Here is a 111,697-nt window from a genome sequence, read left to right on the forward strand (position 1 = left end):
TTCCTCGTCCTGGAGTGAGATCCAGACGCCGTCGTCGTGGAAGCCGACGATGTCGGTGCGGCCGTCACCGGTGGTGTCGATGAGGAAGCGGGGATGTTTGCCGGCGATCCACCCGCCCGCCGACTGCCCGTGGCCGAAGGCTTGGAGAGCCGGTTCGCCGGCGAGGGGTGCGTATTTCCCTTCCTCGTCCTGGAGTGAGATCCAGACGCCGTCGTCGTGGAAGCCGACGATGTCGGTGCGGCCGTCACCGGTGGTGTCGATGAGGAAGCGGGGATGTTCGTCGGCGACCCAGCCACCCGCCGACTGCCCGTGACCGAACGCCTTGATGACCGGCTCGGCACTCGCCGGGGTGAACCTCTCGCTCTCGTCCTGCAGGAACACCCGGACACCGTCGGTGGCGAGTGCGACGATGTCGGGCCTGCCGTCGCCCGTCGTGTCCACGAGAGTCCACACGTCCTTGGGACTCGGCGAGGGAACGGGTGGGTGCAGGACGCGCTCGTCGTCCTTGAAGGTGCCGTCACCTTGGCTGGAGGCCGTGACCGTCCCCTTCGCGGGTTTGCACCCGACGATGTCCGCTCGGCCCGCTCCGGTGGTGTCGGCGAGGAACCGGTCACCGAGCCCGGCCCACCGGCCCGGTTGCCCGCCGGCTGAGCCGCCGGCGCCCACGCTCTTCCACGCGCCGGCGTCCTGGTCGCTGCCGAACCGCTTGAGGACCAGCAGCATGTCGCTGAAGGAGGGTGTCGCGTCGGGTGCCGGCCGCAGCGCGGCCGAGCGGGCCAGTCGCCAGGACTGGCGGCTGTTCCAGTGGCTCAGGGGCGCCCAGCGCAGCACGGGATCGCTGACGCGCTCGGGTGTGGCCGGCACGAACCGCCAGCGCTGGCTTGCCGCGCTGTCGTCGTACTTGCGCAGGACGACCCGGATCTCGTCCGCACCAGGGTCGGCGAGGTCGAGAACGGCGCCGTCGGTGGCGTCTTCGATGAAGAAGAGACCCGCTTCGTCCTCGACGGGGACGAAGCGCCACTGCTGGGCCTTCCTGCCGGCGGCGGCGTCCCACTGGCGGATGCCGCGGTCCGCGGCCGCGGGGTTGTCGAGGACCTTGCCGCCGCCCGCGTTGCGGATCACATAGCGCTGCTCGTCCTGTACGTTTCCGGCTTGCACGGGGGTGAGCCGCCACTGCTCCGGGCTCGGGCCACCGTCAGGGAAGTCGCGCACGACCAGTGCCCCGTCCGTTCCCGGCGTGGACCTGGCGCCGAGGATCTTCCCCGTGGCCGCGTTGACGATCTCCAGTTTCAGTTCTTGCGTGGGCACGGGCATCGTGGTGCCTCTTCCAGGCGGTACGGGCGTGGGCTCGGGACAGGTGTGGCGGCGGGGCGGCCGCGGGTCACGTGAAGACGTGGTGGTAGGGGACGCTCCACTCGTTGGCCAGTCGCGGGTAGAACGTGTTGATGACCGTCCCGGTGAAGTCCCCGCCCCAGTTGTAGGTCACCCGCACCTCGCTGTCGGCCGCCACCGCGTGGTCCTTGAACCCGAGGATGGTGTCCGGGTGGGTGATCGGCACGAAGGTGATCCCGCCCCACGGCGTCACCGTGACGACCCACAGCTGAGTGTCCTCCGGCGCGCCGTTCTTCCCGCGCCACAGGTCGCCGACCTTGTCGGGCAGGCCCACCTGGACGACGTCGGCCGTGGTGCCCTTGGGGGCGTCCTGGTGGACGGTGATGCGCCGGCGCTGCGGCTTGGGCACGCCGTCGTCGCCACGCCCGGCATCGGCCTGGCCGGCGACGGGGGGCTTGGGCGGCACCTGGCCCGCGGCGCTCTCGATGAAGTACAGCGGCCGCTGCCCGAAGAAGCCGGCGGGGGTGATGTACCAGAGGTGGCCCTGCGCCTCTTTGGTGGCCGGGTCGAGCGCCGTGGACAGCTTGACCCCCTTGTCGTGGATGCTGTCCTTCAGCTCGACGGGACGCAGGAAGCCGCCGTTGAAGGCGTGGACGAGCATCACCGGCCGGTTCTCGACCAGCGCGGCCACGATCGCGTTGTCGTAGCTGTTCACCGCCACCGGGCCGCCGACCACCAGATTCGACATCGCCGTGCGTTCTTGGGTGTACATCGCGGAACCTCACCTCTTGTTGAAGTGCAGACCAGTAAGCCAGCCGCCGTGCCGTGCTTGCCGCGTGCCATTGCCGCAGCATTTTGCCGCCCTGCATCCGCATAATCCCGGGGTTTAATGGACGGCCGAATCAAAAACCCCATCCACCGCATCCAGCGCGGATGCAACATGCATGTGCAAGACTTTTTCGAAGCCATCGACCGAGCGATCGACAGCGCTTCAACTTACCGTTTATCGGGGGGAGTTGAGGGCGACCAGGGAACGCTTTTCACTCGATTGAGCGTGATGCCTGAAGGTGCCTTCCCAGGAAATGGCAACCCTGATAGCTTCGAATTTCGGAAAGCGCGCGGACGCCTGTTCCATTTCATTGAGCGCGTTTCGGACAGATCAGTCGAGGACGGGGAATGCCTTCCACTGCGTACAACCTGGAACGGTTCAAGCGCCATCCGCTGACGAAGAAGAACCTGCGGGAACTCGGCATCGACCTGCCGTCCCTCCTGAACCACCCCAACCTGGTCTACACCGACAACAACGGCGTGCGGCACAGGCCCGTCGGCATCTCCATCAACAAGTTGAGCTACGGCACTTTCGCCGGCTCCGCGTTCGATCGGGGTTGGCTTGCCTACATGAATCTCGGAGAACCGCTGATCGAGGAGCGGGGCGACATCACCCCGCCCCCGCCCGACACCTTCTCCTCACGCGCCTACGTCAACCGCAGCGCGACGCACGAGATGACCTTCACCGACTCGGTCGAATTCACGGTGTCGAACGGGGTGACGTGGTCGCTCCACGGGGATGCCAAGCTGACCTTCGGCGGCACCATCGGCGCTCAGCTGCAACTGCAGCTGCAGAACCAGCTCAAGATGGATCTGCAGGCGCAGTTCGGGACGCAGTTGCGCAACGACATGGCGAACAAGAACGCCAACACGGTGACCAACAAGAACAGCAAGGACAGTGTCGGGGTCGACAACGCCAACGCCACCGAAACGGCCACGACGAACTCGACGGGCAACTCGGCATCGAACTCGATGACGAACTCGGTGGCGTTCACGACCCAGGGCAGCGCCACGGGCAGCGCTTCGCTCAACGCGCAGCTGGCGCTGGGCCTCGCGGCCACCGTCGGCGGCTCCCTGACGACGAGCTGGGTCTCGAAATCGCAGATCTCCGGCAAGGTCCCGGCGGACTCCCGGGTGGAAACCATCGCCACGCAGCGGCGTGCCCACAGGCATTTCGAGTACGAGATCCCGGTGACCTTCGCCGGGTTCCTCGCGGTGGAGTACGCCGTGCCGGTTCCGGTCCTGTCTCCCCCGCAAGCAGGAAGCCTCGGCCTCGCCCAGGTAGTCGCCCGCGACATCGCCGACATCAACCTGGCCGGCGGTGGATACCGCATGAAGGGGCGGATGGAGGTCGTCTCCTCCCTGGACGTCCACCACACGATGTTCCAAGCCGAATCCCTGACCTTCAACCCGCGAGCTTTGCACAAGGGGCCTTGACCGGGCGGCGGCGCCGCCACGACGACAACCAGGGGTGATGACCATGGTGTTCGACAACATTTTCGGTTTCGCGAAGAACAGTGCGGGGCTCTTCTCGGTGAAGCCCGGCGAAGCCGATGCGCAGCCCGATGCGGACGTCGACTTCGAGGACGCCGAAGAGGGCGCATACGACGACAAGAGCACAAGCCTGTTCGTCCATTCGGTCCACGGGGCTTCCTCCCGGGCGAAAGTCGTCCAGGAGCATTCGCCCGAAGCCCGGGTCATCATGGGCATCCTCGGCTCCTTCATCCAGACCACCCGCGATTCGGCCCACACCCAGAGCCAGTCCGCCCATGCCGGCTCGGTCTCCGAAACGGCGTCCGCCGGCATGGCGAAGGCGAAGGAGACGGTGAAGAAGGAGGACGGCCTGCAAAAGAACGAGGACCTCCAGGAGAAGCCGGACAAGGCGGCATACACCAAGGCCCCCAAGGCCCCGGAGGCGCCCAAGGCCGCAGAGCCCCCCAAGCCGCCCCAGGCGGCCGCCGAGACCCCGCAGAAGCTGGGAAAAACCACGACGACCGAGACGACCACCGAGGAACCATCCGGTTCCCAGTAGCGCCCAAGGCCTGAGGGGCAGGGGCGTGAACGCCCCTGCCCCCCTCGTGCGTCATACCGGAAGCAGCTGCCACTGACGGTCCCGGGGGTCGCCCTCCGCCTCGTACTGCTTGATCACCGTGCGGGCGTTGGTGTCGACCCGCAGCAGCAGACCACTGTTCCGGTTCGCGATCTCGAACACCCGCGGAGAATCGGTCACCGGGCCCACCGGGATCAGCCGCCACTGCTGGTGGTGCGCGTCAACACCCTCGTAGGCACGCTGCGCGACCACCGCCCCCTCGGTCTCCTGCGCTCCGACGACCTCCAGGACCTTGCCGCTGCGCACGTTCTCGATCCGGTACAGGACCTCGCCGTCGTCCTGGCCCGCCGCCACCAGCCGCCACCGCTGGTGATCCCTGGCGACGGTGAGAGTCTGGTGAACCTCGGCGCCGTCCTTGGTCGACTCGCGCACGACCGCCATCCGCAACCTGCTGCGCACATTGGCCCAGGAGACCACCGCGCCCGAATCGGGCAGCCCGGCCAACTTCACCGACCCGACTTTCCGTACCCGGTTGTTGGCGTGGTCGGCGATGTAGAGGGTGTCGACGCAGTCCACGGCGAGCCCGTGCGGGGACTTCAGCTTGGCCGAAGCGGCCGACTCGCCGTCACCACCGTAGGTCGCGGCGCCTGTGCCGGCGACGGTGCTGATCTTTCCGTCGGCCGCGACCTTCCGCACTCGGTGATTGTCGCGGTCGGCGATGTAGAGGTCGCCCGCGCTGTCCACCACCATCGCCATGGGGGTGCTCAACGGGGCCGAGACGGCCTGGACGCCGTCACCGCCGAAGGCCGCGGCGCCCGTGCCGGCGACCGTGCTGATCTTCCCGTCGGCCTTCGTGACCTTCCGCACCCGCTGGTTGCCGTAGTCGGCGATGTAGAGGTTGCCCGCACTGTCCACCGTCACGGCGGTGGGGTACTTCAGCTGGGCGGCGGTGGCGAGGGTGCCGTCAGCGGCCAACCCCGGGGCGCCCGTCCCGGCGACCGTGCTGATCTTCCCGTCGGCTGTCACCTTCCTGATCCGGTGGTTGCCGTAGTCGGCGATGTAGACGTCGCCTGCGCTGTCCACCGCGACATCCAGCGGCGTGTTCAGATGGGTGGCGGTGGCCAAGGCGCCGTCACCGCCATGGGCCGCGGTACCCGTCCCGGCGAACGTACGGATCTTCCCGTCGGCCATCGTGATCTTCCGGATCCGGTGGTTGCCGCAGTCGGTGATGTAGAGATCGCCCGCGCTGTCCAAGGCGATCCCACGCGGATTCTGCAGCGCTGCCGAGAGGGCGGAGACACCCTCTGCCCCACGTCCCGGGCTCCCCGTCCCGGCGACCGTGCTGATCTTCCCGTCAGTCGTGACCTTCCGGACCCGATGGCCGGCGTACTCGGAGATGTAGAGGGTCCCCTCGCGGTCCACCGCGACCCCGTACGGATTGTTCAGCTCAGCCGAAACGGCCAGCTCCTTATCCCCTTTGGGTGCCCCTGGGTTACCCGTCCCCGCCACCGTGCTGATCAGGCGAGCGGAGTGCTCGCCATCCGCAGCTCCCGCGTGTGCAGTGCTCATCTTCGTCCCTTCACCGTTCACCCGACCGCCGACCTGATGGTGACGCGGAGAGCGGACGAACAGAACGAGAAGCAGGACGCCGGATCCCACCACTGTCTGGAAACGGAGCGTTTGCCCATCTGCGGCTTTGGGGCGCCTCCTGCGCGAGGCGACCCACTCGTCGACACGCGACCGAAAGGTCAGCCACCCTCATGAGGGAATGACGGGCGCGCCGTTGACGCGGCCTCCCGTGGCCCTGGCCGCGGCCCGGGTGAGTCCGTTGTGAGCCTGGCTCGATGGCCCGGGCGCCGCTCACCGGCGATCACCCTCGGTTACTATGCTCACTTCATGCCGGAGGCCGGCAGTAAGGGGCGCGAGTCATCGACGGTCTGCCGGGGAGCGGGGTGACCGGCCCGTCGGCCGAACGTCCCGGATTCTCCCCCGCGCCGTCGACCGGTGGTTCCCGCCCCTACGCCCCCGAGAAGTCGTCCGCGGATCACAAGGCTGAAAAGATTGGTGGCCTGGGAAAGTGCTGGAAGAGGTCGTCGCGACCCGCTATATCACGCCCTTGCGTGAGGGCGGCTCGCTCCCCGGGATCGTCGAGGCCGACGATCTCGGTACGTACGTCATGAAGTTCACCGGCGCCGGGCAGGGCCGCAAGACCCTGGTCGCCGAGGTCGTGTGCGGGCAGCTGGCCCGGCGGCTCGGGCTGCGGGTGCCGGAGTTGGTCGCCATACAGCTGGACCCGGTCATCGGACTCGCCGAGCCCGACCAGGAGGTGCAGGAGCTGCTCAAGGCGAGCGGCGGGCTGAACCTGGGCATGGACTACCTGCCGGGCTCCATCGGGTTCGACCCCCTCGCCTACGCGATGGACCCGGTGGAGGCGGGCCGGGTCGTCTGGTTCGACGCGCTGGTCAACAACGTCGACCGCTCCTGGCGCAACCCCAACATGCTCGTCTGGCACGGCGAACCCTGGCTCATCGACCACGGCGCCACCATGATCTGGCACCACAACTGGCCGGGCGCAGCAGCCTCCGCCGCGAAGCCGTACGACGCCTCCGACCACGTCCTGGCCACGTTCGGCCCGGACGTGGCCACCGCGGCGGCCGAGTTGGCGCCGCTCGTCACCGAGGAGCTGCTGACCGAGGTCGCCGCCGACGTACCCGACGAATGGCTCGTGGACGAGCCGGGGTTCGCGACCACCGACGCGCTGCGCCGCGCCTATGTGGAAACGCTCCTGTCGCGCGCCGCGACCATCCACGAACGGATCACCATCGGGGAGCGGACCGAACCGGGACCCTCGCGGGCCCCCGGCTGGCTCGCCGAACGGCTGGCACCCCCCTCCCAGCAGGACCGCACGAAGGACAGCACCACGTGACCGACCGGGACGTCTTCGAGTACGCGCTGCTGCGCGTCGTACCGCGCGTCGAGCGCGGCGAGTGCTTCAACGCGGGCGTGGTGGTCTACTGCCGCGCCAAGTCCTTCGTGTGCGCCCGTACGCACCTCGACGAGGCCAAACTGACGGCCCTGGACCCGCACGCCGACGTGGTGGGCGTACGGGCCGCCCTGCGCGCCGTCGAGGGCGTCTGCCAGGGCGGTGAGCACGCCGGACAGGCGGCGGCCGACGACGCCGGACGGCGCTTCAGGTGGCTGATCGCGCCGCGCTCCACGGTGGTCCAACCGGGGCCCGTCCACACCGGTCTGACCACCGATCCGGAGGCGGAGGCCGAGCGGCTGCTCGACCTGCTGGTGCGCTGAGAGCCGGGTCGGGCGCACGCCACGTGACCGGGGGCACCCGGTGGGCCGTTGACACCGGGTGCCAGGGCTTCTAGCGTCTCGTCTGCTGAAGGTACTAAGCGGTCGCTCACCGACATGGACGTGTCAGGGGGCGGGCGGCCGCATCCCAGGGATCCAAGGGCGAGGAGAACCAGCATGTCCACCACCGAGCAGCGCGTAGCCGTCGTCACGGGGGCCGCGCGGGGCATTGGCGCCGCCACCGCCGTCCGACTGGCCGCCGAGGGCCGCGCCGTCGCCGTACTGGACCTCGACGAGGCCGCGTGCAAGGACACCGTCGAGAAGATCACCGCGGCGGGCGGCAAGGCCATCGCCGTCGGGTGCGACGTCTCCGACAGTGCCCAGGTGGAGGCGGCCGTCGCGCGCGTCGCCGAGGAGCTCGGGGCGCCGACGATCCTCGTCAACAACGCGGGCGTGCTCCGCGACAACCTGCTCTTCAAGATGAGCGAGTCCGACTGGGACACGGTCGTGAACGTGCACCTGAAGGGCGCGTTCCTGATGGCCAAGGCGTGTCAGAAGCACATGGTCGACGCCGGCTTCGGCCGCATCGTCAGCCTCTCCTCGTCCTCCGCGCTCGGCAACCGCGGCCAGGCCAACTACGCCGCCGTCAAGGCGGGGCTGCAGGGCTTCACCAAGACCCTCGCGAAGGAGCTCGGCAAGTTCGGCATCACCGCCAACGCCGTGGCGCCCGGCTTCATCGTCACCGAGATGACCGCGCAGACCGCCGCACGCGTGGGCATGGGCTTCGAGGACTTCCAGGCCGCCGCGGCCACCCAGATCCCGGTGCAGCGGGTCGGCAAGCCCGAGGACGTCGCGAATGCGATCGCCTTCTTCACGGGCGACGACGCCGGCTTCGTCTCCGGCCAGGTCCTGTACGTGGCCGGCGGCCCGCTCAACTGAGGAGGGTCACGGACATGACCGCATCACAGGATCTGCCCGAGCCGTCCGGAAAGGTCGCCCTCGTCACGGGTGCCAGCCGCGGTATCGGATACGGCGTCGCGGAGGCGCTCGTCGCCCGCGGCGACCGCGTGTGCATCACCGGGCGCGGCGAGGAGGCCCTCAAGGAGGCCGTCGAGCGGCTGGGCGCCGACCGGGTGATCGCCGTCGCCGGCAAGGCCCACGACGAGGCGCATCAGGCGCTCGCGGTGGAGCGCACGATGGAGGCCTTCGGCCGCGTCGACTTCCTGATCAACAACGCCGGTACGAACCCGGTCTTCGGCCCGATGGCCGAGCTCGACCTGAACGTGGTCCGCAAGGTCTACGAGACCAATGTGATCTCCGCGCTCGGCTTCGCGCAGCAGACCTGGAAGGCGTGGCAGAAGGACCACGGCGGTGCGATCGTGAACATCGCCTCCATCGCCGGTCTCACCGCCTCGCCTTTCGTCGGCGCGTACGGCATGAGCAAGGCGGCCATGGTCAATCTGACCCTGCAGCTCGCCCATGAATTCGCTCCGGTCGTCCGGGTCAATGCGATCGCCCCCGCGGTCGTGAAGACGAAATTCGCCACCGCCCTCTACGAGGGTCGGGAGGAGGAGGTCACGGCCGGTTATCCGCTCGGCCGGCTCGGCGTCCCGGCGGATATCGGGGGTGCCGCAGCATTCCTCACCTCCGGCCAGTCGGACTGGATCACCGGCCAGACGCTCGTCGTCGACGGGGGAATTTTCCTGAATGCCGGAGTCGGCTGAGTCGGATTGTTCCCGATTGACTGTTGCCAGCCAAGCGCCCCGCCGGGCCTGCGCATTGACCGGGCGGGGCGCTGCGGTATGGTCGGCCGACCCATGGCTGAACGAGGAGCGTGCACGTGTTCAACCGGACCAGCCTGCAGGCCGCTGCAGCCCTTGCGTCCATATCTCTGCTGGCGGGCTGTGGCCTCTTCTCCGATGGCGAGACCGACGGGCAGAACAAGATCGTTGTCGGTACGACGAGCGCCCCCACCACGCTCGATCCCGCAGCCGCTTGGGACAATTCATGGGAGTTGTACCGGAATGTCTTCCAGACGCTGCTGAGTTTCCCCACCGGCAGCACGACTCCGCAGCCCGACGCCGCCGAGTGCAAGTTCACCGACGCGTCCAGCAAGGTCTTCCAGTGTGACCTCAAGGACGGGTTGACGTTCTCCGACGGCGGCAAGCTCGACGCGCAGGCCGTGAAGCATTCGATCGACCGTATCCGGACGATCAACGTGAAGGGCGGCCCCAGCGGCCTTCTCGGCTCGCTCGACCGCGTCGCGACGAACGGCGACTCCACCGTCGTCTTCCACCTGAAGGAACCGGATGCGACGTTCCCGTTCATCCTCGCCACCCCCGCGATGTCGATCGTCGACCCGGAGGAATACCCCGCGGACAAGCTCCGCGAGGACGGCAAGCTGACCGGTTCGGGCCCGTATGTCCTCGACTCCTACCAAGAGCGCGTCAAGGCCGAGTTGTCGAAGAACCCGAACTACAAGGGCTTCGCCAACCGTAAGAACGAAGGCGTCACCATCCGCTACTTCGCGGAATCGGAGGCGATGGTCGACGCGCTGAAGAAGAAGGAGATCGACGCCACGTACCGCGGTCTGACCGCGGAGGAGGTCGTCGACCTGCGGGAGAGGAAGCCCGCCAACGAGGGCCTCCAGCTGGTCGAGGCGACCGGCGCGGACATCCGCTACCTCGTCTTCAACGCCGAGGACCCCTCCGTCTCCAAGCCCGCGGTACGGCGGGCCATCGCCCAGGTCGTCGACCGGGAGGCGCTGGTCGGCAAGGTCTACCAGGGCACCGCCGAGCCGCTGTACTCCATGGTCCCGAAGGGCATCGCCGGGCACACCACCGAGTTCTTCGACCGGTTCGGCGAGCCGGACGTCGACAAGGCGAAGGAGATCCTCCGCGACGCGAACATCGACGCACCGGTGGAGCTGACCTTCTGGTTCATCACCGACCGCTACGGCTCCGCCACCGCTCTGGAGTTCGCGGAGCTCAAGCGGCAGCTCGAGGCGTCGGGCCTCTTCAAGATCACGCTGAAGAGCAAGGCCTGGAAGGAGTTCCAGGCGGGCTACCAGAAGGGGCAGTACCCGGTCTTCGGCCGCGGCTGGTCCCCGGACTTCCCGGACCCGGACAACTTCGTCGCGCCCTTCGTCGGCAAGGACAACGTCCACTCCACGCCGTACGAGCGCCCCGAGATCACCGAGCAGCTGCTGCTGTCGCGCCGCGAGAGCGACCGTGCGGCGGTCTCCAAGCAGTTCGAGAGGGCGCAGGAGATCCTCGCCGAGGACGTGCGCCTGCTGCCGCTGTGGCAGGGCAAGCTGTACGTGGCGGCGACGGAGGAGATCGCGGGCGGCGAGCGGGCCCTCGACCCGCAGACCGTCATGCAGATGTGGGAGCTGGAGCGGAAGGCCAGCTGGTAGGCGAAGGCCGGCTGGTGGGTGAAGGCCGGCCGGCAGGTGAAGGCCGGTGGGGGAGAGCCGGTGGGAGGCGGAGGGCCGGTTGTCAGTGGTGGCCGGTAGTTTCTGTCACGTAAGACGATCACACACCGGAGGTTGTTGACGTGACCGACACCTACACGCTGCCCGAGTCCTGGCGCGGCGTCCTCGGCGACGAGCTGGAGAAGCCGTACTTCAAGCTGCTCGCCGAGTTCGTCGAGGAGGAGCGGGCCAAGGGGCCGGTCCACCCGCCGCACGACCAGGTGTTCGCCGCCCTCGAGGCCACCCCGTACGACCAGGTCAAGGTCCTCGTCCTGGGCCAGGACCCGTACCACGGGGAGGGGCAGGGGCACGGGCTGTGCTTCTCCGTGCGGCCCGGCGTCAAGACCCCGCCCTCCCTGCGCAACATCTTCAAGGAGATGCACGAGGAGCTCGGCCACCCGGTGCCGGACAACGGTTACCTCATGCCGTGGGCCCGGCAGGGCGTCCTGCTGCTCAACGCCGTCCTGACGGTGCGGGGCGGCGAGGCCAACTCCCACAAGGGCAAGGGCTGGGAGAAGTTCACGGACGCGGTGATCAGCGCCGTCGCCTCCCGGCCCGACCCGGCCGTCTTCGTCCTGTGGGGCAACTACGCCCAGAAGAAGCTGCCGCTGATCGACGAGACGCGGCACGTGGTCATCAAGGGCGCCCACCCCTCGCCGCTCTCCGCGAAGAAGTTCTTCGGCTCCCGTCCGTTCACGCAGATCGACGAGGCGGTCAAGGCGCAGGGCCACGACCCGATCGACTGGCGCCTCCCGAACCTGGGCGGCTGAGGCGCTGCCGTCGGCACGACGCGTGCGGTGGCCCGGGGCTTGCGGGCCCCGCTTCCCGGGCTCGCCGGACGCCCGCCGCTAGCGTCGGAGGCAGGACCGACGAGCGGAGGCCGCAGTGCGTGAGCAGCAGGAGCAGGAGGAGGCGGCGCCGGACGACGCCGTCATGACCAGGATCGGGCAGGCGACGATGCTGCTCCACGGCGGGGACCGCGAGGAGGCCCGCAACCGCCTCGCCGCGCTGTGGGAGCAGATCGGCGCGGACGGCGACCCCCTCCAGCGCTGCACGCTCGCGCACTGCCTGGCCGACGCCCAGGACGACCCCGACGACGAGCTGGCCTGGGACCTGCGGGCGCTCAGCGCGGCCGAGGGCGAGGTCGCGATCGAGGGCGGGACCGAGATCCGGGGCGGGGCCGAGATCCGGGGCGGCGCGGACGGCGAGCCGGCCGCCAGCCCCACCGCTGCGGCGCTGCGGGCGCTGTACCCCTCGCTCCACCTCAACCTCGCCGCCGACTACCTGAAGCTGCACCGCCCGGACGCCGCCCGGGCCCATCTCGACCGCGCCCGCGCGGCTTCGGAGGCCCTGGACGCCGGCGGGTACGGCAGCGGCGTCCGCGCGGCCATCGAGCGGCTGGACCGGCGGCTGCACGGACACTGAGCGCGTGGACAGTGAGCGCGCGGCCGCTGAGGCACGCGGACATGAGGCCGCGCCCGCACGCGTACCCGCGCCCGCGCCCCCGCGCCGGGGGTGCTCCCCGGCGCACGGCGGTCAGTGACCGTAGGCCTCCCGGCAGGCGCGGGCTTCCTGGCTGGTGCGCTGCCAGCCGCCGTAGTCCTCGCCGAGGGCGCAGGCGTCCGGCACGTGGACGGGCAGGGAGGGCCGGACCGGGGTCCGGAGCTTGGGGAGTCGCGCGCGCAGCTCGTCCGCGTCCGGGACGCCCGGTGCGCGCGGCGTCCGCCGCGGCGGGCGGTCGTCGCGGTGCGCGCCGCCGGACCCCGCGCCCCCGCCCGAGCCCGCGCCGGTGCCGCCGGCCTTGCGCCGGTCCTGCGCGGCGGACGGGGGCCGGGTCGGAGCGGCCGGCGGTGAGGGCAGCGCGGCCTCCAGCGCTTCGCGCGCCGGGCCCTCGACGATCTGCGGCGCCGCGCCCCGCGGCGCCGGGTGGCTCGCCTCCGGCGCGGCCGGCGCGGAACCGGGGTGCGGCTCGACCGCCACGCAGCCGGAGACGGCGGCCATCGCCACGGCGGCCAGGATCTTCGCGGTGGTTCTCGTTCGTTGCACGCCGTAACTCTGGTGGTTCCGGGGCCCGTTCGGGACGGCTACGCGCGGTTGTTGATCCGCACGGGTGACGGCCCGCCGCGCGGGCGACGCGCTCAGTCGCCGGTCGCGCCGTCGACGCGCTCGCGCAGCAGGTCGGCGTGGCCGTTGTGGCGCGCGTACTCCTCGATCATGTGCGTATAGATCCAGCGCAGGTTGTAGGGCTCCCCGCTGCGGCGGTCCGGGCGCACGGCCACATCGTCGAGACCGTGCGCGGCGGCGATGTCGCGGGCCCGCGCGATCTCCGCCTGCCAGGTCGCGTACGCCTCCTCCCAGGTGTCGTCCTCGGAGGCGTGGAAGTCCCGGTCGCGGTCTTCCTCGGTGTAGTAGATCGGTCCGGCGTCCTCGCCGATCAGGGTCCGGCGGAACCAGGCGCGTTCGACCTCGGCCATGTGCCGTACGAGCCCGAGGAGGGACAGGTCGGACGGCGGGACGGACCGCTCCCGCACCTGCTTGTCGTCCAGGCCCTGGCACTTCTTCGCCAGGGTCGCCCGGTGGTACTCCAGCCAGCCCTCCAGCATCTCGCGCTCGCCGGCGAGTCCTGAGGGCCCGAGGCGCGGGTCCCGTGCGGGTTGTTCGGTTGTCGTCATGTCCGGCATCCTCGCCGACCTCGGGCCGCGGAGCGAGCGGTTATCGGTCGATCATGCCGTGCAGCAACTCCGCGAAGCCGTTCCGCAGTTCCTCCCGGCCGGGCACGGCGGAGTGGTACGCGCCCACGGCGCAGGAGAACATCAGCCCCTCGCACCACGCCACCAGCGACAGGGCGTGACGCTCGGGTTCGGTGGACCCGACCGCCCGCATCAGCGCGGTCAGCGGCTCCCGGAACCGTCGGCCGGTCTCGTCGTAGAAGGCCCGCAGCTCGGGCCGCCGGGTCGCCTCCAGGGCGAGCTCGTACCGGGCGACGAGGAGGTCGCCGTGGTCGGTGAGGTAGCGGTGCAGCGCCAGGGCGAGCACGTCGAGCAAGGCGCCGAGCGCGTCGGCACCCTCCTGCCCGAGCGCGTCGGCGCCGCCCTGGTCCCGCGCGGTGAGCGCGTCGGCGCCGCCCACCGCGCCGAGCTCCTCCGGGCCGATCACCTGCGCCTCGCGGTCCGCCAGCCGCCGAACCGCCGCCTCCAGCAGGGCCTGCCGCGTACGAGCGTGGTTGGACGTCGAGCCTTGCGGCAGGCCCGCGCGCTCGTCCACCGCGCGGTGGGTCAGGCCGCGCATGCCCCGTTCGGCGAGGAGGGCGAGGGCGGCGTCGGCGATCAGTTCGGCACGTGCGGTCATACGGACAACCTACCGCCTCCACTACACCTGTAGTACGGTTCGCCGTGTGGCACTACAGGTGTAGTGCCGCTCGCCCGGACCACCGGAGGAGCCATGGACACCCACCCGCCCAGCACGCCCCACGCCGTCGTCATCGGCAGCGGCATCGGCGGGCTCACCGCCGCCGTCGCCCTGCACCGGCGCGGCTGGCGCATCACCGTCCTGGAACGCGCCGCCTCGCTGAGGCCCGTCGGCGCCGCCATCAGCCTGGCCCCGAACTCCCTGCGTGCCCTCGACACCCTCGGCCTCGGCGACGACGTCCGGGCCCTGGCCGCCTGGCAGGGCGACGGCGGCCTGCGCACCGCGCGCGGCCGCTGGCTCGCCCGTACGAACGCCCGGGCCGCCGCGGAGCGCTTCGGCGGGCCGCTCGTGGTGCTGCCCCGGGCCACGCTCGTCGACCTGCTTGCCTCCCGCCTGCCCGACGGCACGGTGCGCTGTGCCGCTCCCGCGGCGCTCGCCGAGCCGGGCGGCACCGCGGACGGCCGCCGCGCCGTCGTCACCACCCCGCACGGCGACGTCGAGGCCGACCTCGTCGTCGGCGCGGACGGCATCAACTCGGCGGTCCGCGCCGCCCTGTTCGCGGCCCACCCCGCCCCCGCGTACACGGGCCTCACCAGTTGGCGCCTGCTCGTGCCGGCGCCCGCCCGTCCCTTCCACCCCCACGAGAGCTGGGGCCGCGGCGCCCTGTGGGGCACCCAGCCGCTCAAGGACGGCCGGATCTACGCGTACGCGGCCGCCGTCGCCCCCGCCGGCGCGAAGGCCCCCGACGGCGAGAGGGCCGAACTGCTGCGCCGCTTCGGCGACTGGCACGACCCGATCCCCGCGATCCTCGCCGCCGCCGAGAACGACGGGATCCTGCGCCACGACATCTGGCACCTCACCGCCCCGCTGCCCGCCTTCCACCGCGGCCGTACCGCCCTGCTCGGCGACGCCGCCCACCCGATGGCCCCGACCCTCGGCCAGGGCGGCAACCAGGCGATCGAGGACGCGATCGTGCTCGCCCACCACCTCCCGCCCCGGCGCGCCACGGACGCCGGACTCGCGGCGTACTCCGCCGACCGCCTGCCCCGCACCACGGCCGTCGTGCGCGCCGCCGCCCGCGTCGCGCGCCTGCACACGCGCGCGGCCGCGCCCGCGGTCCTCCTGCGCGACGCCCTCGTGACGCTCGCCGGGGCGGTCCCGGGCCTCGCGCTGCGCTCCTTCGACTCCCTAGCGGACTGGCGCCCCCCGTGCCATGCGGAACCGGCCCCGGCATACGATCACCGGGACGACCGTCAGGACAGTCAGGACAGTCCGGACCGCCACGCACATCGACAGGGAGACCCCCGTGAAGATCGGCTGCATCGGCCTCGGTGACATCGCACGGAAGGCCTACCTGCCCGTCCTCGCCACCCGCCCCGGGCTCGAACTGCACCTCCAGACCCGCACCCCGGCCACCCTCGCCGACGTCGCGGAGGCGTACCACGTCCCCGCCGGCCGCCGCCACACCGATCTGGACTCCCTCCTCGCCGCCGGACTCGACGCCGCGTTCGTGCACGCGCCGACCGACGTCCACGCCGAGATCGTCACGCGGCTGCTGGAGGCCGGCGTTCCCACGTACGTGGACAAGCCGCTCGCGTACGAGATCGAGGACTCGCGCCGCCTGGTGGAGCTCGCCGAGCGGCGCGGCGTGAGCCTCGCCGTCGGCTTCAACCGGCGCTACGCGCCCGGCTACGCCCAGTGCGCCGACCACCCGCGCGACCTGATCCTCCTGCAGAAGAACCGCGTCGGGCTCCCGGAGGACCCGCGCACCCTCGTCCTCGACGACTTCATCCACGTCGTCGACACCCTCCGCTTCCTGCTGCCCGGGCCGGCCGACCACATCGACGTACGCGCCCGGATCCGCGACGGGCTCATGCACCACGTCGTGCTCCAGCTGTCCGGCGAGGGCTTCACCGCCATCGGCATGATGAACCGGATGAGCGGCTCCACCGAGGAGGTCCTCGAGGTCTCCGGTCAGGACACCAAACGGCAGGTCCTCAACCTCGCCGACGTCGTCGACCACAAGGGCCAGCCCACCGTCCGGCGCCGCGGCGACTGGGTCCCCGTCGCCCGCCAGCGCGGCATCGAGCAGGTCGTCGGCGCCTTCCTCGACGCCGTGGCGGCCGGCAAGACCCTCAGCGCCCAGGACGCCCTGCGGACGCACGAACTGTGCGAGCGGGTGGTACGGGACGCCCTGGCCCAGGCCGCCGCCTGAACGAGCCCGCGGCCTCGGCGGCGCACAGCCCGGCCAGCACCGCGAGGGCGGCGTACACCGGCCAGTCGCCGAGGCGCGCGTACGGCGTCGTCGCGTCCGTCAGCGGGATGTCGTACACCGCCGACGTACTGCGCTCGGTCCCCAGCGGGGCGCCGATCCGGTCACCGTCGGCGCCGTACACCGCGCTCACGCCGGTGAGCGTCGCGTGCACCATCGGCCGCCCCGTCTCCGCCGCCCGCAGCGCCGCCAGCGAGGCGTGCTGCCCGGGGGCCCAGCTGTCCTGGAACGTCGACGTCGCCGACTGGGCCACCAGCAACTGGGCGCCGCCGCGGGCCAGATGGCGGCTCATGTCGGGGAACGCCGACTCGAAGCACACCAGCGGGCCGAGCCGCAGCCCGTCGTCCCCGACGGCCATCACCACCGGGCGCTCGCCGCGCCTGCGGTCCTCGGCCGCCGCCTTGCCGACCGACGTCGCCCAGCCCAGCGCCGAGCGGAACGGGACGTACTCGCCGAAGGGAACGAGCCGCATCTTGTCGTAGCGGTCACCGGTAGGGCCCTCGGGGCCGATCAGCACACTGCTCTTGTAGATGCCGGGCACGTCCGAGCGGCGCGCGTCCACATTGACCAGCACCTCCGCCCCGACCTCCCGCGACAGCGCCGCGAGCCGCCGCGCCAGGTCAGGCCGCGCCGCCAGGTCCGCGCCGACGCTGCTCTCGCCCCACACCACCAGGTCCACGTCGCGTCCGGCCAGCTCCCGCGTGAGCTCCTCGCCGCGCGCCACCCGCCGCTCGGCGCCGCCGACGCCGTTGATCACGCCCGGCTGCACCACCGCGACCCGCACCTCGCCGGTCGGCTGTGGCGACCGCACCCACAGCCACGCCGAGCCCATGGTCAGCGCGCACACGGTGACCCCGGCCACCGCCACCGCACGGGCGGAGGGGACCGCCACCAGCACGGTCACCGCCGTATTGACGGCCACCACCAGCAGGCTCACCAGCCATACCCCGCCGAGGGACACCACCCGCAGCGCGGCGTCCACCTGCCACTGGCTCGCGCCCAGCAGCCCCCACGGACCCCCGAGCCCCTCCCACGACCGCACCAGCTCCACCATCAGCCACCCGGACGGTACGACGGCGAGAGCGGCGGCCGCCCGCCCGCGCGACGGCGTACGGGCCAGCATCAGCCGCACCAGCCAGCCCCACGGCGCCCACAGCAGTCCCAGCAGCCCGGCCAGCACCACGATGAACACATGGAGGCTCGGCATCAGCCAGTGGTGCACGGCGATCATGAACCCCAGCCCGCCGAGCCAACCGTCCAGCGCCGCGCGCCTCCCGGTCGGCGCCGTACGGATCAGCAGCATCCACGGCACCAGCGCCACGTACGCGAACCACCAGAGGGCCGGGGCGGGGAACGCCAGCGCGGGCAGCGCCCCGGCCGCGACCGCGGCGGCCGCGCGCCACCGGGGCGAGGTGAGCACCCGCCCGAGAGCGTCCTGCCGACCGGTCGGAACCGCCCGGCCGGTCGGGGTCGTTCGGCCGACGGGAACCGCCCGGCCGGCCGGAGCCCGTCGGCCGGCCGGGATCCGCAGCCCGCGCATCCGCATACCGCGCCTCCCTCGGAGTGACGCCTCCAGTGTGCGTGAACGTGCCCGCGAGACGGTCAGCCCGCCGACAGCGGGCCCCCGGCGCGTCGCCACGTCTCGTGCACCACCACCGAACGCAGCCGCCAGCCCGCCTCCGTACGCGCCAGGGAGAAGCTGTACCGCCCGCCCACGAGGGCGTCGTCACCCGAGTCCAGCGGCAGGGGAGCGAGGTAGTCGGCCAGCGCGTCGGCGCTGTCGCCCGGATAGCCGCCCAGGTCCTCGATCCGCACCCGGCGGTTGACCAGGAGGTGCCGGCGCACCGGGCGCAGCCGCGGTGTCCCCGCCAGCCAGTCGGCGACCTCGGCCGCCGCGCCCTCGATCCCGCCGGCGCCCCGGTAGTCCGCCCGCCCGTCCGGGGTGAACAGCTCCCGGTAGCCGGGCCAGTCGGCGTCGTCCAGGGCCACCGCGTACCCGGTGATCACCTCGTCGATGGCCAGGCGGTCCATCACGGTCGCGAGATCCGCGCGCTGTGTCATTCGGTCAGTGTCGAGCAGCCGGGCCCCCGCGCCAAGAGCGCCGCACGGCTCACGCCGCCTCCCAGTGGTGCGCGCGCCCGCCGCGCCACTCCACCAGGTGGGGGTCGTCCAGCGAGATGTCCGCCTCGTCGAGCCCCGCGCGCCGCAGGAACTCGATCAGGTCCGCGTCGTTGTGCGCGAGCCCGACGATCTGTCCGCGGATGGTGACGCGCCGCCCGCCGCCGGGGGAGGGGCGGTGCACGACGATGGGTGCCTGCCAGGCCATGGGACCAGGGTGCGCCGGGCGGCACATGATCGCACCCGTCCGGCAAACCCGTCGGGCAGACCCGTGCGGCAGAGGGGTTCCTTCACACGGGGTGTGAAGGAAATGCATGCATATATGCGGCGCATGCCCTGGCGCCCGTACCGCCCCGCGCGGGACGCTGCTCCTGCGTGTTCGGGCCGGAGGACCCGGGCCACGGGCCGCCGGCCACCCCCCCTGCCGGCGGCCCGTCGCACGCCCGGCGTACGTCCATCGGGTCGCGCGTTCCCCCCGGTCGTCACCCGGCGGACTCGCCGGCGTGCGGGCTCAGCACCCCCAGCGCCACCAGGGCGAACAGCACGAGGCCGAGAAGGACGCGGTAGATCACGAACGGCATGAAGCTCTTCGTGGTGATGAACTTCATGAACCACGCGATCACCGCATATCCGACACCGAAGGCGATGACGGTCGCGAAGACCGTCGGCCCCCAGGAGACATGGCCGCCCTCGGTCGCGTCCTTCAGTTCGAAGAGCCCCGAGGCCAGTACCGCCGGAATGGCCAGCAGGAACGAGTAGCGGGCCGCCGCCTCGCGCGTGTAGCTCATCAGCAGGCCACCGCTGATCGTCGCGCCCGACCGGGAGACGCCGGGGATCAGGGCCATCGCCTGGCAGACGCCGAAGATCAGGCCGTCCTTCACACTCAGGTCCTGCAGCGTCTTGCGCTCCCGTACCGCGCGGTGCCGGCCGCCCTCCTCGACCCGGGCCGCCAGGCGGTCGGCGATGCCCAGCACGACACCCATCACGATGAGCGTCGTCGCGATCAGCCGGAGATCGCGGAACGGTCCCTCGATGTGGTCCTTGAGGGTGACGCCCAGCACGCCGATCGGAATCGACCCGACGATGACCAGCCAGCCCATCCGCGCGTCGTGGTCCGCGCGCATCGCCTTGTCCGTCAGCGAGCGGAACCACGCCGAGACGATCCGCGCGATGTCCTTGCGGAAGTAGATGAGGACGGCCGTCTCCGTACCGATCTGAGTGATCGCGGTGAACGCCGCGCCCGGGTCGGACCAGCCCGCGAAGGCGGCGGTCAGCCGCAGGTGCGCGCTGGAGGAGATGGGGAGGAACTCCGTCAGCCCCTGAACGAGTCCGAGGATGAGTGATTCGAACCAAGTCATGGGGCTAGGGCCGTCCCGAATGTGCTCGTGCGGTCATGGCGGGCCGCAGCGGTCGACGGGCGACCGGCGGCAGATCGGTGCGCAGCGTACAGCGCGAAGGTGAATGGAGGGCGTCACGCAGGCGACTCACCGGCCACGCAGCCGGTGGCGCTTGCACCACGCGACCACCGCCGCGCCGAGCCCCGTCAGCACGATGAACCCCGTCGAGAGGAGGAAGGCGGGTGAGGTCGGTGACGCGGCCTGACTGCCCGCGATCACGTACGCGGCGGTGTTCGGCACCGACCCGATGCCCGTCGCCAGCAGGAACGGCGCGTACCCCATCCGGGAGACCGCCGCGCAGTAGTTCGCCGCGGCGAACGGCACCCCGGGGAAGAGCCGGATCGCCAGCATCGATCGGAACCCGTGCCGGCTGAGCTGCCCGTCCGCCGCCGTCAGCCAGCGCCCCCGCAGCAGCGGACGCAGCGCGTCCTGCCCCAGCACCCGGCCCAGCGTGAACGCGATCCCCGCGCCCAGCACCGTTCCGGCGACCGCCGCGCCGAGCCCGGCCTGGGAGCCGAACAGCGCCCCGGCGGCCAGGTTCAGGATCGGCCGCGGCACGAAGGCGGCGGTGCACAGCCCGTACGCCAGCGCGAACAGCACCACCGCGCCCGCGCCTCCGATCTGCGGCGGCCAGCCGGCCGAGAGCAGCCGCTGCGGCTCGTACAGGACCACGGTCGCCGCCGCCGACACGAGCAGCAGCAGGAGCAGGGACAGGCGCGACCACGGGGAGACGAGCGCCCGCGAGCAGCGGACGGCGAGGGCGGGGGCCTGGGGCCGCGTGACGGGGTCGAGCATCCGGGGAGACTAACCGACGGAGCCCGGTGATCGCCGTAACGCGCGTCGCCGCCGAAAACCGTTCGACGCGCACCCACCCGCCGCGCGATCATCGACGGCATGTCCCGGTACGCCTTCCCCGCAGCGCCGTCCGCAGTCGCGGACGCGCCGAAGGCTGCCGCTTGCCACTTCCCGGCCGCCCTCGACGGCGCCCGAAGCTGACCCTTCCCGGACAGTCCGGCGGACCCCACAGGGGGAGGGTCGGCGAGGCCCGGGGGTCCCCTCTTCACCGCTTCGCGTTCCGGGAAGGAACCACGTCGCCATGTCCAAGACGGCATACGTCCGCACCAAACCGCATCTCAACATCGGCACCATGGGCCACGTCGACCACGGCAAGACCACCTTGACCGCCGCCATCACCAAGGTCCTCAGCGAACGCGGAACCGGCACGTACGTGCCGTTCGACCGGATCGACCGGGCGCCCGAGGAGGCGCAGCGGGGCATCACCATCAACATCGCGCACGTCGAGTACGAGACCGACACCCGGCACTACGCGCACGTCGACATGCCCGGCCACGCCGACTACATCAAGAACATGGTCACCGGGGCCGCGCAGCTCGACGGGGCGATCCTCGTCGTCTCCGCGCTCGACGGGATCATGCCGCAGACCGCCGAACACGTCCTGCTGGCCCGTCAGGTGGGCGTCGACCACATCGTCGTCGCCCTCAACAAGGCCGACGCGGGTGACGACGAGCTCACCGACCTCGTGGAGCTGGAGGTGCGGGAACTGCTCTCCGCCCACGGCTACGGCGGCGACTCCGTACCCGTCGTACGGGTCTCCGGGCTCAAGGCACTGGAGGGCGACCCGCGGTGGACCGGCGCCATCGAGGCGCTGCTGGACGCCGTGGACACGTACGTGCCCATACCCGTGCGGTACGTGGACGCGCCGTTCCTGCTGCCCGTGGAGAACGTCCTCACCATCACCGGCCGCGGCACGGTCGTCACCGGCGCCGTCGAGCGCGGCACCGTGCGGGTCGGCGACCGGGTGCAGGTCCTGGGAGCGGACACGGAGACGGTCGTCACCGGCCTGGAGACCTTCGGCAAGCCGATGGAGTCCGCCCAGGCCGGCGACAACGTCGCCCTGCTGCTGCGCGGCGTGCCGCGCGACACCGTCCGCCGCGGCCATGTCGTGGCGGCGCCCGGCAGCGTCGTGCCGCGCCGCCGCTTCACCGCCCAGGTGTACGTCCTGTCGGCGCGCGAGGGCGGCCGTACGACGCCGGTCTCGACGGGGTACCGGCCGCAGTTCTACATCCGCACCGCGGACGTCGTCGGTGACGTCGACCTCGGCGAGGCGGCCGTCGCGCGCCCCGGCGACACGGTCACCATGACCGTCGAGCTGGGCCGGGACGTACCCCTGGAGCCGGGACTCGGCTTCGCGATCCGCGAGGGCGGCCGCACTGTCGGCGCCGGGACGGTGACGGAGGTCACCGCCCCCGCCTGAGCACCGGGCACCCGCCCCGCGGGCGCGGCCCGGGGCCTGCCCGGTGGGCGGGCCCCGGGCCTGGGGCCGGGGCCTTAGGCCGTTTCTCCGTGCCCGCACCACATGCTCGGCGTACGGGCCAGGGTCGGCGGGGCAGGGCTGTGTCAGTGGTGGCTCTTATGGTGGTGGTCGCTCGAACTCAGCACACGGGGGGACCATGTCCGAGACCAGCATCGTCATGCCGGGGCACGCGCCGCATCCGTCGATCGTCCACGCGCCGACCCGCCGCGCTCTGGCGCCGGGGGAGCGGCTGGACGGCCAGGGCCTGGTCAGCTTCCGGCCGCTCACCGAGCCGTCGCTGCTGTCGGTACGCGAGCATCTGCTCGTGCGGGGCGGCGATCCGGCGCGACTCGATCCGGAGCTCGCGGAACTGCTGCTGATCGGCCATCTGATCCTGGACGGGGAGGAGGCCGAGGAGGTCGTCCTCGACGGTGGCACCGGGCGGGTGTTCAGCATGTGGCTCTACGAAGAGTGGCCGGACGGAGCCAAGCTGTTCCCGCTGGCACCATCGGTCGGAGCGCTGCTCCGCTTCCTCGGTGCGGTGGACGACTTCCGGAGCCTGCGCGGCAGGTTCGCCGCCCTGGCCGGGCGGACGGGGCCCGAAGCGGTGCGGGCGGCCGAGCAGGCGCTGACCGCGGTGTTCACCGAGGAGGCGTGGGGCGAGGACGGCTGGGGCCCGGCCGGTCCGCGGTCCGGCTGGGACCAGCCGATACCGGTGTTCTGGCGGATCGCGGCGGCGATCCGTCCGCTCGGCCTGATCGCCGGGCCCGGGCGGGAGCTTGCCCTGGCACTGCCGGAAGGCCTGCTGGAAGGGGTGTTCGGCGCCGAGAACATGCTGCGGCTGACGGAGGACCAGCTGCCGTCGGCCCTCGTCCACGCGCCGACGCGCCGTTTCCTGACGGACGTGGGCCTGCCCTCCGACGGATTCATGTTCTATGGCCCGGATCCGGGGCCGCTGCCCACTCTCCCGCAGGACTGGGCCGAGTCGCAGAGCAACCCCCAGCACGCGCACCTGTGGCAGGGTGCCAAGCAGTTGCCGCCCGACGCGGAGCACCTGGTCGTGCTCGGCGGGCTGGTCCACGACTTCACCGTCCTCGTCGACGGCCGGACCGGTGCCCTCTTCTACACGGGGACCGGCGCCGACTACGTCGTCCCGGTCAACACCGACCTCTCCACGCTCGCCTTCACCCTCTGGCTGCACCAGCGGGAGCAAGCCCTCAACGAGGAGCACGACTTCACCCAGGACTTCTACCACCAGCTCGCCGACACCATGATCGACGTGCTGTCCTCGGTCGACCCGATAGCCTGCCGCCCCGCCGAGGGCCCCGACGACTACCGGTACTGGCCGGAGGTCTTCCACGACGAGGCGGGCGGCGTGCTGTGACGGCCCGAATCCGTCCGGAGCCCTCCTGAGGCCTTGCGACGACGCCGAGCCGGCCCAGCCTGATCGACAAGACACCCCCTAGGCTGGCCGGGTGAACGAGCAGCTTCCCGTACTCCGCGAGGTCGACCACGGCACCGCCAAGCTCATGCCCGACGTGGACCGCGAGCGGGCCTGGCTGCTGACGGTCGACGGGGCGCCGCAGTCGTACGTCGACCTCGACGACCCGGCGTACCTGGAGTTCGAGTACGCGCGGCGGCTCGCCCACGCCGTGGACTGTGCCGCCGGGGAGCCGGGCGAGCCGCTGGACGTGCTGCACCTCGGCGGCGGCGCGCTCACGCTGCCGCGCTGGATCGCGGCGACCCGGCCGGGCTCGCGGCAGGACGTCGTGGAGGCGGACCGGGGGCTCATCGCGCTCGTCGAGCGGCACCTGCCGCTGCCGCCCGGCGCGGGGATCACCGTGCACGCCGCGGACGCCCGCGCCTGGCTGGAGGCGGCGCCCGCGCGGTCGGCGGACGTGCTCATCGCGGACGTCTTCGGTGGCTCACGCGTCCCCGCGCACCTGACGTCCGTCGCGTACGCGCGAGCCGCCGAGCGCGCGCTGCGGCCGGGCGGGACCTACATCGCCAACCTCGCGGACGGCGCGCCCTTCGCCTTCCTGCGCTCGCAGCTCGCCACCTTCGCCACCGTCTTCGAGGAGCTCGCGCTGATCGCCGAACCCGCCGTGCTGCGCGGCCGGCGGTTCGGCAACGCGGTGCTGGTCGCCTCGCACCGGGAGATCGACACGGCCGGACTGACCCGCCGGGCCGCCGCCGACGCCTTCCCCGCGCGCGTGGAGCACGGCCCGTCGTTGGCCCGCTTCACGGGCGACGCGCGCCCGGTAGGCGACGAGGACGCGGTCGCGTCACCCGAGCCGCCCGACGGGGCCTTCGGTATCGGCTGACCGGCCGCCGGCTGATCGGCCCGGGCCTTCGGCCGACGTGCCGTCGGCCCGCGCGGGAGCGGCCGGCCCCGCCGTGACCTCCTTCGTGCGCCGCGTCAGGTTGCGTACGTCCGGCACCAGCAGCACCAGCGCCGTCACCAGGACGACCAGCCCGGCACACCCCCACAGCGCCGTCTGCCGCCCGAACAGGCTCTCCGCCGGCCCGGCCAGCGCCGTCGACACCGGCAGCATGGCCGTCGAGCCGAACCAGTCGTACGCCGAGACGCGCGACAGCTTCTCCTCCGGGATCTCCTGGTGCAGCGCGGTCATCCACGCCACACCGAACACCTCCAGCGTGACGCCGCTGAAGAACATCACCGCCGCCAGGCCGCCCACCGGAAGCGGCACGGCCAGCGCCGCCGACGGCAGCGCCAGCGGGAAGACGCACAGGGTCCCGACGAGCAGCATCCGCCGGGGCTTCCAGCGCATCATCAGCACCGCCCCGCCCAGGGTGCCCACGCCGAACGCGGCCAGCGCCAGACCCCAGGGCCGCGCCCCGCCCAGCTCCTCCTTGGCGACCAGCGGCCCGTACACGGACTCCGCCGCGCCCACCACCGCCACGACCACCGCGAACTGGGCGATGATCGACCAGAGCCAGGGCCGGCTCGCGACCTCGGTCCACCCCTCCCGCAGGTCCTTCAGCAGCCCGCCGCCGGGCGCCCGCTCCTTGATGTGCCCGACGTCGAGGAAGGCACGCAGAGCGCCCGCCACCGCGAACGCCGCCGCGTCGACCGCGAGCACCCAGCCCGGACCGATCGCCGCGACCATGGCCCCGCCGAGCGCGGCACCGCCGATGCTCGCGCCGTTCATGGCCATGCGGAAGAGCGCGAAGGCCCGGCTGACCTGCTCGCCGCCGACACTCGACAGCAGCATGCCTTCGGCGGCCGGGCTGAAGAACGCGTGCCCGGTCCCGCCGAGCGCGGACAGCACCATCATCTGCCACAGCCGCGCGTCGCCGGTGAGGACGAGGAGGGCGAAGAGCCCCTGGGAGACGCAGTTGAGGGCGTTGGCCGCCACCATCACCCGGTGGCGGGGCAGCCGGTCGGCCACCGCGCCGCCGATGAGCAGGAAGAGCACCAGCGGCAGCGTGCGGGCCGCCGTCACCAGGCCCACGTCGCCGCCGTCCCCGCCGGACTCGAGCACCGCGAACGCCGCCGCGATCAGGGCGCCGTGGGTGCCCAGGTTGGTGACGAACGCGGCGGCGGTCAGCAGGGTGTAGTTGCGGCCGGCCCAGGCGGGGCGGCGCAGCCGGCGCGGGGGGTGGGGCGGGGCGGCGGGAGTTCTCACTCCGGGACTATCGCCAACACCCCGCCCCGATGCAAAACGGTTTCTCCGTCATCGCGGCCGCCGCGGGCTACGACGTGGAGTCGGCCAGCCGGACCGTGCTCATGATCTTCTGGATCGTCGCGTCCGGCAGCTCGTCACCGACGCCCTCGGCGCCGTACAGGACCCAGCTGACGAAGTCGCCCTTGTCGTTCTTGAAGGAGAAGGCGATGGACTTGCCGTCCGTCGTGCACTTGCCGGTCTTCTTCACGCCCAGCGCGGTGGCCGTCGCCATGTGCCCGGTGAGCCCGGACGCGCTGGTGTAGGGCACCGCCTTGGTCGCCTTGACCGTGCCCTTGGGCTCGGTCTGGGCGTACGCCGCCCACACCCAGCTGCCGGCCGCGTTGTACGCCGCGTCCGCGGTGTCCTTGGCGCCCTGCGCCCCCTTGGTGCCGGTGCCGCTCAGGGTCCAGGTCTCCTGGCGGCCGTCCTTGTCGGTGTCGTCCGTGCACCACTGGCTCTTGAAGTACGCGGGCGAGGTCATCACCACCGCCGGGCTGCCGTCGCCCTTCTTCACGTCGTCGAAGGCGGAGATGGCGCCGACCTTCGAGACCTCCCACTCCGGCGGAACGTCGAAGAGCGTGCCGTACTTGGGGTTGGAGACGACCTTCCAGCCGGGGATGGTGGGCTTGGCCGCGGAGGAGCCGTCGCGCGGATTCTCGATCGCGGACGGGCTGGAGGCGGCGGGCGCGCTCTGCGAGGGCTTGGGGTCCCCGCCGCCCGTCACCTTCTTGTCGTCGTCCCGCAGCACCAGGAAGCCCGTGACACCGGCGGCCACGACGACGGCGGTCGCGGCGACGATCGCGATGACCGTCGTCTTCTTCTTGTCGTCGCCGCGCGGCGGCACGGGCGCACCGGGCGGCTGCCCCGGCACGGCGTACTGCGGCGCGGTCGGCTGCTGGTAAGGGTTGGGCTGCGCGTACGCGTTCGGCTGCATCGGCTGTGCCGGCTGCTGGTACGGGTTGGCCTGCGGCGGCTGCCCCTGCGGGGGTTGCGCCTGAGGCGGCTGCGGATAACCCGGCTGCTGGTACGGGTTCTGCTGCGGATACCCCGGCTGCTGGTACGGGTTCTGGTCCTGCGGGTTCTGCTCGCCCCCGGGCGGCTGCTGTCCTGGCCACATGGCGAGTAACCATAGAGGGGCCGGGGCGCCGACTGCCACGCGCGCCCCCCGGCCATGGGTTCCCGTACTTGCTACCGCCTGGTAACTTCGGTCCATGTCCGAGACCCAGCCGAACATCGGCGAGATGCTGCTGGCCACCGTTCCCATGGCCAAGACCCTGAACCTCGAGGTCGTCGAGGCGACCACCGAGCGCGCTGTGCTGCGGCTTCCCGACCAGAGCGACTTCCACAACCACGTCGGCGGCCCGCACGCGGGGGCGATGTTCACGCTCGGCGAGTCCGCGAGCGGCGCCATCGTCATCGGCGCCTTCGGTGACCAGCTGGGCCGGGCCGTGCCGCTCGCCGTCAAGGCCGAGATCGCCTACAAGAAGCTGGCGATGGGCCCCGTCACCGCCACCGCCACGCTGGGCCGCACCAAGGCCGAGGTCGTCGCCGAGCTGGACGCCGGTCAGCGCCCCGAGTTCCCGGTCAACATAGAGATCGCGCGCGAGGACGGCGCCGTCACCGGCGAGATGACCATCACCTGGACCCTCCGCCCGAACGCGTAAAGCACCTCCACGCGTGCGCACGCGCGCGCGTGCGGCCGCCCCCGCACCCCTCTTCGGGTGCGGGGGCGGCCCTGTCTGACCCGGTGTCAGGCGAGTCGTCCCGCATAGTGCGCTTATGTCACAAGAGTCGGAAACCGTCACCCGGAGAACCACCCTCCGCCTGCTCACCGGAGCCGTCACCGCCGCGGCCGTCACCACCGGAACGCCCCTCCCCGGACCGGCCCCCGAGGCCCGGGCCACCCCCCGGCACAGCCGCGTCGACGAGCTGCTCGCCCGGCTGAGCCTCGACGAGAAACTCGGCCTCCTGCACGGCGCGAAGGACCCGGAGAACGTCGGACAGGCCGGTTACGTCCCCGGCGTCCCGCGCCTCGGCATCCCCCCGCTGCGGCTGGCCGACGGCCCCGCCGGCGTGCGCCTCAGAACGGCCCGCGCCACCGCCCTGCCCGCGCCCGTCATGCTCGCGAGCGCCTTCGACCCCGCCCTCGCCCGGGAGTACGGCCGGGTCATCGGCCACGAAGGGCGGGCGCTGGGCCAGGACGTCCTGCTGTCGCCCATGGTCAACCTGATCCGCACCCCGTACGCCGGACGGAACTTCGAGACCTTCTCCGAGGACCCGCTCCTCTCCGCCGACCTCGTCGCCGAGGAGATCCGCGGCATCCAGGGCGAGGGCCTGATCGCCACGGTCAAGCACTTCGCCCTCAACAACCAGGAGACCGACCGCACCACCGTCGACGTACGGATCGGCGAACAGGCCCTGTACGAGACCGAACTGCGCGGCTTCGAGGCCGCCGTCGCCGCCGGGGCCGGAGCGGTGATGGGCGCCTACAACAAGGTCGACGGCCTCCACGCGTGCGAGAACCCGGCCCTGCTCACCGGCATCCTGCGCGAACGCTGGGGCTTCGACGGCTGGGTGATGAGCGACTGGGACGCCACCCACAGCGCCGCCCCCGCCCTCCGCGCGGGCCTCGACATGGAGATGCCCGCGGGCCGCTGGTTCGGCGAACCCCTGCGCCGCGCGGTGCGCGACGGCACCGTGCCCGAGGCCACCGTCGACCGTGCCGTACGGCGGATCCTCACCATCATGGAGCGGTTCGGACTCCTCGACGGCACGGCCCCCGCCCGCCCCGCCCGGGACGCCGAGGCCGGCGCCCGGGTCGCGTACCGCGTCGCCGTGGCGGGCGCGACCCTGCTGCGCAACGCCCCGCGCGACGGGAGCGCCACCCTCCCGCTCGCCGGCCCCGCCACCCGCTCCCTCGCCGTCATCGGGCCCACCGGCGCGCTGCCCTTCGCCAGTGGCGGCGGCAGCGCCCATGTGGTGCCCGACCGGGCCGTGAGCCCGCTCGAAGCCCTGACCACCCGCGCGGGACGGGGCGCACGCGTGACGTACGCCCTCGGCGAGGACCTCTACGGCAAGCCGCTGCCCGCCACGTCCCCGGGCGCCCGCTTCGAGCGCCAGAGCGTCCGGGCCGGCGAGACGTGGACGTACGAAGGGACGCTCACGGTCGACGAGCCCGACGAGTGGACGCTCCTCGTCCACTACAGCGGCGAGCGGCCCCGGGTCGTGCTGGACGGCCGCGAACTCTTCCCCCGCCGGGACGCCATGGCCGAGCTCTTCGACGGCTTCGGCCTGGCGGCCACCGCTCCGGACGGCCTCAAGGTGCGGCGCACCACCCGCACCCTCGCCCCCGGGCGCCACTCCCTCCACGTCACCGCCAAGGGCGGTGCGAAGGGGCAGGTCCTCCGGCTCCGCCGGATCACGGGCGCCACGCGCGCGGCGGACGTGGCCGAAGCCGTGCGCACCGCCCGTGCCGCGCACAGCGTGGTGCTGTTCGCGTACGAGGACGCCATCGAGGGGCGCGACCGTACGACGCTGGCGCTCCCCGGCCACCAGGAGGCCCTGATCGGCGCGGTCACCGCCGCCAACCCCCGTACCACCGTCGTCCTCAACACCTCGTCCGCCGTCACCATGCCGTGGCTGGAGAGGACGGGGGCGGTGCTGCAGATGTACTACCCCGGCCAGGAGGGGGCCGAAGCGACCGCCGCCGTCCTGTTCGGCGACACCGACCCCGGCGGCCGGCTCACCCAGACCTTCCCCGCCTCCGACTCCCGCCACCCGACCGCCGGCGACCCGCGCCGCTACCCCGGCGCCGACGGCGTCGCCGAGTACACGGAGGGGGTCAGGACCGGATACCGCTGGTACGACGCGGAGGGCGTGGAGCCGCTGTTCCCCTTCGGGCACGGCCTGTCGTACACCACCTTCGCGTACGCGGGGCTCGTGGTGACGCCCGCGCGCGGGGGCGGCCTGACGGCGAGCTTCACCGTCCGCAACACCGGCTCGCGCACCGGCGTCGCCGTCCCCCAGCTGTACGTCGGGCCCTCGCCCGACCTGGCCCTGGACCAGGCCCCGCTGGTGCTGGCGGGCTACCGGCGCCTGGAGTTGCGGCCGGGCCAGGTCCGCCGCGTCACCGTCCCCATCGCCCCCCGCACCCTGTCCTGCTGGGACCCGGCGCGGCACGCCTGGGTCCTCGGAACCGGAACCCGCACCGTACGGCTCGGGGCGTCGGCCCGGGACCTCCGGCTCACCGTGCGGGCGCGGGTGCTCGCCCTGTGAGGCGGTAGGCTGCCCGGGCGTGCGCCGCCGCGCCGCGCCGCGCCGCACGCCCGGGGCAGCCCGATCGAGGCCGCCGCAGCCCATCAGCAGATCCACGATCCGCGGACGCACGATCCGCGGGTCCACGATCCACGGATCCACACGGAGGAGCCGGCGTTGCACGTCCAGGAGTGGCTCGAGACCGTCCCACCGCTCAGCATCTACCTCCTGGTGGGGGTGGTGATCGGGCTCGAAAGCCTCGGTATCCCGCTGCCGGGTGAGATCGTCCTCGTCAGCTCGGCGCTGCTGGCCTCGCAGCACGGCGACATCAACCCGTACGTCCTGGGCGCGTGCGCCACCGCCGGAGCGATCATCGGCGACTCGATCGGGTACGCGATCGGCCGCAAGGGCGGCCGTCCGCTGCTCGCCTGGCTCGGCGGCAAGTTCCCCAAGCACTTCAGCGAAGCCAACATCGCCCTGGCGGAACGGTCCTTCGAGAAGTGGGGCATGTGGGCCGTCTTCTTCGGCCGCTTCGTGGCACTGCTGCGGATCTTCGCGGGGCCGCTGGCCGGTGTGCTGCGCATGCCGTACTGGAAGTTCGCCATCGCCAACGTCTTCGGCGGCATCCTCTGGGCGGGCGGCACCACGGCCGTCATCTACTCGGTCGGCGTCGTCGCCGAGGCCTGGCTCAAGCGGTTCTCGTGGGTGGGGCTCGTCCTCGCCGTCGTCATCGGCCTGACGTCGATGCTGATCCTCAAGAGCCGCGCCAAGAAGGCGGCGGCCCAGGCGGAGGCCCGCGCCGCCGCCGAGGGCCCGGCGGCTCCGGCGACTCCGGTGACCCCGGAACCGGTCGCCGTCGACTGACACCAGGTGGACCGGCGGGCCGGCGCGACCGGGCGGGTCCGATGGGGCCGGCGCGATCGGTCGGGCCTGGCGGGCCGGTCGGGCCCGGCGCGCCGTCCCGTCCGCGGGGGGCTCAGTCCTCCGGGACCTCACGGTGGGCCCGCGCCAGCTCCAGGTACATCGCGGCGTTGAGCTTGATGCCCTCCCGCTCCTCGGCCGTCAGCTCCCGCTTGACCTTCGCCGGGACCCCCGCGACCAGCGAGCCGGGCGGGACCCGCATCCCCTGGGGGACCAGCGCCTGGGCCGCGATCAGCGAGCCGGCGCCGATGTGGGCCCCGTTCAGGACGGTGGCGCCCATGCCGACGAGGACGTCGTCCTCCACCGTGCAGCCGTGCAGGACGGCGTTGTGGCCGACCGAGACCCGCTCGCCGACGGTGACCGGGAAACCGGGATCCACATGTACGGTGCAATTGTCCTGGATGTTGCTGTCGGCGCCCAGCGTGATCGGCCCGAGGTCCGCGCGCAGCACGGCGTGGTACCAGACGCTCGACCCGCGGGCCATCGTCACCTCGCCGACCACGACGGACGTCGGTGCGGCGAAGGCCTCCGGGTCGACCTTCGGTTCCTTGCCGCCGACGCCCGTGATCAACGCCCGCTCTGCCATCGCCTGCTCCCTCGGATGCTCATGTGCTGTGGGTCGCGCCAGGGGGAACCGTAAGCGACGGCCCCGGCCGGGACGACGGTGGGGCGAACATCACAGGCCCGCGCGCCGGTCGGCCGTGACCTCGCGGACTACCGTGGGCGGGTGCCGAAGAACAGAAACACGTTCTCATCGCCGGCCGCCTGGTGGCGAAAGCTCCTCTCCCGCGCGGCGCACGCCGGCTGGCGCCGGCTGCAGGAGGCCGGGGCCGTCACCGCGGAGCACCCCGGGCGGCTGCGGTTCCGCGCGCTCGGCGCCGGGACCCGGCTCGCCTTCCCCCAGGGCACCGTCTTCGGCGAGGGGTGGATCGAGCTCGGCGAGTGCTGCATCATCGCGGAGCAGGTGACCCTCACCGCCGGCATGATGCCCGGTCTCGACCTGGGCCCCGACCCCGTCCTGACCCTCGGCAACGGCGTCGTCCTCGGCCGCGGCAGCCATGTCATCGCCGACGCCCGGGTGACCATCGGCGCGGACACCTTCTGCGGCCCGTACGTCTACATCACCTCGACCAACCACAGTTACGACGACCCGCACGAGCCGATCGGCCGGCAGTGGCCGCGCAGCGAGCCGGTGGAGATCGGCCCCGGCTGCTGGCTCGGCACCGGGGCGGTGATCCTGCCCGGCGCCAGGCTCGGCCGCAACGTCGTGGTCGCCGCGGGCGCGGTCGTCCGCGGCGAGGTGCCCGACCACGCGGTGGTGGCGGGGGCGCCCGCCCGCGTCGTACGCAGCTGGGACGCCGAGATGGGCTGGCAGCCGCCGCTGCGCACGCCCACGCCCCGGCCGATTCCGGACGGCGTCACGCCGGAGCAGCTGGAGGCGCTCGCGGAACTGGCGGAACTCGGGGAGCTGGGGAAACTGGAGGAACTCGCGGAACTCGCGGCACCGGCCGAAGCGGAGGGCCGCTGATCAGCCGGCGGCCAGCAGCACCGTCCCCACCAGCGCCAGCCCGGCGCCGGCCGCCTGCACCGCCCGCAGCCGCTCCTTGAGCACACCGCGCGCGGCGAGCGCCGTCACCACCGGGTAGAGGCTGGCCAGCACGGCGGCCACGGTGACGGGGCCGTGCTGCGCGGCGAGGGCGTACGTGCCGTTGGCGGCGACGTCCGCGAGCCCCACGAAGGCGAGGGCGGGCAGGGCCCCCACGACCACGCGTATGCCGCCGTCCTCCGGAAGGGCGCGTCCGCCCCGCTTCACGGAGGCGTACAGGGCCGCGCCGCCGACGGCCACATTGGTGACGCGCTGCACGAACAGCGCGAGGAAGAGCCCGGTGAGGGTGGTGGAGGCCTCGGAGATCAGCGCCATCACCGCGCCGAAGCCGAAAGCCGCCACCAGCGTCAGCAGCACGGCCTGTCGCCGCACCGGCGCACCGCGCAGCTCGGGCCCGCCCGCCAGCACCACGCCCGCGACGGCCACGCCGATCCCGGCGAACTGCAGTACCCCCGGCCGGTCGCCCAGCAGGAGGCCGACCGAGACGGGCACGACCACGCCGAGGGAGCCGAGCGGGGACACCACGCCCATCGGGCCGAGCGCCAGCGCCTTGTAGAAGGCGAGCATCGCCACCGGGCCGACGGCGCCGGCGGCCACCGCGTACCAGAGCCGCGGCCCCGCCTCGCTCCAGCCGCCGGTCGCGACGACGAGGGCGCCGAGGACGACGACCGCGATCGTCTGGGAGACGACGACCACCGTGAGGGCGGGGGTGCGCCGGGTGAGCAGCCCGCCGCCGAAATCGGCCAGCCCCCACAGGAGGCTGGTGGCCAGGGCGAACAGGGCTGTCATGGTGTCGTCGCCTCGCAGTACAGTGCGGTGAACAATGAAGTGCACCACACGGTAGTGCAGCCTGTTGAACTATGTCATCCAGAATATTGGACGGAATGTGTCGGACCTCGATCAGCTCACGCAGTCGCTCGCCCGCAACCTGAAGCGCTGGCGAGGGGAGCGGGGCTTCACCCTCGACGCGCTCGCGGCCCGCTCGGGGGTCAGCCGCGGCATGATCATCCAGATCGAGCAGGCGCGTACGAACCCGAGCGTCGGCACGACCGTGAAGCTCGCCGACGCGCTGGGCATCTCCATCACCACGCTGCTCGACTACGAACAGGGCCCCCACGTACGGCTCGTGCCCCAGGACCAGGCCGTGCGCATGTGGTCCACGGACAAGGGCAGTCACACCACGCTGCTGGCCGGAACCGAGGCGCGGGGGCCGCTGGAGCTGTGGGCGTGGGTCCTGATGCCGGGCGACGTCCACGCCTCCGACCCGCATCCGGGCGGGACCACCGAGCTGCTGCACGTCACGGCCGGCGAGCTCACCCTGGTCGTCGACGCCGTCGAGCACCGCGTACCGGCCGGAACCTCCGCCGTCTTCGAGTCCAACGTCCCGCACGCGTACCGCAACGACGGGGACGAGCCGGTCGAGATGACGATGGCCGTCTCCGTCCCGCCCGTCCGCTGAGCCCGTCTCCCGAGGCCGCCCGTCCGCTTGGCCCGTCCTCCGAGCCCGTCCTCCGAGACGGTCAAGCGTCCCTCGCCGCACCGCTGTTAGCGTGCGGCCCATGCGCGCACCCATCGGAGACTTCGACCACGCCCGCCCCGCCCCCGACTGCCTCGACGAGCTCACCGCACCCGTCGCCGCCGCCGTACGCGCGTGGCGGGGACACGTGCCCGCCGAGCGGCTGCTGTACGTGGACACCGACCCGGCCATCGCCGACACCGCCGCCTTCGTCGAGCACCACGGGCAGGACCTGCTCGACACCTCCGCCAACTGCGTGGTCGTGGCGGGCAAGCGGGGCGGCGAGAGCTCGCTCGCGGCCTGCGTGGTGCTGTCCTGGACGCGCGTCGACGTCAACGGCGTCGTCCGCAGGCACCTGGGCGTCCGCAAGGCGTCCTTCGCGCCCATGGACACCGCCACGGGCGAGACCGGCATGGAGTACGGCGGGATCACGCCCATCGGCCTGCCCGGCGACTGGCCGCTCCTGATCGACTCCGCCGTCGTCGACCGCGAGTGGGTGCTGCTCGGCAGCGGCCGCCGCCGCGGCAAGCTCATCGTGCCCGGCAAGGCCATCGCCGATCTGCCGGGCGCGGTGGTCCTGGAGGGGCTCGGGGCGGTCCCCGCCGCGAGCTGAGCCCCGCCGCGAGGTGAGCCCCCCCGGCCCTCAGCCGAGCTTCGGGATCTCGATGGCCGGGCAGCGGTCCATCACCATGTCGAGGCCGGCGGCGCGCGTGCGCGCGTAAGCCTCCCGGTCGATCACGTCCAGCTGGAACCAGACCGCCTTGGCGCCCTTGGCCACGGCCTCGTCGGCGATGCCCCCGGCCAGGTCGCTGTTGACGAAGACGTCCACGACGTCCACGGGGAAGGGGATGTCCGCGAGCGACGCGTACCCCTGCTCCCCGTGGACCGTCTCCGCCTTCGGGTGCACGGGCACGATCCGCTTCCCGAAGCGCTGGAGCACGGCCGCGACCCCGTACGCCGCGCGGGAACGGTTGTTGGACAGTCCGACCACCGCCCACGTGTCACCGGACTCGGTCAGGATCCTGCGGACGGTCTCGGTCTCGGACTCGCTCTGCACGCTCTGCCTCCTGTGGTGCCTGTCTGTGTACGTCTCTGAGTGCGCCAACCGCCCTCCGGTGCGATTCCTTCCCCGCGGACGGCCCCGCATAGGGTGGCGGGATGCAGGAGCAGTACCGGACGGTCGCCCGCGAAGGCGTGCACGAGACCGAGATCAACCGCTCGCGCTTCCTCTGCTCGCTCGCGCCCGCCGCGACCGAGGAGGAGGCGCAGGACTTCGTCGCGCGCGTCCGCAGGGAGCACCCGACCGCCACCCACAACTGCTTCGCGTACGTCATCGGCGCCGACGCCGCCGTACAGAAGGCCAGTGACGACGGCGAACCGGGCGGCACCGCCGGTGTGCCCATGCTCCAGATGCTGCTGCGCCGGGAGGTGCGGTACGTCGCCGCCGTCGTCACCCGCTACTACGGCGGGGTCAAGCTCGGCGCCGGCGGACTGATCAGGGCGTACGGCGGTGCCGTCGGCGAAGCGCTGGACGCCCTCGGCACCGTCACCCGGCGCCGCTACCGGCTCGCCACCGTCACCGTCGACCACCAGCGGGCCGGGAAGCTGGAGAACGACCTCCGGGCGACCGGGCGGGCGGTGCGTGACGTGCGTTACGCCGAGGCCGTCACCATCGAGGTCGGCCTGCCGGACGCCGACGTCGGCAACTTCCGTGCCTGGCTCGCGGATGCGACGGCCGGGACGGCGGCGCTGGAACTGGGCGGCGAGGCGTACGGAGATGCCTGAAGCGGCACGCGTTGTCAGAGCACACCGTTAATCTCAGGGCCCATGAGACTCCTGCACACGTCGGACTGGCACCTGGGGCGGTCCTTCCACCGCGTCGGCCTGCTCGACGCCCAGGCGGCGTTCCTCGACCACCTGGTGGCGACGGTGCGCGACCGCGACGTGGACGCGGTCCTGGTGGCGGGGGACGTCTACGACCGGGCGGTGCCGCCGCTGCCGGCCGTCGAGCTGTTCGACACGGCACTGCACCGGCTCGCCGAGGCCGGCGTACCCACCGTGATGATCTCCGGGAACCACGACTCGGGGCGCAGACTCGGCGTCGGCGCGGGACTCATCGGGCGCGCCGGGATCCACCTGAGGACCGACCCGGCCGGGGTCGGCACCCCGGTGGTGCTGGCCGACGCGCACGGCGACGTCGCCTTCTACGGGCTGCCGTACCTCGAACCGGCCCTCGTACGGGACGAGTTCGGGGCGAAGAAGGCCGGCCACGAGGCCGTCCTGTCGGCCGCCATGGACCGGGTCCGCGCCGACCTCGCCGGGCGGCCCGCCGGCACGCGCTCCGTCGTCCTCGCCCACGCCTTCGTCGCGGGCGGCGAGCCGAGCGACAGCGAGCGGGACATCACCGTCGGGGGAGTGGCGGCCGTCCCGGCCGCCGTCTTCGACGGCGTCGACTACACCGCCCTCGGGCACCTGCACGGCAGCCAGACGATCACCCCGCGCGTGCGGTACTCCGGCTCCCCGCTCGCGTACTCCTTCTCCGAGACCGACCACCGCAAGACGATGTGGCTCATCGACCTCGGCCCGGACGGGGGGATCACCGCCGCCGAGCGGATCGACTGCCCGGTACCGCGCCCGCTCGCCCGCATCCGCGGCCGCCTCGACGACCTGCTCGACGACCCCGCGCTCGCCCGCCACGAGCGGTCCTGGATCGAGGCCACCCTCACCGACCCGGTCCGCCCGGCCGAGCCCATGGCCCGGCTCGCCGCGCGCTTCCCCCACACCCTCAGCCTCGTCTTCGACCCCGACCGGCCCGACGACGAGCCCACCACCTCCTACGCCCAGCGCCTGCGCGGCCGCAGCGACCAGCAGATCGCCGAGGACTTCGTGGCGCACGTACGCGGCGGAGCGGGCCCCGACGCACCGGAGAGGGAGGCGCTGCAGCGTGCCTTCGAGGACGTACGGGTCGACATGGAGCGGCGCGAGGTGACCGCATGAGGCTGCACCGGCTGGACATCACCGGCTTCGGCCCCTTCGGCACCACCCAGACCGTCGACTTCGACGCCCTCACCGAGGCGGGACTGTTCCTGCTGCACGGGCCGACGGGCGCCGGCAAGACCTCCGTCCTCGACGCCGTCTGCTACGCCCTGTACGGCGCGGTGCCCGGTGCCCGGCAGGGCCCCGGCACCTCGCTGCGCAGCGACCACGCCCCGGCCGGGACGGCCACCGAGGTGGTGCTCGACCTCACCGTCGGCGGCCGCAGGCTGGAGATCACCCGCAGGCCCGAACAGCTCCGCCCCAAGAAGCGCGGCTCCGGCTTCACCAAGGACAAGGCCCAGTCCTGGCTGCGCGCGTACGACCCCGAGCGCGGCGCCTGGCAGGCGCTCAGCCGCTCCCACCAGGAGATCGGCGAGGAGATCACCCAGCTCATCGGCATGAGCCGGGAGCAGTTCTGCCAGGTGGTGCTCCTGCCGCAGGGCGACTTCGCGCGCTTCCTGCGCGCCGACGCCGAGGCGCGCGGCAAGCTCCTCGGCCGGCTCTTCGACACCCGGCGCTTCGCCGCCGTCGAGGAGCACCTCGCCGGACTGCGCCGCGCCGCCGAGCAGCAGGTGCGGGACGGCGACGAGCGGCTCCTGGGCCTCGCCCACCGGATGGCGCAGGCGGCGGGACCCGCCGCCGCGGACTGGCCCGCGCCCGACGGCAAACCCGGCGACCCGGGGCTCGCCGACTCCGTGCTGGCCTGGGCCGCCGTCGCCCGCGCGGGGGCCCGCGAGGCGCTGGACGTGGCCGCGTGCGCGCTCGCCGCGGCCGAGAGCAGGCAGGCCGCCGCGCGCCGCGCCCTCGACGAGGAGCGCGAGCTCGCGGCGAGGCAGCGGCGGTACGAGGACGCCGTGCGCCGCCGCGAGGAGCTCGAACTGCGGCGCCCCGAGCGCGACGCCTGGCAGGCCCGGCTCGACCGGGCCCGCAAGGCGGAGCGGGTGGCCGGGCCGCTGAGCCTGCGCGACGACGCCGAGCGGGCGCACCGCGCCGCACACGCCGCCCACGCGCGGGCCGCGGCCTCACTCTCCGCCGCCGGACTGGCGCCGGACCTCGCCGACGCGGGCACCGAGCACCTCACGGCGCTGGCCGGACACCTGCGGCAGGAGCTCGGCGGCCTGGAGCACGCCCGCCTGGCCGAGCGGCGCGGCGCCGAGATCGCCCGCGAGCGCGCCGAGCTGGAGCGCCAGGCCCGCGCCGACGAGGACACCCTGCACGACGCGGACGCCTGGCTGGCCGGCTGGGACACCCTGCGCCGCACCCTCCAGGACGGCGTCGAGGCCGCCCAGGAGGCCGCCACCCGCGCCGAGCACCTCGCGGGCCGCCTCGACCCCGCGCGCCGCCGCCTCGCCGCCGCGCGCCGCCGCGACGCCCTCATACGCGACGCCGAGGCCGCCGAGTCCCGACTCGCGGCCGCGCGCGAGCAGGCGAACGATGCCCACGAGACGTGGCTCGACCTGCGCGAGCGCCGCCTGCGGGGCATCGCCGCCGAACTCGCCGCGGGGCTCGTGGACGGCGACCCCTGCGCCGTCTGCGGCTCGCCCGACCACCCCGCGCCCGCCCGCGCCGCCGACGACCACGTCGACCGCGCGGCGGAGGACCGCGCCTACGCGGCGTACACCCACGCGGACGAGAACCGCTCCGCCGCTGAGCGCGATCTCGCCGTGGTGCGGGAGGCGCTGACGGCCGCTCGCGCCGAAGCCCTGGCGGGCGCGGAGGGCGACGCCCAGCCCACGGTCGGCGAGCTCGCCACGGCGGTCGAGCGGCTGGAGCGCGCGTACGAGGAGGCCCGGGCCGTGGCCGGCGGCATGCACGCCGCCCGCGAGAGGCTCGACCGGGAGGAGGCGGAGCACCGGCGGCGCCTCGACGTACGCCGTCAGGTGGAGCGCCGCGCCGCCGCGCGCACCGCGCAGCGCGAGGCCCTCGACCGTGCGCAGGCCGACGTCGACGCCGAACTCGCGCGCGTGCGCGGCGTCGACGGCACCGGCGGCGTCGCCGAGTACGCCACCCTCCTGGAGCTCAGGATCGCCCGCCTCACCGAGGCCGCCGACGCCGTACGGGCCGCCGAGGACACCGCCCGGCGCCTCAAGGAGGCCGACGACCGGCTCGCCGACGCGGCGTTCCGCGCCGGGTTCGACACCCCGGACGCCGCGGCCGCCGCGCTGCTCGACGACGTACGGCAGCGGGACCTCCAGCACCGGCTGGACGACTGGCAGGCCGCGGCCGCCGCGGTCGCCGACCGGCTCGCCGAGCCCGAGACGCGCGCCGCGGCCGAGCGCCCGCCCGCCGACCCGCACGCGGCGCAGACCGCGCTGGCCGCCGCCGACCGCGCCCTGCGCGACGCCGCCTCCACGCTCGACGCCCACCGCGACCGGTGCGCCCAGCTGGCCCGGCTGTCCCGGGAGGCGGACGCCGAGGTCCGCCGGCTGGGACCGCTGCGCGAGGAGTACGAACGCGTCGCGCGGCTCGCCGGGCTCACCGCCGGTACGTCCGCGGAGAACGAGCGCAGGATGCGGCTGGAGTCCTACGTGCTCGCGGCCCGGCTCGAACAGGTCGCGGCCGCGGCGACCGCCCGCCTCCAGCGGATGTCCGCCGGCCGCTACACCCTGGTCCACTCCGACGCCCGCGCCGGCGCCAAGCGGTCCGGCCTCGGGCTGCACGTGGTCGACGCCTGGACGGGCCGCGAGCGCGACACGGCGACCCTCTCCGGCGGCGAGACGTTCTTCGCCTCGCTCGCCCTGGCGCTGGGCCTCGCCGACGTCGTCACGGACGAGGCCGGCGGTGTGCGCCTCGACACGCTCTTCATCGACGAGGGCTTCGGCAGCCTCGACGACCAGACGCTCGACGAGGTGCTGGACGTCCTCGACTCCCTGCGGGAGCGGGACCGCAGCGTCGGCATCGTGAGCCACGTCGGCGACCTGCGCCGCCGCGTCCCGGTCCAGCTGGAGGTCGTCAAGGAGAGGGCGGGCTCCCGGGTGAGGCTCCACACCGGCGGAAGCGGCCTCGGCGGCTGAGTTCTCAGCGGCTGATCGGGCGGCGCGGCAGCGGCGACGAGTAGACGACGCTCGTCGTCACCGACCCCAGCGCGGCGATCTTTCCCGATATCTCCTCCCGGTGCGTCATGGACCGGGCGGCCACCTTCAGTACGAAGCAGTCGTCGCCCGTGACGTGGTGGGCCTCCAGGACCTCCGGCGTCGTCTCCAGCAGGTCGTGGAACGGCTTGTAGTTGCCGTGCGGGTAGCGGAGCCGGACGAAGGCCAGGATGGGGAGTCCCAGCCTCTCGCGGTCGACCACCGCCGTGTAGCCGCTGATCACCCCGGCCTCCTCCAGCCGGCGCACCCGCTCGGTGACGGCGCTGGCCGACATGGAGACCGTGCGCGCCAGCTCGGCGAAGGTGGCCCGGCCCTGGTCCTGAAGAGCGGTCAGAATGCGCCAGTCGGTGGCGTCCGGTGAATATCCCGTCATGGGCGACGAATAACAGGGGAATCACCGGCCGATCAAGACAAGCTCCGGGGATTGTCACTTCATCGAGATAATCATCACGCCGTAGATTTTCTGCATGACGACGACCCAGACCACCAGCGCCCCCGCATCCGCCGCGGCCCCCGCCGCCAACGCCGTCCTGCGGGTCCCCCCGGCCTCGCCCGCCGCCGCGGCGGCATACTTCTCCGCCAGCCTCGCCTTCCACGCCGACGTGTCGGACGTGGCCTCCGCGCTCGCGGCCGGCGGCGACCCCGGCTTCGTCGTCCTGGACTCCCGCTCCACCGAGTCCTGGGACCAGGGCCACATCCCGGGCGCGGTCCACCTGCCGACGGCGCTCATCCCCGAGCAGGCCGAGCAGCTGCTCGACAAGTCCGTGCCGGTGGTCACGTACTGCTGGGGCCCCGGCTGCAACGGCGCCACGCGCGCGGCGCTCGCCCTCGCCCAACTCGGCTACCAGGTCAAGGAGATGCTGGGCGGCTTCGAGTACTGGGTGCGCGAGGGGTTCGCGTACGAGACGTGGGAGGGCCCCGCGCGGCGCGACGCCGACCCGCTGACCGCCCCGATCGACGCCGACGACTGCGGCTGCTGACCGAGGCGCCCACCTCCCTGGGCGTCCGGCCCGGCGCCCTCCGCGAGAACGCCGCGGCGCCGGGGCCGGGCGGAGCTCAGGGCCGGGCGGAGCTCAGAGCCGGGACAGCTCGTCCACCAGGTCGTCCAGGCCCAGCGGCCCCTGCGACAGCGCCGCCATGTGCCACTTCTTCGCGTCGAAGGCGGCACCGTGTGCCCTGCGGGCGTTCTCCCGGCCCCGCAGCCACGCCCGCTCGCCCAGCTTGTAGCCGATGGCCTGCGCGGGCACCGACAGGTAGCGGGTGAACTCGCTCTCCACGAACGCCGGTGACCTGCTGCTGTGGCGCTGGAAGAACTCCTGCGCCAGCTCCGGCGTCCACCGCTCACCCGGGTGGAACGGCGAATCCGCCGGAATCTCCAGCTCCAGGTGCATGCCGATGTCCACGATCACACGGCACGCCCGCATCATCTGCCCGTCGAGGTAGCCGAGCCGCCGCTCCGGGTCCGGCAGGAAACCCAGCTCGTCCATGAGCCGCTCCGCGTACAGCGCCCACCCCTCCAGGTTGGCGCTCACCCCGCCGACCGTCGCCTGGTAGCGCGAGAGCTGGTCGGCCACGTGCGCCCACTGCGCGATCTGGAGGTGGTGGCCCGGGACGCCCTCGTGGTACCAGGTCGACACCAGGTCGTACACCGGGAACCGGGTCTCGCCGTCGACCGGCAGCCAGGTCCGGCCAGGGCGTGAGAAGTCCTCGGACGGACCCGTGTAGTACGCCGCGGCGGCGCTGCCGGGCGGAGCGATCCGCGACTCCACCCTCCGTACCCGTTCGGCGAGTTCGAAGTGGGTGCCGTCCAGTGCCTCGATCGCCTCGTCCATCAGCTCCTGCAGCCAGACCCGTACCTCCTCGACGCCCACGTGGGAGCCGTGCTTGTCGAGGTGGGCGAGCGCCTCCCAGGGGCCGGCGCCCGGCAGGATCCTCTCCGCCTCGGTCCGCATCTCGGCGAGGAGCCGGTGGTACTCGGCCCAGCCGTACGCGTACGCCTCGTCCAGGTCGAAGTCGGCCCCGGTGAAGTAGCGGGCCCAGCGGGCGTAGCGCTCGCGGCCCACGGTGTCGGGCGCGCCCTCCACCGCGGGGGCGTACACGTCGCGCATCCAGTCGCGCAGCCCGGCCAGGGCCCGGGTGGCGCCGCGCGCCGCCGTGTCCAGCTCCGTGCGCAACGCGATGGGTCCGGCGGTGACGAACTCCTCGAACCAGCCGGTCCGGGCCCCGCCGTGGCCCGTCCACTCGGTGAGCTGCCCGACGACGGTGGCCGTGGCGCGCGGGCCGCCCTTCAGGCCCCGGTCCAGCCCTGCCCGGAGCGACTCGCGGTAGCCGTCCAGCGCGGCGGGCACGGCGCGCAACCGTTCGGCGACCGCCGCCCAGTCCTCGTCCGTCTCCGTCGCCATCACCGTGAAGGCGATGCGGACGCTGTGCGCGGGCGAGCGCAGGTTGCTGACCGCGCACAGCCCCTCCCCGGCCTCGTGGACGGCGAGCTCCGCGGTGAGCCGCTCGCGCAGCAGGCGCGCGCAGCGCCGCTCGGCGTCGCCGTCCGCGCCGGGCCGGCGTTCGGCCTCGTCGAGCCGGGCGAGCGTGGCACGGGCCAGTGCGGCGCGCTCCTCCTGTCCGGCGGGCGTGAAGTCCGGGAGGAGTCCGGCGCTTTCCCTGACGCCCAGGTACGTACCGGTGATCGGATCGAGTGCGACCAGGGCGTCGACATACGCGTCGGCCACCTGGCGGGGGAGAGCGCTGCTGGAGGTCTCTGGCATGAGGCCATCCTGGTATGCCACGGGTCTCGGCGTCACCCTCATCCGTGGCTAGTCGGCTGACACATGAGCGCCCGCGGCGGCCGGCAGCAGCGGTCCGCACTCCCACTGCTGGAAGATCAGCCGCGTCTCCACCCGCGCCACCTCGCGCCGCGACGTGAACTCGTCCAGTACGAGTCGCTGCAGGTCAGCGGGGCCCGCGACGGCCACGTGCACCAGGTAGTCGTCCGGTCCCGTCAGATGGAACAGCGCCCGGGACTCCGGCAGGGCGCGGATCCGCTCGACGAACGGGCCGATCAACTCCCGCCGGTGCGGGCGCACCTGGACCAGCAGGAGCGCTTCCAGGCCGCGCCCGAGTTTGGCCGGATCGAGTCGCAGCCGGTGCCCCAGGATGACGCCGGTGCGGCGCAGCCGCGCCACCCGGTCGAGGCAGGTGGAGGGGGCGACGCCCACCTCGGCGGCGAGTTCGCGGTACGTGGTCCGGGCGTCGTTCTGCAAAAGGCGAAGTATGTGCAGATCGACCGTGTCCAGTACGACAGATTCGGCCATGTGGCGAACGTAGCACGGGGTGATCCGCCGTCTCCCCGGAATGTGTTCACAGTGCCGTCCATGGATGCCATGGACCGCACCGCCGCGATCGAGCCCCGTACCCCGTGGGCGCCGGCCACCCAAGCCGTGCACGCCGGGCGCGAAGACCTCGCCGCCCTGGGCCTGCACGCCGTCCCCCTCGACCTGTCCACCACGTACCCCTCGTACGACGCGGGGGCGGAGGCCGCGCGGATCGACGAGTTCGCCGCCACCGGCGCCCTCCCGGAGGGGCCGCCGGTCTACGCCCGGCTCGACAACCCCACCACCGCGCGCTTCGAGACGGCGCTCGCCCGGCTGGAGGGCACGCAGAGCGCCGTGGCGTTCGCCAGCGGCATGGCGGCGCTCACCGCCGTCCTGCTGGCCCGGGCGAGCGCGGGCCTGCGCCACGTGGTCGCCGTACGGCCCCTGTACGGGTGCAGCGACCACCTGCTCACGGCCGGGCTGCTCGGGACGGAGGTGACCTGGACGGACCCCGCCGGCATCGGCGACGCGATCCGGCCCGACACCGGTCTGGTGATGGTCGAGACCCCCGCCAACCCCACGCTCGCCGAGGTCGACATCCGCGCCGTCGCCCACGCCTGCGGAGAGGTGCCGCTCCTCGTCGACTCCACCTTCGCCACCCCCGTCCTCCAGCGGCCCGCCGAGCACGGGGCGCGGATCGTGCTGCACAGCGCCACCAAGTACCTGGGCGGTCACGGCGACGTGCTCGCGGGCGTGGTGGCGTGCGACGAGGAGTTCGCCGGGCAGCTGCGGCGGATCCGGTTCGCCACCGGGGGCGTACTGCACCCGCTGGCCGCCTATCTGCTGCTGCGGGGGCTGTCCACACTGCCGGTGCGCATGCGGGCCGCGTCGGTGTCCGCCGCCGAGCTGGCGCGCCGGCTGGCGGTCGATCCGCGGATCGCGCGGGTGCACTACCCGGAGATCGGCGGCGCCATGGTCTCCTTCGAGGTGTACGGGGACCCGCGGGACGTGATCGCCGGAGTGCGGCTGATCACGCCCGCGGTGAGCCTCGGCAGCGTCGACACGCTGATCCAGCACCCGGCGTCCATCAGTCACCGCGTGGTCGACGAGACGGACCGGCGCGCGGCCGGGGTGAGCGACCGGCTGCTGCGGATGTCGGTCGGCCTGGAGGACGTCGAGGACCTGTGGCGGGACCTGACGGAGGCGCTCAGCGCCGCGCCTGTCCGTGGCCCTCGCCGGAGCGGTGGACGGGAGCGGAGCTCGGAGCGCCGTTCGGGGCGCCCGGGGCGTCCAGCCGCGCGGTGATCACCAGGGTGCCCTCCTCGATCTGGTAGTCGAGGGGCAGGTTCAGCCCCCGCATGGCGGCGACCATGCCGGTGTTGGACGACTGCGTCACGGCGTACACGCTCGCGCAGCCGGCTTCGACGGCGAGCTCGACCAGGCGGCGCAGCAGCTCGGAGCCGATGCCGCGGTGCTGCCACTCGTCCTCGACGAGCAGGGCGACCTCCGTCTCGTCGCCGTCCCACAGCAGGTGGCCGAGGGCGACGAGACGGCCGGACGCCGTCTCGACGGCGAGGGTGCGGCCGAAGCGGGGGCTGAGGAGGTGGTCGAGATAGCGGTCGGCGTCGCCGACCGGCCCGTGGTAGCGCAGTCCGAGCGTGCGGTCCGAGCAGCGGTCGTGCATGGCGCGCGCGGCCCGCACGTCGCTCCGGTCGGCGCGGCGGACGGTGATCTCGTTGCCCTCCGGGAGGGTGAGCACGTCCTGCCCGCGGGGAACGCGCGGGCCGAGGCGGGCGTCGAGCTCCACGAGCGCGCGGGCGCGGGCGAACTCGGTGGGTGTGAACGGCAGGTAGGGGCGCTCGATCGTGATCACCCCGCCGTTCGGGTCGCGCAGCCGCATCACCGTGTCGCCGTCCTCCAGCGCTCCTTCCACCGGGGCGGTCGCACCGGTGGGGCGGCCGGACAGCGAGACGGCGGGTACGGAGTGGATGGTGCACCGGCCGAGCAGCCGGCGCAGGGCGAGGGGCAGTTCGGCGGCGTCGAGCGCGGTACGCGTCGCCAGGCCCAGCACCCGCGTCGGGGTGTCGACCAGGTCGTGCGCGTCGGCGCGCTCGATCCACGTGGAGGTGCCGCCCGCCGCGGCGGCCTCCCGGGTGAGGCCGGCCGCCGGGAGCGAGGCGGGGGCGCGGAGCAGGAACTCGTCCACCGTGCCCTCGGCCAGCGGGTGCGTCTGGAGGGTGAGGATGTCGACGCGCAGCCGGGCGAGCGCCGTGCACAGGGCGGCGAGGCTGCCCGGCTCGTCGCGCACGGTGGTGCGCATCCGCCACAGCGCGGAATCCTCGGGGGTCGTCGCCCCGGCCGGTTCCGGGGCGGCGGACACGGCGGACGGGGCGGGCGCCGTGCCGCCGCCGGTATCAAGGACGTCCTCGGCCGGCGGCGCATGGCTGTGGCGCCGTGCCCACCAGGTGTGGAACGCCGCCGTGGCGATCAGGACGACCGCCGAGACGGCGAGGAGGTACGGCCCTTCGGGGCCGTGCGCGATGGTGTTCGCCACCGCGTCCGCGACGGCCACGGCGGTGAACAGGGCGGCCAGTTCGACGAGGTCCCGCCGCCAGTGGTGGTGGCGGTGCTGGTGGCGGCGGGCGCTCTTCGTAGCGGTCACATCAGTCATGGCATCACTGTGACCCAGCGGTGTTGCGTGATCACGAACCCTTTGTGACTGATGGGTTAAGCATGGATCTGGTGCTTTAACGACCACTTTCCGCCGTTTCTGGCGTGGACTGTTCGACCGGATGTACGGGGGAGTCCGGCGTCCTCGCCAGGGCCTGCGCGAGCCGCTTCGCCTGCGTGACGAGCTGCGACGAGCCGCGGCGGGCCGCCAGCGCGTCCAGCCCCGGGATCGAGGCGTGGGCCGACACCGCACCGCACCGCTCGACGCAGTCGGCGGCGACCGCCAGTATCTCGCCCAGCCCGCGCACCGGTTCACCGCCCTCGACCAGGCCGGGCAGCGCGCTCGCGAGCACCGCCCATGTGGTGGCGTACGCCCCGGTCGCCGCGGCCGTACGCGCCGCGTCGGCCAGCCGGTTCGGCTTGACCGTGCCGATGCGCACCAGCTCCGCCAGGTCCCGGCCGAGCCGCGCCGCGTCCAGCTCGCCGCGCGCCGCCAGCACCAGGAGGGCGTCGACCGCCACGAGCCGGTCCTCCGCGTGCCGCGCGCCCAGCCCGGTGGCCAGCGCGAGGTGCAGCGCGGGCCCCGCCTCGCCGCCGGCCTCGGCGAGCGGCGCGAGGAACCAGGTGCCGCCGCGCATCTCGTCGTCGGCGGCCGTGGACGCCATGGGCAGCAGCCATGTCGCCAGCGTCTCGCGGTCCTCCGGCAGCACGGCGGTCCAATGCGGCTCCCCGGTCATCCAGCGATGGCAGCCGCCGGTGCCCGCCGTGGGGCGCCCCAGCCAGTGGAACGCCGGCGGGAACTCCCGCTCTACGACAGGGCGCTCCCGAGGAGTCAGTACGATCCGCCGCACCAAGGCGTGGGACCAGTGCCCCGAGTGGAAGCTCTGCTTCTCGGCCTCCACCACGCCGCGCAGCGCGGGCGCCGGTGACTGCTCGGACGTCAGCCACCGCGCCAGGCGCTCGCCCTCCCGGGTGCCCAGCCGTGTGGCTGCCTCGGCCGCCTCCGCCGCTCCCGGCGCCGTCCGGCGTACCCGCAGCAGCGCCTGAGCGAAGTCGACCTCGCCCGGCCGGGCGCCGAGGCGCTCGTAGCCGCGCAGTCGCTCGACGAGCTCACCCGGGTCCACGGCACCGGTGTGCCAGGTCGGGGTGGCCAACAGGTACGGCACGGGACACCGCAGCATCGTCAGCGCCGCCTCCTGCGCCCGGCGGACCGGGATCCGGTCCAGGCTCCGGTGCACGCACGCCTGTGTCCCCCCGGCCCGCAGCTCGGCGTGAAGACGCCCGACCGTCACGCGCCCGACCACCGCCGCCACGACGAGGTCCACCGGCTGCAGGTACTCCATGAGGTTCCGCTTGTCGCGCTCGTACCACCACAGGTCCGCGACCAGCGGCAGCAGCGCCTCGCGCAGCGCGTCGAGGTCCCGGTACGCGAACCGCACCAGACCGTCCAGCGCGCGCTCGACGCCCAGGACGTCGTCGCCCGCCTTCAGCAGGACCGCCACGTCCTCCACCAGCTCCGGCAGGCTGTCCGCGGCCGGGGCCACGCGCCGCGCCTCCGGCGCCGGAGGCAGGAACTCCTCGTACGGCTCCGCCTCCCCGTCCCCCTCCGCCGGGAGCGCCTCGCCGAACACCTCGGCCGCCGCGGTCCGGTGCGCCGGGCTCAGCAGTGCGGCCGCCTCGGCCAGCTCGGCACGCGTCTCATCGCTCAGGCCGGACAGATGGCGCGCGACGAGCTTCAGCGCCCGCTCCTGCACCCCGGTGTCCGCGTGCCCGAACGCCTCGGTGACCGCGGGCAGCAGCTCCGCCGCCGCGTCCGCGCCACCCTGCCGCAGCGCCTTGCCCAACAGGACCAGTTGCGCCCGCACCAGCTTCTTCTCCGTACGGAACAGCACCGACCCCGACACCTCGGCCAGCTCCCGCGCCGACAGGTCACCCGCCGCGGACAGCCGCGCCAGCACCTCCTGGGCGTGCGCCGCCACGACCGACGGGCCGTCGGCCGCCATGCCCATCCAGTCGGCCTTGCGCACCCGCTCCTCATCGGCCGTCAGCCGCAACCGCCGCAGCAGGTCGAGGAAGAACCGGACGGCCCCCGGCTTGGCCCCGCGCAGCAGCCGTGCCACACAGGCGTCGACGAGCACGCCCCGCTCCACCACGCCCTCGTCGGCCAGCGCCACGAGCCCGGCCTGCCAGTCGTCGGAGCGCCACGACAGCGTGCTCGGCAGTTCCGTGGTCTCGAAGAGGCGGGGAACCAGCGCCGGCGCATGCGGGTCGGTGCGCAGCGCGGGCAGGACGCCCTGCTCGGCCACCGCGTCCGCCCAGCCGTGAACGTACCCGTCCGTCACCGGCACCGGGCAGTCGGCGAGCCGGACGAGCTCGTGGATCAGCGGGTAGTCCTCCTCGGCCGTGGCGGGCCTTCCGGCGAGCCGGTGTGCCACATCGCCCAGCCACCCCGCCCCCCGGTCCGCGAGCAGGTCGAGCAGCATCCCCGTCGGCAGCCGCTCCCAGTCCCGCAGATCGCGGGCGCCGATCCACGCGGCCGCCGCCGCGGCCCCCGTGTGGCAGCCGGCACCCGCCACCAGCAGCGCACGCGAGATGCTCCGCCGCTCCTGCCAGCGGTCCCAGTCCCAGCCGCGCAACTCCTTGCGCAGCTCCTTCAGCTCCGCGAGCGCCGCCTTGCGCCCGGCGGGGTCCAGCCCCTTCACCAGGGCCGGCACATCGTCCCGCCGCCCCTCGCGCACGGCCTTCAGCAGCTCCTCCACCGCGATCATCGGGCACCCCCGGCGACCGCCAGGGCGCCACGGCGGACCATCCTGACCGCCAGCGCGTGTTTGCACGGCCCCCGCCTGCCCCGGTAGTCCGCCCACCACTGGCACGTACAGCTCAGCACGCCACCCTCCGACCGCCGCACCTGGTAGCGGCGTTCACCCGAGGACACCAGCGCCAGGCCCTCGTCCCCGGAGAGCTCGACCGAGCCCGACGCGACCAGCGCCCGCGCCGCCACCAGCCGCGGGTTGTGCCGCTCCGCGCGGTCGGCGTCGTACGGCAGCTCACGGTGGAAGTACGCGGCGTCCGCCACGTCGTAGCCCACGCGGCCCGCCGTGCCCAGCCGCGTCAGCGCCGCCCGCACCCGCTCCACCGACAGCCCGGCCTGCGCGGCCAGGTCGGCGAGGTCGATCCGCGGCTCCCACGCCAGCAGTACCGACACCAGCTCGGCGTCCTGCGCCGCCTCCTCCGTGGCGAGCGCCTCCAGCACCCCGCCCTCTCCGGAGAAGCCGCGCGAAGCGTCCGGGGACAGGGTGAGCGTCAGCCGCATCCCGGGCAGCGCCACCTCCCAGGCGCTCGCCGTCGCGGCCCCGTCCGCCACCGGCCCGTACACGCGCAGCGCCGTCGCGTGCCGCAGCACCCGCTGCAGCGCGACCAGCCGCTCCGGACCCGGCAGGCACACGGCGCCCGGCACCGGCCGCGTCGTCGGCCGCAGGGTCTTCCCGGCCGGCACCACCCACAGCGGCCCGCGCCCGGAACCGCCCGCCGTCCGCGGCAGCGACCGCAGGAACCGTACGGCCTCGGCGGCGGACAGCTCCGCGCGCAGGTCGAACCCGGCGCACGCCACCTGGGCCTCGGCGAAGCCCCGCAGCCAGCGGTCCGGCAACGGCACCTTCTTCTCCACCACCGCGCCGCCGAGCGTCGTCACGGCCAACTCCTCGGGCCCGACGCGCAGGTGCAGCGGGTCCTCGCCGGTCAGCCGGGAGAGCGCCTCACGCAGCGGGTTGTTGACGTCCACATTGGTCGTGCCGTGCCCGGTCTCGGCGCCGTCGAGGCCCTCGCTCAGCACGTCCAGCCGCGCGTACACCCCGCCGCAGCCCGAGAACGACTCGAAGCGCAGCCGGTCGCCGTTCCCCGTCACCACCGGGTCCAGCGACGCCGGCCGCAGCCGCTGGAAGTACCGGGCGGCCGCGACGTCCGCGACCGCCAGCAGGCCGCGCGCCGCTATCTGCGGCGACGTCACGAAACCGGAGAAGAAACGGGGATGGGCCTCGGCGCCGGCGGGTGTCAGCCCGCCCGACGTCTCCAGGCCGAGTAGCCGTCCGGCCTGCGAGGACTCCAGGGCGGACGGACGGGAATAGGCGAGTGCCTGCACGGATCGCGTCATGGAAAAGACGGTAGGACCCACCACTGACAATCGCCCCGGCCGAACTCCCGCCCCCGGTCCCGGCCTCAGCGCCGACGCGGTGAGCGGACCCCCTCCGCCAACGCCCGTCCACCGTCGGCGTTCTCGCGGGGCGGCTCAGCGGCGGCTGCCGTCCAGCAGGACGCGCGCGACCAGGGCCGGGTCGTCGCTCATCGGCACGTGCCCGCACCCCGGCAGGCTCACCAGCCGGGCGTCGGTGATGGCGCGCTTGGCGCGAACGCCCTGCCGGCGCAGCAGCAGCCGGTCGCGGGTGCCCCAGGCGATGGTGACCGGCACACCCGGCACGTCGTGGGTGAACAGGACGTCGCGCCCCGCCGTGAGCGTCGGGTGAAAGCCGGACGCATGACGCAGCGCCAGCGTCTCGGCGACGACCGCCTCCGGTGACCGCCGCCCCGGGTGGGCGTAGACGGTGCTGGTCAGTGCCGCCCGCCCGGCAGCGGACCGTGACATCCGTTCGATCACCGGCAGGGGGAGGGACTCGGCGCCCGTCCGCATCGCGCGGAGCGTCCCGAAGGCGTACCGCCGTTCGCTCTCGTTCCAGAACCCCGCCGGGGCCAGCGCCGTCACGGACCGCACGCGCCTCTCGCGCCCCAGCTCAAGGGCGAGCAGCCCACCGAGCGAGTTGCCCGCCACGTGCGGCCGGTCAACGTCCAGGGTCTCGCACAGCATGCCCAGCACCCGGCCCACCGTGGGCAGGTCGTACGGCAGCCCGTCGGGCAGCGCGGGCGAGGAACCGAAGCCCGGCAGGTCGACGGCGATCACGTCCCGTTCGGCGGCCAGGATGTCGAGCACCGGCTGCCACGCCTGCCAGTGGTGCCCGATGCCGTGGAGGAGGAGCAGCGGCTGGCCGGAACCGGCCCGTTCGTACTCGAGCGTCAGTGTGCGGGGCCCCTGGAGGGACTCGACGGTGAACGAGACCTGTCCGGCCATGCTGGCTGCACCTGCTCCCTGCCTGGGCGCCCTGTTTGAGACGCTCTGTCAGCAACCATTACCGTTCGGTAGTGTTCAGTTCAAGGGGCACGGCCGTCCACATGTGGTCAGAACCGCATCCTTCTCACCTGGACACACCCTTTCCCGTCGGCTGGGATGGACGCGTGGCAACTGATACCCAGTCAGACGTCTCCGACGTCACCGGCATCGCCGAGGTCTTCGAAGCGCACCGGCCCGTCCTGACCGGCGTGGCCTACCGGATGCTCGGCCGTGTCGCCGACGCCGAGGACGTGGTCCAGGAGGCATGGCTCCGCTGGTCGGGCGCCGACCACGCCGCCGTCCGCGACGCGCGCGCCTTCCTCGTACGGATCACCACCCGGCTCGCCATCGACCGCCTCCGCCAGGCGCAGGCGCGGCGCGAGTCGTACGTCGGGCCGTGGCTCCCCGAGCCCGTCACCACGGACTTCGGGCCCACCGTCCCGGACACCGCCGAGCGCGCCGTGCTCGCCGACTCCGTCTCGCTCGCCGTCCTGGTCGTCCTGGAGTCCCTCTCGCCGCTGGAGCGCGCCGTCTTCGTGCTGCGCGAGGCGTTCGGCTTCCCGTTCGCGGAGATAGCCACCACCCTCGACCGGTCCGAGGCGGCGGTGCGCCAGCTCGCCGGCCGCGCTCGGCGCCACGTGGACGAGGGCCGCCGCCGGTACGACGTGGACCCGGCCGAGCGCCGTGACCTCACCGAGCGCTTCCTGGCCGCGGCCGCCGGCGGCGACCTGGGCGAGCTGCTCGCCCTGCTGGCCCCCGACGTCCGGCTGGTCGGCGACAGCGGCGGCAAGGCCAAGGCGCCGCTGCGCGTCATCGAAAGCGCCGACAAGGTGGGCCGCTTCTTCTTCGCCATCGCCAAGGCGCCCCTGCCGGGCTCGGAATACCGCTACACCGAGATCAACGGCGCCCCCGCGCTGGTCGTACTCGCGGACGGAAAGCCCGAAACCCTCATCCAGGTGGAAGCGGTCGACGGCCGGATCCACACCGTCTACGTCATCCGCAACCCGGACAAGCTGGCCGCTCTCACGCTGCCGCGACCGCTGACGTAAGCGGCTGGTCCGCCTCCCTTCCCACCGGCCCCGCGCTCCCCTCCCGGACGCGGGGCCGGCGCGTTCCCGCGCTCGCGTCCGGCGTGCATTGGTCTTGACCAAGGGGGACCGCCCCCTTATGGTCGGTCGGAGGGTTAGTGCAGGAACCTTTAATAAACAAGGCACGGAAAGCCGCCGGGGCAGGGCGATCGCGGAGGATCAGGGTGGGGACCACGCAGCTGGAATCGGTGCCGGAGCCCAAGTACTGGCACCTCAAGACCGTGATCAGCGAGGCGCTGGACTCGGATTTCGCGGTGGGGGAGATCCTGCCCAACGAGCGTGAACTGGCCGCCCGTTTCGGCGTCGCCCGTGCCACGCTGCGCCAGGCGCTCGAACAGCTCGAACTCGAAGGCCGCCTCCAGCGCCGCCGCGGGGTCGGCACCACCGTGGCCCCGCCGCGCGTGGGCGTCGACGTCTCCACCACCCAGCACCAGTGGCCCGGCCCGGGCGACGAGGCCTGGGAGCCGGTCGACTGTGTCTCCACCGTGCCGCCCGCCGCCGTCGCGCGCCTCCTCGACCTCGCCCCCGACGCCGACGAGGCGGTCCACTCCGTACGCCGTCTGCGCGTGACGCACGGCCAGCCGGTCGCCGCCGAGCAGCTGTACGTCCCCACCGCCTCGGTGCCGGACCTCACCGCCATCCAGGCGCCCTCCGGTCCGGCCCGCGCCCGTACCGTCCTGCGCGAGCTGCAGCGCCTCACCCTGGAGGGCCAGGAGCGCGCCGTCGAGCTGGGCTCCGCCCGCGCGGACGACGCCAGGGAGCTCGACCGGCTGCCCGGCGCCCCGGTGCTCGTCGTCACCACGCGGTACTTCTCCGAGGGCCGTACGGCGGCGGTCTCGGTGGCCACGTACCGCGCCGACACCTGCCGGCTCACCTTCGGCGACGCGGGCGACTTCCAGATCGCGTCCTGACGGCGCCGCCTGACCACGCCGCGCCCTCACCCGCGTGGTCGGGCCGGCGCGCACGGGCCAGGGGCCAGGGGATACCGGCCCGCCGTCCCGCTCTTCAGCGGCGGGCCGTCACCGTGCCCTCCACCGCGAAGAGCTGCTCCTCCACGTGCTCCAGCGCCAGTCGCAGCGCACCCGTCGCCACCGCCGCCTCACCCAGCATCGACAGCACCACCCGCGGCGGGCGCAGGCAGAACCGCGCCAACTCCTCCCGCAGCGGCGGGAGTATCCCGTCCAGACCGGCCGCCCAGCCGCCGATCACCACGACCTCCGGGTCCAGCGCCAGCACCAGGGCTCCCACGTCGTGCACCAGCCGCTGGATGAACCGCTCCACCGCCGCCCGCGCCCGCGCGTCGCCCTTCCGGGCCAGCGCGAACACCTCCGCCACCGCCTGCTCGTCCAGCGGGTGCAGCGGCTCGTCGGTCGTCGACAGCAGCTTCTCCGGCGTCGCCCCCCGCCCCAGCAGGTGCAGCGCGCCGATCTCCCCGGCGGCCCCGCCGAAGCCCCGGTGCAGCCGTCCGCCGATCAGCGAGCCGGCCCCGGGACTCAGCCCGGCGAGCACGAAAACGATGTCGTCCGAGTCGGTGGCGGCGCCCTTCCACTGCTCGGCCACCGCAGCCGCGTTCGCGTCGTTCTCCACCAGCACCGGGCAGCGGAACGAACGCCGCAGCCGCTCGCCCAGCGCCAGTCCGGTCCAGCCGGGCAGCGCCGTACCGAGCCGTACCGTCCCGTCCGCCTCCACGATGCCGGGCGTGCCGACGCCCACGGCGCGCAGATTGCTGCGCGGCACCCCCGTGCGCCGGAGCACATCGGCGACGACCGTCCGCACGCGCTCCAGCCGCTCGTCCGCCGAGGCCGTCTCCGAGACCTCGCGGGACCCCGCTCCTATGATCCGGCCGTCCAGCCCCGAGATGAGCGCGGCCACCCGGTGCGGGCCGATCTCGACGCCCATCAGGTGCCCGGCCTCCGCGCGGAACCGGAAACGCCGCGCCGGCCGCCCCTGGCGCCGGGCCTCACCCTCCTCGGCCGCGGCCTCGACCACCAGACCGGTTTCGATGAGCCCTTCGACCACGCCCTCGACGGTGGGCCGGGACAGGCCCGTGATGCGGGTGAGGTCCGTGAGCGTACGCGCGTCGGAGCCCCGCAGCGCATGGAGTACCACCGCGGAGTTGATCCGCCGCAACAGCGACGGATCTCCGCCGGTCAGCCGGCCCACCGTGTGTCCTCCCAGCTCGAACGCGTGTCTGCGGATCGTACTCAATGCCCGGACGGTCGGCGAGCGGCGCCCGGCGCCCGGCCCGGCGGGCCACCGGGCCGGTTCCGACGGTGCCACGCAACCCGCCGCGTACGCGCCGATCACCGCCTGCGTGAGGTCACGGGAAGGTTGGCCCGGCAAGATCGAACTTGCCTAGCATGTGCACGCCACTGACTGGGTGGCACGCCGCCCCGACGAAAGCGAACCATGCATCTCAAGCGGATCATCGCTGCGACCACCGCCCTCGTCTCCCTCTCTCTCGTCGCCGCCTGCGAGGATGCCGAGGCCGACCGTACGCCCGCCGTGTCCGGCCCCACCGCCGTGCCCGGCCCCTCCAAGGACGGCGGCGCCCACGCCGACACGCTCCAGCAGGCGCAGGTCTACGTCCAGCGGTACGCCTCGTGCGAGCGGATGAGTACGGACCCGACCGACGGCCGGCTGCCGCTCACCGAGTTCACCGCCCCCGGCAAGTGGTCGGTGACCGAGCGCGGGGTGTGCAGCGACCGCGTCGGGCACGGCGAGATCGTCTTCTACATGTTCTCCGACATGAAGGTGTTCCAGGAGGGCTACAAGCAGTACGTGCTGACGAAGATCGCTTCCGGGGACTCGGACTACGGCCTGTTCAGCCGTGTGCTCGTGGGGGAGAACTTCGCCGTCACTCCCACCGAGACCGCGACCGCGCTCACGCTCTCCCGCTCGGACCTGCGCGTCCTGACCTGCAACCCGACGGCCCGCGTGCCCGAGGGTTACCAGCAGCAGAAGGGCCTGGTCGACGGCTGCGTCCTGAGCGACTTCGTGGCGAGCGAGGACGGGGACGGCAGTCCCAACCTGGAGACCCCGAAGGACCCGGCCGCGGAAGGCGGGGCCCCGCAGCCGGACCGGCCCCAGGCGGGAAGCCCGGGCCTGCCGCGAGCGGGGAGTCTGGCCGAGCTGAAGCAGCTGGTGCACCCGCACACCGTCGACTGCACCGGCTACTCGACCGACCCCGCCACCGTCGCCGTCGAGTCGATCGACTACCAGCCGGTGATCACCGGCACCCCCCGCGACTGGGGCGTGAAGGAGCGGGCGATCTGCGGCGAGACCGGTGGAGCGCAGCGCGCGCACCACCTCACCTGGCTGGACACGGTGAGCGACATGGAGCTCCTGCAGACCCGCGCGAAGGCCGCCCAGCAGGAGGACCTGAAGGACGACAACCGCTTGAAGGCCACCGCGAGCAGGCTGCTCGTCGGCGAGAACATCGCGGTGGAGACCAACGACGTGGCCGTCCGCAGCGGCCTGTACCAGCTGCAGTTCCTCTCCCTGAACTGCCAACCCGGTTTCTCGCCCCCGGCCGGCTACCGCGTAGAGAAGGCGGGCGTCGAGGGCTGTGTGCTGACCAACTACGAGCCGGGGGCCGAAGTCGGCGGCCACTGAGCACGGCGACGCCGACGCGTCTTGCCGGGCCCGCGCCACCGGCCCCGGAAGCGGGCGGGTCTGCTCGCCATCGCGTCCGGGCCGGGCGTCACGAGCCTGGCGTACCCACCGGCAGAAGACCTGCGGCATCGAGCACGGTGGACGCGGGCAGGGAGAGCGCGTGAGCCAGCTCGTGCAGTTCCTGCTCGGTGGGGCGGATCGGGCCGGTGGCGCCGTCAACGGCGAACACCCGGATACGTGGGGTGCGGATACCGGTCAGTTCCGCAAGCGCCTGGGCGTTCAGACGGCGTCGGCGCATGGTGTCACGCAGCAGCTGTGCGAGGTCGGGCATCTCCCACCTCCGGGCGGGGGCTTGCACGGAACGTTACCCACCCGCCTGCCCCGAAACGTCGTGAGCAACCAGGCCCCCCACCGTCCTCTCGCTGCGGCCGGACCCGCGGGAGGGCCGCCGGACTCACGAGACACCGGCATATGTGCGGAAGGTCACTTCTGGCTCGCGGGTCTCGGGGTATTCGCTTCGGGCACACACGTGATCGAAACGGGGAGGCTCAACCTTGTTTGCGTACGTGATGACCGGGCCGGGTGCCATAGCGAGGGAACGGCTGGACGACCCGGTCTGCGCTCCCGACGAAGTCGTCCTGCGGACGGAAGCGGTGTCGGTGTGCTCCACCGACATCTCGTACTACCGGGGCCATCTCATACCGGAGGTCTGGCCGATCGTTCCAGGGCACGAGTACGTCGGGCGGGTGGTGGAGGTCGGTAAGGAGTTACACGGGATGGTCGGCGAGGGGGAGCGGCTGACCTACTGGGGGCAGACGGACTTCGGCGGCATGGCCGAGTACCGGGCGTTACGGCCGCTGTTCCCTCGCGACGCCCCCGAAAGGGAGCGCGTCTGGCATACCGGCCGGAACTTCTACGACGCGGCCCAGGCCGCGGCCGTACGGGTCCCGCACGACCTATCCGCGAGCCTGGCCACGCTCGCGGAACCGCTGACATCGGTCATGCGGTCCCTGCTGGTCAATCCGCCGCAACCCGGAGACAACGTCGTCCTGCTGGGATGCGGCCCGAGCGCGCTGCTCGCCCTGCAGGTACTCACGCGCTGCATGGGCGTGGGCCATGTCGTGGCCATCGACCACAACCAGGACCGGCTCGACGCCGCAGTCCGCCTGGGCGCCGCCGAGGTGTTCAACCCGGTGCGGCAGGCCGACGAACTGGAGGCGTTCGTCGCCGAGCACCAGGACCACTTCGCCGACTACGTCTTCGACGCGTTGCCGCACGTGGAGTTCGACGCTCATGGATACGACGTCCGCGAGCTGGCGATGATGCTGCTGTGGCCGGGACGCAACTACGTCGTCTACGGTGCCACTTCGCTGCCGCAGAGCCTGAAGACGTGGCTCATCCTGGCCAAGGGGCTCAAGGTTCAGGCCGCGCCTTTCGACGTCCGCATGTTCCCCATGCGCCGTACGGCCCATGTCCTCCGTACGGCAGTGGGTCTGCTCCGGCAAGGTGTGGTCGACGTGGCCCCCCTGCTCACCGCGACCGTCGACGCCGACGACGACACCGCTGTGCGGGACGTTTTTCGCCACTACGGGGTCGGGGGGTCGCTGAAGACCTCCATCAGTTTCCCCGCCGCATGGGACGGAAGCAGGCAGGAGGGCCCTCGTGCAGCAGCCGACCGCGGGTAAGACCGGTGTGGAAGCCGACGTGCGTCCTGCCGGCGCGGCACGTGCGGCGGTCAGCGTCTTCTTCTTCGTCCTGGGCACGGGATTCGGATCGTGGGTCGTACGGATTCCCGACGTCCAGCAGGACATCGGCCTCAGCAAGGGCTCCCTGGGTGCCGCCCTGCTGGCCGTCACGGTGGGGTCCCTGATCGGTATGCCGCTCGCCGGCTGGCTCGGCACCAGGCTGGACGGAGCCTGGGTGCTCCGGTTGTCCGGCGCGGTCCTGGCCCTGTCGGTAGCCCTTCCACCGTACGCAACCGGGTGGTGGAGCCTGGCCGCCGCCCTGGTCGTCCTGGGACTCGGGAACGGGGCACTCGGCGTGGCCATGAACGTCCAGGGCTCCCTCGTCGAACGCACCGTACAGCGCCCCATCATGTCCTCCCTGCACGGCGTGTTCAGCATCGGCGGGCTGACGGGCTCGTTGGCGGGCGGCGCCCTCTCCTCCGCGGGCGTCACCCCGCAGCTCCATCTCTCCGCGACCGCCCTCACCCTGTTGTGCCTCACCTTCGCGGCGGGCCCCTGGCTCCTGCCCGCCCCCGCCCACCGGGAGGGACGCGCCCCGGTCTTCGCCATGCCCGACAAGGTGGTGCTCACGGGGGGAGTGGTCGCCTTCTGCGTCCTGTTCGGGGAAGGAGCGGTCAGCGACTGGAGTGCGGTCTACCTCAAGACCGACCTCTCCTCGCCGGCGCTGGCGGGCATCGGGTACGCGGCCTTCGCCGGAGCCATGGCCGCGGGCCGACTGGCCGGCGACCGCTTGGCCGAAGCCGTGGGGCCCCGCCGACTGGTCACCCTGGGCGGACTGATCGGCACCGCGGGCATCTCCGCCGTGGTGCTCATCCCTGAACCGCTGCTCGCCATACCGGGTTTCGGCCTGATGGGTCTGGGTCTCTCGGTCGTGTATCCCCAGGTGCTCAGCGCCGCCGGGGCCGGATCCCCCTCACCGGACACGGCCATCGCAGCCGTGTCCACCATCGGGTATCTCGGCTTTCTCGTCGGCCCACCGGCCATCGGGGGGCTGGCCGAGATGACGTCACTTCGCCTGGCACTGGTCCTTGTGGCGGTCTGCTCGGCCCTGATCATCCCCCTGGCACACCGGGCACTCGCGACCGCCCCGTCCGCACATCGGTGAGCCGGCTCGTGAGGGCATCGTGACCAAGGGCCTCGCCCGGCATGACGGCCGGGTGGGCGGCGGTCGTCCCTGCCGGGTGCCTCTGCCCCCGGCCGGGGGCGCCTGACGGAACGCCAATTGTCAGTGGCGGCGGCTTTACTGGACCCATGACCACCGCTCGGCACCTGGCGACCATCGATCGGCTGCGCTCCCGCCCCTTCCCCGGGCAGCGCGGCAGATCGGACGCGGGCGACAGCGGCCCCGGCTACCACATCGCCGAGCTCGCCACGAGCGAGGAGTTCTGGGACGACGACGGCACGCGGCGCGCGCTCGTCGAGGAGCAGTACGAGGCGGAGCGCGACGCGCTGGCGGTGCTGTTGACCGCGCGCTGGGGCGAGCCGCAGAGCTTCAGCCTGTGGTCGGTCTTCGACCGGGGCATGGCGGGGGAGGAGATACCGGACCCCTGGGACATCCTCAGCAGCTCCGTGCCCGACGTCCACCTCTGGCGCGTGGACGGGCTCTGGATAGCCCTGGGGGTCTCGCACTGGGACAAGGAGCTGCCGTTCCAGCTGCTCGCCGTCGTCACGGAGACGGACCCGCCCTAGGACCCGCCTCAGGGTGGGACCTAGCCGTCCCGGCCGGGGCTCTCCTGGGCGGCGGCCCGCAGCCGGGCGAACTCCTCCGCCATCGTCTCCAGCGTCCAGTGGGCGTTGAGGCCGCTGGGGTTGGGCAGCACCCAGATCCGGGTGTCGCCGATCGTCCGCTCCTGCGGGCCTATCCGGGCCTTGCGGTCGTGGAAGGCTGTGCGGTACGCGGTGACACCGGCCACCGCGAGCCAGCGCGGGCGCAGCCGCGCCACCTTCAGCGCCAGCAGCCGGCCGCCCTCGCGGAACTCCTCCTCGCTCAGCTCGTCGGCGCGCGCGCTCGCCCGGGCGACCACGTTGGTGATGCCGAGGCCGTACGAGAGGAGTTCGTGCTGCTCCGCCGGCTTCAAGCGGCGGGGCGTGAAGCCCGACCGGTGCAGCACCGGCCAGAAGCGGTTGCCGGGCCGGGCGAAGTGGTGGCCCGTGGCGGCCGACATCAGCCCGGGGTTGATGCCGCAGAACAGCACGGACAAGCCGCCCGCGATCACATCGGGCACGATGCGGTCGCGGGCGGCTTCGAGTTCCTCAGGTGTCATACGGGTCGTGTGCCCCGAGGTCAGAGAATCGCACCGGGCGCGTACCCGGCGGCGTCCGGGTGCTGCTTGGCGATCTCCTCGATCCGGGCCACCACGACACCGACCTGGTCGGCCGCCGCGCCCGTGAACGACAGCTTGTCCGCCATCGCCGCGTCCAGCTGCGCCCGGTCCAGCGGGATGCGGTCGTCGGCCGCGAGCTTGTCCAGCAGCTCGTTGCGCTCGGCGCCCTGCTCCCGCATGGCCAGCGCGGAGGCGACGGCGTTCTCCTTGATGGCCTCGTGCGCGACCTCGCGGCCCACCCCGGCGCGCACCGACGCCATCAGCACCTTGGTGGTCGCCAGGAACGGCAGGTAGCGGTCCAGTTCGCGGGCGACGACCGCGGGGAAGGCGCCGAACTCGTCGAGCACCGTCAGGAAGGTCTCCAGCAGGCCGTCCAGCGCGAAGAACGCGTCGGGCAGCGCCACGCGGCGCACCACCGAGCAGGAGACGTCACCTTCGTTCCACTGGTCCCCGGCGAGCTCGCCGGTCATCGAGGCGTAACCGCGCAGGATGACCATCAGGCCGTTGACACGCTCGCAGGAGCGGGTGTTCATCTTGTGCGGCATCGCCGACGAGCCGACCTGGCCGGGCTTGAAGCCCTCGGTGACCAGCTCGTGCCCGGCCATCAGCCGGATCGTCTTCGCCAGCGACGACGGCGCGGCGGCCAGCTGGACGAGCGCCGTGACGACCTCGTAGTCGAGCGAGCGCGGGTAGACCTGGCCCACCGAGGTGAAGGCGTGCCCGAAGCCCAGGTGATGGGCGATCCGCCGCTCCAGCTCCGCCAGCTTCTCGGCGTCGCCGCCCAGCAGGTCCAGCATGTCCTGCGCGGTGCCCACCGGGCCCTTGATGCCGCGCAGCGGGTAGCGGCCCAGGAGCTCCTCCACCCGGGCGTACGCCACCAGCAGCTCGTCGGCCGCGGTCGCGAAGCGCTTGCCGAGGGTCGTGGCCTGCGCGGCGACGTTGTGCGAACGCCCCGCCATGACCAGCTCGCCGTACTCGCCCGCCAGCTTGCCCAGCCGGGCGAGCACCGCCACGGTGCGGTCGCGCATCAGCTCCAGCGAGAGCCGGATCTGCAGCTGCTCGACGTTCTCCGTGAGGTCGCGGGAGGTCATGCCCTTGTGGACCTGCTCGTGGCCCGCCAGCGCGTTGAACTCCTCGATCCGCGCCTTCACGTCGTGGCGCGTGACCTTCTCGCGTTCGGCGATCGACGCCAGGTCGACCTGGTCGAGGACCCGCTCGTAGTCGGCGAGGGCGGCGTCCGGCACCTCGATTCCGAGGTCCTTCTGGGCGCGCAGCACGGCGAGCCACAGCCGGCGCTCCAGCTTCACCTTCTGTTCGGGGGACCAGAGGACGGCGAGCTCCGCGGAGGCGTAGCGGCCGGCGAGGACATTGGGGATGCGAGGCTTCGCAGACGCAGCAGTCACGTGACCAGAGTCTAGCTGGCGGTTTGTGCAGGCCAGCGCCACGGTCCGGTTCGTCGGATGCTACGAGACGGCGTCGCTCTCCGGAACGGCGTCGCCCCGCGGAACGGGGCCGCTCCCCGGAGCCGGGAGTTCCGGCGAGTGCCTGGTGCCCGACGCCTCGGACCGTACCCCGGACCGCGCCCCGCGCGACGCCGGTGACCGCACCTCGGACGGCGCCTCGGACGGCGCCTCGGGCGGGGCCCCCGCCGGCGTCTCGGCCGGCAGCTCGCGCCGCACACCGGTCAGCACCTCGTACGGCAGCAGCTCCGGCCGCTTCGCCGGGCGGCCGTCGCCCGACGAGCGGCCCGTCAGCCGCCGCCCGATCCACGGCCCGAGGTGCTGCCGCGCGAACCGGGCGTCGCTCAGCCGCCGGGCCGCCCAGCCCGGTCGTGCGGCAGGGGGCAACGGCGCCCGCCAGTCCTCCTCGGCCTCCAGCCCCAGCGCCTGCCACACGGCCTCCGCCACCCGCCGGTGCCCCTCCGCCGTCAGGTGCAGCCGGTCCACGTCCCACAGCCGCTGGTCACCCAGCACCTCGGCGCCGTACAGGTCGACCACCAGCGCGCCGTGCCGGGCCGCGAGCTCGTCGACGTACGCGAAGAGCTCCTCCATGCGGGGCCGGAAGCGCTCCATCACCGGGCCGTTGCGGCCCGGGCTGCGCATGAGCACCAGCCGGCCGCACGACGGGGCGAGGCGCTCCACCGCCTCCTCCAGCAGGCCGCGCACCCGCCCCATGTCGCACTTCGGGCGCAGCGTGTCGTTGAGCCCGCCGACCAACGTGACGACGTCCGCCTTCATGGCCGCCGCGAGGCCCACCTGCTCCTCGACGATCTGGCCGATCAGCTTGCCGCGCACGGCGAGGTTCGCGTACCGGAACCCGGGCGTACGGGCGGCGAGGCGGCCCGCCAGGACGTCGGCCCAGCCCCGGTAGGAGCCGTCGGGGAGGAGGTCCGACATGCCCTCGGTGAAACTGTCGCCCACCGCGACGAAACTGGTGTAGGTGGCATTCATCTCCATGGCGGGGTGATCGTATCGCCAGGCCCTAACCCGTCCGAGGGCGGCCCACCAGCTCCCGCAGCACGTCCTCCATCGTGACGAGCCCGGCCAGTTTGCCGTTGTCGTCCAGGACCGCCGCCAGGTGCGTGCGGCTGCGGCGCATCGCCGTCAGGACGTCGTCCAGCGGCGTGGCCGCCCGCACCCGGGCGATCGGCCGCATCGCCGACACCGGGAACGGCAGGTCGCGCGGGAACACGTCCAGCGCGTCCTTCACATGGAGGTATCCGAGGATGCCCCGGGTGGCGTCCACCACCGGGAAGCGCGAGAACCCGGACCGCGCCGAGAGCTCCTCCAGCTCGGCGGGCGTCGTCCCGACCCGCGCGTACACCACCCGCTCCACCGGCATCACCACGTCGCGCACCGGCCGGCGACCCAGCTCCAGCGCGTCGTGCAGCCGCTCCGTCGCCCGGTCGTCCAGCAGCCCCGCATGCGCCGCGTCCGTCACCATCCGCGCCAGCTCGTCGTCCGAGAACGTCGCCGAGACCTCGTCCCGCACCTCCACGCGGAGCAGCTTCAGAAGTGCGTTGGCGAACGCGTTGATCGTGAAGATCACCGGACGCAGCGCCCGGGTCAGCGCCACCAGCGGCGGCCCGAGGAGCAGCGCGAGCCGCGTCGGCTCCGCCAGCGCGACGTTCTTCGGCACCATCTCGCCCAGCAGCATGTGCAGGTACGTGGCCACCGACAGCGCGATCACGAACGAGATCGGGTGCACCAGCCCGTGCGGTACGCCCACCGCGTCGAAGACCGGCTCCAGCAGGTGGGCGATCGCCGGCTCGGCGACCACACCGAGCACCAGCGTGGAGAGCGTGATGCCCAGCTGAGCCGCCGCGAGCAGCGCGGAGACGTGCTCCAGGCCCCAGATGACGCTGCGCGCCCGCCGGTCCCCGGCCTCGGCGTACGGCTCGATCTGGCTGCGGCGCACCGAGATCAGGGCGAACTCGGCGCCGACGAAGAAGGCGTTGACGACGAGCGTCAGGAAACCGATCAGGAGCTGGATCGCGGTCATCGGCCGGCCTCCCCGGAGCCACCGGCGCGGCGGCCGCCGTCCTTGTGGTCAGGTGACCCGTGGTCGTCATGCGCCCCGCCCAGGGGCTCCGTGGGCGCGTGCAGCAGCACCCGCGCGGCCCGGCGCCCGGAGGCGTCCACCACGTCGAGCCGCCACCCCGCGAGCTCGATCCGGTCGCCGACGACCGGTATGCGGCCCAGCTCCGTCGCGATGAGCCCGGCGAGCGTCTCGTACGGCCCCTCCGGCACGCGCAGCCCGATCGTCTCCAGCTGGTCGGTCCGCGCGGCGCCGTCCGCCGACCACAGCAGCCGGCCGTCGGCGTCCTCGCCCACCCGCGCGAGGTCCGGCGTCTCGTGCGGGTCGTGCTCGTCGCGCACCTCCCCGACGACCTCCTCGACGATGTCCTCCAGCGTCACGACACCGGCCGTGCCGCCGTACTCGTCGATGATGACCGCCATCGTCCGCTTGCCGGAGAGCCGGTCGAGCAGCCGGTCCACCGTGAGCGACTCCGGTACGAGCAGCGGCTCCCGCAGGATCTCGGTGACCGGCGTGCGCGGCCGCCGCTCGGCCGGGATGGCCAGGACGTCCTTGATGTGCGCGGTGCCGATCACCGTGTCGAGGCCGCCCCGGTAGACCGGGAACCGCGACAGGCCGGTGGCGCGCGTGGCATTGGCGACGTCCTCCGCGGTGGCCTGCGCCTCCAGGGCGGTCACCTGCACGCGCGGGGTCATGACGTTCTCGGCGGTCAGCTCGGCGAGGTTCAGGGTGCGGACGAACAGCTCCGCCGTGTCCGCCTCCAGGGCGCCCTGCTTGGCGGAGTGGCGTGCCAGGGCCACCAGCTCCTGCGGGCTGCGCGCGGAGGCCAGCTCCTCGGCCGGCTCCAGGCCGAGCCGGCGCACCAGACGGTTCGCGGTGTTGTTGAGGTGGCCGATCAGCGGCCTGAAGGCGGCGCTGAAGATCCGCTGCGGAGTGGCGACGACCTTGGCGACGCCCAGCGGGGAGGAGATCGCCCAGTTCTTGGGGACCAGCTCGCCGACGACCATCAGGACCACCGTCGACAGACCCGTGCCGATGACGAGGGCGATCGACGACGCGGCCGACGCCGACAGCCCCATGTCCTGGATCGGTCCCCGGATCAGCTTGGCGATCGACGGCTCGGAGAGCATGCCCACGATCAGATTGGTGACGGTGATGCCGAGCTGCGCCCCGGAGAGCTGGAAGGTGAGGGAGCGTACGGCCTTGAGGGCGCCGGGCGCGCCGCGCTCACCCCGCTCGACCGCCCGTTCGAGCTCGCTCCGCTCGATGGTGGTGAGGGAGAACTCGGCCGCGACGAACCCGCCGCACGCCACGCAGAGCAGTAGCGCCACGACGAGCAGAAGGACTTCGGTCATCGCTTCACCTCCGTCCCATGGTCGGACAGGGAGCGGAGGAATGCGCGATGTCGCGTACCGGGGGGCTCGCCCATGGGCGGACGCTCACACCTTTCGGTCGGTCGAGTCGGTCGGTCAGTCAGGTCGGAATGTCGGTCGGGTCGGTCGGAGTCTTCTCCGGCGGATGCCCACCCATGGTAAAAGGACGGTAAAGTGCTCAGGCCTCCAGGGGTCCACTCGCCGACGACTCGCCGCCCAAGGGCTTGATCCAGCGGCTCCAGTGCGACTCCCGGCTGTAGCCGGCGGCCCGCCACGCGTGGTGCGCCGACGTGTTCCTGTCGAGGACCATGGCGTCACCGCGCCGCCCCCCGAGGCGCACGAAACGCTCCTCGGCGGCCGCGAGCAGCGCCCCACCGACGCCCTGGCGGCGATGGTCCGGATGGACGGCCAGCCGGTACAGGTGGCAGCGCCAGCCGTCGAAGCCGGCGATCACCGTGCCCGCGAGCTCGCCGTTCCGCTCGGCGAGGAGGAGTGCTTCCGGGTCACGGGCGACCAGGCGCTCCACGCCGTCGCGGTCGTCGCTGATGCTGGTGCCCTCGGCGGCGATCTTCCAGAAGGCGAGGACGGCGTCGAGGTCGGCCGGTCGGGCGGCCCGTATCCGAAGATCGTTCATGCCCTCCATCCTCCACGACGCCCAGCGGCCGGTACACGTCCCTTGTCGCTGCTAGCGCGGCCGCGCTAGCGTGAAGTGTGGCCAAGACCCAGCTGAACGTTCGCGTGGACGAATCCACCGCCGAAGCCGCCCGCCGCCGGGCGCAGCAGCGGGGTGTCAGCGTGAACCGCTACATCGAGGAACTCGTCCAGCAGGACGCCGGGGAAGTGGGACGCACCTTCGTCGAGGCGGCGGCCGACTTCATGAAGCAGTACGAAGCCGTCTTCGCGGAGGAGTTCGGCGCCGCGGAGCACCGGCCGCCGGAGGACCATCCGGCGAAGGGCGGCGGCAAGCGCGCCAAGGGCAAGCGGTGAGCGATCCGCGTCGAGCGCCGCACGGCCGGGGGCGTCCGGCGGTGCCGAGGGCGGGCGCCGTCCCCGGATGAGCCTCTCCATCGACCTCGCCTGGCTCCTCATGGTCGCCGAGCACAAGACCCCCGGCGACCCCCAGGTCATCGACTGGGGCGCGCTCGTCGCGGCCGTCGCGCGGCACGACGCCGAGATCTTCGGTACGGCCGTCTACGCCGACCCGCCCGCGCGCGCCGCCGCGCTGCTCCAACTGCTGCTGCACGTCCCGGCCCTGGAGCACTCCAACGCGATGTTCGCGTCCGCCGTCGCGTACGGCTACCTCGTCGCCTGCGGCCTCAAGGTGGTCACCTCGCCCGAGCAGGTGCGGGACCTCGCGCGCCTGGTCAAGGCGGGGGAGGCGGACGTCCGCGCCATCGCGGCGGAGCTGCGGCAATGGAGCCTGTGAACCCCCTAGGAGACGGGGCGCCGCGTCGCGTGCGCCTCCCGGTAGCGCGAGGGCGGGATGCCGTAGCGGTTGGTGAAGGCCTGGCGCAGGGTCTCGGCCGACCCGAAGCCGCACCGGGCGGCCACGCTCGCCAGCGGTAGCGCGGTGGACGCGAGGAGCTGTGCGGCGGCCTCGGTACGGGCCTGGCGTACGAACCGGCCCGGCGTCTGACCGAGGTGCTCCAGGAACAGCCGGGTGAGGTGGCGCGGGGTCACGCCCGCGAGCGCGGCCAGCGCCACCGTGCTCAGATCGCCGCCCGGGTGGCCGGTGATGTGGTCGACGAGCCGGCGCACCAGGTCGTCGCGGGGCGGGGGAGCGGCCGTGAAGAGGCTCATCTGGGCCTGGTTGCCCGGGCGTTGCAGGTACGTGACCAGGTGGCGGGCGACCAGCCGGGCCAGCTCGGCGCCGTGGTCCTCCTCGATGAAGGCGAGGGTGAGGTCGAGTGCGCTCGTGATGCCCGCCGCCGTGGAGATGTTGCCCTCGCGGATGTAGATGGGGCTCGGGTCCACGGTGACCTCGGGGTGACGGGCGGCCAGCCGGGCCGCGAACTGCCAGTGCGTGGTGGCGCGGTGGCCGTCCAGCAGCCCGGTGGCGGCCAGGATCGCGGCCCCGGTGCACACCGAGGCCACGCGCCGGCTCTCCTTGGCCAGGCGGCGGACATGCCCCACGAGCCGCGGGTCGCCGGCCGCCCGCTCGACCTCCAGGCCGCCCGAGACGACGAGCGTGTCGAGCGGGCCGACGAGCCGCTCCAGGGACTGCTGGCTGAGCAGCGTGAACCCCGAGCCGCAGACGATCGGCCCGCCGCCCGGCGCCACCAGGACCACGTCGTACGGGCGGGCCAGGGAGCCGAGGTGGTTCGCCATGACGAGGGTGGTGGTCACGCACGCGATGTCCAGCAGCTCGGCCGTGTCGAAGCCGACCACGGCCACTCGCCGATCCGTCATGCGAGGACCCTATGTCGGAAGGACCGGTACCCCAAGGTTCGGGACATGACCGCGCGGACCGTACGCGGACGGGGCCGGCGGGCCGGAGAGTGGACTCGTCCACGACCGCCGCCTCGCCGCTCCGGGAGAGACCTCATGACCACTGACGCCGCCCGCGGAACCGGAACCGAAACCGGGGCCGGAACCGGGGCTGATACGACACCGAACGCGCCCGCGCCCGTACGCCCCGCTCAGCCCGTCCAGCCAGTCCAGCCTCCCCGGCTCTCCCGGCCTTCGCCGCCTACCCCGTCTTCCCCGTCCTCTCCGCCTACCTTGTCTTCCCGGCTCTCCGGAGTCCTGCGCCTCCTCGGGCACCGCTGGCCCACCTGGCTCGCACTCGCCGTGGTGGCCGCGACGTTCCTCGACGGAACCCCGCCCGTGGCACGCCTGGCGGCCCTCCTCGCCCTGATGCCGCTCTTCTACCTGGCCTTCGGCGCGGTGCGCGGCCACCTGCGCGGCCCCCGTGTCCTCGCCCTCCAGATCGCCGGGCTGCTGGTCTTCGCCGCGGTCGCGCTGGTGGCGCTGACGGCCGACCGGACGACCGCGCACCACCTGCTGGCGGCCGGCTGGTTCGCCCACGCGGTCTGGGACTTCGCCCACCACCGCGCCGACCGGGTGGCCCCCCGCGCCTGGTCGGAGTGGTGCTGCGTGGTGGACCTCCTCGGCGCGGCGGCGATCCTCCTCGCGGCCTGACGGGCGGGACGAGCGCGACGGGACGACCGTGCCCGGTCGCGCGCCCCCGGCGTCGCCGCTCAGTCGGCAGCGGCGTCGCCGAACCACCTCGGCAGGTGATCGAGCAGACCCTGCTGATCGTCCCCGACCCAGGCCACGTGACCGTCCGGGCGCAGCAGCGCCGCGGGAACGTCCAGTTCCTCGCTGACCTCCACGACGTGGTCGACCCGGTCCGCCCAGCCCGCTGCCGACAACCGGCCGGTCTGGTCCAGCAGCAGCCCGCGGCCGCCGCGCATCCGGTCGTAGAGGCGCCCCCGCTTCAGCTTCAGGTCCCGCAGCCGCCGGCCGACGAGTTCGTGCCCCTCGCCGAGGTCGTAGCGGACCGCGATCGCGGTGATCTTCTCGATCAGGTAGCGGTTCACCTCCTCGAACTCCATCAGTTCCCCCATCAGCCGGCGCACGGCCCGGGCGCCCGGCTCGGAGGACAGCAGCTCGGTCTGCGCTCGGGTGTTGTCGAGGACGTCGGCGGCCACCGGGCGCCGCTCCGTCTGGTAACTGTCCAGCAGCCCCTCCGGCGCCCAGCCGCGCACCTCGGCGGCCAGCTTCCAGCCGAGGTTGAACGCGTCCTGGATGCCGAGGTTGAGCCCCTGCCCGCCGGTCGGCGGGTGGACGTGCGCCGCGTCACCGGCCAGCAGCACCCGGCCGACACGGTAGCGATCGGCCAGCCGGGTGGCGTCGCCGAACCGGGACAGCCAGCGGGGGGAGTGCACGCCGAAGTCGGTCCCGGCGAAGTCCCGCAGCCGCCGCTTGAACTCCTCGAAGGTCGGCGGGACCGTGCGGTCCTCCGCTACGCCGTCGGCGGGCACGATCACGCGGTAGGTCCCGCCTTCCAGGGGCATGGTGCCGAACCGCCATTCGGTCTTGCGGACCTCCGCCACCACGGCCGCGAGCTCCTCGGGGGCCATGGCCACTTCCATCTCCCCGAGCAGCGTCTCGACCCTGGCGGGCTCTCCGGGGAAGCCCACGCCGAGCAGCTTGCGCACGGTGCTGCGGCCGCCGTCGCAGCCGACGAGGTACCGCGCGCGCAGCCGCGTGCGCCCCCCGGCGGCCACGCCCCCCTCGCCGGGGGCGCCCCCACCGGCCAGTTCGGCGGTCACCCCGTCTTCGTCCTGGCTCAGCCCCACCAGCTCGCAGCCGCGCCGGACGTCGACGCCGAGCTCGGTGGCGCGCTCGGCCAGCAACCGCTCGGTGGTGCTCTGCGGGATGCCGAGGACGTACGAATGCGCCGTGTCCAGCCCGGCGGGCCACGTGGTGCCGATGCCCGCGAAGAACCCGCCGGTCTCGTACTTCCGGCCGAGCGGGAGGAACCGCTCCAGCAGGCCGCGCTGGTCCAGCACCTCGATGCTGCGCACGTGGAGGCCGAGCGCGCGGGCCTGCCTGCTCGGCTCCGCCAGTCTGTCCAGCACCACCACGTGGACACCGTGCAGCCGCAGTTCGCCGGCCAGCATGAGACCGGTCGGTCCGCCCCCGGCGATGATCACGTCGATCATGAAATGAATCCCCCATTCAGTGAGACGAGCCACCTGGTACCTGCACAGACCGGCAAAGCACCTGTACTTCGCGAATCCCTGATTTCCGCAGGTTCCGGCTCAGGTGGGGGATTCTGCAGCACTATGGGGGCCTTGCCGCAAGGCCCCCAGTGCGCTATACCTTGAGAGTGGCAAGGAGTGGGTAACCTCCTTGCCTTTGCTTTTTTGCGCGCGGCTCTACGGTTCGAGAACGTGCCGGAGATAGGCGTGCGGGTCGGCGAGGTAGCGGCGCCAGTGGTCCACGACGCCGAGCTCGCGCCACGCGACCCGCCGTATGCCGTGCTCGCCGACCTCCAGGATGTCCGCGCCCGGCAGGGCGGTGAGCAACGGCGAGTGCGTGGCACAGATGACCTGGCCGCCCTCCTTCGCCAACCGGTCGATGTGCCCGATCAGTTCCAGGCAGGAGGAGAAGGAGAGCGCCGCCTCCGGCTCGTCCAGAATGTAGAGCCCGGCGTGGAGGAACTTCCCGCGGAACGCCGCGAGGAAGCCCTCGCCGTGGCTGACGGAGCCGGGCGAGAAACCTTCCCTGTCCAGGGCGTCCAGCGCGGTCTCGGCCCGCAGGAAGAAGCCCTTGCGGGCCGACCAGCTGGTGGCCATACGGCGCCCGCGCCCCGATGCCGCGTCGAACCTCATCCGCTCGCCGAGCGTCGACTTGCCGCGCGGGGAGGAGTAACGCCAGTCGTGGGACCCGCCGTAGGAGTCCAGACCGAAGCCCTCGGCCAGCGCCTCGACCAGGGTCGACTTCCCCGAGCCGTTCTCACCGACCAGGAAGGTCACCGGCGCGGTGAAGCTCAGTCCTTCGTCGACCAGCTGGCGGACGCAGGGCACCGACCAGGGCCAGGCGCTCTCGTCGTACGAGGAGAGAGGGGCATAGGCGCGTTCGACAATCACGCGTCCAGTGTCCCCCGGCTCCGGAAACGCCTCTCCGAGGCGGCGGCGTGCGTCCTGCTCGGTGCACGACGGCCCGCACGACGCTAGCGTCCACTTCGTGATCGTATGGCTCAACGGAACCCACGGCGCAGGCAAGACGACGACCAGCGTGCTCCTCCAGCAGCTGATCCCGGACTCCCGGGTGTTCGACGCCGAGAAAGTCGGCGAGACACTCATGGACATCACGCCAGGACTGCCCGCGACGGACAACTTCCAGCACTGGACGCCATGGCGGCCGCTCGTGGTCGAGACCGCCCGACGCGTCCTCGACTACACCGGCGGAACCCTGGTGATGCCCATGACCGTCCTGGTCGAGCAGTACTGGCGCGAGATCAGCTCGGGCCTTGCCCAGCATGGCATTCCGGTCCGGCACTTCGTCCTCCACGCCGACCAGGACACCCTCCGCGCGCGCATCGCGGGCGACACCGTGCTCGGCCCCGACTCCCCGTTCCGTCTCCAGTACCTCGAGCCCTACGCCGAGGCGGCCCGCACGTGGCTGCACGCCGAGGCCGAGGTCGTCGACACCACGCGCCTCACCCCCGCACAGGCCGCCCGGCAGATCGCAGAGGCCGTCAAGAGCCTCAGTAGTCGAGCTCCACGTAGTCGATGTCCGTGAACTCCACCTGGAGGCCCGCCGCCCGCCGCCCGCGGTCCTTGAAGTACTGCTCCTGAAGCGCCTCGGCGGCGATGGCACGCAGTTCCTGTTCGGCCGCGCCCGCCGCCTGGGCGTCGAAGAGGCGGGCCGCGTAGGCGGGGGGAAGGTGCTGGGTGATCAGGCGCAGGCGGCTGTCGTCGGTCGAGCCGGGGGCGGCCGTGAAGCCGAAGCGGGCGCGCGTCTCGATCACGATGCCGCCGGTCGTCGCGGCCGCCTCGCGGGCCCGCTGCCGGACGCGCGGCTGCCAGGACTTGCGGACCTCGGCGAGCAGCCGCGCCGCCAGCTCCGGCCGAGGGTGCTTGATCTGGCCCTTGACGTACCGCTCCACCGTGCGCTGCGAGACGCCCAGGCGCCGCGCCACCGCGCGCGTGGAGCCCTTCTCGCTCCGGACGAGGAACCGCACCTGCGCCGGAGCCGACTTGGGGAGGGGGCGCGTGAAGGTGTGCTCCGCCGCCCGTTCGAGGCTGTCGCCCAGGATGCCCATCGCTCGGTCCTACTCCCCGTCCGCCACGGCGTCCGTGCCCTTGATGTGCCGGGCCGGATTGTGGCCCTCGTCCAGCAGGCGCACCGCCCACATCAGGGACTGCGTGCCCTCGTGCTTGACCATGCCCGGCGATACGCCGAGCCGGAAGCCGCCCGGCAGCGGCTTGCCGTCCGGGGTGCGCGGCAGGAAGTCCAGCGGGCTGGGGCCGTCGGACAGGTACACGGCGCAGTCGGACAGCACCGCGATCGGGAACAGCCCCGCCCCCTCCGCGAGCCGCAGCATCTTGCGGTGCATGTTGACCCGGGCGGCCGCGATCACGGCCGCCCGGATGTCCGGGCGCCAGGTGGGGCGTTCCAGCGCGGGCCACCGCTCGCCGGGGCGGTAGCCGGCGCCCTGCGGCCGCTCCCGGAGCTTGCCGATGCCGCCCTTGACCGTCGCCTTGACGGCCGACAGCACCGCGGCCCGGCCCGGGTCCTTCGCCTTGTACTCCTCGGCCGCCTCCATCGCCGCGAGGAACTCCGCCTCCGGCATCCCCGCACGCACGCCGAACTCCTCCATCGTCGCCAGATAGGCGTCGCGCAGCCGCGTGTACCAGGCGTCCAGGTAGGCGCCGTTCGAAGGGCGTACGTACGCCTCGACGGGCGTGACCTCGTGGCCGAGCTCGACGGCGTACGCGACGGTCGGGGTGGCGTACCACGCCGGCCCCTCCGGCCGTGCGCCGTGCGGCGTGAACGGGCTCGGCAACCGCGGGTCCACCTCGACCGACGACAGGTCCACCAGCCAGGAGCCGGGGACCTTCTTGTCGAAGACCGGCGACGTGACGTGGACCGGGGCGCCCAGCCCGACCGTGAGGCGGTTCGCGGCCGCCGCGAACGCCATGTTCACGTCGATGCCGACGGCGTACGGCCGGGCGCACTCCGCGTCGGTGAGCAGCTCCGGATCGCGGATCCAGTCGTACGCCTCCTCGTCGAGCACCTGGTCGGGCGTGCGCTGGTGCCCGCGCGGGTACAGCGCCGCGACGACCGGGTGCTCGTCCGGGGCCTCCGGCGGCGCCGGGTCGACGGCCTCGGTGAGGGTGCCGGGGCTGGGCGCGGACACCCATGAGCCGGTGGCCTCGTCCTTCACCGCGCGCGTCGGCGGGCGCAGCGCGGTCATCAGCTGCAGACCGCAGACGGCGGTGGTCCCGCGCGGCGTGATGACCCGGGCGGCGTACGTCGCGAGCGTGTCGGCCAGCTCGGCCGGGGGCAGGCCGGCGGCCCCGCCCCACGTACGGCCGTCCAGCGCCCCCCAGGGCAGGACGGCGAACTGCACGCACCGGCGGCGACTGCCCTGCGCCGGGCGGTACACCCAGGCCCAGGGCCCGAACCCGCGGCGCGTCAGCAGCCAGTCGGCCTTCCTGAGCCGCCGTACGACCTCGTGGTCGTCGGGGAGCCGCAGCCCGCGCCGGTCCGCCAGCTCGGCCGGCAGCCCGAGCCGTACGGCCGCCGACTCCGTCAGCACCACGAGCGGGTCGGCGTCCTGCCCGTTGCGGTGCAGCCGGGGCGCGCCCAGCCGCGCCTCGCCCAAGGCCCACTCGACGAGCGAGGGGATGTCGGTGGCCGGGCAGTCGAGGACGAGCCCGGCGGCGCAGTACGCGCTGCCGTCCCCGTCCAGCACGGCCACCGGGCCGTGCGCGAAGCGCTCGTCGACCGCCTCTCGCGCGGGGGCCTCGCTCCGCGCCGCTGGTGTTGTACGGACGCGACCGGCCACCGTCCCGGGCCCAGCCTCGCCGGGCGCGCGCCGCCCCTGCGGCGCGGGCACCCGCCCGGCGGGGCCGCTGCCGCTGCCGCCGGCGCCGTACGGAGCCGGAACCGGAGCCGCGGCCGGACTTTCCGCCGGAGCGGGAGCCTCCGCCCGCACCGGAACCTCCTCCGCCGGAGCGGGAGCCTCCGCGACCGGTGCCGGAGTCTCCTCCGCCGGGTCCGGCTCCGCGGCCTCCGGGTGCCGTTCCGCCAGCCCCGACAGCAGCCGCGCGTACGCCGCCCGCTTCGGCGGGCGCGGGTCCGAGCGGCCGGTTTCCCAGGACGTGATGGTCTCGCGGCGGACGGAGAGCGCCTGGGCGATCTGGTCCCGGCTCAGCCCCGCCGCCTCGCGCAGGCGGCGGCGCTCGGCCGGGGCGGGGAGGGCCGCCACCTGCTCCAGCAGCGCGTCGACCGCTGCGAACAGCTGCTCCTGCTCATCAGACACACGGTCACCCTAACGTCAGCCGCCCGGGCACCGGGCCACCCCCAGCACGCACGGTGACGACGGCAGCCGCGGCCCCTTCTCCGGGAGGCGGAACCGGCGGTACGAGACGACCTCGAACCCCGCCGCCCCGAGCGCCGCCAGCGGGTCGCGCGCCGTGTGGCACCCGCCGAAGAGCGTCGGCCACACCGTGCGGTCCAGGGCCCGCTGCGCCGTCGCCAGGGCCCGTCCCTCCGCCCGCCCGTGTTCGAAGAACCGCAGCTCACCGCCCGGCCGCAGGACCCGCCGCAGCTCCGCGAGGGCGCGCGGCAGGTCCCGTACCGTACACAGCACCAGCGACGCCACCGCCGCGTCGAAGGCCTCGCTCTTGACCGGCAGCGCCTCCGCCACGCCCGGCACCACGTCCACCGGTACGTCGGAGCGCAGCGCTGCGCTGACCGCCAACTGCCGCAGCCGCCGTTCCGGTTCGATGGCGACGACCTCGGAGACGGCTCCCGGGTAGTGGGCGAAGTTCAGGCCGTTCCCGGCGCCGATCTCGATGACGCGGCCGGAGAGCCCGGCCAGCAGCTCGTCGCGGTACGCGGCCACCCTGCCCTTCGTGTCCATCGCGACGCTCATGCGCGCGTAGAAGCGGGCGAAGAGGGGGTGGTGGACGGTGTCCCGCATCGCGGACCTCCCGGCGAGAGGGGGTGGGCGGACACCGTCAGTTTCCCCCCGTCAGCCGCCGACGAAGCAGAACTCGTTGCCCTCGGGGTCCCGCAGCACCTGGAAGCGGCCGTGGTCGTCCGTCACGATCTCGTCGACCCGCACCGCGCCGAGCCGTACCGCCTCGTCGGCCGCCGCCTCCACGTCGCCGCCCTCCAGGTCGAGGTGGAGCCGGTTCTTCGCCGCCTTGCCCTCCGGCACGCGCTGGAAGGCGACGCGTACGAACCCCGGCGGCTCCACGTACGACCAGCCGGGACTGCGGTCCACCGGCTCGCCGCCCAGCAGCGCGGCCCAGAAGCGGACCAGCGCGGCCGGGTCGGCGCAGTCGAACACGATCTCATTCACTCGAGCACGCATGCCCAGCAGCCTACGACTGCTCAGGGGCGTACGGCCGCGGCGAACTCCTCCGCGTCCCAGGTGCCCCCGAGGGCCGGGGCGAGCCAGGACGCCGCCCGCTCCCGGAAGGCGTCCACCGGCAGCGCCCCCGCGCCCGCGGGCACCGCGCCCAGCAGCGGCGCCCCGGCCGATTCCGGAAGGTCCGTGACGTTGCAGCGCTCGGCCAGGCCGGGCTCGTCCGGCCAGCTGCCGATGACCACGCCCAGCTGGGCCAGGCCGCGCGCCCGCAGCGCCTCGCCCGTCAGCGTCGCCATGTTGAGCGTGCCGAGCCCGGCGGGCGCCACGACCAGGACCGGTGCGTCCAGCAGCCGCGCCGCGTCCGCGAGGGTGCCGCCCTCGGCGTCGTACCGTACGAGGAGACCGCCGGCGCCCTCGACCAGGACCAGGTCGTACTCCTCGGCCAGCTTCCGCGCGGCCCGCGCCACCTCCTCCGGCGCCACCGGCGCCATCCCGGCGCGCCGCGCGGCCGTCGCCGGGGCCAGGGGCTCGGGGAAGCGGACCAGTTCGACGGGCGTGACACCCTCGCCGGCGAGGCGTACGACCTCGTCCGCGTCGCCGAGCTCGCCGGGGCCGACGCCCGTCTGCGCGGGCTTCAGCACCGCCACCGACCGGCCCGCCGCCCGCGCCACCGCGGCGACGGCCGCCGTGACGACGGTCTTGCCGATCTCCGTGCCCGTCCCGCTGACCACCAGTACCGTCATCTCAGCCCTCCCGTGCCGCCGCGCACACCCCGCGGCAGATCCGTGCCAGGTCCTCCGCCCCGGTGACGTACGGCGGCATCACGTACACCAGGTCCCGGAACGGCCGCAGCCACACGCCCTCGCGCACCGCCGCGGCCGTCGCGGCCGCCATGTCCACCGGATGGTCCAGCTGTACGACGCCGATGGCGCCGAGCACCCGCACCTCGTGCACGCCCGGCAGCTCGCGCGCCTCCGCGAGCCCGTCCAGCAGGCCCGCCTCGATCCGCTTGACCTCCCGCGCCCAGTCCTGCTCCAGGAGCAGGTCGATCGAGGCGGAGGCGACGGCGGTGGCGAGGGGGTTGCCCATGAACGTCGGCCCGTGCGCCAGCACCGGCACCTCGCCCTGCGAGATGCCGTCCGCCACGCGCGGCGTGCACAGGGTCGCCGCCAGCGACAGGTAGCCGCCGGTCAGCGCCTTGCCCAGGCACATCACGTCGGGCGCCACGCCCGCCTGCTCGGCCGCGAACAGCGTGCCCGTCCGCCCGAAGCCGGTCGCGATCTCGTCGAAGACGAGCAGGACGTCGTGCGCGTCGCACGCCTCCCGCAGCACCCGCAGGTACGCCGGGTCGTGGAAGCGCATCCCGCCCGCGCCCTGCACCACCGGCTCCACGATCACCGCGGCCAGCTCGTCGGCGTGGCGCGCGATCAGCTCCCTGAGCTCGTCGGCGTACGTCTCGTCGTACGCGGCCGGCGGCGGCCCCGCGAAGAGCTGGCGGGGGAGTACCCCGGACCACAGCCCGTGCATGCCGCCCTGGGGGTCGCACACCGACATGGGCTGCCAGGTGTCGCCGTGGTAGCCGCCGCGCCAGGTCAGCAGCCGCTGCTTGGCCGGGCGGCCGATCGAGCGCCAGTACTGCAGGCACATCTTGACGGCGACCTCGACCGCCACCGAGCCCGAGTCGCACAGGAAGACGTGGCGCAGCGGCTCCGGCGTGATCTCGACCAGCCGAGTGGTCAGCCGCACGGCGGGCTCATGGGTGAGTCCGCCGAACATGACATGGCTCATCCGGCCGAGCTGCCCGGTCGCGGCCTCGTTGAGCACCGGGTGGTTGTAGCCGTGGATCGCGGACCACCAGGACGACATGCCGTCGACCAACTCGCGGTGCCCGTGGGCCGGTTCCGCGAGCCGGAGCCGTACCCCGGAGGCGGACTCGACGACCAGCGGGTCGGTGCGGCCCGGCATCGGGCTGTACGGATGCCACACGTGGGCCCGGTCCAGCGCGACCAGTTCGCGCGTGTCGAGCGCCTCAGGCATTGGGCGCCAGGTCCGTCCCGGCGCCACGACGGCGCACCGCGACGAGGTCCGGGCGGGCCGCCTGCGGCTCGGCCGCCACCGGTGCCGCCGCCGGAGCCTCCGCCGGAACCTCCGCGTCCGAGCCGCAGACCGAGCCGGAGCCGCAGCCGCCGCCCGAGGAGCCACAGGACGCGGCGTCCGAGCGGTGCTCCGGCAGCGTCGTCGTGTCCGTGCCCTCCACCTCGAAACCGGCGTCCGCGATCATCTCCAGGTCCGCCTTGCCGGCCTGGCCCTCGCTGGTGAGGTAGTCGCCCAGGAAGATCGAGTTCGCGAGGTGCAGCGCCAGCGGCTGGAGCGTGCGCAGGTGCACCTCGCGCCCGCCCGCGAGCCGGACCTCGACGTCCGGGCAGACGAACCGGACCATCGCCAGGATGCGCAGCGCCCGCTGCGGGGTGAGGTTCCACTCCTTGGCGAGCGGCGTGCCCTCGAAGGGGATGAGGAAGTTCACCGGCACCGAGTCCGGGTCCAGTTCGCGCAGCGCGAAGACCACGTCCACCAGGTCCTCGTCGCTCTCGCCCATGCCCGCGATGAGCCCGGAGCAGGCGGACAGGCCCGCGGCGTGCGCCTTTTGCACCGTATCGACACGGTCCGCGTAGGTGTGGGTGGTCGTGATGTCCCCGTACGTCCCCTCGGACGTGTTCAGGTTGTGGTTGTACGCGTCGGCGCCCGCCGAGCGCAGCCGCTCCGCCTGGCCGTCGGAGAGCAGGCCCAGGCAGGCGCAGACCTCGACGCCCTCGTTCTCTTCCTTGATCGCCGCGATGGTCTGCGAGACGCGGTCCACGTCCCGGTCCGTCGGCCCGCGGCCACTGGCGACCAGGCACACCCGCTTGGCGCCGCCCGCGACGCCCGCGGCGGCCGCCTTCGAGGCCTCCTCCGGCTTCAGCCAGGTGTACTTGAGGATCTCGGCCTTGGACCCGAGCCGCTGGGAACAGTACGAGCAGTCCTCCGGGCACAGGCCCGACTTCAGATTGACCAGGTAGTTGAGCTTCACCCGGCGCCCGAACCACTTGCGCCGCACCTTGCCGGCCGCGGCCACCACATCGAGCAGCTCGTCGTCGGAGGTCGCCAGCACGGCGAGCGCTTCTTCGCGGGTCGGCAGCTCGCGCCGAAGCCCCTTGTCCACCAGCGTGTTCAACAGGTCCATGGCGCCGATCCTGTCCTACGGCACACCCCCTGGCCAAGGAGGAACCGGACAAGAGAGCGGCCGAGCGGTGTGTGTATGACCACACTGTGCCCCCCGCTGTCCCGGGCTAGGGTCTGTGCGCTGCCTACAAAAGGGACCCGACCCATGCCGCAGGAAGACCCCTTCGACTGGACCGACGCCGAGGCGCGCCGCCGCACGGACGCCGGTCTGGTGCGCGTGCTCCGCCCCCGGCCCGCCGAGCCGGAGCTGCTCGACCTGGCGAGCAACGACTACCTCGGCCTCACCCGCCACCCCGCCATCACAGAGGCGGCGGCCGAGGCCGCCCGCCGCTGGGGCGCCGGCGCCACCGGCTCGCGCCTGGTCACCGGCACCACGGAGCTCCACGCCGAGCTGGAGCGCGAACTGGCGGACTTCTGCGGCTTCGAGGCGGCCCTGGTCTTCTCCTCCGGGTACGCGGCCAACCTGGCCGCCCTCACCGCGCTCAGCGCCCGCGGCTCCCTCATCGTCTCGGACGCGGGCAACCACGCCTCGATCGTCGACGGCTGCCGCCTCTCGCGCGCCGAGACCGCCGTCGTCCCGCACGCCGACCCCGGCGCCGTCGACAAGACCCTCGGCGCCCACCCCGGCCGCCGCGCCCTCGCCGTGACCGACTCGGTCTTCTCGGTCGACGGCGACGCGGCGCCGCTGGCGGAACTCGCCGCCGCCTGCCGCGCGCACGGCGCCGCGCTGGTCGTCGACGACGCGCACGGCCTCGGCGTGCTGGGCGACGGCGGGCGCGGGGCGCTGCACGCGGCGGGGCTCGCGGGCGACGCGGACGTCGTCGCCACGCTCACGCTGTCCAAGTCCCTGGGCAGCCAGGGCGGAGCGGTCCTCGGCCCGGCGCGCGTGATCCACCACCTGGTCAACGCCGCGCGGACCTTCATCTTCGACACGGGCCTGGCCCCGGCCGCGGCGGGCGCCGCGCTCGCGGGCCTGCGTCTGCTGCGCGCCGAGCCGGGCCTGGCCGGCCGGGCCCGTACGGTCGCGGCCACCTTGCACGGGCGGCTGACGGCGGCGGGCCTGACCGCCGTGCGGCCGGACGCCGCCGTCGTCTCCGTACGCGCCCCGTCGCCGGAGCAGGCCGTGCGGTGGGCCGCGGACTGCCGCGCCGAGGGGCTGGCGGTGGGCTGCTTCCGGCCGCCGTCGGTGCCCGACGGGATCTCGCGCCTGCGGCTCACCGCCCGCGCCGACCTGACGGAAGCTCAGATCGAGACGGCCGTGGCCACGATCCTCCGTACGGCGCCGGACCCGGCGCCGGTCAGCCCGGCTGCTTCAGGGAGCTGACGAAGGACGTCCAGGCCGCCGGGGAGAACCGCAGCGGCGGCCTGGCGGTGTCCTTCGAGTCGCGCACGGCCAGCCGCGCGGCGTCGAGACGGGCCGCCTCGACGCAGTTGTTCATGCCCACGCTGCGGCTGCTGCGCCGCCACTGCGGGCCATCGTGGTGTGCGAGGTAAGCAGACATGTGGGGTGCCTTGCCTCTCCCTACGCGCCGTCACCGATCCCGGCGATGAGTTCCTCCGACTCCTCGGGCGTCAGGGCGTGCGCCTGCATGGTGCGGAACGCGGCGCTGTACGCCTCGAGGTCTTCCGTGCGTTCGAGATAGAGGCTACTCGTCAAGTGGTCGAGAACCACCACATCCAGATCAGACATGTTCGCGAAGGAGAAAATAACGAAAGGCCCGGAGAGGCCGACGTACCCGCCCACCGCGAACGGCAGCACCTGGAGCCGCACATGGGGCAGGTCCGCCAACTCCCGCAACCGCCGCAGCTGCGCCCGCATCACCCCCGGGCCGCCCACCTGCCGCCGCAGCACCGCCTCGTCCAGTACCGCCTCCAGGCGCAGCGGCGGATCACCGAACAGCACCTCCTGGCGGGCGAGCCGCACCTCCACCAGCGAGTCGACCGCCGTCACCGGCAGCCCGTCCAGCGCCGCGCGCGTCACCGCCCGCGCGTAGTCGGCCGTCTGCAGCAGGCCCGGCACCACCGAGGTCTCGAGTGTGCGCGCCGCGCACGCCTGCGACTCCAGGCTGATGAAGTCCTGGTACTGCGGCGGCAGCACGCCCCGGTACGCGTGCCACCAGCCCGTGCCGCCGCCGTCCGCGGCCGCGCCGGAGAGGGCCTCCAGCAGCGCGCGCTGGCGCGGTTCGCGTACGCCGTAGGCGTCGAGCAGCCGTGACACGTCCTCGCCCGTCACCCCGCTGGCACCCGTCTCGATCCGGCTGACCTTCGACTGGTGCCAGCCGACGAGCCGGGCCGCGTCCCGGCTGGTGAGCCCGGCTCTCAGGCGCAGCCGCCGCAACTCCTCGCCGAGCTTGCGGCGCCGCACCGCCGGACCGTGCCGCGTGCCCCGCACGACAGCCCCACCTCCCGCCCTCCGGAACGCTGGACCAACCCGCCAGTCTGCCCGCCGGAACCGCTCTCGCGTAGCAGGGTTCACCGCTTCGAGCGACAGATATATGCATATCTTGGGGGATCGGCCCCACCCGGGGCGACATAAGTGGCACTCTGGCGCGAAGCGCAATCCGAGGCCGTCCTCGCACAACATCCGCTCCCTGTCGGAGTCCGGCCCCGGTGGGAAAGGGACAGCGTCGCCATGGCAGACCACCAGGAAGCATCCGTCACTCTGCCGAGCGATCCAGCCTCGGTCTCCGCAGCCCGCAGATACGTGGCGGACGTTCTTACCGAATGGGGCCTGCCGGCCGAGTCCGACACGGCGGACGCGGTACGGCTGATCGTCTCCGAGCTCACCACCAACGCCGTCCAGCACACCTTCGGACAGTCACCGACCTTCACGGTGGACATCCGGCTGGAACGGGACGAACAGCTGCGCATCGGTGTCACCGACAGCCACCCGCGGTGGCCGCAGCGCCTGCCCGCGGCCGTGCAGCAGGACAACGGCCGCGGCATGGTCATCATCCGCTGGCTCACCGCCGAACGCGGTGGCCGCCTGACGGTCACTCCGACCGGTGAGGGCGGCAAGACGGTGTGGATCGCCCTGCCCTGGTCCGTCCCCGTCCGGGGCTGAGCACGCGCCCGGTACGGCGGCGGCCCCGTACCGCCCGGTCGTGCGGTACGGGGCGTACGAGCTCTCGTGTCAGCGCACGCGCCCGTAGTAGACCGACTTCGACCAGATGCGGTCGAGCTTGACCACCGAACCCGACTTCGGTGAGTGCCAGATCTTGTTGTCCCCGGCGTACAGGCCCACGTGGTAGACGCGTCCACCGGAGTGGAAGAAGACCAGGTCACCCTTCTGCCGCTGCGACGTGGAGATGTGGCGGGTCTTGTTGTACTGCTGCTGCGCGGTGCGCGGCAGCGTCTTGCCGGCCTTCTTGTACGAGTAGAGCGTGAGGCCGGAGCAGTCGAACCGGGAGGGGCCCGCTGCCCCGTACGCGTACGGGGAGCCCTTCTTGGACGCGGCGATGTTCAGCGCCTTCGTGGCGTGCGTCGCGGCGGCGGCCTCGGCCTGGGGGACGGCGCCCGGCGCCAGCATGGTGCCGCCGACGGCGGCGAGCGTCAGTGCCGAGACGGCACCGGCTCGGGACAGCAGAGACGGGACATGAATCTGCGCGGTCATAGCGCAACCCTTCGTCAGCCGCCTGTGAAGGATGACCTGTCGGGTTCGGGCTGGCGAAGTTGCCCGGCCGCTGACGCGGCTTCACCCCAAGGGGCGGCCATGGTGCGCTCGCCCCGGACTGCTTGGGTCCTCCACTCCTGCCGATCCACTCCTGTCGACCAGTCGTCCGGACGGCGGCAGGACTCGGCGTCCGCCCGGACCGCCCCGCCGCGGCGGCGGGGGCTTGTCGTCGAAGGGATCTTGACCCATGACAGGGCGAAATTCCGAGCCGAAACGGAAGTTTGTGAGGCTCCTCACGACTGATCCATTCGAGTGGACAGAGGCGTTTTGGTGCGACGCGACGGCTGGTTGATGATCCGTGGACCAGCGGCGGAAGGTGATGTTCCGCCAGATGCGTACACCATGGGCGCAACTCGTACAGTGCGTAATTCCCTCGTTTGCGTACGCCGAACGAGGGTGGCTCTTCGGCCCTTCTGCGCCCATCCGTGCTACGCCGAAATCCCTCATCAGGCGGGCTCCTGAGGGAGCGTCACCCGCGCAGCCAGACATTCGCCATCGAGAACTCACGGCGCACGCGCCAGCGTCCGGGTGTGCGCCTCGCCCTCCCGTGGTCATGCGTCGAACGCAGTGCTCCCGCGGTGCGGCCGTGCGCCCGGCGAGCGCCCGGTTGAACCCCGCTCCGGGGGTCGGAGGCGTGCGGGATCGTTTCCTCGTCCTCGTGCGGGTGACCGGGCGCGTACCCGGGGTGTGGGGGTGGGTAGCCAGGGGCCGACTCGAGCCAACCGGCGAGTCAGACCCCGTCACCCCGTCACAGGGAGGGAACCCGTATGCGTCGCACCGCGGCCGTCGTCCTCGGAACCATCGCACTCCTCGGATCCACCGTCACCACCGCCTCGGCGGTGGCGGTGCCGGACCCCACCGCCGTCCTCGACTGCGTCACCACCAGCGCGACCGACCTGACCACCATCGTCGACCCCGCCGCGCCCGCCCTGCCCTCGGAGGTCCCGGGCGCGAGCTGCCTGGCCGTCTGAGGCGGGCACCGCGGCTCGCCGGGCGGCACGGGCGCACCCGTACCGCCCGGCGAGCGGCCGCACCTCGTATACGACCCGCGCTGCGGGCCCGGTGGGCGGCCGCTCGTGTCCCATGGCCAGGCAAAGCCGTAGTTAACGTGCCGGAAAAACTTCTGCCCGAGATTGAAATATCTCTCCCTCACAATCGTTTCCGCAGGTCAACAGAGTGTTGAAGCCGGATAGGGTCCCGCTGCTGCCCGGGGTCGTGCCGGGCGGGAACATGTGAGGTGAAACGTGCAACTGAGCCCGCACGAGCAGGAGCGCCTGCTCATTCATGTCGCTGCCGACGTGGCGGAGAAGCGCAGGGCACGCGGGGTGAGGCTCAACCACCCCGAGGCCGTCGCCCTCATCACCGCGCACATCCTGGAGGGGGCCAGGGACGGCCGGACCGTCGCCGAGCTCATGGCCTCCGGGCGCAAGGTGCTCAGCCGGGACGACGTCATGGAGGGCATCCCCGAGATGATCCACGACGTCCAGGTCGAGGCGACCTTCCCGGACGGCACCAAGCTCGTCACCGTCCACGAGCCGATCGTCTGACGGGGCCCGCCACCGATGATCCCCGGAGAGATCCTCTACGCCGACGGGCCCGTGCCCCTCAACGAAGGCCGCCCCGTCACCCGCCTCACCGTGCTCAACGCCGCCGACCGCCCCGTGCAGGTCGGCTCCCACTACCACTTCGCCGAGGTCAACCCGGGCCTCGCGTTCGACCGCCCCGCCGCCCGCGGCCTGCGGCTCAACATCGCCGCCGGCACCGCCGTGCGCTTCGAGCCCGGCATCCCCGTCGACGTGGAACTCGTCCCGCTCGCCGGCCTGCGCGTCGTCCCCGGCCTGCGCGGACAGACCGGAGGTGCCCTCGATGGCTGAGCTCGCCCGCCCCCAGTACGCCGACCTCTTCGGCCCCACCACCGGCGACCGGATCCGCCTCGCCGACACCGACCTGCTCGTCGAGATCGAGGAGGACCGCTCCGGCGGCCCCGGCCGCTCCGGCGACGAGGCGGTCTTCGGCGGCGGCAAGGTCATCCGCGAATCCATGGGCCAGGCCCGCACCACCCGCGCCGAAGGCGCCCCGGACACCGTCATCACCGGCGCCGTCGTCATCGACCACTGGGGCGTCGTCAAGGCGGACATCGGCATCCGCGACGGCCGCATCACCGGCATCGGCAAGGCCGGCAACCCCGACACCATGGACGGCGTCCACCCGGACCTCGTCATCGGCCCCGAGACCGAGATCATCGCCGGCAACGGCAAGATCCTCACCGCGGGCGCCGTCGACGCGCACATCCACTTCATCTCGCCGACCGTCGCCGAACAGGCGCTCACCTCCGGCATCACCACCCTCGTCGGCGGCGGCACCGGCCCCGCCGAGGGCAGCAAGGCCACCACCGTCACCCCCGGCCCCTGGCACCTCGCCCGGATGTTCGAGGCGCTGGAGACGTACCCCGTCAACATCGGCCTGCTCGGCAAGGGCAACACGATGTCGCGCGAGGCGATGCACTCCCAGCTGCGCGGCGGCGCCCTCGGCTTCAAGATCCACGAGGACTGGGGGGCGACCCCGGCCGTCATCGACGCCTGCCTCGGCGTCTGCGACGAGACCGGCGCCCAACTGGCCATCCACACCGACACGCTCAACGAAGCCGGGTTCGTCGGCGACACCCTCGCCGCCATCGCGGGCCGCACCATCCACGCGTACCACACCGAGGGCGCGGGCGGCGGTCACGCCCCCGACATCATCACCGTGGTCTCGGAGCCGTACGTCCTGCCCAGCTCCACCAACCCGACCCGCCCGCACACCGTCAACACGCTCGACGAACACCTCGACATGCTGATGGTCTGCCACCACCTCAACCCGGCCGTCCCCGAGGACCTGGCGTTCGCCGAGTCCCGCATCCGGCCGTCGACCATCGCGGCCGAGGACATCCTGCACGACATGGGTGCCATCTCGATCATCTCCTCCGACTCCCAGGCGATGGGCCGCGTCGGCGAGGTGATCCTGCGGACCTGGCAGACCGCGCACGTGATGAAGCGCCGCCGCGGCGCCCTTCCCGGCGACGGCCGCGCCGACAACCACCGCGTACGCCGCTACGTCGCCAAGTACACGATCAACCCGGCCGTGGCCCAGGGCCTCGACCACGAGATCGGCTCCGTCGAGACCGGCAAGCTCGCCGACCTGGTGCTCTGGGACCCGGCGTTCTTCGGAGTGAAGCCGCAGACCGTCATCAAGGGCGGGCAGATCGCGTACGCGCAGATGGGTGACGCCAACGCGTCCATCCCCACCCCCCAGCCGGTCATGCCCCGCCCCATGTTCGGCGCACTGGGCCGGGCCGCGGCGGCGGGCTCGTACAACTTCGTCACGCACAGCGCCCTCGACGACGGCCTGCCCGAACGGCTCGGACTGCACAAGGGGTTCACGGCGATCAAGAGCACCCGGGGCGTCACCAAGGCCGACATGCGGGAGAACGACGCCCTGCCGCGCGTCGAGGTCGACGCCGACACCTTCACGGTGACGATCGACGGCGAGCCGGTCGACCCGGCGCCCGCCGCCGAACTGCCCATGGCCCAGCGTTACTTCCTCTTCTGAGGTCGCCGCCGATGTCCCGCGCTGCTCTGCTCGTCCTCGCCGACGGCCGGTTCCCCGCCGGTGGCCACGCCCACTCCGGCGGCGCCGAACCGGCCGTCAAGGCGGGGCGCCTCCGCGACACCCGCGACCTGGAGGCCTTCTGCCGCGGCCGCCTGCACACCACGGGCCTCACCTCCGCCGGTGTGGCCGCCGCGGCCGCCCTCGGCGTCGACCCCGCCGCCCTGGACGAGGCCGCCGACGCCCGCACCCCCTCGCCCGCGCTGCGCGCCACCGCCCGCAAGCTCGGCCGCCAGATGCTGCGGGCCGCCCGCGCCACCTGGCCGGGACCGGAACTCGACGCGCTCGCCCGGGCGTTCCCGCGCGGCGCGCACCAGCCGGTCGTGCTGGGCATCGCCGCGCGGGCGGCCGGGCTCGGACCCGAGGACGCGGCGCACTGCGTCGCGTACGAGACGGTCAGCGGCCCCGCCACGGCCGCCGTCCGCCTGCTGAGCCTCGACCCCTTCCACGCCACCGCCGTGCTGGCCCGCCTCGCCCCCGCCATGGACGAGGTGGCCGCCCGGGCCGCGGACGCCGCCCGGCAGGGCATCGACGCGCTGCCCGCCGCCTCCGCGCCGCTGCTCGACATCACCGCCGAACAGCACGCCGCCTGGCCCGTACGCCTCTTCGCCTCGTAAGCACAAGGAGCTCCCCGTGCACCTCGACCACACCCACGACGGCCCCGCCGCCGTCAGCGCCGACGCCCACCGCCCCGACGGCACCCGCCGCGCCCTGCGCATCGGCCTCGGCGGCCCCGTCGGTTCCGGCAAGACCGCCACCGTCGCCGCACTCTGCCGCGCACTGCGCGACCAGCTGTCCATCGCGGTCGTCACCAACGACATCTACACCCGCGAGGACGCCGAGTTCCTGCTCCGCAACGCCGTCCTGCCGCCCGAGCGCATCCAGGCCGTGGAAACCGGCGCCTGCCCGCACACCGCGATCCGCGACGACATCTCCGCCAACCTCGAAGCCGTCGAGGACCTCGAAGACACCGTCGGCCCGCTCGACCTGATCCTCGTCGAGTCCGGCGGCGACAACCTCACCGCCACCTTCTCCAAAGGCCTCGTCGACGCCCAGATCTTCGTCATCGACGTCGCCGGCGGCGACGACATCCCCCGCAAGGGCGGCCCCGGCGTCTCCACCGCCGACCTGCTCGTCATCAACAAGACCGACCTCGCCCCGTACGTCGGCTCCGACCTGGAGCGGATGGCCCGCGACGCCAGGGAGCAACGCGGCGACCTGCCCGTCGCCTTCACCTCGCTCACCGGCGAGCAGGGCGTCGCGCCCGTCGCCGCCTGGGTGCGCGAGCGGCTCGCGGCCTGGACCGCATGAGCCTCCACGCCACCCCTCGGACCGCCGCCGGCCCGCGCGTCGTCGCCACCGCCCGGATCGTCGCCACCTCCGCCGGGCTGCCGGTCCTCCAGAGCGACGGGCCGCTCGCCCTGCGCCGCACCCGGGCCGCCGGCCCGTACCACCGGGTGACCGTCGTCGGCGCGATGACCGCCCCGCTGGGCGGCGACCGGCTCGCCGTCGAGGCGGACGTACGGGACGGGGCGCGGCTCACCGTGGACTCGGCGGCCGCGACGGTCGCCCTGCCCGGCCGCGTCGCCGACGAGGCGCACTACGACGTCCGCCTGGCGGTCGGCCGGGACGCGGAGCTGCGCTGGCTGCCGGAGCAGCTGATCTCCGCGCACGGCTCGCTCCTCCGCATGCGCACGACCGTCGAACTCGCCGACTCTGCACGGCTGGTGCTGCGCGAGGAACAGGTCCTCGGCCGCCACGGCGAGGCCCCCGGCACCCTCGCCACCCGCCTCACCGTGCGCCGAGCCGGGCGCGCCCTGCTGGACCAGGAGCTGGCGTACGGCCCCGGCGCGCCCGGCGGCTGGGACGGGCCGGCCGTCCTCGCCGGGCACCGCGCCGTCGGGCAGCTCCTCGTCGTGGACCCCGCCTTCGCCGACCGGCCGGTCGAGCCGCGCCCGCTGGGCGGGACCGCCGTTCTCACCCCGCTGGCCGGGCCCGCGGCCCTGGTGACGGCCGTCGCCCCGGACGCACTGCGCCTGCGGCGCGTCCTGGACGAGGCACTGGCCCACCTGGAGGGACCCGGGCGTGTTGCCGTAACGGCAACAACAGTTGGCGCACCCGGGGCCTGAGCGGCAGCCTCGTCCCCGTCGAGGCCCGCCAGGGCCATCGAAGCCGTCGAGAACCAGGAGGCCGCACCATGTCCACGCCCAACAACCGCGTCCACCACGTCCGCGCCGGCGAGCTGGACGGCCACGCCGCCATCAGCGGCTCCACGGTCGGGTCGAAGAAACTCTGGATGGGCATGGTGGTGAACCCGCCGCTGAGCGCCACGGACAACCACCACCACGGCGACTCGGAGGCCGGGATCTACGTCGTGAGCGGCCACCCCGTCTTCGTCTACCACGACGGCACCCGGGAGGTGCGGATCGCCGGGGGCCCGGGCGACTTCTTCCTCGTCCCGCCGTTCGTCCCGCACCGTGAGGAGAACCCCGACCCGCACGAGCCCGCGGTCGTCGTGATCGCCCGGACCACCCAGGAACCGATCAAGGTCTCCGTACCCGAGCTGTACCGGCTCACGGAGGAGCCGGCCTAGCCGATTTCAGTGCCGCAACCTGGGGAGCCTGCGGCCCTGTTGCCCGGTCTCACGCGCCTTCACCGTGGCCGCGTACTCGTCCACGTACTCCTGTCCCGACAGGGCGAGGATGCTGTACATGATCTCGTCGGTGACGGCGCGGAGCACCGCCTTCTCGTCCTCCATCCCCGCGAACCGCGAGAAGTCCAGCGGCTCGCCGAAGCGGATCGTGACGCGCTTGATCCTGGGTACGACCTGTCCCGGCGGCTGGATCTCGAACGTCCCGACCATCGCGCAGGGGATCACCGGCACCCCGGCCTTGAGGGCCATCACCGCGACCCCGACCTTGCCCTTGTAGAGCCGGCCGTCGTGCGAGCGCGTGCCCTCCGGGTAGATCCCGAGCAGCTCGCCCTTGGCCAGCACGCCCAGCCCCTCGCGGATCGCCGCCTGCCCGGCCTCCTTGCCGGAGCGGTCCACCGGGATCTGCCCCGCGCTGCGGAAGAAGGCCGCGGTCAGCCGGCCCTTGAGCCCGGGACCGGTGAAGTACTCCCGCTTCGCCAGGAAGGTGATGCGCCGCTTCAGCACGGCCGGCATGAGGAAGTGGTCCGAGAACGACAGGTGGTTCCCCGCGACGATCGCCGGGCCGTGCTGCGGAATGTGCTCCAGCCCCTCGGTCCTCGGCCTGAACAGCAACCGGAGAACCGGCCCGAGCAGTACGTACTTGAGCACGTAGTAGAACATCGTGGGTTGGCTCCCTACTCTGCCGGACGGCTTCGGAGCTGTGCCTGATGACGGATCGGAAAGTCATCCTGTCCTATACCCGATCCTCGCCCGTGCTGCCGTGTACCCGTGTCGACGCCGACGTGTTCGGGCCGCGCCCGGCCGCTGTCCGGGCGGTGGGACCCGCCGAGCGGGGTACATGGGGACGGACCTGTCCGGGCGATGAAGGGTGAGGATGTGCGAAGGCAGCTGCTGTGGACGCTGGTCATGCGGGGGGTGGCGGCCCTGCTGTTCGGGCTGGTGGCGCTGATGTGGCCGGGGGTGACGGTGCTGGCGCTCGCTCTGCTGTTCGGCCTCTACGCGCTCGTCGACGGCGTCGCCCTGCTGGTCGGTGCCTTCCGCCGGGAGGGCGACCGGGGACACCGCGCGGCGCACGCGGTGGGCGGCGCGCTCGGCGTCGCCACGGGCATGATCACCATCATCTGGCCGGGCGTCACCGCGCTGGCACTGGTCGTCCTGGTCGGCGCGTGGGCGGTGGTCACCGGCGTCGCGGAGATCTGGGCAGCGGCGCGCTTCCGTCGTGAACTGCACCACGAGTGGGTCCTGTACGTCGCCGGTGCGGCCTCCGTGATCGCCGGGGTTCTCCTCTGGGCCTGGCCCGGCGCGGGGGCGATCACCCTCGCCCAGGTCATCGGGGTCTACGCGCTGATCTCCGGCGCACTGGTGCTGGCCGCGGCCCGGCGGCTGCGTGGCGCCACCACGGCCGCCCACTCGGCGCGGCACGCCCGGCATGCCCGGCACGCTTAGACGGCGTCGCACACCGTGTCCGGGAGGTGACGGCAACGGCCCGGTTAGGAAGGCGCGTATGCGGGAAGACGCGGGAGGAAGAGGGCCGGCGAGGGGACCAGGAGCTTATGGGGGGCAGCGCTTATGCGTAGGGACAGCACGGCCTCCCTCGAGGCCACCAGACCGGTCCGGGTGAAAACCGCCTCCGCCTCACGGGCCTTCCCCGACGCGCGCGGTGCCATCGCGGCGGCGAGGGACTTCACCGCGTCGTTCCTGCGGGCGCAGGCGGACGCGGGGGTGTCGATGGGGCAGCGCACCGTGGAGGACGCCCGGCTGGTGGTGAGCGAGCTGGTCACCAATGTCGTACGCCACGCGGCGGGGCCTTGCCGCGTGGAGCTGGCCCTCGCCCGCGGCATGCTGGAGATCGCCGTATCGGACGCCTACGCGGTGGCCCCGATCGCCCGCGCGCCCGACCCGGGAAGGGTGGGACAGCATGGACTGGAGATCGTCCTCGCGCTGTGCGAGAGCGTGGACGTGGAGCCGATCCCTTCGGGGAAGCGCGTACGGGCGTGCCTGAGACTGACGTGACCGAGACCGCGGTTCGGAGGAGGAAAGCGGGAATGGAACCCTCTGGGGTGCAGGTACGAGTGGAGCCCCGGCCGGCCGGCGTCGGCGTCGTCACCATCAGCGGCCAGCTCGACTACGACGGAGTCGCCGTACTGGAGCAAGCAGTCACGTCCGCCCAGGCGCAAGGTCTGCGCAATCTGCTCCTGGACTTGTCCCCCCTGACGTTCATGGACTCCTCGGGAGTCAACGCCTTCCTCCGGGCGCAGCGCGCCACCACCTCCACCGGGGGCTGGCTCCGGCTCGCCAGCGCCCAGCCGTCCGTGCTCAGAGTGATCGAGCTCGTCGGCCTGGGCCAGGCGATCCCGCTGTACGGCACCGTGGAGGAAGCACTGGAAAGCTGAGCCGAAAACGCGGCCCATTTCGGGTGGCATGGGAAGCCGAAGTGGGGGTAGGCGCGGCTCATTGGCTCGCCAGAGCTCGAACAACGTGTGCTGATGTGATGTGGGAGGGGACAGGGCGATGACGACTGTTGTGGCGAGGGGAACGGAAACGCCGACCGGGGTCGAGGCGCTGCCCGAGATCACGGATCCCGGCAGCCTCGCCCCGAAGGACGCCCGGGCCCTGTCGAAGATGTTCTTCGACAAGCTGACGGTTCTCGAAGAGGGCACGCCGGAGTACCAGTACGCCCGCAACACCCTCATCGAGATGAACATGTCGCTCGTCCGGTACGCCGCCGGCAGGTTCCGCAGCCGCGGCGACCAGATGGAAGATATCGTGCAGGTCGGCATGATCGGTCTGATCAAGGCGATCGACCGCTTCGAACTCTCCCGGGAGGTCGAGTTCGCCACCTTCGCCGTGCCGTACATCGTCGGCGAGATCAAGCGGTTCTTCCGTGACACCTCGTGGGCCGTCCACGTGCCGCGCCGCCTGCAGGAAGCACGCGTCGAACTGGCCAAGGCCACCGAAGAACTCAGCACCCGCCTCGGCCGTTCCCCCAAGGTCAGCGAACTGGCCGCCCTGATGGACCTGTCCGAGGAAGAGGTCGTCGAAGCGCAGCTGGCCGCCAACGGCTACAACTCCACCTCCCTCGACGGGGCGATCAACAGCGACGACGACGACACCGCCCTGTCCGACTTCATCGGCGCGGAGGACCCGGGCATGGCACTGGTGGAGGACTTCCAGTCCCTGGCACCCCTGATCCACCAGCTCGACGAACGCGAGCGCCGCATCATCCACCTGCGGTTCGTCGAGGAACTCACCCAGGCCCAGATCGGTGAACAGCTGGGCGTCTCCCAGATGCAGGTCTCCCGACTGCTCACACGCATCCTCGTGCGTCTGCGTACGGGCATGCTCACCTCGCACTGAGCGCGGGGTGCTTCACGGGGCCATGGGCTCCACGCCGTCTCAGGCGGTTTCGGCGGGGGCCGCATGGCCCCCGCCGTTTTCGCCTTCCAACGCCCCGTCGTACTCGAGGGCGAGGCGGAAGCCGCTCAGGCCGGTGGCGAGGGCCGCCCGCTGGGCGGCCGGCATGGCCGAGAGCACTGCGGCCAGGGCTGCTTGGCGGCGGGCGCGGAGGTTCTTGAGGTAGTTCTCGCCGCGGCTGGAGAGGCGGAGTTCGAGTTCGCGGCGGCTGGCGGCGCTGGGGGTGCGTTCGATGAAGCCGAGGGCGCTGAGGCGGTCGCACATCCGGCTCACCGAAGACGGCGCGGACCCCAGGACCTCTCCAAGGGTGCGCAGGTTGATGGGCTGATCGCGGTCGAGGATGTACAGCACCCGCAGCTGCGAGGAGGAGACGGGGGCGGGTGAGGCCATGTCCCGGCCCTTGTTCCACAGCACCTCGAGCAGCTCGATGACCTCGCGGGCGGCGAGCGCGGCGGCATCCCGGTCGCCGCCCGGGGGAGTCTCGGAATGCATGCCCTCATCTGCGGCATCGCGCATCGGCCTTGTCAGTCTCCGCGACATGACCCCTCCTCAGTACTCCTGAGCCGAAACCTCACCACAGGCCCGGCCGACGGTTCAGTACATCAGGTACGCGTCACACCACCTGGATGCCGATGAGGCAGGTGTCGTCGTCGGTATCCGACTTGCTGTGCTTGAGCAGACCGTCAAGACGGTGCTCAAGGGAGGTGCTCGGTATACGGGCGTTGCTCAGCAGCTTGGCCAGGGAGTCCTGGACGGACTCGTCCCGGCGCTCGACCAGCCCGTCGGTGTACATCAGCAGGGTGTCGCCGGGGGACATCGGCAGCTCCTCCTCCTCGTAGGAGGCCTCCGACAGTGCGCCGAGGAGGACCCCGCTGACCGTGCGCAGGGTGGTGGCCTTCTCCCCGCGGATCAGCACGGGCGGGAGGTGGCCCGCACGGGCCCAGCGCAGCGTCCCCTTGTGCGGGTCGTACAGTCCGCACACCGCTGTGGCGGTGACGTGCTCGGTCAGGTGGTGGGCCACGATGTTCAGCCACGACAGCAGCTGCCCCGGGCCGGCGCCGGTGACCGCCAGGCCGCGCATGGCGTTGCGCAGCACCACCATGCTGGTGGCGGCCTCTATGCCGTGCCCGGCCACGTCGCCCACACACAGCATGACCTGCTTGGAGGGCAGCACGACGGCGTCGTACCAGTCCCCTCCCACCATGGACTCCGACTCCGCCGGCCGGTAGCGGACGGCGATCTGGAGTCCCGGGCTGTCCAGCGGCGCCTGCGTGGGCGGCATGATGGCGTGCTGCAACTGCAGCGTCAGGCGGTTGCGCTCGGCGGCCTGCTGCTCGGTGTGGGCGAGTTGGTCGCGGGTGGCCGCCAGAGCGACCTCGGTCCAGTGCTGTGCGGAGATGTCCTGGTAGGCGCCGCGCACCGCCAGCAGCCTGTGGTCGGCGTCGAGGACGGGCTCGGCGATCACGCGGATGTGCCGGGTGACCCGGTCGGGGCGGAGCAGGCGGAAGTCCGCAGACGCGGGCCGCCGGTGGTGCAGCACGGCGCGCAGGAAATGGTCGATGGCCTCGGCGTCGTCCGGGTGGGCGTGGGCGGCCAGCTCTTCCAGGGGCACGGGCCGGGTCTTGTGGGGACGGCCGTAGAGGTCGAACAGCTGGTCGTTCCACGTGATCTCGCCGGTGGCGACGTTCTCCTCGAACCCGCCGATCCTGCCCAGGCGCTGGGCGTGCTGCAGGAGGTTCGCCAGCCGTGCCGTCTCGTCCTCCACCCGCCAGATCAACAGCACGCTGCTGCCGTGGCGGCTGACGCTGATGTCGGCCACGGAGGCGAGAGGCACCTGGTCGACCAGGGCGGTCAGGGTCATGCGCTGGGCCCGGAACGGCTCACCGGTGGCATAGACGCGTTCGATCGTCTCGAACAGCTCGCTGCCGCCGACCGCCATGGGGTACGCCTCCAGCAGCAGTGCGCCGCTGACGGCGTTGCGGGGGCGTCCGGCGGGATCGACGAAGCGGCTGTTGACGTGGTGGATGCGGAAGTCGACGAGCTCACCCTCGGGCCCCAGGAAGGGGGTCAGGACCAGAGCCGGGTCGTAGAGGCCCTCCGCCAGGTGCGTGAGCTCGGACAGGTCCGGCGGGGTGATCCAGGTGTCCGCCGAGGGCGCGACCGGGGCCCCGGGGCGGCCCTCGAGGGTGTGGGCGCACAGCTCCGCCAGCGCCTCGATCTGGCGTTCGATCTGCGGTGGGTGGGCTTCCAGGCGGCCCGGCCAGCAGATCTCCAGGATTCCGTGGATGCGGCCACCGGTTCCCGCGGGGACGGCGACGCGCCCGCCGCCGGGGTTGAGGGCCCACCCGATGGACGGCAGTCCAGCGGCGCGCAGGGAAGCGGCCCGGATCACCTGCCGCCGGCTCAGTGCCTGGCGTGCCAGCGTGGACACGCCCGGGGGTACGTAGCGCCAGCGACCGGCCTCGTCCGCCGGGAACCCGGCGTGACCGGCCAGCGTCAGCGACGCGTCGGAGCCCGCCGTCCACACCGCGACGGCGCTGGCGCCCAGCGGCGTCAACGCGTGGTCCAGCAGCGACTCCGCGACCGCCTGGGTGTCTCCCGCCGCCAGCGCGGCGCTTTCGGCCGTGCGCAGCCGGACACCGATGGAGGAGCGCTCCTCGGTGGCGGTCATCGCCTCACTGGTCGCTCGCCTGGCGAACTCGGTGGCGATGTCGGTGACGTGGTCCCGGGCCGCCTGGTTGATGATGTCCGCCGCCAGCTCCAGCTGGGAGACACCCGCCTCTTCGGCCAGCGCGGCCAGCTGCTGGGCGGCCACCGCGGGGCCGCACCCGAGCCGCTCGATCAGCACGCCCTTGGCCAGTTCGAGCAGAGCCCGGCCGTCGGCGGCCGCCTGCGCGGCGCGGATCTCGCCGCGCAGGCGTTCCACCGTCGCGGCCAGTCTGCCCACCCCCGTGGCCCGCTCACCGTCGGAGGGATCCTGCGGCACTTCGGCCTCGGCCTGAAGTCCGGGATGCTCAGGAGTGCTCACTGCGCTGATGACTCCTCGATCGGTACGGACGGTGGTGGGGGGTGGGGGGCGAGGACCGGCGGCTGCGGGCCCGGCGGGCCCGTGCCGGTGCTCAGGCGGAGATCCAGCGCCCGATGCAGGCGATGAGGTCGTTGGCGTCCACGGGCTTGGTGACGTAGTCGCTCGCTCCCGAAGCCAGGCTCTTCTCCCGGTCACCGGGCATGGCCTTGGCCGTCACCGCGATGATGGGCAGATGGGCGTGGGCGGGATCCTGTCTGATGGCGGACGTCGCGGCATAGCCGTCCATCTCGGGCATCATCACGTCCATCAGGATGAGGTCGATTTCCGGGTGCTCGCGCAACGCCTCGATCCCCTTGCGGCCGTTCTCGGCGTGCAGCACCTCGATGCCGTGCATCTCCAGGATGCCGCTGATGGCGTACAGGTTGCGGGCGTCGTCGTCCACGACCAGCACCGTGCGGCCGGCGAGAGCGCCGTCGACGGACTGGGACGGCTGGGGGAGTGCCTCCTCCGTACGCACCAGCGGCAGCACGTCCCCCGGCTCCTCCGCCGACAGGTGCAGCGCGATCCGCTCGCGCAGCTCGTCGAGGCTGGAGATCAGCTCCAGCGGCCGTGCGTCGGCACGGGCCTGCAGCTCGTCCTCCTGAGCCCGCTCCAGGCGACGGCTGTTGTGCGCCAGGACGGGCACCGTCATCGCGGCCGCGTCACCGTCCATGGCGTCCAGGAACTGCATGGCCGCGCCCTTGGGCATGTCGAGCTCCAGCACGACGCAGTGGAAGGGCCCGGCGGCCAGGCTCTCGGCCGCCTCCTGGGCACCCACCGCGGTGATGACCTCGATCTCCGCCGTGTGCTTGGGAAGGTCCCCGTTGCCGGACAGGTCGGCCACCGCGCTCTCGGCGACCAGGGAGAGCAGACCCCGGCTGCGCTCCTCGACCACCAGCAGCCGCCGCTTCTGGCGCGGCACGGACGCGGGGCGGGCCGTCAGGCCGCTGTCCGCGCGGTCGGCGGTCGCGTGCTCGGTGGCCGGCGCCGATCCCGGGAGGGCGCTGGACTCCCAGCCGGCCCGTGCGATCGGCAGGTACAGGGTGAACGTACTGCCCTTGCCCAGCACACTGTCGGCGGTCAGCGCGCCACCCAGCAGGTGCGCGATCTCCCGGCTGATGGACAGCCCCAGGCCGGTGCCGCCGTACTTGCGACTGGTGGTGCCGTCCGCCTGCTGGAAAGCGCCGAAGATGGTCTCCAGGTGCTGCTCGGGGATGCCGATTCCGGTGTCCTTGACCCGGAAGGCCACCACCGGCACACCACGCTGTACCGAGACCGGCAGCTCGCTCTCCGCGGCCATCTCGATGCGCAGCTCGACACTGCCGCGCTCGGTGAACTTCACCGCGTTGGAGAGCAGGTTGCGCAGCACCTGGCGCAGTCGCGAGTCGTCGGTCAGCAGGTCGGTCGCGGCGCCCGGAGCGGTGCTGATGGTGAACTCGAGGTTCTTCTGCGTGGTCATGGGGCGGAAGGTGGCCTCGACGTAGTCGAGGAGCTGCCGCAGGGCGACCACTTCCGGGTTGATGTCCATCTTCCCGGCCTCGACCTTGGACAGGTCCAGGATGTCGTTGATGAGCTGGAGCAGGTCCGATCCGGCCGAGTGGATGATGCCCGCGTACTCGACCTGCTTGGGGGTCAGGTTGCGGGTGGGGTTCTGGGCCAGCAGCTGGGCGAGGATGAGCAGGCTGTTCAGCGGGGTGCGCAGCTCATGGCTCATGTTGGCCAGGAACTCCGACTTGTACTTGGAGGCGAGGGACAGCTGCTGGGCCCGCGTTTCCAGTTCCTGCCGGGCCTGTTCGATCTCCAGGTTCTTGGTCTCGATGTCGCGGTTCTGGGCGACCAGCAGCGCGGCCTTCTCCTCCAGCTCGGCGTTGGACCGCTGGAGCTCCTCCTGCTGCACCTGCAGTTCGGCGGAGCGCGCGCGCAGTTCGGCGGTCAGCCGCTGCGACTCCTCCAGCAGCTCGTCCGTGCGGGCGTTGGCGACGATGGTGTTGACGTTGACGCCCAGCGTCTCCATCAGCTGCTCGAGGAAGTCCCGGTGGACCGGGGTGAAGGGCCCGAACGACGCCAGCTCGATGACACCGAGTACCTGGTCCTCGACCACGATCGGCAACACGATCAGGCTGACCGGGGTGGACTGCCCCAGCCCGGAGGAGATGCTGAGGTAGTCGCCGGGCAACTTGTCGACGGCGATCGTCCGCCGGCTGCGCGCGGCCTGCCCCACCAGCGACTCGCCGAGCTTGAACCGGGAGTGCTCACCGAAGCCGACGGGACGCCCGTAGGAGCCGACGAGCCTCAGCTCCGTGCCCTGCTGGGTCTCCTCGGCCAGGTAGAAGGCGCCGTACTGCGCCGACACCAGCGGTGTCAGCTCGTCCATCACCAGCTCCGCGACCACGGCCAGGTCCCGGTGACCCTGCATGAGGCTGGAGATCCGGGCGAGGTTGGACTTGAGCCAGTCCTGCTCCTGGTTGGCCAGAGTCGTCTCGCGCAGCGACTCCACCATGGTGTTGATGTTGTCCTTGAGCTCGGCGACCTCGCCGGAGGCGTCGACGGTGATGGAACGGGTCAGGTCACCCTCGGCCACCGCGCTCGCGACCTCGGCGATGGCCCGTACCTGGCGGGTGAGGTTGCCGGCGAGTTCGTTGACGTTCTCGGTGAGCCGCTTCCAGGTGCCGGACACGCCCTCGACCTCGGCCTGGCCGCCCAGCCTTCCCTCACTGCCGACCTCTCGCGCCACGCGCGTCACCTCGGCGGCGAACGCGGACAGCTGGTCGACCATGGTGTTGATGGTCGTCTTGAGTTCCAGGATCTCGCCGCGGGCGTCGACGTCGATCTTCTTCGAGAGGTCTCCGTTGGCGACGGCGGTGGTGACGAGGGCGATGTTGCGGACCTGGTTGGTCAGGTTGTTCGCCATGGAGTTGACGTTGTCGGTCAGGTCCTTCCAGGTCCCGGCCACATTGGGGACCCTGGCCTGACCGCCGAGCATGCCCTCGGTGCCGACCTCGCGGGCGACGCGGGTGACCTCGTCGGCGAACGCGGAGAGCGTGTCGACCATCGTGTTGATCACGCCGGCGAGCGCGGCCACCTCGCCCTTCGCCTCGACGGTGATCTTCTGTGAGAGGTCGCCCTTGGCCACCGCGGTGGCCACCTGGGCGATGGAACGCACCTGGCCCGTCAGGTTGGAGGCCATCACGTTGACGTTGTCGGTCAGGTCCTTCCACGTGCCGGAGACCCCCCGGACGGTCGCCTGACCACCGAGGTTGCCCTCGGTGCCGACCTCGCGGGCGACGCGGGTGACCTCGTCGGCGAAGGCCGAGAGCTGGTCGACCATCGTGTTGATGGTCTCCTTCAGCTCCAGGATCTCGCCGCGCGCGTCGACCCGGATCTTCTGGGACAGGTCTCCCTGGGCGACCGCGGTGGTGACCTCGGCGATGGAACGCACCTGGGCGGTCAGGTTGTCGGCCATCACGTTGACGGACTCGGTCAGGTCCTTCCACGTGCCGGAGACGCCCTTGACGTCGGCCTGGCCGCCGAGGCGGCCTTCGGTGCCGACTTCGCGGGCGACGCGGGTGACCTCGTCGGCGAAGGCGGAGAGCTGGTCGACCATCGTGTTGATGGTGTTCTTCAGCTCGAGGATCTCGCCCCGAGCGGTGACCGTGATCTTCTGGGACAGGTCGCCCTTGGCCACCGCGGTGGCCACCTGGGCGATCGAACGCACCTGGGCCGTCAGGTTCCCGGCCATGAAGTTCACCGAGTCCGTCAGGTCCCGCCAGGTACCCGAGACGCCCTTGACGTCGGCCTGACCACCGAGGATCCCCTCGGTGCCGACCTCGCGCGCCATGCGGGTGACCTCGTCCGCGAACGAGGAGAGCTGGTCGACCATCGTGTTGATGGTGTTCTTCAGCTCCAGGATCTCGCCGCGCGCGTTGACGGTGATCTTCTGGGACAGGTCGCCCTTGGCCACCGCGGTGGTGACCTGCGCGATGTTGCGGACCTGGTCGGTCAGGTTGCCGGCCATGAAGTTCACCGAGTCGGTCAGGTCGCGCCACACGCCACCGACACCCGGCACCTCGGCCTGCCCGCCCAGCTGGCCTTCGCTGCCGACCTCGCGGGCGACGCGGGTGACCTCGTCGGCGAAGGCGGAGAGCTGGTCGACCATCGTGTTGACGGTGTCCTTCAGCTCCAGGATCTCGCCGCGCGCGTCCACGTCGATCTTCTGGGACAGGTCGCCCTTGGCCACCGCCGTGGCCACCTGGGCGATGTCCCTGACCTGGGTCGTCAGATTGCCCGCCATGGCGTTCACCGAGTCGGTCAGGTCGGCCCAGGTACCCGATACGCCGGGCACCACCGCCTGCCCGCCCAGGGTGCCCTCGGTGCCGACCTCGCGGGCCACCCGGGTCACCTCGGAGGTGAACAGCGACAGCTGATCGACCATGCCGTTGAAGACGGTGGCGATCTCGCCGATCAGCCCCTCCGCCTCATCGGGCAGGCGGGTGCCGAAGTCTCCGTCGCGGACCGCCGTCAGGCCGGCCAGCAGCTGCCGAAGCTCCGGCTCGCCCACTTTGCCACCCCCACGAGCGGGCCGCGTACGCGGTACGGCACGCGCGCCTTCGACCACCGTCTCAGCCATGACCAACCTCGTTCCTCAGATGCCACGACGAAAAGACCGAACAGACGCACGCCCTACTGGCAGGGCGGGCCCCTCAATTGTTTTGACTGTCTAACCATTGCCGTACGGCAAATACGTAGCAGCCTAACCCGAGTGGCGCAGTGAGGGCAATCCAGTCCTAAGGGCGCACGTGTGTGACCCGGCGCTTGCGCGGCGGGATGCGGGGCACATGCGGAGTGCGGCAGTGCCCGGTGACTCTATGAGTCGGCAACTCCGGTGTCACGAACAGAACTTCAGCAGCAAAGGAGCTTGTCATGTCCGACGCATCCCGACCCCAGGCGGAGTACCCCAACACGGTCCACGGGCCAGGCCACGGCTCCGCCGGAGTGAGTGGTGAGCGACCCGGGCGGGGGATGGCGATCGCCGCGCTCGTCACCGGTGTCCTGTCCCTCCTGCTGTTCTGGCTCTGGTTCGTGGGCGTCCCGCTGGCCATCGCGGCCATCGTGCTCGGCGTCATCGCGATGCGCCGTGCCCGGCAGGGGCGCGCCACCGGCAAGGGTATGGCGATCACGGGTCTCGTGCTCGGGTCGCTCACGGTCGTGGGGACGGCGATCCTGATCGCGGTGGGGGTGTCCATCCTCAACTCCGACAGCGGGCGGGACTTCCAGGCGTGCGTGGACAAGGCGCAGACCGAGTCGGCCCGGCAGGAGTGCGCCGACGACTTCGGCCGCGAGCTGGGCGACTGAGCGGGCGACGGATAACGGCGTGACCGGGGTGGCCGGTGTCGCCGCCGCGTCACGGGTGCGACGTCCAGCGTACGGCGACGACGGTCGTGCCCTGCCCCGGTGTGGTGTGTACGTGGAACTCGTCCATCAGCCGGCGTGCGCCGCCCAGGCCGTGGCCTGGGCGGGCGACGTCGGTGGAGTACCCGTCGACGAAGGAGCTGTCGAGGTCGGCGATGCCCGGCCCCTGATCGGTCACCGACACCCGCAGCCCCCGCCGGCCCGACTGCTGGACGACTCTCACCTCACAGGCGCCGCCCCCGCCGTGGACGTAGGCGTTACGGGCGAGTTCGCTGGCCGCGGTGACGATGCGGGTCTGGTCCACCAGTTTGAAGCCGGCCCGCACGGTCGCGGTGCGTACCGCGTGGCGCAGGGCGAGGAGGTCCTCCTCGCTCCGCAGGGGATGGGTGGCGGCGGCGATGCTCAGCTCGCCCTCCGCCGCGGCGGCAGCGGCAGCCGTCAGGCGCTGTGTATCGCTGAGGTCGTCATCGTGGGGGAGCATGCGCAGCCCCTTCCTGGGGCACTTCAGCCCGGTACCGGTCCAGGGCGCGCACGCCCTGGACGCCGAGGGGGGTGATCCATGAGCTGCCCACCTCCGCAACAGTTGTCGTATGGCAAAGGTAGCCCCCTTGCGAGGGTGCCGGAAGGCGCTTTCGAGAGGTATGCGTTGGCCGATGCCGGGCATCAGGAGGAAGGCAAACCGGCACACATCCCATATGAGCGGCTATGAGCGACAGCGACACACGGGCGAGTGGGGCGCAAGCGCGGACGCCCGCAGGTGCGGGCCGGGGCGAGGTCCATGCCCGAGAGGCGGCCGCCGCCCTGGTGGCTCTCTCGGAATTCGCGGATCTGCACGCCCCCAGTCCGCTGTCCTCCCTCGCCTCGCGGGCCCTGGCGGCGGTCGAGGAGTCCGCCCCCCTGGGGCTGAGTGACCTAGGGAAGGTGCTGGACATCACGACGGCGTCGGCCAGTCGACTGTGCACGCGGCTGGAGGGCGCGGGTCTGCTGGCCCGCCGCTCCCACGCCGACGACCGGCGCAAGACGGTGCTGGCGCTGACGCCGGCCGGCGCCGAGGTGGTGGAGGAGTGGCGGGCGCGCCGGGCGGGCGCCCTCGCGACAGCGCTCCCGCACTCCGCAGCCCGGCTCCTGGCGGTCAAGGTGGCCTGTGACCTCGCTCGGGACCGGCTGCGGGCAGCCGCGCCGAGGGGGGAGGAGGCCTAGGGGAAGGAGCGCATTCAATGGGCATCCCAGAGGAACAGTTGCCGTTTGACAACTGTATGCCCGAGGAAACACTCTTGCCTTGTGCGAGTCCCTCCGCGTGCCCCGACCCTGGCGCGCACGCTCAAGAACAAGGCAGGTCACTGTGAAGCGGACGGCGTGCCGGGCACCCTCGGCAAGTCATGCGGTCACCTCTGCGCCACCGGCCTTGTCGGGCTCCTCGGTGTCCTGGGTGTCCTCGAGGGCGAGGCGGAAGCCGCTCAGGCCGGTGGCGAGGGCCGCGCGCTGGGCAGCCGGCATAGCGGAGATGACCTCCACCAGTGCCGCTTCGCGACGGGCGCGGAGGTCCTTGAGGTAGTTCTCGCCGCGGCTGGAGAGGCGGAGTTCGAGTTCGCGGCGACTGGCGGCGCTGGGGGTGCGTTCGATGAAGCCGAGCGCGTCGAGGCGGTCGCACATCCTGCTGACCGAGGAGGGCGCGGAGCCCAGGACCTCTCCGAGGGTGCGCAGGTTGATGGGCTGGTCGCGGTCGAGGATGTACAGCACCCGCAGCTGCGAGGAGGAGACGGGGGCGGGTGAGGTCATGTCCCGGCCCTTGTTCCACAGCACCTCGAGCAGCTCGATGACCTCGCGGGCGGCGTGGGCGGCAGCATCCCGGTCGGCGCCTGGAGAAGTCTCGGAATGCATGCCCTCAACTGTGACACTTCGCAACGGCCTTGTCAGTCTCCGCGACATAAGAGGCCATCCACTCCTTTTACGCAATTCTCTCGAACAGGTGGTACTCGAACGGTGGACAGATTCTCGGCTGTGGAACGCGCGCTGCGCGGGGCACCGCCCCACGCTCTTCTCGAAGCAGTGCGGGACGCGCTCACTGCCCACTACGCGGCCGTCTCCGTCGACCTGCTCATGGCCGACTACGCGATGACCATACTGCAACCGGTCAACGCCCTCCCATACACCGCCGAGCCCGTCCCGGTACACACCAGCGCGCCGGGACGCGCTTTCGGGTCCCAGCAACCGTATGTGGAAAGGCAGCCGCAGGGCACCGATGTGGTCGCTCATTTTCCCGTCAGCGTGCGCGGAGACCGCATCGGCGTCCTCACCGTCCGCCTCCCCGCCGACGGCTACACCCGCGAGACCGAGCGGGAACTGCAGAACATCGCCGAGGTCCTCGGGCACGAGATCGTCGTGGCCGAACGCGACACCGACCTGTACCTCCAGGCCCGCCGGGCCAGTCGCCTCACCCTCGCGGCCGAGATGCAGTGGCAGTTGCTGCCCGGCCGGGCCTGTTCGCGCCCGGAGTACGAGATCGGGGCGCAGCTCGAGCCCGCCTACGCCATCCACGGCGACAACTTCGACTGGTCCGCCTCCGCCGACCACCTCACCCTCACCGTCACCAACGGCATGGGGGAGGGCATCGAGGCCGCGCTCCTGACGAACCTGGCCATCAACGCGCTCCGCAACGCCCGCCGGGCCGGACTCTCCCTCTCCGACCAGGCCTGCCTCGCCGACCAGGCCATCTACGGTCACTACCACGGAGCCGCGCACCTCTCCGTCCTCCTCCTGCGCTTCGACCTCGCGACCGGGGAAGCGGAGATCGTGGACGCCGGATCGCCGAAGATGTGGCGGCTGAGGAACGGCAAACCGGAACCGATCGAACTGGAGGCGCAGCTGCCGCTCGGCATGTTCGAGGACACGCTCTACACGGCCCAGCCCTTCCGGGTCCTCCGCGGCGACCGTCTCTTCTTCGTCAGCGACGGCGTCTACGACGTCGCCTCACCGGCCGGGGAGCGCTACAGCGACAAGGCGCTCGCCCGTGCGATGGCCGCGACCCGCCTGCTGCCGCCCTCCCAGGTGCCCCGCGCCGTCCTGCAGGAGCTCGCCGGTCACCGCGGCCCCATCGACGCGGAGGACGACGCCATGGTCGTCTGCCTGGACTGGCACGGTCGCCCGTAACCACCGGGCCCGGGCCTGCGGCCTACCACGGCAGGAAGACGTGGATCTCCTTCCCCGGCCCGTCCCGTACGACCTCGACCTCCCCGAGCGCCCGCACGATGTGCCAGCCCAGGCCCCCGGGGACCCGGGCGGACCGACGGGGCACGGGCTTCGGCGGCTGCGGATTGGTGTCGCCCACCATGACGTGGACCCCGTCGAAGGTGCGCCGGACCCGCAGCGTGAAGGGCCCGGGGGCGTACTGAACGGCGTTGGCGGCCAATTCCGTGACCACCAGCAGGACGTCGTCCCGGCTGTCGGGCTCCGCCGGGGGATCGGCGTACGCGAGCGTGTCCAGGAACAGGCCGGCCGCGACCCGCGCGCCCGTGACGTCTCCGAGGTCTCCTTCGAATCGCGTGCTCATGCTCTCGTCGACTTCGTCGCGCATTCCGTCCCAGTCGTCCTTGAGCGGCCCCGATACCATTCTTGGCCTCCCATCTGTCCGTCTGATGCGAATTGTCCGCATGCCCGGATGGTGGTGATCTACTCACTCCCATGGGCACCCGCACCCCGCCGATCTACACTGAATGAACACCGGATCCTTTCGAGCTGAGGGAAAAGACGGCGCGACGTGGACAGACTCATTGCCGTCGACAGGGCCCTGAGGGCCGGCGCGCCCCACACGCTCCTGGAGATCGTGACGACCGCCCTGATGACGGAATACGGCGCGGAGCGGGTGGAGCTCCGGCTCGCCGACTACGCGGTCCGCTCGCTCCAGGCGGTCGAGCGCGGCCCCCGGACGACCGAACCGGTGGGCATCCACGACAGTCCCCAGGGGCGGGCCTTCGGATCGCAGGAACCGGTGGTGATCGCGGACACCGCGTCCGGCGCGTCCGACGTGCACCTGCCCGTCACCATCCGTGGCGACCGGATGGGGGTGCTCTCCGTCCGGCTTCCCGCCGACTGTCCCCTCGACACCGTCCTCCCGGAGATGCGGCACATCTGCGAGGCGCTCGGCCACGAGATCCTCGTCGCCGAACGGGACACCGATCTCTACGTCCTCGCCCGCCGCGCGGCGCGCCTCACCCTGGCCGCTGAGATGCAGTGGCAGCTCCTCCCCGGGCGGGCCTGCTCCCGCACGGAGTTCTCACTGGGGGCGCACCTGGAGCCCGCGTACGCCATCCTCGGCGACAACTACGACTGGTCCATCTCCGCGGACGATCTGACCCTCACCGTCACCAACGGCATGGGGCAGGGCATCGACGCCGCGCTCCTGACCAATCTGGCGGTCAACGCCCTGCGCAACGCCCGGCGGGCCGGCCTCGATCTCGCCGGACAGGCGGCCCTGGCCGATCAGGCGGTGTACGCGCAGTACCGCGGGCGTACCTACGTGTCCGTGCTCCTGCTGCGCTTCACGCTCGCCACCGGGCAGGTCGAGGTGGTCGACGCGGGGTCACCGCGGGCCTGGCGGATGCGCGAGGGTGTCGTGGAGCCGCTGAGGTTCGAGGCCCAGCTGCCGCTGGGCATGTTCGAGGACACCCCCTACCACACGCAGTCCTTCACCGTGGAGCCCGGCGACCGACTGCTCTTCGCCAGCGACGGGGTCTACAGCGCCCCGTCCGCCACGAGCGAGACCTACGGGGAACGGGCCCTGGCCCGTTCGCTCGGCGCCACCCGGCTGCTGCCCCCGAGCCAGGTGCCGGCCGCCGTCCTGCGTGACCTCGTGGCGCACCACGGGGAAAGCCCGCTGGACGACGACGCCCTCGTGGTGTGCCTCGACTGGTACGGCCCGTCCCCCGCTCTTCCCTGACCCGCGACCGTCTCCGCCCGTCAGGCGAAGACCACGCACGCGGCGGCCGGTACCTCCAGGGCGCCCGCGCGGGACAGCCGTCCGCTCTGCGGGTCGACGTCGAACCAGGTGACGTCGCCGGACCACTCGTTGGCCACGTACAGCCTGCGCCCGGACGGGTCGGGCACGAGATCGCGCGGCCAGACACCACCGCACTCCACGGCCTCCGTGAACCGCGGTTTCTCCGCCCCGTCGGCGAGCGAGAAGGTGACGATCGTGTTCCGCCCGCGCACCGCCGCCCGTACGAACCGGCCGTCGGAGGAGACCGCGACGACCGACGGGTGGGCCCGTACACCGTCCGCACCGGGAGCGGGATCGGGATCGACGTCGACCTCCGTGAGCGGCTCCAGGCGCCCGGACGCCGGGTCCCACTGGCAGACGGTGAGCAGCGGCTCCAGCTCGTGCAGTACGTAGACGACCTCGCCGCCCGGGTGGAACGCGAGGTGCCGCGGCCCCGACCCGGCGCGCAGCACCGTCTCGGCCCGCACGCGCGGCTCCCCGGTGTCCCCGTCGAGCGCGCAGACGCGTACCGAGTCCGTCCCCAGGTCCACGGTGAGCACCCACCGGCCGCTCGGATCGGGCAGCACCTGGTGGGCGTGCGGCCCTTCCTGCCGGTCGGGGTCCGGGCCCGAGCCCCGGTGCGCGAGCACGGCCGGAGGCCCGCCCAGGCCACCGTCGGCCGCCAGCGGCAGGCTGCTCACGCTCCCGGAGACGTAGTTGGCGGTCAGCAGCCGCCGCCCCGCCACACTGAGATGCGCGGGGCCCGCGCCCCCCACCTCGACCGCGGCCCCGAGCGGGGTGAGGCCCCCGGTGGCCGGCCGGAACGCCGCGGCCCGGCCCGGTTTCGTCTCGCTCACGGCGTACAGCACCCCGGTGTCCGGCGCGAGCGCCAGCCACGAAGGGTTCACGACGGTGTCGACGGCCGCGACCGGGGTCAGCGCCCCCGTCGCCGGGTCCACGGCCGCGACCGTGATGCCGCGCCCGCCGCCCGAGGTGTACGAGCCGATGTACGCCCGCGGTCCACCGCCCCCGTCCGCGCGCTCCGTGCCCTCGCCCACCGGGTGCTCCTCTCGCCGTCCTCCGGTCGTCCGGTCCTCCATGATGTGCGGCACGCGGCCGTCCCCGCGCCGCCCACTGGGCCGTCCGGGGGGCCTCCCCGGGGTGTCGGTCCGGGGTGTCGGCCCGGGGGAGCGGGGCACAAGGGCTCCATGACCGTTTCGAAGACAAGTGTCCTGGTTCTGGACAGTGCCGAACCCGAGGCCCTGGCGGAGTTCTACGCGTCCTTACTGGGCGGCCACGCCCAGCGGGGGACCGACCCCGACTTCATCGAGGTCCTCGACCACGACGGCGTACGCCTGGCCGTACGCCGCGACCACGGGTACGCGCCCCCCAGCTGGCCGCGCCCCGACGACGCCCAGCAGGCGCACCTGCACATCCTGGTCGCCCAGGACGACATGGACGAGGCCGAGCGGGAGGCCGTCAGCCTGGGCGCGCGTCCCGTCGAGACCAGGGACAACTCCGGGCCGCGCGACGTGCGGACGTACTCCGACCCGGCCGGACACTCCTTCGTCCTCGCCGCCCGGGAGGGCCGCTCGTCCGTCGCGTGACGCACGTTACTCGTGCGTTCCGCACGGCTCTTTGCTGACAGTTGTGACTGTTGGCCGCCCCCGACCCGGTGGCACTGTCTTCCTCGACGCCGACCGAGGGAGCAGGAGTGAACAAGGGGTACGCCACCTTCTGCGACGCGGACCGCCACTTCTACGACGCGCCGCACCGGCTGTCGCTCGACGGCCAGGGCCCGTACGCACTGGCGCTCTCGCCCGTACCGGAGGGCTGGCAGCGGCACCGCAGCGGCGACTGGCTGGCCCTGCGGCCGGTACGGCACACACTGCCCGCGCAAGGGTGGAAGATCCACGTGTCGGCGTGCCTCGACAACGCGGAAACGATTCTCTCCCGCACCGCCGACTACTGCCTCACCCACGGCATCGCCTTCAAGTTCATCCCGAGCCGCTACCTGCTCCACAACCGCAACGCCAAGTACGCCGACCGCGCCGCCAGCGGGAAGTTCCTCACCGTCTACCCCGCCGACGACGAGCAGTGCCACCGCGTCGCGAGCGACCTCGACGCCCTGCTCGCCGGCGAGGCCGGCCCGTACATCCTCAGCGACCTGCGCTGGGGCCGGGGCCCGGTGTACCTGCGCTACGGCAGCTTCACCCAGCGCCACTGCTACGACGACAAGGGCGAGCTGTGTCCCGCCGTCGAGGACCCCGACGGACGGCTCGTCCCCGACTTACGCGGCCCCGCCTTCCAGACGCCCGCCTGGGTCACGCTGCCCGACTTCCTCCGGCCGCACCTGGACGCCCGGCAGAACGTCACCGTCGCCTCCATGCCGTACACCGTCGAACGCGCCCTGCACTTCTCCAACGGCGGGGGCGTGTACGTCGCCCATGACACCCGCACCGGCGAGAAGGTCGTCCTCAAGGAGGCCCGCCCGCACGCCGGGCTCGCCGCCGACGGCGCCGACGCCGTCACCCGCCTCCACCGCGAACGCGAGGCGCTCCAACGGCTCACCGGCCTGGGCTGCACCCCCGAGGTGCGGGACCACTTCACCCTCGGCGACCACCACTTCCTCGCCCTGCAGTACGTCGAGGGCAAGCCGCTCAACACCTTCTTCGCCCGCCGCCACCCGCTCATCGAGGCCGACCCCACCCCCGAGAGCCTCGCCGACTACACCGAGTGGGCCCTGCGCATCCACCGGCTCGTGGAGCAGGCCGTCGAGGCGGTCCACGCGCGCGGTGTCGTCTTCAACGACCTGCACCTGTTCAACATCATGGTCTCCGAGGACGAGGAGTCCGTCGTCCTCCTCGACTTCGAGGCCGCCGCGCACATCGACGAGGGCCGCCGGCAGACCGTCGCCAACCCCGCCTTCGTCGCCCCCGCCGACCGGCGCGGATTCGACGTCGACCGCTACGCCCTCGCCTGCCTGCGCCTGGCGCTCTTCGTCCCGCTCACCAGCCTCCTCCCGCTCGACCCGCACAAGGCACGCCACCTGGCCGACATCGCCGCCGCCCACTTCCCCGTACCGCGCGCCTTCCTCGACGAGGCGGTCGCCGAGATAGCCCCCGGCTCCGGTCCCACGCCGTACCTACCCGTCGAACCGGCCGACTGGCCCCGTAGCCGCGACTCCCTGGTCCGCGCCATCACCGCCTCCGCCACGCCCCAACGGGACGACCGGTTCTTCCCCGGCGACATCGCCCAGTTCGCCACCGCAGCGGGCGGGATGAGCCTCGGCTACGGCACGGCCGGAGTCCTGTACGCCCTCGCCGAGACCGGCGCCCCCCGCCACACGGCCGCCGAGGAATGGCTCCTCGAACACACCAAGCAGCCCCCCTCCGGCAGTCCGCTCGGCCTCTACGACGGCCTCTCCGGCATCGCCTGGACCCTGCACCGGCTGGGCCACCCCGAACGCGCCCTGGAACTCGTCGAACCCGCCCTCGCCCGCCCCTGGGACGACATCGCGCCCGACCTGCACAGCGGTCTCGCGGGCCTCGGCCTCGCCCTCGACGCGCTCGGCCTCCACGACGCCGCCCTGCGCTGCGCGGACCTCACCACCCGCGCCCTGCCCACCCGGGCCGGGCTCCTCCACGGCTCCTCCGGGCCCGCCCTGCTCTACCTGCGCCTGTACGAACGCACCGGCGACACCGGGCTCCTCGACCTCGCCGCCGACGCCCTCCGCCGCGACCTCGACCGCTGCGTGCACGGCGCGGGCGGCACCCTCCAGGTCGACGAGGGCTGGCGGACGATGCCGTACCTCGGCGCCGGGAGCGTCGGCATCGGCATGGTGCTCGACGACTTCGCCGCCCACCGCGACGACGAGCGCTTCGCACAGGCCCGGACCGAGATCGCACGGGCCGCGCAGGCCACCTTCTACGCCCAGCCCGGGCTGTTCCGCGGCGCGGCCGGCATGGTGCTGTACCTCAGCCGCACCACCGCGCCCGGGGTCCGGCCCGCCGACGTACGCCGCCAGATCGACGCCCTCACCCGGCACGCCGTGCCGTACCAGGGGCACCTGGCCTTCCCCGGCGAGCAGATGATGCGGCTGTCGATGGACCTCTCCACGGGGACCGCCGGCTGCCTGCTCGCCCTCGGCAGCGCCGCCACCGACGGCGTGGCGCAGCTGCCGTTCCTCCCGCCGCTGCGGCGGCCCCAAGGACCGGTCCCACCCGGGACCGTGAAGAAGCACACCGTCCCCACAGAAGGGAAACGATCATGACGCTTCTCGACCTGCAGTCGATGGAGACCCCCAAGGAAGAGGCCACGGGCGACGTCGCCACGGGCAGCCGCGCGAGCCTGCTGCTCTGCGGTGACAGCAGCCTGAGCGTCACCACCTGCAACTGACGCGGGTCGGCCGCCCGGTGCCGACATCGTGCGGCCACCGGCCCCGGCCCGGGCGGGCAATCCCCGCCCGGGCCGGGGCCGGCTCCGTCGCGCGCGGCGCCGTGTGCCCCGGCCCCATGCCGACGCCCGCACGCCCCGCCGGGTACGGCCCCGGGGCCGGGAACCGACGAGGAAGGACACGTCCCGGATGCCCAGGCCGGCCCCCGCAGACGCCGCGCTCCTCCGCGCCGCCCGCCCCAGCGCCGTCCACGCCGCGGCGCTCCTCCTCTGTTCCCTCGCCTCCGCCGCCGCCACCCTCGCCGAACCCGCCGTTATCGGGCACACCCTCGACCTGCTGCTCGCCGGAGCGCCCGCGGCGCCCCGCTGGGTCGCGCTGTGCGCCGCGCTCATCGGCGCCAACCTGGTGCTCGACGCCGCCGTGGCGTGGCTGACCGGCGTGACCAACGCCCGGACGACGGCCCGGCTGCGCACGCACGTCCTCGCCCGGCTGCTGCGTACCGCGCCGCACCACGCGACCGCGCGCTTCGCGCCCGGGGACCTGGCGACACGGCTCACCGCCAACGCCACCGAGGCGGGCACGGTCCCCGCCACCGCCGCGAGCGCCGCCGCGTCGGTGCTCCCGCCGCTGGGCGCGCTGGTGGCGCTGTTCCTCATCGACTGGCGTACGGCGGCCGCCTTCCTCGCCGGCGTACCCCTGCTCCTGCTCCTGCTGCGCGCGTTCGCCCGCCACTCCTCGGACAGCGTCGCCCGTTACCAGCGCGTGCAGTCGGGCATCGCGGACCGACTCGTCGAGGCCCTCGCCGGGGCGCGTACCGTCGCCGCCGCCGGGACCGCCGCGTACGAGCGGCGGCGCGTCCTGTCCACGCTGCCCGAACTCGGCGCCGAGGGGCGGCGGATGTGGCGCGTGTACGGCGCCGCCGTCGCCCGCAGCGGGGTGCTGATGCCGCTGCTCGTCTGCCTCGTCCTCGCCGTCGGCGGACTGCGCCTCGCGTCCGGCGCCCTCGGCGTCGGCGAGCTGCTGGCGGCCTCGCGGTACGCGGCGCTCGCCGCGGGCGTCGGCGCGGTGGCCGGGCTGCTGGGCGCCCTGGTCCGGGGCCGGGCCGCCGCCCGCCGCACGACCGAGCCGCTGACGCTGCCGCCCCTCGCCTACGGGACGGGGAGCCTGCCCCCGGGCGGCCCCGGCACGCTCGAGCTGCGCGGCGTCGGCGTCGTACGCGACGGAACGAGCGTGCTGCACGGCATCGACGTCGTGGTGCCCGGCGGCGCGACGGTCGCGGTGGTCGGCCGCTCGGGGGCGGGCAAGTCGCTGTTGGCGGCCGTCGCGGGCCGGCTCACCGACCCCGACGACGGCGAGGTCCTGCTCGACGGTGTCCCGCTGCGCTCCCTCGACCGGGGAGAACTGCGCCGCGAGGTCGGCTACGCCTTCGCGCGCCCGGCGCTGTTCGGCGCGACGGTCGCGGACGCCCTGGCCTTCGGTGCGCGCACGCTGTCGGCCGGCGCCCTGTGCGCGGCGGCCCGCGCGGCGGGCGCGGACGGCTTCATCGAGCGGCTGCCCGGCGGTTACGGCACCCCGCTGCCGGACGCGCCCCTGTCCGGCGGGGAGCTCCAACGCCTGGGCCTGGCGCGCGCCTTCGCCCATGCGGGGCGGCTGCTGATCCTCGACGACGCCACGTCCAGCCTGGACACCCTCACCGAACGGGAGGTCCAGCGGGCGCTGACCCGCGACGTACGCCACGGCACCCGGCTTGTGATCGCCCA

108 protein-coding genes, 1 pseudogene and 1 riboswitch (1 of these 110 only partly in view) are annotated in these 111,697 nt (G+C 72.8%); of the genes and pseudogenes, 57 read left to right on the forward strand and 52 right to left on the reverse strand.

Annotation, left to right across the window (positions count from 1 at the left end; all coding sequences use genetic code 11):
• Both AC07FJ_RS25305 and AC07FJ_RS25310 read right to left on the reverse strand, forming a co-directional pair.
• The coding region (locus AC07FJ_RS25305; protein ID WP_479051572.1) for an RICIN domain-containing protein at positions 1-1,314 on the reverse strand (1,314 nt) is incomplete at its 3' end.
• Positions 1,315-1,381: 67 nt separating this feature from the next.
• Entirely contained in the window at positions 1,382-2,104 is a 723-nt protein-coding gene (locus tag AC07FJ_RS25310) for a hypothetical protein (RefSeq protein WP_361420666.1), read from the reverse strand.
• Positions 2,105-2,508: 404 nt separating this feature from the next.
• On the opposite strand from AC07FJ_RS25310, the gene AC07FJ_RS25315 reads away from it, so the two are divergent.
• Both AC07FJ_RS25315 and AC07FJ_RS25320 read left to right on the forward strand, forming a co-directional pair.
• The gene (locus AC07FJ_RS25315) at positions 2,509-3,597 is read left to right on the forward strand and encodes a hypothetical protein (protein ID WP_479051573.1); all 1,089 of its coding nucleotides are present in this window, start codon (positions 2,509-2,511) and stop codon (positions 3,595-3,597) included.
• 43 nt (positions 3,598-3,640) lie between these two features.
• Complete coding sequence (locus AC07FJ_RS25320) at positions 3,641-4,192, forward strand: hypothetical protein (protein ID WP_479051575.1); 552 nt, start codon at positions 3,641-3,643, stop codon at positions 4,190-4,192.
• A 51-nt stretch (positions 4,193-4,243) separates the two neighbouring features.
• Here AC07FJ_RS25320 and AC07FJ_RS25325 read toward each other — a convergent pair whose 3' ends face one another.
• Positions 4,244-5,779: an NHL domain-containing protein gene (locus AC07FJ_RS25325; RefSeq protein ID WP_479051577.1), complete on the reverse strand. Its 1,536-nt coding sequence runs from the start codon at positions 5,777-5,779 to the stop codon at positions 4,244-4,246.
• Positions 5,780-6,287: 508 nt separating this feature from the next.
• Here AC07FJ_RS25325 and AC07FJ_RS25330 point away from each other — a divergent pair.
• From AC07FJ_RS25330 to AC07FJ_RS25360, 7 genes are all read left to right on the forward strand, one after another.
• Positions 6,288-7,136 (forward strand): HipA family kinase, encoded by an 849-nt coding sequence (locus AC07FJ_RS25330; RefSeq protein ID WP_479051579.1) that lies wholly within the window; start codon positions 6,288-6,290, stop codon positions 7,134-7,136.
• Complete coding sequence (locus tag AC07FJ_RS25335; RefSeq protein WP_479051581.1) at positions 7,133-7,516, forward strand: DUF3037 domain-containing protein; 384 nt, start codon at positions 7,133-7,135, stop codon at positions 7,514-7,516. The genes AC07FJ_RS25330 and AC07FJ_RS25335 overlap by 4 nt, the downstream gene beginning before the upstream one ends.
• 174 nt (positions 7,517-7,690) lie before the next feature.
• Positions 7,691-8,452 (forward strand): 3-oxoacyl-ACP reductase FabG, encoded by a 762-nt coding sequence (gene fabG, locus AC07FJ_RS25340; protein WP_361420648.1) that lies wholly within the window; start codon positions 7,691-7,693, stop codon positions 8,450-8,452.
• Positions 8,453-8,466: 14 nt separating this feature from the next.
• Entirely contained in the window at positions 8,467-9,237 is a 771-nt protein-coding gene (locus tag AC07FJ_RS25345) for an SDR family oxidoreductase (protein WP_479051583.1), read from the forward strand.
• 116 nt (positions 9,238-9,353) lie between these two features.
• Positions 9,354-10,928: an ABC transporter substrate-binding protein gene (locus AC07FJ_RS25350; RefSeq protein ID WP_479051585.1), complete on the forward strand. Its 1,575-nt coding sequence runs from the start codon at positions 9,354-9,356 to the stop codon at positions 10,926-10,928.
• A 140-nt stretch (positions 10,929-11,068) separates the two neighbouring features.
• Positions 11,069-11,755: a uracil-DNA glycosylase gene (locus tag AC07FJ_RS25355; RefSeq protein ID WP_361420639.1), complete on the forward strand. Its 687-nt coding sequence runs from the start codon at positions 11,069-11,071 to the stop codon at positions 11,753-11,755.
• Positions 11,756-11,918: 163 nt separating this feature from the next.
• A complete protein-coding gene (locus tag AC07FJ_RS25360; RefSeq protein WP_479051840.1) occupies positions 11,919-12,410 on the forward strand; it encodes a hypothetical protein in 492 nt (163 codons plus the stop codon).
• A gap of 111 nt (positions 12,411-12,521) precedes the next feature.
• Here the strand turns inward: AC07FJ_RS25360 and AC07FJ_RS25365 are convergent, their stop codons facing one another.
• The 3 genes from AC07FJ_RS25365 to AC07FJ_RS25375 form a co-directional block, all read right to left on the reverse strand.
• A complete protein-coding gene (locus tag AC07FJ_RS25365; RefSeq protein ID WP_479051586.1) occupies positions 12,522-13,031 on the reverse strand; it encodes a hypothetical protein in 510 nt (169 codons plus the stop codon).
• A 92-nt stretch (positions 13,032-13,123) separates the two neighbouring features.
• Complete coding sequence (locus tag AC07FJ_RS25370) at positions 13,124-13,666, reverse strand: DinB family protein (RefSeq protein WP_479051588.1); 543 nt, start codon at positions 13,664-13,666, stop codon at positions 13,124-13,126.
• Between the two features lie 31 nt (positions 13,667-13,697).
• The gene (locus tag AC07FJ_RS25375; protein WP_479051589.1) at positions 13,698-14,333 is read right to left on the reverse strand and encodes a TetR/AcrR family transcriptional regulator; all 636 of its coding nucleotides are present in this window, start codon (positions 14,331-14,333) and stop codon (positions 13,698-13,700) included.
• Between the two features lie 93 nt (positions 14,334-14,426).
• Between AC07FJ_RS25375 and AC07FJ_RS25380 the strand changes: the two genes are divergently transcribed.
• Together AC07FJ_RS25380 and AC07FJ_RS25385 are read left to right on the forward strand one after the other, a co-directional pair.
• Positions 14,427-15,728 carry an FAD-dependent monooxygenase gene (locus AC07FJ_RS25380; protein ID WP_479051590.1) on the forward strand — a complete coding sequence of 434 codons (1,302 nt, stop codon included), beginning with the start codon at positions 14,427-14,429 and terminating at the stop codon, positions 15,726-15,728.
• A complete protein-coding gene (locus AC07FJ_RS25385) occupies positions 15,700-16,608 on the forward strand; it encodes a Gfo/Idh/MocA family protein (RefSeq protein ID WP_479051592.1) in 909 nt (302 codons plus the stop codon). Before AC07FJ_RS25380 ends, AC07FJ_RS25385 begins: the two co-directional genes overlap by 29 nt.
• On the opposite strand, the gene lnt is transcribed toward AC07FJ_RS25385, so the two are convergent.
• From lnt to AC07FJ_RS25410, 5 genes are all read right to left on the reverse strand, one after another.
• Positions 16,529-18,211, reverse strand: a complete 1,683-nt coding sequence (gene lnt, locus AC07FJ_RS25390) for an apolipoprotein N-acyltransferase (RefSeq protein WP_479051594.1) — start codon at positions 18,209-18,211, stop codon at positions 16,529-16,531. The genes AC07FJ_RS25385 and lnt overlap by 80 nt on opposite strands.
• A gap of 56 nt (positions 18,212-18,267) precedes the next feature.
• The gene (locus AC07FJ_RS25395; RefSeq protein WP_479051595.1) at positions 18,268-18,726 is read right to left on the reverse strand and encodes a nuclear transport factor 2 family protein; all 459 of its coding nucleotides are present in this window, start codon (positions 18,724-18,726) and stop codon (positions 18,268-18,270) included.
• A gap of 49 nt (positions 18,727-18,775) precedes the next feature.
• Positions 18,776-18,991 carry a hypothetical protein gene (locus tag AC07FJ_RS25400; RefSeq protein WP_073755598.1) on the reverse strand — a complete coding sequence of 72 codons (216 nt, stop codon included), beginning with the start codon at positions 18,989-18,991 and terminating at the stop codon, positions 18,776-18,778.
• Between the two features lie 274 nt (positions 18,992-19,265).
• Complete coding sequence (locus tag AC07FJ_RS25405) at positions 19,266-20,141, reverse strand: undecaprenyl-diphosphate phosphatase (RefSeq protein WP_479051596.1); 876 nt, start codon at positions 20,139-20,141, stop codon at positions 19,266-19,268.
• Positions 20,142-20,267: 126 nt separating this feature from the next.
• Positions 20,268-20,975 carry a TVP38/TMEM64 family protein gene (locus tag AC07FJ_RS25410; RefSeq protein WP_361420613.1) on the reverse strand — a complete coding sequence of 236 codons (708 nt, stop codon included), beginning with the start codon at positions 20,973-20,975 and terminating at the stop codon, positions 20,268-20,270.
• Between the two features lie 301 nt (positions 20,976-21,276).
• Here AC07FJ_RS25410 and tuf point away from each other — a divergent pair, with 301 nt between their 5' ends.
• The 3 genes from tuf to AC07FJ_RS25425 all read left to right on the forward strand — a co-directional run bounded on the left by tuf (position 21,277) and on the right by AC07FJ_RS25425 (position 24,818).
• Positions 21,277-22,455 carry an elongation factor Tu gene (gene tuf, locus AC07FJ_RS25415; protein ID WP_479051597.1) on the forward strand — a complete coding sequence of 393 codons (1,179 nt, stop codon included), beginning with the start codon at positions 21,277-21,279 and terminating at the stop codon, positions 22,453-22,455.
• Positions 22,456-22,651: 196 nt separating this feature from the next.
• Positions 22,652-23,878 (forward strand): SUKH-4 family immunity protein, encoded by a 1,227-nt coding sequence (locus tag AC07FJ_RS25420; RefSeq protein ID WP_479051598.1) that lies wholly within the window; start codon positions 22,652-22,654, stop codon positions 23,876-23,878.
• A gap of 91 nt (positions 23,879-23,969) precedes the next feature.
• Positions 23,970-24,818, forward strand: coding sequence for a spermidine synthase (locus tag AC07FJ_RS25425; RefSeq protein WP_479051599.1), 849 nt, complete (start codon positions 23,970-23,972; stop codon positions 24,816-24,818).
• On the opposite strand, the gene AC07FJ_RS25430 is transcribed toward AC07FJ_RS25425, so the two are convergent.
• Together AC07FJ_RS25430 and AC07FJ_RS25435 are read right to left on the reverse strand one after the other, a co-directional pair.
• On the reverse strand, positions 24,780-26,144 hold the full coding sequence (locus tag AC07FJ_RS25430) for an MFS transporter (protein ID WP_479051600.1): 1,365 nt from the start codon (positions 26,142-26,144) through the stop codon (positions 24,780-24,782). The genes AC07FJ_RS25425 and AC07FJ_RS25430 overlap by 39 nt on opposite strands.
• Before the next feature lie 67 nt (positions 26,145-26,211).
• The gene (locus AC07FJ_RS25435) at positions 26,212-27,300 is read right to left on the reverse strand and encodes a DUF8017 domain-containing protein (protein WP_479051601.1); all 1,089 of its coding nucleotides are present in this window, start codon (positions 27,298-27,300) and stop codon (positions 26,212-26,214) included.
• Between the two features lie 94 nt (positions 27,301-27,394).
• On the opposite strand from AC07FJ_RS25435, the gene AC07FJ_RS25440 reads away from it, so the two are divergent.
• The 3 genes from AC07FJ_RS25440 to AC07FJ_RS25450 all read left to right on the forward strand — a co-directional run bounded on the left by AC07FJ_RS25440 (position 27,395) and on the right by AC07FJ_RS25450 (position 31,301).
• Complete coding sequence (locus AC07FJ_RS25440; protein WP_479051602.1) at positions 27,395-27,847, forward strand: DUF4442 domain-containing protein; 453 nt, start codon at positions 27,395-27,397, stop codon at positions 27,845-27,847.
• Positions 27,848-27,962: 115 nt separating this feature from the next.
• Positions 27,963-30,458, forward strand: coding sequence for a beta-glucosidase (locus tag AC07FJ_RS25445; protein WP_479051603.1), 2,496 nt, complete (start codon positions 27,963-27,965; stop codon positions 30,456-30,458).
• Between the two features lie 156 nt (positions 30,459-30,614).
• On the forward strand, positions 30,615-31,301 hold the full coding sequence (locus tag AC07FJ_RS25450; protein ID WP_479051604.1) for a DedA family protein: 687 nt from the start codon (positions 30,615-30,617) through the stop codon (positions 31,299-31,301).
• 112 nt (positions 31,302-31,413) lie between these two features.
• On the opposite strand, the gene AC07FJ_RS25455 is transcribed toward AC07FJ_RS25450, so the two are convergent.
• Entirely contained in the window at positions 31,414-31,944 is a 531-nt protein-coding gene (locus tag AC07FJ_RS25455; protein ID WP_479051605.1) for a gamma carbonic anhydrase family protein, read from the reverse strand.
• 141 nt (positions 31,945-32,085) lie between these two features.
• Between AC07FJ_RS25455 and AC07FJ_RS25460 the strand changes: the two genes are divergently transcribed.
• Entirely contained in the window at positions 32,086-32,886 is an 801-nt protein-coding gene (locus AC07FJ_RS25460; RefSeq protein ID WP_479051606.1) for an acyltransferase, read from the forward strand.
• Here AC07FJ_RS25460 and AC07FJ_RS25465 read toward each other — a convergent pair whose 3' ends face one another.
• Positions 32,887-33,753, reverse strand: a complete 867-nt coding sequence (locus AC07FJ_RS25465; protein ID WP_479051607.1) for an EamA family transporter — start codon at positions 33,751-33,753, stop codon at positions 32,887-32,889.
• Between the two features lie 97 nt (positions 33,754-33,850).
• On the opposite strand from AC07FJ_RS25465, the gene AC07FJ_RS25470 reads away from it, so the two are divergent.
• Both AC07FJ_RS25470 and AC07FJ_RS25475 read left to right on the forward strand, forming a co-directional pair.
• On the forward strand, positions 33,851-34,423 hold the full coding sequence (locus tag AC07FJ_RS25470) for a helix-turn-helix domain-containing protein (protein WP_479051608.1): 573 nt from the start codon (positions 33,851-33,853) through the stop codon (positions 34,421-34,423).
• Positions 34,424-34,523: 100 nt separating this feature from the next.
• On the forward strand, positions 34,524-35,093 hold the full coding sequence (locus tag AC07FJ_RS25475) for a YbaK/EbsC family protein (protein WP_479051609.1): 570 nt from the start codon (positions 34,524-34,526) through the stop codon (positions 35,091-35,093).
• A gap of 30 nt (positions 35,094-35,123) precedes the next feature.
• On the opposite strand, the gene AC07FJ_RS25480 is transcribed toward AC07FJ_RS25475, so the two are convergent.
• Positions 35,124-35,537: a CoA-binding protein gene (locus AC07FJ_RS25480; protein ID WP_479051610.1), complete on the reverse strand. Its 414-nt coding sequence runs from the start codon at positions 35,535-35,537 to the stop codon at positions 35,124-35,126.
• Positions 35,538-35,638: 101 nt separating this feature from the next.
• Between AC07FJ_RS25480 and AC07FJ_RS25485 the strand changes: the two genes are divergently transcribed.
• Genes AC07FJ_RS25485 through AC07FJ_RS25495 form a run of 3 tightly spaced genes read left to right on the forward strand, consistent with a single transcriptional unit; the run spans position 35,639 to position 40,530 of the window.
• Complete coding sequence (locus AC07FJ_RS25485; RefSeq protein WP_479051611.1) at positions 35,639-36,265, forward strand: YigZ family protein; 627 nt, start codon at positions 35,639-35,641, stop codon at positions 36,263-36,265.
• 42 nt (positions 36,266-36,307) lie between these two features.
• Positions 36,308-37,477: an exonuclease SbcCD subunit D gene (locus tag AC07FJ_RS25490; protein WP_479051612.1), complete on the forward strand. Its 1,170-nt coding sequence runs from the start codon at positions 36,308-36,310 to the stop codon at positions 37,475-37,477.
• A complete protein-coding gene (locus AC07FJ_RS25495) occupies positions 37,474-40,530 on the forward strand; it encodes an AAA family ATPase (RefSeq protein ID WP_479051614.1) in 3,057 nt (1,018 codons plus the stop codon). The genes AC07FJ_RS25490 and AC07FJ_RS25495 overlap by 4 nt, the downstream gene beginning before the upstream one ends.
• Before the next feature lie 4 nt (positions 40,531-40,534).
• On the opposite strand, the gene AC07FJ_RS25500 is transcribed toward AC07FJ_RS25495, so the two are convergent.
• Positions 40,535-40,981 carry an Lrp/AsnC family transcriptional regulator gene (locus AC07FJ_RS25500; RefSeq protein WP_479051615.1) on the reverse strand — a complete coding sequence of 149 codons (447 nt, stop codon included), beginning with the start codon at positions 40,979-40,981 and terminating at the stop codon, positions 40,535-40,537.
• A 94-nt stretch (positions 40,982-41,075) separates the two neighbouring features.
• Here AC07FJ_RS25500 and AC07FJ_RS25505 point away from each other — a divergent pair, with 94 nt between their 5' ends.
• Positions 41,076-41,588 (forward strand): rhodanese-like domain-containing protein, encoded by a 513-nt coding sequence (locus AC07FJ_RS25505; protein ID WP_479051616.1) that lies wholly within the window; start codon positions 41,076-41,078, stop codon positions 41,586-41,588.
• A 93-nt stretch (positions 41,589-41,681) separates the two neighbouring features.
• Here the strand turns inward: AC07FJ_RS25505 and AC07FJ_RS25510 are convergent, their stop codons facing one another.
• On the reverse strand, positions 41,682-43,370 hold the full coding sequence (locus AC07FJ_RS25510; protein WP_479051617.1) for a DUF885 domain-containing protein: 1,689 nt from the start codon (positions 43,368-43,370) through the stop codon (positions 41,682-41,684).
• Positions 43,371-43,418: 48 nt separating this feature from the next.
• Entirely contained in the window at positions 43,419-43,916 is a 498-nt protein-coding gene (locus AC07FJ_RS25515; RefSeq protein WP_468291356.1) for an Lrp/AsnC family transcriptional regulator, read from the reverse strand.
• A 60-nt stretch (positions 43,917-43,976) separates the two neighbouring features.
• On the opposite strand from AC07FJ_RS25515, the gene AC07FJ_RS25520 reads away from it, so the two are divergent.
• Positions 43,977-45,221 carry a trans-sulfuration enzyme family protein gene (locus AC07FJ_RS25520; RefSeq protein WP_479051619.1) on the forward strand — a complete coding sequence of 415 codons (1,245 nt, stop codon included), beginning with the start codon at positions 43,977-43,979 and terminating at the stop codon, positions 45,219-45,221.
• Here AC07FJ_RS25520 and AC07FJ_RS25525 read toward each other — a convergent pair.
• The 4 genes from AC07FJ_RS25525 to AC07FJ_RS25540 all read right to left on the reverse strand — a co-directional run bounded on the left by AC07FJ_RS25525 (position 45,124) and on the right by AC07FJ_RS25540 (position 51,705).
• On the reverse strand, positions 45,124-46,587 hold the full coding sequence (locus tag AC07FJ_RS25525) for an N-acetyltransferase family protein (RefSeq protein WP_479051621.1): 1,464 nt from the start codon (positions 46,585-46,587) through the stop codon (positions 45,124-45,126). The genes AC07FJ_RS25520 and AC07FJ_RS25525 overlap by 98 nt on opposite strands.
• 76 nt (positions 46,588-46,663) lie before the next feature.
• Positions 46,664-49,354 (reverse strand): DUF7824 domain-containing protein, encoded by a 2,691-nt coding sequence (locus AC07FJ_RS25530; RefSeq protein ID WP_479051622.1) that lies wholly within the window; start codon positions 49,352-49,354, stop codon positions 46,664-46,666.
• Complete coding sequence (locus tag AC07FJ_RS25535; RefSeq protein WP_479051623.1) at positions 49,351-50,736, reverse strand: SWIM zinc finger family protein; 1,386 nt, start codon at positions 50,734-50,736, stop codon at positions 49,351-49,353. The genes AC07FJ_RS25530 and AC07FJ_RS25535 overlap by 4 nt, the downstream gene beginning before the upstream one ends.
• Before the next feature lie 135 nt (positions 50,737-50,871).
• The gene (locus AC07FJ_RS25540; protein ID WP_479051624.1) at positions 50,872-51,705 is read right to left on the reverse strand and encodes an alpha/beta fold hydrolase; all 834 of its coding nucleotides are present in this window, start codon (positions 51,703-51,705) and stop codon (positions 50,872-50,874) included.
• Positions 51,706-51,869: 164 nt separating this feature from the next.
• On the opposite strand from AC07FJ_RS25540, the gene AC07FJ_RS25545 reads away from it, so the two are divergent.
• Positions 51,870-52,793, forward strand: a complete 924-nt coding sequence (locus AC07FJ_RS25545; protein ID WP_479051625.1) for an RNA polymerase sigma-70 factor — start codon at positions 51,870-51,872, stop codon at positions 52,791-52,793.
• Between the two features lie 203 nt (positions 52,794-52,996).
• Positions 52,997-53,743 (forward strand): GntR family transcriptional regulator, encoded by a 747-nt coding sequence (locus tag AC07FJ_RS25550; RefSeq protein WP_468291376.1) that lies wholly within the window; start codon positions 52,997-52,999, stop codon positions 53,741-53,743.
• A gap of 94 nt (positions 53,744-53,837) precedes the next feature.
• Here AC07FJ_RS25550 and AC07FJ_RS25555 read toward each other — a convergent pair whose 3' ends face one another.
• The gene (locus AC07FJ_RS25555) at positions 53,838-54,995 is read right to left on the reverse strand and encodes an ROK family transcriptional regulator (protein WP_479051841.1); all 1,158 of its coding nucleotides are present in this window, start codon (positions 54,993-54,995) and stop codon (positions 53,838-53,840) included.
• 246 nt (positions 54,996-55,241) lie between these two features.
• Here AC07FJ_RS25555 and AC07FJ_RS25560 point away from each other — a divergent pair, with 246 nt between their 5' ends.
• Positions 55,242-56,447, forward strand: coding sequence for a hypothetical protein (locus AC07FJ_RS25560; protein ID WP_479051627.1), 1,206 nt, complete (start codon positions 55,242-55,244; stop codon positions 56,445-56,447).
• A gap of 88 nt (positions 56,448-56,535) precedes the next feature.
• Here the strand turns inward: AC07FJ_RS25560 and AC07FJ_RS25565 are convergent, their stop codons facing one another.
• Positions 56,536-56,778 carry an XRE family transcriptional regulator gene (locus AC07FJ_RS25565; RefSeq protein WP_479051628.1) on the reverse strand — a complete coding sequence of 81 codons (243 nt, stop codon included), beginning with the start codon at positions 56,776-56,778 and terminating at the stop codon, positions 56,536-56,538.
• Between the two features lie 223 nt (positions 56,779-57,001).
• On the opposite strand from AC07FJ_RS25565, the gene AC07FJ_RS25570 reads away from it, so the two are divergent.
• The 3 genes from AC07FJ_RS25570 to AC07FJ_RS25580 all read left to right on the forward strand — a co-directional run bounded on the left by AC07FJ_RS25570 (position 57,002) and on the right by AC07FJ_RS25580 (position 59,881).
• Positions 57,002-58,132: a zinc-dependent alcohol dehydrogenase gene (locus AC07FJ_RS25570; RefSeq protein ID WP_479051629.1), complete on the forward strand. Its 1,131-nt coding sequence runs from the start codon at positions 57,002-57,004 to the stop codon at positions 58,130-58,132.
• Positions 58,110-59,297, forward strand: a complete 1,188-nt coding sequence (locus tag AC07FJ_RS25575; RefSeq protein WP_479051630.1) for an MFS transporter — start codon at positions 58,110-58,112, stop codon at positions 59,295-59,297. The genes AC07FJ_RS25570 and AC07FJ_RS25575 overlap by 23 nt, the downstream gene beginning before the upstream one ends.
• A 146-nt stretch (positions 59,298-59,443) precedes the next feature.
• Positions 59,444-59,881, forward strand: a complete 438-nt coding sequence (locus AC07FJ_RS25580) for a hypothetical protein (RefSeq protein WP_479051632.1) — start codon at positions 59,444-59,446, stop codon at positions 59,879-59,881.
• 20 nt (positions 59,882-59,901) lie between these two features.
• On the opposite strand, the gene mug is transcribed toward AC07FJ_RS25580, so the two are convergent.
• The 6 genes and pseudogenes from mug to AC07FJ_RS25610 all read right to left on the reverse strand — a co-directional run bounded on the left by mug (position 59,902) and on the right by AC07FJ_RS25610 (position 66,060).
• The gene (gene mug, locus AC07FJ_RS25585) at positions 59,902-60,456 is read right to left on the reverse strand and encodes a G/U mismatch-specific DNA glycosylase (RefSeq protein ID WP_479051634.1); all 555 of its coding nucleotides are present in this window, start codon (positions 60,454-60,456) and stop codon (positions 59,902-59,904) included.
• A 20-nt stretch (positions 60,457-60,476) separates the two neighbouring features.
• Positions 60,477-61,919, reverse strand: coding sequence for an adenylosuccinate lyase (purB, locus tag AC07FJ_RS25590; RefSeq protein ID WP_479051636.1), 1,443 nt, complete (start codon positions 61,917-61,919; stop codon positions 60,477-60,479).
• Between the two features lie 288 nt (positions 61,920-62,207).
• A pseudogene (locus AC07FJ_RS25595) lies at positions 62,208-62,972 on the reverse strand (SGNH/GDSL hydrolase family protein); the annotation flags it as partial.
• A 25-nt stretch (positions 62,973-62,997) separates the two neighbouring features.
• Complete coding sequence (locus AC07FJ_RS25600; RefSeq protein ID WP_479051638.1) at positions 62,998-64,017, reverse strand: hemolysin family protein; 1,020 nt, start codon at positions 64,015-64,017, stop codon at positions 62,998-63,000.
• Positions 64,014-65,408: a hemolysin family protein gene (locus AC07FJ_RS25605; RefSeq protein WP_479051640.1), complete on the reverse strand. Its 1,395-nt coding sequence runs from the start codon at positions 65,406-65,408 to the stop codon at positions 64,014-64,016. The genes AC07FJ_RS25600 and AC07FJ_RS25605 overlap by 4 nt, the downstream gene beginning before the upstream one ends.
• Positions 65,409-65,604: 196 nt before the next feature.
• Complete coding sequence (locus AC07FJ_RS25610; RefSeq protein ID WP_479051642.1) at positions 65,605-66,060, reverse strand: GNAT family N-acetyltransferase; 456 nt, start codon at positions 66,058-66,060, stop codon at positions 65,605-65,607.
• A gap of 77 nt (positions 66,061-66,137) precedes the next feature.
• On the opposite strand from AC07FJ_RS25610, the gene AC07FJ_RS25615 reads away from it, so the two are divergent.
• Both AC07FJ_RS25615 and AC07FJ_RS25620 read left to right on the forward strand, forming a co-directional pair.
• Positions 66,138-66,413: a toxin-antitoxin system HicB family antitoxin gene (locus tag AC07FJ_RS25615; protein WP_361420499.1), complete on the forward strand. Its 276-nt coding sequence runs from the start codon at positions 66,138-66,140 to the stop codon at positions 66,411-66,413.
• Between the two features lie 67 nt (positions 66,414-66,480).
• Positions 66,481-66,852: a fic family toxin-antitoxin system, toxin component gene (locus tag AC07FJ_RS25620; protein WP_361420496.1), complete on the forward strand. Its 372-nt coding sequence runs from the start codon at positions 66,481-66,483 to the stop codon at positions 66,850-66,852.
• A 5-nt stretch (positions 66,853-66,857) separates the two neighbouring features.
• Here AC07FJ_RS25620 and AC07FJ_RS25625 read toward each other — a convergent pair whose 3' ends face one another.
• The gene (locus AC07FJ_RS25625) at positions 66,858-67,835 is read right to left on the reverse strand and encodes a GlxA family transcriptional regulator (protein ID WP_479051644.1); all 978 of its coding nucleotides are present in this window, start codon (positions 67,833-67,835) and stop codon (positions 66,858-66,860) included.
• Between the two features lie 312 nt (positions 67,836-68,147).
• On the opposite strand from AC07FJ_RS25625, the gene AC07FJ_RS25630 reads away from it, so the two are divergent.
• Positions 68,148-68,567: a hypothetical protein gene (locus AC07FJ_RS25630; RefSeq protein WP_479051645.1), complete on the forward strand. Its 420-nt coding sequence runs from the start codon at positions 68,148-68,150 to the stop codon at positions 68,565-68,567.
• A 59-nt stretch (positions 68,568-68,626) separates the two neighbouring features.
• On the opposite strand, the gene rox is transcribed toward AC07FJ_RS25630, so the two are convergent.
• Both rox and AC07FJ_RS25640 read right to left on the reverse strand, forming a co-directional pair.
• Entirely contained in the window at positions 68,627-70,096 is a 1,470-nt protein-coding gene (rox, locus tag AC07FJ_RS25635) for a rifampin monooxygenase (RefSeq protein WP_479051646.1), read from the reverse strand.
• A gap of 216 nt (positions 70,097-70,312) precedes the next feature.
• Positions 70,313-71,026, reverse strand: coding sequence for an AAA family ATPase (locus AC07FJ_RS25640; RefSeq protein ID WP_479051647.1), 714 nt, complete (start codon positions 71,024-71,026; stop codon positions 70,313-70,315).
• 97 nt (positions 71,027-71,123) lie between these two features.
• Between AC07FJ_RS25640 and AC07FJ_RS25645 the strand changes: the two genes are divergently transcribed.
• The gene (locus tag AC07FJ_RS25645) at positions 71,124-71,681 is read left to right on the forward strand and encodes a P-loop nucleotide/nucleoside kinase family protein (RefSeq protein WP_479051648.1); all 558 of its coding nucleotides are present in this window, start codon (positions 71,124-71,126) and stop codon (positions 71,679-71,681) included.
• Here the strand turns inward: AC07FJ_RS25645 and tpg are convergent.
• Genes tpg through bioB form a run of 7 tightly spaced genes read right to left on the reverse strand, consistent with a single transcriptional unit; the run spans position 71,647 to position 78,706 of the window.
• Entirely contained in the window at positions 71,647-72,204 is a 558-nt protein-coding gene (gene tpg / locus AC07FJ_RS25650) for a telomere-protecting terminal protein Tpg (protein ID WP_361420479.1), read from the reverse strand. The two genes, AC07FJ_RS25645 and tpg, sit on opposite strands and share 35 nt — an antisense overlap.
• A 9-nt stretch (positions 72,205-72,213) precedes the next feature.
• Entirely contained in the window at positions 72,214-74,430 is a 2,217-nt protein-coding gene (tap, locus tag AC07FJ_RS25655; RefSeq protein ID WP_479051649.1) for a telomere-associated protein Tap, read from the reverse strand.
• 15 nt (positions 74,431-74,445) lie between these two features.
• The gene (locus AC07FJ_RS25660) at positions 74,446-75,093 is read right to left on the reverse strand and encodes a class I SAM-dependent methyltransferase (protein WP_479051651.1); all 648 of its coding nucleotides are present in this window, start codon (positions 75,091-75,093) and stop codon (positions 74,446-74,448) included.
• Between the two features lie 51 nt (positions 75,094-75,144).
• Positions 75,145-75,489, reverse strand: coding sequence for a VOC family protein (locus AC07FJ_RS25665; protein WP_479051652.1), 345 nt, complete (start codon positions 75,487-75,489; stop codon positions 75,145-75,147).
• A gap of 20 nt (positions 75,490-75,509) precedes the next feature.
• Positions 75,510-76,229, reverse strand: coding sequence for a dethiobiotin synthase (bioD, locus tag AC07FJ_RS25670; RefSeq protein ID WP_479051653.1), 720 nt, complete (start codon positions 76,227-76,229; stop codon positions 75,510-75,512).
• 1 nt (position 76,230) lies between these two features.
• Positions 76,231-77,523, reverse strand: a complete 1,293-nt coding sequence (locus tag AC07FJ_RS25675) for an adenosylmethionine--8-amino-7-oxononanoate transaminase (protein ID WP_479051654.1) — start codon at positions 77,521-77,523, stop codon at positions 76,231-76,233.
• Positions 77,516-78,706: a biotin synthase BioB gene (gene bioB / locus AC07FJ_RS25680; protein WP_479051655.1), complete on the reverse strand. Its 1,191-nt coding sequence runs from the start codon at positions 78,704-78,706 to the stop codon at positions 77,516-77,518. Before bioB ends, AC07FJ_RS25675 begins: the two co-directional genes overlap by 8 nt.
• A 144-nt stretch (positions 78,707-78,850) precedes the next feature.
• Between bioB and AC07FJ_RS25685 the strand changes: the two genes are divergently transcribed.
• On the forward strand, positions 78,851-80,029 hold the full coding sequence (locus tag AC07FJ_RS25685) for an 8-amino-7-oxononanoate synthase (protein WP_479051656.1): 1,179 nt from the start codon (positions 78,851-78,853) through the stop codon (positions 80,027-80,029).
• Here AC07FJ_RS25685 and AC07FJ_RS25690 read toward each other — a convergent pair.
• Positions 80,004-80,207, reverse strand: coding sequence for a DUF397 domain-containing protein (locus AC07FJ_RS25690; RefSeq protein ID WP_479051657.1), 204 nt, complete (start codon positions 80,205-80,207; stop codon positions 80,004-80,006). The two genes, AC07FJ_RS25685 and AC07FJ_RS25690, sit on opposite strands and share 26 nt — an antisense overlap.
• Positions 80,208-80,227: 20 nt before the next feature.
• Positions 80,228-81,097, reverse strand: coding sequence for a helix-turn-helix domain-containing protein (locus AC07FJ_RS25695; RefSeq protein WP_479051659.1), 870 nt, complete (start codon positions 81,095-81,097; stop codon positions 80,228-80,230).
• Positions 81,098-81,337: 240 nt separating this feature from the next.
• Here AC07FJ_RS25695 and AC07FJ_RS25700 point away from each other — a divergent pair, with 240 nt between their 5' ends.
• Positions 81,338-81,769 (forward strand): ATP-binding protein, encoded by a 432-nt coding sequence (locus tag AC07FJ_RS25700; RefSeq protein WP_361420449.1) that lies wholly within the window; start codon positions 81,338-81,340, stop codon positions 81,767-81,769.
• A 69-nt stretch (positions 81,770-81,838) separates the two neighbouring features.
• On the opposite strand, the gene AC07FJ_RS25705 is transcribed toward AC07FJ_RS25700, so the two are convergent.
• Complete coding sequence (locus tag AC07FJ_RS25705; protein ID WP_479051660.1) at positions 81,839-82,318, reverse strand: C40 family peptidase; 480 nt, start codon at positions 82,316-82,318, stop codon at positions 81,839-81,841.
• A gap of 4 nt (positions 82,319-82,322) precedes the next feature.
• Positions 82,323-82,485, reverse strand: a riboswitch (cyclic di-AMP (ydaO/yuaA leader).
• 660 nt (positions 82,486-83,145) lie between these two features.
• On the opposite strand from AC07FJ_RS25705, the gene AC07FJ_RS25710 reads away from it, so the two are divergent.
• From AC07FJ_RS25710 to AC07FJ_RS25745, 8 genes are all read left to right on the forward strand, one after another.
• On the forward strand, positions 83,146-83,349 hold the full coding sequence (locus tag AC07FJ_RS25710; protein WP_479051661.1) for a hypothetical protein: 204 nt from the start codon (positions 83,146-83,148) through the stop codon (positions 83,347-83,349).
• 273 nt (positions 83,350-83,622) lie between these two features.
• On the forward strand, positions 83,623-83,925 hold the full coding sequence (locus tag AC07FJ_RS25715) for an urease subunit gamma (protein WP_355368514.1): 303 nt from the start codon (positions 83,623-83,625) through the stop codon (positions 83,923-83,925).
• A 15-nt stretch (positions 83,926-83,940) separates the two neighbouring features.
• On the forward strand, positions 83,941-84,252 hold the full coding sequence (locus AC07FJ_RS25720) for an urease subunit beta (protein WP_479051662.1): 312 nt from the start codon (positions 83,941-83,943) through the stop codon (positions 84,250-84,252).
• The gene (locus AC07FJ_RS25725) at positions 84,245-85,966 is read left to right on the forward strand and encodes an urease subunit alpha (RefSeq protein WP_479051663.1); all 1,722 of its coding nucleotides are present in this window, start codon (positions 84,245-84,247) and stop codon (positions 85,964-85,966) included. Before AC07FJ_RS25720 ends, AC07FJ_RS25725 begins: the two co-directional genes overlap by 8 nt.
• Before the next feature lie 11 nt (positions 85,967-85,977).
• The gene (locus AC07FJ_RS25730) at positions 85,978-86,640 is read left to right on the forward strand and encodes an urease accessory protein UreF (protein WP_479051665.1); all 663 of its coding nucleotides are present in this window, start codon (positions 85,978-85,980) and stop codon (positions 86,638-86,640) included.
• Between the two features lie 16 nt (positions 86,641-86,656).
• The gene (gene ureG, locus AC07FJ_RS25735) at positions 86,657-87,334 is read left to right on the forward strand and encodes an urease accessory protein UreG (RefSeq protein WP_479051666.1); all 678 of its coding nucleotides are present in this window, start codon (positions 86,657-86,659) and stop codon (positions 87,332-87,334) included.
• Positions 87,331-88,152, forward strand: coding sequence for an urease accessory protein UreD (locus tag AC07FJ_RS25740; RefSeq protein ID WP_479051668.1), 822 nt, complete (start codon positions 87,331-87,333; stop codon positions 88,150-88,152). The genes ureG and AC07FJ_RS25740 overlap by 4 nt, the downstream gene beginning before the upstream one ends.
• A gap of 68 nt (positions 88,153-88,220) precedes the next feature.
• Positions 88,221-88,616: a cupin domain-containing protein gene (locus AC07FJ_RS25745; RefSeq protein ID WP_361420426.1), complete on the forward strand. Its 396-nt coding sequence runs from the start codon at positions 88,221-88,223 to the stop codon at positions 88,614-88,616.
• Positions 88,617-88,622: 6 nt separating this feature from the next.
• Here the strand turns inward: AC07FJ_RS25745 and AC07FJ_RS25750 are convergent, their stop codons facing one another.
• Positions 88,623-89,336 carry a lysophospholipid acyltransferase family protein gene (locus AC07FJ_RS25750; RefSeq protein WP_479051669.1) on the reverse strand — a complete coding sequence of 238 codons (714 nt, stop codon included), beginning with the start codon at positions 89,334-89,336 and terminating at the stop codon, positions 88,623-88,625.
• A gap of 216 nt (positions 89,337-89,552) precedes the next feature.
• On the opposite strand from AC07FJ_RS25750, the gene AC07FJ_RS25755 reads away from it, so the two are divergent.
• The 4 genes from AC07FJ_RS25755 to AC07FJ_RS25770 all read left to right on the forward strand — a co-directional run bounded on the left by AC07FJ_RS25755 (position 89,553) and on the right by AC07FJ_RS25770 (position 92,033).
• Positions 89,553-90,122 carry an HdeD family acid-resistance protein gene (locus tag AC07FJ_RS25755; protein ID WP_479051670.1) on the forward strand — a complete coding sequence of 190 codons (570 nt, stop codon included), beginning with the start codon at positions 89,553-89,555 and terminating at the stop codon, positions 90,120-90,122.
• Between the two features lie 171 nt (positions 90,123-90,293).
• Positions 90,294-90,689: an ATP-binding protein gene (locus AC07FJ_RS25760; protein WP_479051671.1), complete on the forward strand. Its 396-nt coding sequence runs from the start codon at positions 90,294-90,296 to the stop codon at positions 90,687-90,689.
• A gap of 32 nt (positions 90,690-90,721) precedes the next feature.
• A complete protein-coding gene (locus tag AC07FJ_RS25765; protein ID WP_479051672.1) occupies positions 90,722-91,069 on the forward strand; it encodes an STAS domain-containing protein in 348 nt (115 codons plus the stop codon).
• A 118-nt stretch (positions 91,070-91,187) separates the two neighbouring features.
• A complete protein-coding gene (locus AC07FJ_RS25770; RefSeq protein WP_479051673.1) occupies positions 91,188-92,033 on the forward strand; it encodes an RNA polymerase sigma factor SigF in 846 nt (281 codons plus the stop codon).
• Between the two features lie 39 nt (positions 92,034-92,072).
• Here the strand turns inward: AC07FJ_RS25770 and AC07FJ_RS25775 are convergent, their stop codons facing one another.
• The 3 genes from AC07FJ_RS25775 to AC07FJ_RS25785 form a co-directional block, all read right to left on the reverse strand.
• Positions 92,073-92,582 carry a MarR family winged helix-turn-helix transcriptional regulator gene (locus AC07FJ_RS25775; protein WP_479051674.1) on the reverse strand — a complete coding sequence of 170 codons (510 nt, stop codon included), beginning with the start codon at positions 92,580-92,582 and terminating at the stop codon, positions 92,073-92,075.
• 121 nt (positions 92,583-92,703) lie between these two features.
• Positions 92,704-95,118 (reverse strand): GAF domain-containing SpoIIE family protein phosphatase, encoded by a 2,415-nt coding sequence (locus tag AC07FJ_RS25780; protein WP_479051675.1) that lies wholly within the window; start codon positions 95,116-95,118, stop codon positions 92,704-92,706.
• A 91-nt stretch (positions 95,119-95,209) separates the two neighbouring features.
• Positions 95,210-99,784, reverse strand: a complete 4,575-nt coding sequence (locus AC07FJ_RS25785) for a HAMP domain-containing protein (RefSeq protein WP_479051676.1) — start codon at positions 99,782-99,784, stop codon at positions 95,210-95,212.
• A 293-nt stretch (positions 99,785-100,077) separates the two neighbouring features.
• Here AC07FJ_RS25785 and AC07FJ_RS25790 point away from each other — a divergent pair, with 293 nt between their 5' ends.
• Complete coding sequence (locus AC07FJ_RS25790; protein ID WP_479051677.1) at positions 100,078-100,509, forward strand: DUF4190 domain-containing protein; 432 nt, start codon at positions 100,078-100,080, stop codon at positions 100,507-100,509.
• A 49-nt stretch (positions 100,510-100,558) separates the two neighbouring features.
• On the opposite strand, the gene AC07FJ_RS25795 is transcribed toward AC07FJ_RS25790, so the two are convergent.
• Positions 100,559-101,047, reverse strand: coding sequence for an anti-sigma regulatory factor (locus AC07FJ_RS25795; RefSeq protein ID WP_479051679.1), 489 nt, complete (start codon positions 101,045-101,047; stop codon positions 100,559-100,561).
• 323 nt (positions 101,048-101,370) lie between these two features.
• On the opposite strand from AC07FJ_RS25795, the gene AC07FJ_RS25800 reads away from it, so the two are divergent.
• Complete coding sequence (locus AC07FJ_RS25800; RefSeq protein WP_479051680.1) at positions 101,371-101,766, forward strand: MarR family transcriptional regulator; 396 nt, start codon at positions 101,371-101,373, stop codon at positions 101,764-101,766.
• Between the two features lie 177 nt (positions 101,767-101,943).
• Here AC07FJ_RS25800 and AC07FJ_RS25805 read toward each other — a convergent pair whose 3' ends face one another.
• Positions 101,944-102,447, reverse strand: coding sequence for a MarR family winged helix-turn-helix transcriptional regulator (locus AC07FJ_RS25805; protein WP_361420396.1), 504 nt, complete (start codon positions 102,445-102,447; stop codon positions 101,944-101,946).
• Between the two features lie 102 nt (positions 102,448-102,549).
• Between AC07FJ_RS25805 and AC07FJ_RS25810 the strand changes: the two genes are divergently transcribed.
• Positions 102,550-103,716: a PP2C family protein-serine/threonine phosphatase gene (locus AC07FJ_RS25810; RefSeq protein WP_479051681.1), complete on the forward strand. Its 1,167-nt coding sequence runs from the start codon at positions 102,550-102,552 to the stop codon at positions 103,714-103,716.
• Between the two features lie 22 nt (positions 103,717-103,738).
• Here AC07FJ_RS25810 and AC07FJ_RS25815 read toward each other — a convergent pair whose 3' ends face one another.
• Positions 103,739-104,116, reverse strand: a complete 378-nt coding sequence (locus tag AC07FJ_RS25815; protein WP_479051682.1) for an ATP-binding protein — start codon at positions 104,114-104,116, stop codon at positions 103,739-103,741.
• A gap of 207 nt (positions 104,117-104,323) precedes the next feature.
• On the opposite strand from AC07FJ_RS25815, the gene AC07FJ_RS25820 reads away from it, so the two are divergent.
• The gene (locus AC07FJ_RS25820; protein WP_479051683.1) at positions 104,324-105,502 is read left to right on the forward strand and encodes a PP2C family protein-serine/threonine phosphatase; all 1,179 of its coding nucleotides are present in this window, start codon (positions 104,324-104,326) and stop codon (positions 105,500-105,502) included.
• A gap of 20 nt (positions 105,503-105,522) precedes the next feature.
• On the opposite strand, the gene AC07FJ_RS25825 is transcribed toward AC07FJ_RS25820, so the two are convergent.
• Positions 105,523-106,599 carry a lactonase family protein gene (locus tag AC07FJ_RS25825; protein WP_479051684.1) on the reverse strand — a complete coding sequence of 359 codons (1,077 nt, stop codon included), beginning with the start codon at positions 106,597-106,599 and terminating at the stop codon, positions 105,523-105,525.
• A gap of 150 nt (positions 106,600-106,749) precedes the next feature.
• Here AC07FJ_RS25825 and AC07FJ_RS25830 point away from each other — a divergent pair, with 150 nt between their 5' ends.
• The 4 genes from AC07FJ_RS25830 to AC07FJ_RS25845 form a co-directional block, all read left to right on the forward strand.
• Positions 106,750-107,148 carry a VOC family protein gene (locus tag AC07FJ_RS25830; protein ID WP_479051686.1) on the forward strand — a complete coding sequence of 133 codons (399 nt, stop codon included), beginning with the start codon at positions 106,750-106,752 and terminating at the stop codon, positions 107,146-107,148.
• Between the two features lie 107 nt (positions 107,149-107,255).
• On the forward strand, positions 107,256-109,814 hold the full coding sequence (lanKC, locus tag AC07FJ_RS25835; protein ID WP_479051687.1) for a class III lanthionine synthetase LanKC: 2,559 nt from the start codon (positions 107,256-107,258) through the stop codon (positions 109,812-109,814).
• Entirely contained in the window at positions 109,811-109,939 is a 129-nt protein-coding gene (gene ramS, locus AC07FJ_RS25840; RefSeq protein ID WP_058940762.1) for a mycelium formation morphogenetic lantipeptide SapB, read from the forward strand. The genes lanKC and ramS overlap by 4 nt, the downstream gene beginning before the upstream one ends.
• A gap of 187 nt (positions 109,940-110,126) precedes the next feature.
• Positions 110,127-111,697, forward strand: the 5' portion of a protein-coding gene (locus AC07FJ_RS25845) for an ABC transporter ATP-binding protein (protein ID WP_479051688.1). It continues 217 nt past the right edge of the window; only the first 1,571 of its 1,788 coding nucleotides appear in the window; the start codon lies at positions 110,127-110,129; the stop codon falls past the right edge of the window.

The sequence above is a fragment of the Streptomyces sp. NPDC045998 genome (genome assembly GCF_056430285.1).

Excerpts from the sequence above, each read along its gene's own strand:
- fabG (WP_361420648.1), top strand. The coding sequence starts at position 7,691 with ATGTCCACCACCGAGCAGCGCGTAGCCGTCGTCACGGGGGCCGCGCGG.
- AC07FJ_RS25360 (WP_479051840.1), top strand. The coding sequence starts at position 11,919 with ATGACCAGGATCGGGCAGGCGACGATGCTGCTCCACGGCGGGGACCGC.
- AC07FJ_RS25795 (WP_479051679.1), bottom strand. The coding sequence starts at position 101,047 with ATGCTCCCCCACGATGACGACCTCAGCGATACACAGCGCCTGACGGCT.
- AC07FJ_RS25500 (WP_479051615.1), bottom strand. The coding sequence starts at position 40,981 with ATGACGGGATATTCACCGGACGCCACCGACTGGCGCATTCTGACCGCT.
- AC07FJ_RS25440 (WP_479051602.1), top strand. The coding sequence starts at position 27,395 with ATGTCCGAGACCCAGCCGAACATCGGCGAGATGCTGCTGGCCACCGTT.
- AC07FJ_RS25750 (WP_479051669.1), bottom strand. The coding sequence starts at position 89,336 with ATGTTCTACTACGTGCTCAAGTACGTACTGCTCGGGCCGGTTCTCCGG.
- AC07FJ_RS25775 (WP_479051674.1), bottom strand. The coding sequence starts at position 92,582 with ATGCATTCCGAGACTCCCCCGGGCGGCGACCGGGATGCCGCCGCGCTC.
- AC07FJ_RS25320 (WP_479051575.1), top strand. The coding sequence starts at position 3,641 with ATGGTGTTCGACAACATTTTCGGTTTCGCGAAGAACAGTGCGGGGCTC.
- AC07FJ_RS25510 (WP_479051617.1), bottom strand. The coding sequence starts at position 43,370 with ATGCCAGAGACCTCCAGCAGCGCTCTCCCCCGCCAGGTGGCCGACGCG.
- AC07FJ_RS25805 (WP_361420396.1), bottom strand. The coding sequence starts at position 102,447 with ATGCATTCCGAGACTTCTCCAGGCGCCGACCGGGATGCTGCCGCCCAC.
- AC07FJ_RS25815 (WP_479051682.1), bottom strand. The coding sequence starts at position 104,116 with ATGAGCACGCGATTCGAAGGAGACCTCGGAGACGTCACGGGCGCGCGG.
- AC07FJ_RS25710 (WP_479051661.1), top strand. The coding sequence starts at position 83,146 with ATGCGTCGCACCGCGGCCGTCGTCCTCGGAACCATCGCACTCCTCGGA.
- AC07FJ_RS25520 (WP_479051619.1), top strand. The coding sequence starts at position 43,977 with ATGGATGCCATGGACCGCACCGCCGCGATCGAGCCCCGTACCCCGTGG.
- AC07FJ_RS25540 (WP_479051624.1), bottom strand. The coding sequence starts at position 51,705 with ATGGCCGGACAGGTCTCGTTCACCGTCGAGTCCCTCCAGGGGCCCCGC.
- AC07FJ_RS25725 (WP_479051663.1), top strand. The coding sequence starts at position 84,245 with ATGGCTGAGCTCGCCCGCCCCCAGTACGCCGACCTCTTCGGCCCCACC.
- AC07FJ_RS25580 (WP_479051632.1), top strand. The coding sequence starts at position 59,444 with ATGACCACCGCTCGGCACCTGGCGACCATCGATCGGCTGCGCTCCCGC.
- AC07FJ_RS25705 (WP_479051660.1), bottom strand. The coding sequence starts at position 82,318 with ATGACCGCGCAGATTCATGTCCCGTCTCTGCTGTCCCGAGCCGGTGCC.
- AC07FJ_RS25770 (WP_479051673.1), top strand. The coding sequence starts at position 91,188 with ATGACGACTGTTGTGGCGAGGGGAACGGAAACGCCGACCGGGGTCGAG.
- AC07FJ_RS25315 (WP_479051573.1), top strand. The coding sequence starts at position 2,509 with ATGCCTTCCACTGCGTACAACCTGGAACGGTTCAAGCGCCATCCGCTG.
- AC07FJ_RS25465 (WP_479051607.1), bottom strand. The coding sequence starts at position 33,753 with ATGACAGCCCTGTTCGCCCTGGCCACCAGCCTCCTGTGGGGGCTGGCC.
- ramS (WP_058940762.1), top strand. The coding sequence starts at position 109,811 with ATGACGCTTCTCGACCTGCAGTCGATGGAGACCCCCAAGGAAGAGGCC.
- AC07FJ_RS25410 (WP_361420613.1), bottom strand. The coding sequence starts at position 20,975 with ATGCTCGACCCCGTCACGCGGCCCCAGGCCCCCGCCCTCGCCGTCCGC.
- rox (WP_479051646.1), bottom strand. The coding sequence starts at position 70,096 with ATGATCGACGTGATCATCGCCGGGGGCGGACCGACCGGTCTCATGCTG.
- AC07FJ_RS25395 (WP_479051595.1), bottom strand. The coding sequence starts at position 18,726 with ATGACACAGCGCGCGGATCTCGCGACCGTGATGGACCGCCTGGCCATC.
- AC07FJ_RS25515 (WP_468291356.1), bottom strand. The coding sequence starts at position 43,916 with ATGGCCGAATCTGTCGTACTGGACACGGTCGATCTGCACATACTTCGC.
- AC07FJ_RS25605 (WP_479051640.1), bottom strand. The coding sequence starts at position 65,408 with ATGACCGAAGTCCTTCTGCTCGTCGTGGCGCTACTGCTCTGCGTGGCG.
- AC07FJ_RS25405 (WP_479051596.1), bottom strand. The coding sequence starts at position 20,141 with ATGACTTGGTTCGAATCACTCATCCTCGGACTCGTTCAGGGGCTGACG.
- AC07FJ_RS25675 (WP_479051654.1), bottom strand. The coding sequence starts at position 77,523 with ATGCCTGAGGCGCTCGACACGCGCGAACTGGTCGCGCTGGACCGGGCC.
- AC07FJ_RS25325 (WP_479051577.1), bottom strand. The coding sequence starts at position 5,779 with ATGAGCACTGCACACGCGGGAGCTGCGGATGGCGAGCACTCCGCTCGC.
- AC07FJ_RS25445 (WP_479051603.1), top strand. The coding sequence starts at position 27,963 with ATGTCACAAGAGTCGGAAACCGTCACCCGGAGAACCACCCTCCGCCTG.
- AC07FJ_RS25740 (WP_479051668.1), top strand. The coding sequence starts at position 87,331 with ATGAGCCTCCACGCCACCCCTCGGACCGCCGCCGGCCCGCGCGTCGTC.
- AC07FJ_RS25525 (WP_479051621.1), bottom strand. The coding sequence starts at position 46,587 with ATGACTGATGTGACCGCTACGAAGAGCGCCCGCCGCCACCAGCACCGC.
- AC07FJ_RS25700 (WP_361420449.1), top strand. The coding sequence starts at position 81,338 with ATGGCAGACCACCAGGAAGCATCCGTCACTCTGCCGAGCGATCCAGCC.
- AC07FJ_RS25730 (WP_479051665.1), top strand. The coding sequence starts at position 85,978 with ATGTCCCGCGCTGCTCTGCTCGTCCTCGCCGACGGCCGGTTCCCCGCC.
- AC07FJ_RS25420 (WP_479051598.1), top strand. The coding sequence starts at position 22,652 with ATGTCCGAGACCAGCATCGTCATGCCGGGGCACGCGCCGCATCCGTCG.
- AC07FJ_RS25495 (WP_479051614.1), top strand. The coding sequence starts at position 37,474 with ATGAGGCTGCACCGGCTGGACATCACCGGCTTCGGCCCCTTCGGCACC.
- AC07FJ_RS25375 (WP_479051589.1), bottom strand. The coding sequence starts at position 14,333 with ATGACCGCACGTGCCGAACTGATCGCCGACGCCGCCCTCGCCCTCCTC.
- AC07FJ_RS25370 (WP_479051588.1), bottom strand. The coding sequence starts at position 13,666 with ATGCCGGACATGACGACAACCGAACAACCCGCACGGGACCCGCGCCTC.
- AC07FJ_RS25310 (WP_361420666.1), bottom strand. The coding sequence starts at position 2,104 with ATGTACACCCAAGAACGCACGGCGATGTCGAATCTGGTGGTCGGCGGC.
- AC07FJ_RS25535 (WP_479051623.1), bottom strand. The coding sequence starts at position 50,736 with ATGACGCGATCCGTGCAGGCACTCGCCTATTCCCGTCCGTCCGCCCTG.
- AC07FJ_RS25345 (WP_479051583.1), top strand. The coding sequence starts at position 8,467 with ATGACCGCATCACAGGATCTGCCCGAGCCGTCCGGAAAGGTCGCCCTC.
- AC07FJ_RS25505 (WP_479051616.1), top strand. The coding sequence starts at position 41,076 with ATGACGACGACCCAGACCACCAGCGCCCCCGCATCCGCCGCGGCCCCC.
- AC07FJ_RS25620 (WP_361420496.1), top strand. The coding sequence starts at position 66,481 with ATGAGCCTCTCCATCGACCTCGCCTGGCTCCTCATGGTCGCCGAGCAC.
- tpg (WP_361420479.1), bottom strand. The coding sequence starts at position 72,204 with ATGGGCATCCTGGGCGACAGCCTCGAACGGGCGGCGGAGCACACCTTC.
- AC07FJ_RS25830 (WP_479051686.1), top strand. The coding sequence starts at position 106,750 with ATGACCGTTTCGAAGACAAGTGTCCTGGTTCTGGACAGTGCCGAACCC.
- AC07FJ_RS25785 (WP_479051676.1), bottom strand. The coding sequence starts at position 99,784 with ATGGCTGAGACGGTGGTCGAAGGCGCGCGTGCCGTACCGCGTACGCGG.
- AC07FJ_RS25720 (WP_479051662.1), top strand. The coding sequence starts at position 83,941 with ATGATCCCCGGAGAGATCCTCTACGCCGACGGGCCCGTGCCCCTCAAC.
- AC07FJ_RS25475 (WP_479051609.1), top strand. The coding sequence starts at position 34,524 with ATGCGCGCACCCATCGGAGACTTCGACCACGCCCGCCCCGCCCCCGAC.
- AC07FJ_RS25485 (WP_479051611.1), top strand. The coding sequence starts at position 35,639 with ATGCAGGAGCAGTACCGGACGGTCGCCCGCGAAGGCGTGCACGAGACC.
- AC07FJ_RS25600 (WP_479051638.1), bottom strand. The coding sequence starts at position 64,017 with ATGACCGCGATCCAGCTCCTGATCGGTTTCCTGACGCTCGTCGTCAAC.
- AC07FJ_RS25400 (WP_073755598.1), bottom strand. The coding sequence starts at position 18,991 with ATGGCCTGGCAGGCACCCATCGTCGTGCACCGCCCCTCCCCCGGCGGC.
- AC07FJ_RS25560 (WP_479051627.1), top strand. The coding sequence starts at position 55,242 with ATGCATCTCAAGCGGATCATCGCTGCGACCACCGCCCTCGTCTCCCTC.
- AC07FJ_RS25435 (WP_479051601.1), bottom strand. The coding sequence starts at position 27,300 with ATGTGGCCAGGACAGCAGCCGCCCGGGGGCGAGCAGAACCCGCAGGAC.
- AC07FJ_RS25745 (WP_361420426.1), top strand. The coding sequence starts at position 88,221 with ATGTCCACGCCCAACAACCGCGTCCACCACGTCCGCGCCGGCGAGCTG.
- bioB (WP_479051655.1), bottom strand. The coding sequence starts at position 78,706 with ATGGACCTGTTGAACACGCTGGTGGACAAGGGGCTTCGGCGCGAGCTG.
- AC07FJ_RS25665 (WP_479051652.1), bottom strand. The coding sequence starts at position 75,489 with ATGCGTGCTCGAGTGAATGAGATCGTGTTCGACTGCGCCGACCCGGCC.
- AC07FJ_RS25660 (WP_479051651.1), bottom strand. The coding sequence starts at position 75,093 with ATGCGGGACACCGTCCACCACCCCCTCTTCGCCCGCTTCTACGCGCGC.
- mug (WP_479051634.1), bottom strand. The coding sequence starts at position 60,456 with ATGACACCTGAGGAACTCGAAGCCGCCCGCGACCGCATCGTGCCCGAT.
- AC07FJ_RS25490 (WP_479051612.1), top strand. The coding sequence starts at position 36,308 with ATGAGACTCCTGCACACGTCGGACTGGCACCTGGGGCGGTCCTTCCAC.
- AC07FJ_RS25625 (WP_479051644.1), bottom strand. The coding sequence starts at position 67,835 with ATGACGGATCGGCGAGTGGCCGTGGTCGGCTTCGACACGGCCGAGCTG.
- tuf (WP_479051597.1), top strand. The coding sequence starts at position 21,277 with ATGTCCAAGACGGCATACGTCCGCACCAAACCGCATCTCAACATCGGC.
- lnt (WP_479051594.1), bottom strand. The coding sequence starts at position 18,211 with ATGCGGATGCGCGGGCTGCGGATCCCGGCCGGCCGACGGGCTCCGGCC.
- bioD (WP_479051653.1), bottom strand. The coding sequence starts at position 76,229 with ATGACGGTACTGGTGGTCAGCGGGACGGGCACGGAGATCGGCAAGACC.
- AC07FJ_RS25685 (WP_479051656.1), top strand. The coding sequence starts at position 78,851 with ATGCCGCAGGAAGACCCCTTCGACTGGACCGACGCCGAGGCGCGCCGC.
- AC07FJ_RS25530 (WP_479051622.1), bottom strand. The coding sequence starts at position 49,354 with ATGATCGCGGTGGAGGAGCTGCTGAAGGCCGTGCGCGAGGGGCGGCGG.
- AC07FJ_RS25765 (WP_479051672.1), top strand. The coding sequence starts at position 90,722 with ATGGAACCCTCTGGGGTGCAGGTACGAGTGGAGCCCCGGCCGGCCGGC.
- AC07FJ_RS25380 (WP_479051590.1), top strand. The coding sequence starts at position 14,427 with ATGGACACCCACCCGCCCAGCACGCCCCACGCCGTCGTCATCGGCAGC.
- AC07FJ_RS25790 (WP_479051677.1), top strand. The coding sequence starts at position 100,078 with ATGTCCGACGCATCCCGACCCCAGGCGGAGTACCCCAACACGGTCCAC.
- AC07FJ_RS25565 (WP_479051628.1), bottom strand. The coding sequence starts at position 56,778 with ATGCCCGACCTCGCACAGCTGCTGCGTGACACCATGCGCCGACGCCGT.
- AC07FJ_RS25455 (WP_479051605.1), bottom strand. The coding sequence starts at position 31,944 with ATGGCAGAGCGGGCGTTGATCACGGGCGTCGGCGGCAAGGAACCGAAG.
- AC07FJ_RS25690 (WP_479051657.1), bottom strand. The coding sequence starts at position 80,207 with ATGTCTGCTTACCTCGCACACCACGATGGCCCGCAGTGGCGGCGCAGC.
- AC07FJ_RS25610 (WP_479051642.1), bottom strand. The coding sequence starts at position 66,060 with ATGAACGATCTTCGGATACGGGCCGCCCGACCGGCCGACCTCGACGCC.